The organism is Luteibacter yeojuensis (assembly GCF_011742875.1).
Taxonomy (GTDB): Bacteria; Pseudomonadota; Gammaproteobacteria; order Xanthomonadales; family Rhodanobacteraceae; genus Luteibacter; species Luteibacter yeojuensis.
In genome coordinates this window covers 226113-340273 of record NZ_JAAQTL010000002.1, presented here as the reverse complement: position 1 = coordinate 340273, position 114161 = coordinate 226113, and the positions used below count along the sequence as shown (strand labels likewise).

The window sequence follows — 114161 nt, the reverse complement described above, 5'->3', positions numbered from 1 at the left end:
AGGATCCACGCCCGACGCAGCGCGGCCTTTCCCGCAAGCATGTGCTCGATGCCTGCCACCAGGCACTCGGGCGCCTGCGCGTGGATTACCTCGACCTGTACCTGTGCCATCGCCCCGATCCCGACGTGCCGCTGGAAGAGACGATGCTGGCGATGGACACGCTCGTCCGCCAGGGCAAGGTGCTCTACTGGGGCACCAGCGAATGGCCTGCCGAACGCATCGAGGAGGCGCATCGCATCGCCGCCGAGCGCCATCTGGTCGCGCCCTCGATGGAACAGCCGCAGTACAACATGCTGCATCGCGAACGCGTCGAGCGCGAATACGCACCCCTGTACGACCGCTACGGCATGGGCACGACGATCTGGTCGCCGCTCGCCTCGGGCCTGCTCACCGGCAAGTACAACGACGGTGTGCCGGACGATTCGCGTCTCAATCACCCGGACTTCGCATGGCTGCGCGACGCCTTGCTGGACAATGACGGTGCGCGCCTGAAGACGGTGCAGGCGCTGGCGCCGATCGCGGCGGACCTGGACATCCCGCTATCGCGGCTTGCCCTGGCGTGGTGCCTGAAGAATCCGAACGTCTCGACGGTGATCCTCGGCGCCAGCAAGGTTTCGCAGCTGGAGGAAAACCTGAAGGCGCTCGACGCCGTGCCGCTGCTGGACGACGAAACGATGCGCCGCATCGCGTCTGTCCTTAGCTGATAGTCGCTTTGGCTCCCACAAGGTTGGTTACACGTCGCCGTAGAGGGCCTGAAGCGCCGCGATGGCGGCGAGGCCGGCGGTTTCCGTGCGGAGGATACGCGGTCCCAGCTTCAGCCCGATGAAGCCGTTGCCCGCCAGCGCCGAGCGGTCGCGTTCGCCGAAGCCGCCTTCCGGGCCGATGGCGAGGATGGCCGCGTCGGCGAGGGCGAGTTCGCGCGGGCGCTTCGTGCCTTCGGGAAGCAAGGCAAGGCGCATCGGGCCTCCGTCGCCCAGGGTCGCCAGCCATGCGGCAAGCGATACCGCCGGCTCGATGACCGGCAGGCGTGCGCGTCCTGACTGCTCGCACGCACTGGCCGCCACGGCGCGCCAGTGCACCAGCCGCTTCCCGGCGCGCGCCGGATCGAGCTTCACTTCCGAGCGTTCGGTGAGGATCGGCACGATGCGTGCGATGCCCAGTTCGGTGGCCTTCTGCACGATGAGGTCCATCTTTTCGCCGCGCGCCACGCCCTGCGCGAGGGTCAGCGCCAGCGGCGATTCGTTGCCGGGCGCACGTCCGGCACCGACCGACGCCACCACTTCGCGCTTGCCCACGCCGACCAGCGTGGCCTCGTATTCCATGCCGTCGCCGGAGAACAACACCACCGGCGCTCCCACCTCCAGTCTAAGCACCCGGGCCACGTGCTCGCCGGCCTGCGCCGGGAGGACGACATCGCTGCCGCTGGCGAGAGGGGAATCGACGTGGATACGAATGGTGCGCATGAATGGGCTCTGTGTCACGGAAAGTGCATTGTAGCGAGCCGCCGGGGCCGCTATCGTCGCGGAGGTCGACCGCAGGAGCTTACGCATGCCCGTCACCTGGTACTTCGACTTCATCTCGATGTTCTCCTGGTTGCAATGGCAGTCGATCCGCGAGCTGGCGACCCGGCGGGAGGTGTCGCTGCGCCCCTTCCTGTTCGGCGCCTTGCTGAAGCAGATGGACCAGCGCGGTCCCGCGGAGATCGAGCGCAAGCGCGAGTTCACCTATCGCTATGCCCAATGGCGCGCCCGCAAGGCGGGTATCCCGCTGCGGTTCCCGCCTACCCATCCGTTCAATCCGCTGCCCGCGCTGCGGCTGTGCATCGCCGCGGGCAACACCGTGGACGCCGTGGGGGCGATCTTCGAGTGGATCTGGGCGCACGGTCGCGCCGCGGACACGGCGGAAGCGCTGGAGCCTCTGGCCGCGTCGCTCGGTATCGCCGATGTCCGCGCCGCGCTGGCCGCGCCCGAGGTAAAGGCGCAGCTGCAGGCGCATTTCGAGGAGGCCATGCGCCGGCGGGTCTTCGGCGTGCCGACGCTGGCGATCGGCGACGAGTTGTTCTGGGGCGCCGACGCACATGCCTTCGCCATGGATTACCTCGCCCACCCGGACATGTTCGCCGAGGGCGAGATGGCCCGGCTCGGCGCGCTGCCCGTCGGCCTCTCGCGGATCTAGGGTGTCCCTAGGCGACGGCTTTCGCGATGCCCGCCATGGCCGTGTCGACCATGAAATCGATCTCCACCTCCGTGATCACGTACGGCGGCATGAAGTACACGATGTTGCCGAGCGGCCGCAGCAGCGCGCCGTTCGCCAATCCGTGCCGGTAGACGCGCAGTCCGCGCCGGTCCGCGGCGGGGAAGGGCGTGCGCGACGCCTTTTCGGCGACGAGTTCGATGGCCGCGATCATGCCGGTCTGGCGCACGTGGGCCACATGCGGATGCTCGGCGATCGGTGCGATGCGCGCGGCCATGTGCGCCGCGAGCGCGCGATTGCGCTCGAGCACGGGATCGTCGCGGAAGATCTTCAGCGTCGCCGTCGCGGCGCGGCACGCCAGCGGATTGCCGGTGTAGCTGTGCGAATGCAGGAAAGCCTTGCCCGAGGCGTATTCGGCATAGAAGGCCGCGTATACGTCCTGCGTCGTGAGTACCGCGGAAAGCGGAAGGAATCCGCCGGTGAGGCCCTTGGACAGGCACATGAAGTCGGGCGCGATGCCGGCCTGTTCGCAGGCGAACAACGTGCCCGTGCGGCCGAAGCCCACGGCGATCTCGTCCGCGATCAGGTGCACCTGGAACTCGTCGCAGAGCGCGCGGAGACCGGTGAGGTACGACGGGTCGTACATGCGCATGCCGCCGGCGCACTGGACCAGCGGTTCGACGATCACGGCGCAGGTCTCGTGCGCGTGACGTTCGAGGATCGCGCGCATCTCCCCGAGTCGCCGCGCCGCGATCTCCCGCGGCGATTCGCCGGGTTCGCCCTCGTACGTGTCGGGCGAGGGCGCGAGTTCGGGCGTGAGCAGCAGCGGCGCATAGGTCTTGCGGTAGAGCGCCACGTCACTGACGGACAGCGCGCCGAGCGTCTCGCCGTGGTAGCTGCCGGTCAGCGCGATGAAGCGGGTTTTTTCGCCGTGGCCCCGGTTCAGCCAGTAGTGGAAGCTCATCTTCAGCGCGACTTCGATGGCGGCAGACCCGTTGTCGGCCAGGAACACGCGTTCGAGCCCCGGGGGCGTGATCCGCACGAGCTCTTCGGCCAGTTCCAGCGCCGGTTCATGGGTGAAGCCGGCGAAGATGACGTGCTCCAGCCTGTCCAGCTGGTCCTTGAGCGCCGCGCCGATGCGCGGCTCGGCGTGGCCGAACAGGTTTGTCCACCAGGAGCTGACGGCGTCGAGGTAGCGTTTGCCGTCGGCCCCCACCAGCCACGCCCCTTCGCCGCGCACGACGGGTACCATGGGCAAGGTTTCGTGGTCGTGCATCTGCGTGCACGGGTGCCAGAGGACGGAGAGGTCGCGGGCGACCAGCGTATCGACGGGCACGGAGCCAAAAAGGGTATCGGTCATCCGCCCATGATAATTCCTTGGAACGAGGTGATGGTTTGAAGTGGTTCCGTTGGCTCGTCCTGGCCGTGGCCCTGCTGGTCGCCGCGGCGGGGTTGTTCTATTGGTTCCTGCCGGCTTCCGTGGCCGTGCCCCTGCTAGCGCGGCGCGCGCACGGCCTCGTCCTCGACGACCTCTCGGGAACGCTGTGGAACGGCCGCGCAGGGCGCGTGGGGCTGGCCGACGGGCGCGAGCTGGGTGCCGCCACCTGGCGGCTGGGCCGGGACGCGATACTCGGCCGCACGCACCTGGACCTGCATCTCGACGGCCGCGCGGGACATTTCGACGGACACCTCGAACGCGCCGTGGACGACCGCATGGCCTGGTCCGGCGTGGATTTCCGCCTCGACGCCGCGGCGCTCGCGGGCATGGGCCTGCCCCCCGACCTCGTGCCCACGGGCGTGGTGGAAGGCCGCATACCGCGCGCGGAACTGCAGGGTAACTGGCCGGTGGTCCTCGATGCCGACATCGCGTGGCGAAGGGCCGCCCTGCGGACGCCCGAGGGGTACATCGGCCTCGGCAGCCTTGGGCTCAAGGCCGCGAGCACCGGCGGCGTTCTACGCGCCACCTTGGCCGACAACAGCGAAGGTTCGCTCGCGGTGAACGCCGTGCTCGCCGCCTCGCCGCTGGGCTGGCGGATCGAGGGCAAGCTGGCGCCGCGGCTCTCCGACAGCGCGCTGTCCCACCTTATCGCGCGTTTCGGCCCCCTGGGTCGCGACGGCTCCGTCAACCTGCAACGCAAAGCGGGGCTGGCGCCCCGGATCGCGACACTATGACCGATATCCTCGACAAGGCCCTGGCCGCCGCGCGCGACGCCGCGGGCGCGGCGGCGGACATCATCCTGCATTACTGGCGCGCCGGCGTGGACGTGATCGTGAAGGGCGACGATACGCCGGTCACCGTCGCGGACCGCGAGGCGGAACTCGCGATCCGCGGCATCCTCGCGCAGGCGCTGCCGGAAGCCGGCATCTATGGCGAGGAGTACGGCGCCGACGACACGTCGCGCGAGTACCTCTGGCTGGTGGATCCGCTCGACGGCACCAAGAGCTTCGTTCGCCGCACGCCGTTCTTCTCCACGCAGATCGCTTTGATGCATCGCGGCGAGCTGGTGTTGGGTGTCTCCTCGGCCCCGGTCTACGACGAGCGCATGTGGGCGGTGCGCGGGCGTGGCGCCTTCCTCGACGGCGAGCCCGTGCGCGTGGCGCCGACATCGGCGATGCGCGACGCGTCGCTCTCCCTGGGCAACGTGAAGACCCTCACGCTCGATGCGCGCTGGCATGCGCTGGGCGGGATGATCCGCGACAGCAACCGCATCCGCGGCTACGGCGATTTCTGCCATTACCACCTCCTGGCGCGCGGCGGTCTCGACCTCGTCGTCGAGTCCGACGTCAGCATCCTCGATGTGGCCGCGCTTGCCGTGATCGTGCGCGAGGCGGGCGGCGTGTTCACGGACCTCGACGGCCGGGCGCCGGACCTCGCCACGCGCAGCGTGCTCGCCGGCACGCCGGCCATTCACGCCGAAGCGCTTGCCAGGCTTCGCGGCGCTACAATCGGCCGATGAACAAACGTCCCACGATCCTCGCGACGCGCGATGCGCCCGACAGCCCCCTCCGCCGCGCGGAAGAGGTGGACCTGGAGTTCTCCAATGGCGAGCGCCGCACCTACCAGCGCCTGAAGGGCAGCGGTTTCGGCGCCGTGCTGATCGTCGCGATGCGCGATCCGCACACCGTGCTGCTGGTACGCGAGTACGGCGTGGGCGTGGACCGCTACGAACTCGGCGTGCCCAAGGGCCGCCTCGACCGCGACGAGACCACCGAGCAGGGCGCGAACCGCGAATTGAAGGAAGAAGTGGGTTACGGCGCGCGCAAGCTGAAGATCCTCGGCACGCTGTCGCTCTCGCCGTCGTACATGACCCATCTCGCCCACGTCGTGCTGGCCGAAGACCTCTACCCGGAGCGCTTGCCGGGCGACGAACCGGAAGAGCTGGAAGTGGTGCCGTGGCGCATGGACAGGCTGCACGAGTTGCTCGCCCGCGACGACGTCACCGAGGGCCGCTCCATCGCGGCGCTGTTCATGGCCCGCGAGTACCTCGCCGGCCGATACCACCCCGCGTGACCGCGCCCGCCGGCCAGTGGCTCGACCCCGTCTGCGCCATCGCGCGGCGTGCGGCCGATGCCATCCTCGCGATCTACGCGCAGGATTTCGAGGTCGTGTGCAAGGACGACGACTCTCCGGTCACCGCGGCGGACCTTGCCGCGCAGCGGGTGATCCAGGAAGGCCTGCAGGCGCTCGCCCCGGGCATTCCCGTGATCTCGGAGGAAGCGCTCGCCGCGCCCTGGGCGGAGCGGCGCACATGGCGGCGTCACTGGCTCGTCGATCCGCTCGACGGCACACGCGAGTTCGTGAAGCGTAACGGCGAGTTCACCGTGAACATCTCGCTGGTGGAGGACCATCGCAGCGTGCTCGGCGTGGTCCTCGCGCCGGTCACCGGCGATCTGTACGCGGCCGCCGCGGGCGAGGGAGCCTGGCGCCAGCGAACTCCCGAGGCCGACCGCGAACGGATCGGCACGCGGCGCGCCGACGGCCTGCTCATGGTGACGGGAAGCCGCTCCTATGGCACCGGGCGTACGATGGCCTTGCTCGACCGCCTCGGCGAGCACCGTACCTTCTCGCTCGGTTCGTCGCTGAAGTTCTGCGTGCTCGCCCGCGGCGACGCCGACATCTACCTGCGCCTGGGCGCCACCTCGGAGTGGGACACGGCAGCCGCGCAGTGCGTGCTCGAGGAAGCCGGCGGCGCCGTGCTCGACCTCGCCGGCCGCCCGTTCCGCTACAACACGCGCGATTCGCTCATCAATCCGGAATTCATCGCCTGCGGCGACACCAGCATCGACTGGGCCGCACGGCTCGTCGATCCCGAGGAGGGCGCGTGACGCGGCACGTCGAGGAACTCATCGCCATCATGGCGCGGCTGCGCGACCCGGAAAACGGATGCCCCTGGGACGCGAGGCAGAGCTTCGCCACCATCGCGCCATATACGATCGAGGAAGCCTACGAGGTCGCCGATGCCATCGACCGCGGTGACATGCACGACCTGCGCGACGAGTTGGGCGACCTGCTCTTGCAGGTGGTGTTCCATGCGCGCATGGCGGAAGAGGCAGGACACTTTGCGTTCGGCGACGTCGTGGCATCGATCTGCGACAAGATGCTGCGCCGGCATCCGCACGTGTTCGCCGACGTGACGCATGCCGACGACGCGGAGCGCTCGCGCGACTGGGACCGGCTGAAGGCCGAGGAGCGCGCGGCGAAGGGCTCGGCGGACGATAGCGCCCTGGCAGGCATTTCGCGCGGCCTGCCGGAATGGCAGCGTGCGGTGAAATTGCAGAAGCGCGCGGCGAACGTCGGCTTCGACTGGCCGGATCACCGGCCCGTGCTGGACAAGCTGGCCGAGGAACTCGACGAAGTGCGGCACGAATTCGACAACGGCGCCGATGAGGAACGCCTGGCCGACGAGATCGGCGACGTGTTGTTCGTCGCCGCGAACCTGGCACGGCATGCGAAGGTGGACGTGTCGCGCGCGTTGCGCGGCGCGAACGCGAAGTTCGAGCGGCGCTTCCGCGCGATGGAGGCGGTCGCGGAATCGGAAGGACGCGAGCTGTCTTCGTATTCGCTGGAAGACCAGGAAGCGTTGTGGACCCGCGTGAAGCGCGAGGGCATCTAAACCTGCGATATCCGACCTCGCGATATCCGTAGGAGCCGCTATAGCGGCGAGGAAACCTCGCGAAGCGGTCGCAAGATTGCCCTCGCCGCCATGGCGGCTCCTACACGGAGGGCGTGGCATCGCCGCTTCGTTGGCTTCTCGCCGCTATAGCGGTTCCCACATTAAGGAAGCGGGGCCTTGCGGCCCCGCCGTGTGCTTATTTCTGCATCCGCTGCTTGAACGCCTGCATTTCCTCGTGGCGCTTCTGGTCCTGCGCGAGGCTCTCGTCGAGGCTCTTGCGCAGCGTGGCGATGGCGGCGTCGACATTCTGCGGCCGCATCTGCGCACGGGCCAGGTGGCGGTACGCATAGTCGCGAACCATCGGGTTCTGCGACCTGGCCAGCACGTCGTTGTACAGCGCCGGCAGTTCCTTGGCGCGGCCGCTCATCACGTACACGCGCTCGAGGGCGCGCAGGTCGCCGATGACGCCGGCGTTGCGCATGCCGCGATGGCCCTGGCGGCCCCAGCCGCCATGCTGGCCACGGCCATGGTCGCGATCGCCACGGTCCCACTTCATGCCCTGGTGGCCATCGGCCTGGCCGGCCTGGGCCGAGGGGGCGCTGGGGGCCTTGGGCGAGGCGTCCTGCGCAAACGCGAAGGCGGCCGAGCCGGCGAGGAGGAGAGAAACGGCACTGGCGAGGAAGGTCTTGCGTTGCATAGGGTGGTCTCCGGTTGGGTGTCGCACAGGAGAAAACGTGCCGCCCCGGCGCCGGTTGACGGCCTCGTTGCCGTCCGGTCAGCTTCGCGTGAAGACGCGAGTGCAACCCTTTGCGCTCGGCCGGCATCCATCACTCGTTCAACGTATCCATTCGAAGGGGACACTCCATGCGTAAAACGATCCTTGCCTCGCTGCTCCTGTTGCCCGCGGCCGCGATGGCCGACAATACCCAGTGCAAGTTCCATGCGGACCGCAACCTCGACCTCGACCTCCGCGGCGTCCATGCCGTCCGTTTCGTCACGAACTCCTACGACCTGCTCGTTTCCGGCGGCGCATCCGCCGGCAAGGGCACGGTGCGCGGCAAGGCCTGCGCCTCCGACCAGGAGACCGTGGATAACCTGGTGGTCACCCAGCAGCGCGACGGCGACACGCTCGTCGTGGAGCTGAAGGACCAGCGCGAGCACGGCTGGTTCAGCGGCTGGGGCAACCGCTATGCCGACTTGAAGGTGGAGGCCACGATCCCCGCGGACGTTCCCGTGAAGATCCATGTCGGTTCCGGCGACGCGAAGGTGCGCAACGTGGCCTCGCTCGACGCCGCCGTGGGCTCCGGCGACCTCGAGGCGCACGACATCAAGGGCGAAGTGCGCGGTACCGTGGGTTCCGGCGATTTCAAGCTCGAGGACACCGGTGCGGTGGAGATCGACTCCGTCGGTTCCGGCGACTTCGGCGCGAAGCGCGCCGCCAGGGTGCGCATCGGCACGGTCGGTTCGGGCGATGCCACTGTCGCGAACGTGCAGGGCAATGTACAGGTCGGCACGATCGGCTCGGGCGACCTCGACGTGAACGACGTGCGCGGCGACCTGACGGTGCGCACGGTCGGCAGCGGCGATGTCCACCACCACGGCATCGCCGGCAAGGTCGACATCCCGCGCGATAACGACTGAGCAAACCCTTGTAGGAGCCGCTATGGCGGCGAGGGGAACCCGCGTCGCCGCTTCATCGCTTCGTGGGCTTCTCGCCGCTATAGCGGCTCCTACAGGAGCACAGGACCATCCGCTATGATCCCGTCATCACTGGCGGGATTTTTTCATGACATGGCTGCCCGAATCGCTGCGCCAGTTGCGCCGCGATGTCTTCTTCCTCGTGCTGCTCGCCGTGGCGATCCTGTTCGCGATCGTCATGCCGTCCCGTCTCCCCGCGTGGCCGGGCCTGGTCGACTGGCCCACCATCGCTGCGCTGGCTGGCCTGCTCCTGCTCACCAAGGCGGTGGAATACAGCGGCGCGCTCGACGTCGCGGGGCATTGGCTGATCGATCGCACCTCGACGCGTCGTGTCGCCGCGCTGGGACTGGTCGCATCCACGGCGCTGCTCTCGATGCTGCTGACCAACGACGTGGCGCTTTTCGTCGCGGTACCGCTGACCTTGCGCATGTGCCGCATCGCGCGCATGCCGGCGACCCGGCTCGTCGTGTTCGAGGCATTGGCGGTGAACGCGGGGTCGATGCTCACGCCGATCGGCAACCCGCAGAACCTGTTCCTCTGGCAGCAATGGAACAATGGGTTCGGCGGCTTCGTCTGGACCATGCTTCCGCTGTCCGCCGCGGCGCTGGTCCTTCTGCTCGGGCTGACGGCGCTCGCCTTTCCCGCGACCTCCCTGCAGGTGCACGAGCGCGTCGACGGGGAGGTCGACCGCACGATGCTGGTCGTCGCCGCGCTGCTCTACGTGCCGTTCATCCTCGTCGCCGACCTCGGGTTCGCGGGATGGGGCCTGCTCGGCGTGGCGATCGTGTTCCTCGCCTTGCGGCGGCGTGTCGTGTCGGGCATCGACTGGGGGCTGCTGCTCACCTTCGTGCTGATGTTCGTCGACCTGCGTCTGCTTGCCGGTCTGGACACGGTGACATCGTTCGTGGCGGGCCTCGGCCTGCAGCAGCCGTCGCACCTCTATGCCGCCGGGGCGCTGGCCTCGCAGGCGGTGAGCAACGTGCCGGCGGCGATCCTCCTCGCGGAGTACTCGCACGACTGGCGCACGATCGCGTTCGGCGTGAACGTGGGCGGGTTCGGTTTCGTGCTGGGGTCGCTGGCGAATCTCATCGCCCTGCGGCTGCTGGGCGAACGCGGAGCCTGGGGCGCGTTCCACCGCTGGTCGCTGCCGTTCTTCGCGGTGGTTGGATGTTTGGGGTGGCTGCTCTTGTAGGAGCCGCTATAGCGGCGAGAAAATCTTGCCTCGCGCTTCATCGCTTCGTTGGCTTCTCGCCGCTATAGCGGCTCCTACAAGGGGTCGGTCAGGCCTTGCGGGTGCCTTGCGCGCCCGTATTGCTGTTGCCCCGGTCGAACGCCTTGATGAAATCGCGTACCTGGGGATAGACGACGTCGCGCCAGCGGCGGCCGCTGAAGATGCCGTAGTGGCCGGCACCCTCCACGGTGACGTGCTTGCGGCGCTTCTTCGCGATGCCCTTGCACAGGTCGTGCGCGGCCTCGGTCTGGCCCGGACCGGAGATGTCGTCGAGTTCGCCCTCGATGGTGAGCAGGGCGGTGTCCTTGATCTTCGCCGGACGCACCGGTTCGCCGTGTACCTCCCAGGTGCCCTTGGGCAGGCGGTGCTCCTGGAACACGGTCTCGATGGTGTCGAGGTAATACTCGGCGGGCATGTCGAGCACGGCGTTGTACTCGTCGTAGAACTTGCGATGTGCTTCGGCGTCGTCGAGGTCGCCCTTGCGCAGGTTCTCGTAGAAATCCCAGTGCGACATGACGTGGCGGCTGGGATTCATCGCGATGAAGCCGGCATGCTGCAGGAAGCCCGGATACACGTCGCGCCCGGCGCCCGGGTACTGGTAGGGCACCTTGTGGATGAGCTGGTTGCGGAACCAGGACAGCGGCCGCGTCGTCGCGAGGTTGTCGACGCTGGTGGGGCTCTTCCGCGTGTCGATCGGGCCGCCCATCAGCGTGAGCGTGGCGGGGGTGGGTTCGCCGCGCGCCGCCATCAGCGACACCGCCGCAAGCACCGGCACGGTCGGCTGGCAGACGGAGACGACGTGCGCGCGATGCACGCCCACGTGACGGATGAATTCCTCGATGTAGGACACGTAGTCGGCCAGCGAGAACGCGCCTTCCTCCACCGGGATCATGCGCGCGTCCACCCAGTCGGTGATGTAGACCTTGTGGTCGCGCAGCAGCGTGCGCACGGTGTCGCGCAGAAGGGTGGAGTGATGGCCCGACAGCGGTGCGACCACCAGCACGGCCGGGTCGTGCTTCATGCGGTCCACGGTGGCCTGGTCGTCGGAGAAGCGCTTGAAGCGCTTCAGCGTGCAGAACGGCTTCGCCATCGAGACCTGCTCCACGATGGCCACGTCGTGGCCATGGGCGTGGACGCTGTGGATGTCGAACTCGGGCTTCTCGTAGGCCTTGCCCAGGCGGTACATCAACTCGCAGCCCGCCGCCGCCCGGTCGGCACCCGGCATGCGGGCGAAGGGGCTGGCGATGTCGCCGAACATCTTGGCGCCAGCCTCGGCCCAATAGGAAAGTGGGCTGAGCATCGAGCGTTGCCATTCGTGCATGAGATAGAGCATGCAGCTTGAGTCCGCGACCTGGGAATGCCGCGCATCATAACCAGTTGCGCCGCGCCATGTGTGAAGCTGCTGTTTTTGCTCGATTTAAATCCCGGTTTTGCGGCAGACCAGCAGAACCTCGTCCACGCCCGGCGCCGGCTCGAAGCCCGGCGTGAAGGCCAGCGGCTTCTGGAAGCGCACGCCCAGCGGCATGAAGACGCGGTTGTACCACCACATCGCCCGGGCTCTCTGGTGGGTCAGGAACCACTGGCCCAGGTCGAGCAGCTTCGAGGACTTCGGCTGCATGCCGTACACCGCGCTGCGCTCGATGGCGAAGCCGTGGCGGGCGAGCAGCGCGCGGATGGCCTCCGGCTCGTAGCGCCGGTAATGGCCCACGAAATCGTCGAAGGCGGTCCAGGCATCCGGATGGAGGGGTACCGAGATCAACAGGCGCGCGCCGGGTTCCGACACGCGGGCCAGTTCGCCCAGGGCCCCCTCGTCGTCGACCACGTGCTCGAGGATGTCGAACGCGCAGACGAAGTCGAAACTGGCGTCGCGGAACGGCAGGGCGCCGATCATCGCGTTGGCCACGCGCGCACCGTGGCGGCCCAGTTCCGCCAGGGCCGGGCGGCTGAGGTCGACGAACTGGGTGTCCGCGAGCGGCAACCGCGGGCGCAGGCCAGGAGCCACCTCCAGCCGGCGCGCGGTCTGGGCCGCCAGCTCGGCCACGAGGGGCCAGGTGTTGAACTGTTCCGGCGCGAACAGCTTCGCCTCCGACCACAGGGCGTCGTAGAAGCGTTTGTTGCTGCCGATCAGGTCGGCGTCGGTCCGTCGCGCCGACGGGCCCGAGGTGAACGATGCGATGGTCATGCGATACCTCGGGAGATAGGGAGTCGGACTAGCGCAGCCGCGCCAGCTCGCGCAGCAGGGGCAAACGCCGCACGCGGACCGCCGTGGCGCGGAAGACGGCATTCGCCAGTGCCGGTGCCGCCGACGGCACGGCGACCACGCTCGCCCCCGCGGGCGAGGCGGTGGACGGCACGACGACCGTCTCCACCTCGTACGGCATGGGCTGGGTGGCGGCGATCGGATAATCGCGGAAGCCTGTCTGCTGCACCTTACCGTCCTTCACCGTGATGGCGAGGTTGAGGGCGGTGGAAAGCGCATCCACCGTGGCGCCCTGCAACTGCGCTTCGAGGCCAAGCGGATTGATGGCGCGGCCGACGTCGGCCACGCAGACCACGCGGCGGATGTCGATGCCCTCGTCGGTCGGCGCCACTTCGATGGCATGCGCCACATAGGCGCCGAATACATAGGCGCAGGCGATACCCAGGCCGTTCTCGCTGCGCAGCCAGCGGCTCCAGTCGAGCTTGTCGGCGGCCAGCTTCAGCACGTTGGCCAGGCGGCCCGTGTCGATCGGGCCGCCGCGGCCGTTGTACGGCAGCTGCCGGGGGTCGCCCAGCAGGGCCAGGCGGAAGTCGAGCGGATTCGTCTTCGTGGCGTGCGCGAGTTCGTCGATGAAGCTCTCGCTGGCGAAGGTGGGCGTGACGTTCGGCGAGCCGCGCCACTCGCCGCGGGCGAGCCGCGACGACAGTGGATACCAGTCGCTGCGGAAGTTGGGCACGAGGCCGGCGGGCAGGGCATCGGGAACCACCTCGGACTGCCACAGCCGGTTGTCCGGGGCGCCACGGCCGGTGGCCGCGGAGGGGCTCGCCATGCGCTGGTGCCAGCCCACGATCTGCTTCTTGCGATCCAGCGAGGCGTTGAAGCGATGCACGGCCAGCGGCCGGTAGTAGTCGCGGGCGAGGTCGTCGTCGCGCGTCCAGAGCAGCTTCACCGGCCGGTTGCGGATCTCGTCCGGCTTCTTCGCCAGCGCGACGGCCATGGCCTCCGCGACATAGTCCTGTTCGAGCCGGCGACCGAAGGCGCCGCCGCCGCGCGGCACCTGGATGTCGATCTGGTCGGGGCGCAGGCCGGTCATGCGTTGCACCACCGTGTAAACCTGGCGCGGTACCTGCGTGGCGGCGATGACCGTGACGCTGTTGCCGGGATCGAGACGGACGACGCAGTTCGGCGTTTCCGCCGTGGCATGCGCTATCCAGGGCTGGAAATACGTGGCTTCGAGCGCGCGCGCGGCCTTCTTGCGCGCCGTGGCGACGTCGCCGTCGTTGCGCACGATCGAAGGCGTGACGCTTTCGTCGTCGAACGCCTGCACGGCCTGCTGCTCGAGCGCGGAAGCGGCCGGTTCCGGATTCGCGTCGGCCTTCCACCGGGCCTTCAGCGCCTCGCGACCGCGCAAGGCCGACCAGGTGTCGCGCGCCAGCACGGCAAGGGCCGGGGCCTGTGCCGTCATGCCGGGAGGCTGGTTGGGCTCGGGCGCGATGTCGAGGATGGCGTAGACGCCCTCGACCTTTTTCGCGGCCTCGCGGTCGGCGCTGTCGAGCGTGCCGCCCGGATAAGGGCAGCGCGCGAGCACGGCGATCACGGGATCGCCGATGCTCTCGTCGAAGGCGTAGCGCAAGGTGCCGGTGACCACGGCGCGGGCGTCCACGTCGCCGGCCGGCTGGCCGATGAGGCGGTAACGGTCGGGCGACTTGAGCGGCGGCGGTGTCGCAGGGGCATCGATGCCCGCGGCGGCCGAGGCCAGGTCGGCGTAGGAAAGGCGCCGGCCGTCCGTGGCGATCACCATGCCGTTTTCGCCGCGCAGTTGTTCGGCGGGAACGCCGAGGCGGCGCGCGGCCGCCTGCAGGATCAGCCAGCGGCCGAGCGCGCCGGCCTGGCGCAGGTCGGCCCATGCGGCGGGAATGCTGGTGGCGTCGCCGCTGCGTTGGCGGCCATAGATGAATTTCGGCTCGCCGTTGCCCACGGTCACGCCCAGGCCCAGGGGCTCGACGATCACCCGCGTCCAATCGGCGTCGATCTCCTCGGCGATGATGCGAGCCAGCGACGTGGACGTGCCTTCGCCGTTGTCCGGATCGCGCACGCCGATGAAGATGCGTCCGTCCGCGGCGATCCGCAGGTAAGGGCCGACCTGCGCCCAGGCGTCGCCGAGCAGGGCCAGCGGCGGCGGACGGTCGACCGCGCCAACGGCACCGATGCCGATGACCAGTCCGCCCGCGGTACCGGCGGCGAACTTCAGGAAGCGGCGGCGCGAAAGGCGAACCTCGCCGCTCATGCCTTACCGTCCTTCATGGCACCGGCGGCGCGCTTGATCGCCTTGCGGATGCGACCGTAGCTGCCGCAGCGGCAGAGGTTGCCGATCTTGTCGATGTCCGCGTCGGAGGGATTCTTCTGCCGCGAGAGCAGTTCCACCGCGGCCATGATCTGGCCGGGCTGGCAATAGCCGCACATGATCGCGTCCTCGTCGATCCAGGCCTGCTGCACCGGGTGCAGCGTGCCGTCGTCGCCGGCGAGGCCTTCGACGGTGGTGACGCGCTTGCCGCGCATCTTCTCCATCCTCGTCTGGCAGGCGGCCACGGCCTTGCCGTCGACGATCACCGTGCAGAAGCCGCAATCGCCCTGGTCGCATCCGTACTTGGCGCCGGTAAGGCGAAGCACGTCGCGCAGATACCACAGCAGCGGCATGGTCTCGTCGCCGGTGTGGCGATAGCGTTTGCCGTTGACGATGACGTCGATGCCTTCGCGGACCGGCTTGCCGACCGCGGGCTGGCCGGCCTCCTGGCGGGGCGGAACGGGTACGGGAGACGTCGGGCCTTGCTGTGCCATCTGCTGTCCTCGGGGAATCCCGGGCATTGTGGCATCCGGGGCCGGGATCGGCGAGCGCCTTTACTGAACGGGCGCCGCTTTACCGAGCAGTCGTCGCCATACGGCATAGACGGGCAGGCCCGCGAACACCACGAGGCAGACCACGCCCGCGCTGAGCGGCTTGTCCCAGGCATAGGCGACGACCACGGCGACGACCGTGAGCAGGAAGACGAGCGGCAGGAGCGGATAGGCGGGCGTCACGAAGGCCGGGCGCCCCGCCGTGTGGCGCCGATACCAGAAAAGCGTGGCGATGGTCACGGCGTAGGCCGCCCAGTCGCCGAAGGTGGCGAAATCGAGCAGCTGGCCGTAATTGGCGGCCAGCACCAGCACGATGGCCCAGAGCGACAATGCCATCAGGGCGATGTTCGGCGTCCGGTAGCGCGGATGCAGCTTCGCCACGCTGGCGAAGAACAGGCCGTCCTCCCCCATCACCTGGAGCACGCGCGCGCCGGCCACGAGGGTGATGTTGCAGAAGCCGAGCGTGGAGATCGCGATGCCGATCGCGATGATCTTCGCACCGGTGTCGCCGAACACGCGGCTCATCACGTCGGCCGCGGGCGCCTGGCTCGCTGCCAGGCCGTCGTGGCCGAGCACGGCGAGATAGGCATAGTTGGTGAGCACGTAGGCGGCGATCACGACGAGCATGCCAAGCACGAGCGCGCGCGGCAGCGTGCGCTGCGGATCGCGCACCTCGCCCGCCAGGTTGTTGAGGTAGCTGAAGCCGGAGAACGCGAACAGCACCGGCAGCAGCGCGCCGGCGAGGCCGCCCGTCACGTGGGTGGCGCTCGGTGCCAGCGCCTGGGTGGTGCCGGCACCGGCGAAGGCGAGGCCGGTGACGACCAGCACCGCGATGGCGGTGAGCTTGAGGATGGCGAAGACGTTCTGCACCTGGGCGCCGAAGCGGATGCCGAAGAGATTGAGGCCGGTGACGAAGACCAGCGCCCCCACGGCCAGCGGCTTCACCAGCGTCGGCGACAGGCCGAAGACGGAGGTCGCGTAACTGCCGAAGATCGTCGCGACCGCGGCGCTGCTGCCGCTGTAGATCACCAGCAGCATCGTCCAGCCGAACAGGAAGCCGGCGAGGCGGCCGAACGCCTCGCGCAGGTAGACGTAGCTGCCGCCGGCTTCGGGCCGCCGCGCGCCGAGTTCGGCATAGCAGAGGCAGCCGACCAGGGTGAGCAGGCCACCCCCCACCCAGAGAGCCAGCAGCACCAGCCCGGAGTCGGTGCGCTGCGCGGCGATGCCGGGATTGAGGAAGATGCCGCCGCCGATAATGCCGCCAACGACGATGAGCGCGGCGTCCATGAGGGTGAGGCGTCGGGCGTAGCCGGGATTTTCCATGGGGGTGGCGGTAACGGGAAAGCGTGCAGGATGGCTTGTGTCGCCCCGACGGTGCAAGCTGGGGTCGCTTCCTGGCGGCTCGGCTTCGCCATCGCGGCGGAGCTTGAGCGCTTGAGCGAGGCGGCGGGAGCCCTCGGCCGTCCCCCTCGGCGCTACGCTGCGGTGTCGCTTGGGAAAGGAGGGCCGCTGCGCGGCCAGTGTCCTATGGCTTGCGCCCCGACGCGCACGGACAGTCGGCGGGGTTTTCCGACTCGACATCCCTGTCTCGGCGGAAAAGGCCGGCCATCCTGGCCGGCCCCCTTCGGGCCTTATCCGCCGACCGTCCTCACCTCCGCTACCCGCGCCGAGGAGGACGGCCGAGGGCTCTACCCCTCACTGAGGTGCGGATGACTAACCACGCGATGGCATGCACGGCCAAGGTTCCGACTATCGCCGTCGACCAGGTGGCGACGCTGTAAGTCGATTCAAGCGAATTTGCTCCGAAAAAATCATCGAGCCAGTCGTACACGGCCGTAGGAAGGAAGAAGTACGATGAGTCGTCCACGGCAAGCCATGTGATGCCATAAATGTGCGTCGCTACGATCAGCCACGACACCCACCCGATGACATGCTTGAGTCCGGTTACCATACTTGCACCGTACCGTAGGACATGATCTTCGTGCCGGGAATCTCTTCCGTTGTCGTGGTTCGAAGCAAACGGTGGAGCATGTAAAAATCAGACGTGCGTTCGAGGGTAATGCAGCCCTCGCTGATGCCGCGCGGACCCTTTGGGTGCAGCCGAAAGTTCCCGCGAAGCACCCCGTCACACCAGCGCTCGTCATCGATAACCCGGTCTTTTGCGTATAGCGCGAACCAGTCTCCCTTCACGGCGTTATCGAAAACGTTGAACTGCCTCTGCGGTCTGTCAACGATGTAATACATGCCTGCGGGAATGGGGCCTTTGTTAGGTACACACATGTGCGTGCGTCGATTCCGGAACTCTCCGTTCCCGGAAAATGCCTGGAACGAAAAGCCGCCGATGGACAGCGCCGTCTTGGGCTTCAACTCGAAAATGCCATGCAACACGCGTTACTCCTTCTGGCCCGATTCGGCCGCAAACGATTTAATGAGGCGGCACGGCTGCCACGTGCGTGCCGCGTTGTAGCTGGTTTTTTCCTATGCGTGTTTGAGAAGAATGCTCATCGATAGGCGGAAGGCGGCTAAGCCAGCAATTCTGGGGACGGCAGGTTGGCAGCGAGCGCCCGTCGCCGTGGTGGGCACTCCCAAAAAGGGGCAGTGACTTCGTCGAATGATTGGGATTTTCCTCAGGCGGCACCGATAGATGTCGCATCCGAGGCTCGTATGGGCGTGAGTCGCTGGGCTCCTGCTTTCGCAGGAGCGACGTTGTATGGGGCGGTATGAAAACGCCTGCGTGGTGCGGTTTCGGGGGAGATGCGCACGCTTCTTGCACGACACTGCGGCGTTTTGCTTTTGCTCGCCCAGCCAGCTATCTCAGTGATCGGAGAGGTGTCGGGCTGCGCCCCTCAGAGCGAGTTCGGTCGCTTGCGACCGCATGTCTGAGCGCTGAGGGGCGCAGCCCGACACCTCCGGCCAAGCGCCACGGTGTACGAGGTCGAACGCGATGGCGAAGCCGAGCCCGGCGGGCTAGAAAAGATCGCGGACCAGCCGGACCAGTGCCTGGCTGAAGGTCGCCGAGGCGGCCACCATCGCGATGGTCGTCGCCCAGACCAGGAGCACCAGCGCGCCGTCCCTTTCCACGAGAGCGAAGGCGAAAGCGACGAGCATGCCGCCGAAGACGTAGTTGGTGAACGGAATGGGCAGGGCGAGGAGGATGCCGACGAGGATCATGATCGCGCCGGACACGAAGGTGAAGGGATGGCGCGTGAGCCGCTGCATGCGCGGCTTGCAGATGCGTTCCAGGCGTCCCGTCATCGGCGCGATGCGGTCGAGGAAACGCAGCAGGCCCTCGCGCGACATCGTGCGCCGGCGCAGGAACCCGGGAATCCACGGGTGCTCCAGGCCGATCAGCATTTCCAGGCCCAGTGCGACCACGAGCACGCCCATGATGCCGCCGATGCCGACCGGCACGGGGATGAAGTTCGGGATCGCGAGCAACAGCAGGAGGAAGCCGAACGCGCGGCGGCGCAGGGGTTCGAGCAGCTGCTCGATGGTGACCCGCTCATCGGGCGCGGACATGAGCGCCGCCCTCAGCAGGGCGGCGGTCTTTTCCTCGCGGGGCTCTTTGTCCGGGCTCATGGGCCGACTGTCGCCGCCCCGGCTTGAACCCGCATTGAACCGCGGCGCTCATTCGTCGGCGGCGACTTCATCCGTTCGCACCGTGCTCACCAGCACCTTGTCGATGCGCGCGCCGTCCATGTCCACGACCTCGAAGCGATGGCCCTGCCAGGTGAAGGCTTCACCGGCGCGCGGGATGTGGCCGAACTGCGTGGTGATCATGCCGGCCACGGTACGGAAATCGTGTTCTTCCTCGTTCGGCAGGCGTTCGAGCTGGAGCAGTTCGCGCAGGTCGTCGGCCGGCAGGGAGCCGTCGACCAGCCAGCTGCCGTCCTCGCGGCGCACGATCGGGCCTTCCGGGCCGTCGTCGTCCGCGGCCGGCGCGGTGGCCCCCACGACGGCCGTGAGCAGGTCGTTGAGCGTGACCAGTCCTTCGATATCGCCGTATTCGTCCACGGCCAGGGCCAGTTGCGTGTCCGCGTCGCGGAACGCCTCCAGCAGGTCGAGCGCGCGCGCCGTGGCGGGCACGAAGAGGGGGCGGGCCACGTGGGCGAAAAGGTCCATCGGGCCGCCGTCCAGCGATACCAGCAGCGACTTCACTTCCACCGTGCCGACGACCTCGCTTTCGTCGCGCCGGTAGACGGGGTAGCGGGAGAATTGCGTCTCGCGCAGGACCGCCAGGTTGTCTTCCAGCGGCGCCGCGACGTCGAGCCAGGCGATCTTCATGCGCGGCGTCATCACCGAGCCCACGCTGCGGTCGCCCAGCCGCAGCACCCGGTTCACCATGTTGCGCTCGTCGCTGTCGAGGATGCCCTGCTCGGCGCTTTCGGCCACCAGCAGGCGGATCTCCTCCTCGGTGGCCGCGCTGGCGCCCACGCGGTGCAGGCGCAGCACGCGGAGGATGCCCGTGGAGAGGTGGTTGAGCAGCCAGACCATCGGCAGGGTGATGCGCGAGACCACCAGCATCGGCACGGCGATCTGGCACGCGATGCGTTCCGGCGCGGACAGGGCGGCGCGCTTGGGCACCAGTTCGCCGACGACGATCTGGACCAGCGACATCAGGAGGAAGCCGAGCAGCCAGCCGAGGATGCGGGCATAGGGTTCCAGCCAGGCCGCGCCACCGCCGTGGATGAGCCCGGTGAAGTGTTCGCCCAGCCTGTCGCCGGCCACGGCGCCGGTGACCAGGATGATCAGGGTCATGCCCACCTGGACCGTCGAGAGGAAGCGCTCGGGGGCCTCGGCCAGCTGCAGGGCCACACGGGCGCGGCGGCTCTCGCGGGCCATCTGCTTCAGGCGGCTCTTCCGCGACGCGACCACGGACATTTCCGACAAGGCGAAGAAGCCGTTGCCGAGTGAGAGAACGAGGACCAGCAGGATTTCGGTGAGCATCGGGCGCTTATATAGCAGATGGCCGCGTCGGATCGTGGAGGCGTCCGCCTCCCCAGTCCGGTAACATATTGGTCACAAATTCCCCCAGGTTCCCAGGCAACCCCATGTTTTCACTCCAGACGATGTTCGGTAAGGGCGACAAGTTCTACGGCCTGCTCGAGGCCAGCGCCGAGGCCGCCCGAGAGAGCGCCCGGGCCATGCACGAACTGGTCACCCAGACCGACCGCACCCCGGTGATGGCCGCCTTCAGCACGGCCCGCGCCCGCGAGAAGGCGCTCCACGGGCAGATCGGGGAGGAACTGGTGAACACCTTCGTCACCGCGCTGGACCGCGAGGACATCGAGGCGCTGAACTCCGCGCTGTACAAGATTCCCAAGACCATCGAGAAGTTCGCCGAACGCTACGTCATCGTCGCCGAGCGTCTCCAGGGCATCGACTTCGGCCAGCGCGCCGCCCTGCTGGAACGCTCCGCCGAGGTCGTGGTGGCCATGATCGGCCAGCTGCGCCACGGCCTGAAGATCGACCCGGTAAAGAAGCTGCGCGACCAGCTCCAGGCGCTGGAGTCGGAGGCCGACCGCCTGCTCCTCGATCCGTACCGCACGCTGTACGCGGAGGGCTCCGACCCGCTGCGCGCCATCCTGGCGAAGGATCTCTTCGAGCTCGTCGAGAAAGCGGTCGACAAATGCCGCGATGTCGGCAACGTCGTCTACTCCATCGTGCTCAAGAACTCCTGACGGCGGGATTCCCATGAGCATGGTCATCGCGGTCGTCCTGATCGCTCTCGCTTTCACCTACATCAACGGCTTCCACGACACGGCGAATTCCATCGCGACCGTGGTCGCGACCAAGGTGCTCACGCCGGGGCAGGCCGTGCTGCTGGCGGCGGTCACCAACCTCGCCGGCGCCCTTTGGGGCACCGCCGTGGCCGCCACGATCGCCTCGGGTCTGATCGACACCGGTGTGGTCGAGGTCGGCTCGCAGCTGCTGATCAGCGCGCTGCTTGGCGCCACCATCTGGAATCTCATCACCTGGTGGCTGGGCCTGCCTTCCAGTTCCAGCCATGCGCTGGTCGGCGGCCTGTGCGGCGCCGCGCTGGCGGCGGCGGGGGACAACCTCCATTCGATCATCTGGTGGCAGGACGGGGCGCACTGGTGGTTGGGCAAGGGCGTGATCCCGAAGGTGATCGTGCCGATGATCGTGTCGCCCTTCCTCGGTTTCGTCATCGGCTTCCTCATCATGGGGGGCCTCTATGCGCTGCTGGGGTTCTTCTCCAGCCGCCGCGGCCCCTTGCGCCGCTTCGGCCGCACGCCCTTCGTGAACAGCTTTTTCGGCAAGGCGCAGATCGTGTCGGCGAGCGCCATGGGCCTCTCCCATGGCATGAACGACGCGCAGAAGAGCATGGGCATCATCGCGCTCGCCCTGGCCGGCGCCACCGCCGCGGGCCAGTTCGACCACCTGCCGGCGTTCCTCCATTTCCTGCGCATTCCCCACGATCCGGCGGCCGCCGGCGGCTTCCCCATTCCCGTGTGGGTCAAGGTGGTCTGCGCGCTGACGATGGCCGGCGGCACCGCGGGTGGCGGCTGGCGGATCATCAAGACCCTCGGCCACAAGATGGTGAAGCTGCACCCGATCAACGGGTTCGCCGCCGAAGGCAGCTCGGCCGCCGTGATCCTCACCGCATCGGTCCTCGGCGTGCCGGTGTCCACCACGCACAACGTGTCCGCTTCCATCATGGGCGTGGGTGCCGCGAAGCGCTTCAACGCCATCCGCTGGTCGGTGGTCGAGCGCATGGTGTGGGCCTGGATACTGACGTTGCCGATCACGGCGGGTATCGGCTACGGCCTGGTGAAGCTGAGCAACTGGTTCTTCTGACCCTGCGGCGTCATCGCTTCCCTGGCTTCTCGCCGCCATGGCCGCGCCCGCATTACAGGGCGTCGGCTTCGCCGTTGACCACCTGTTCCAGCTGGTCGCCCGTGGCGCCCAGTTCCCCGATCAACCGCGCGAGTTCGCGTTCGTCCAGGTAGTCGTACGGACGGTTCTCGCACAGGTGGAGGTACGGGGAGCCGTCGAGGTCCGCTTCGGCGAGGTACCCGGTGCGCTGTTCCCAGTTGAAACGGAGGCAGCGGCGGGCGTCCACCCCCGCCAGTGGGCCGATCGGCGTGGACAGGCGCAGGAAGCGCTGGCCCTCGCCATCCTCCAGCTCCGCAAGGTAGATGCCCTGATGGCGCCCGTCGGGGAGCTCCAGGTCGAAGCTGATGACGTAGGGCTCGTTCTGGCGGAGCTTATGGATGCCGCCGACATGGGAGCGAATCGCTTCGAAGTGTCGCATGGCCGTCGTCCACACATCCGTCGTGAGGGTTTCCGGATGGTAACCTCATCGGCGTTTCGGAACATGCAGGAAACGACCATGAGCGATGAATGGGACGCCGACGCCGCCAGCGAGACCCGGGCGCGCCGCATCATCGAGGCGGTCGCGGCCATTCCGAGGGGGCGCGTGGCCAGTTACGGCGCCATCGCGGCGCGCGCCGGCTACCCGGGGCGCGCGCGCCTCATCGGCAAGGTGTTGGGGGAGGCCCCCAACCGGCTGGACCTGCCCTGGCATCGCGTGCTGCGCGCCGACGGGCGCATCGGCATACCCGCGGGCACGCGCGGTTACCGGGAGCAATGCAGGCGACTCAAGGCCGAGGGCGTCGTCGTGAAGGACGGCCGCGTGCCCATGACGGCCTTCGGGCTCGACCACGACCTGGACAGGGCTATCTGGGGACCGCCGGGCTGACCCTCAGCGGTAGGTCACCTCCGTCAGCCTCCAGGGGCGCGAGGCATCGCGGTGTACGGCGTACTCCAGCAGGCGGTCGTGGACCGGGCCCGGTATCGAGCGGATGTCGACGGCGCGGACCACGGCATCGACCCGGCGCCCCTCGGGGCAGTCCAATCGTCCTTCGCGCAGCGGGCAGGGTTGCTCCAGGACATAACCGCTGAAGGCGATGCGGCCGCCGGCGGCAAAGCCGGGAGGGATGCCGGCCAGAAGGCTTCCGGCGACGAGTGCGGCAGTTACGAACGCTCTGTGCATGACATCCTCCTCAAGGATGAAGTCGCAGTGGATCGCGGGCGTCGTGCCCGGTCCCATTAGCCGTCATCGCGCGTCGAAAGAAAACGACCCCCGTCGCAAATCGGCGTAAGCAAATGTTCGTACGGGCGTCGTCCGGCGGGGCGCCGCGGCGGCGGTTTGCTAGCATGGACACATGCAGTCCCACGCACTCGATCTCCTTCATTCCGTTTTCGGCTATCCCGGATTCCGCGGGCAGCAACAAGCCATCGTCGAAGCGGTCGCCGCCGGCGGCGACGCGCTCGTGCTCATGCCCACCGGCGGCGGCAAGTCGCTCTGCTTCCAGATCCCCGCACTCATGCGCGAGGGCACCGGCATCGTGGTGTCGCCGCTCATCGCCCTGATGCAGGACCAGGTCGACGCGCTCGGCGAGGCCGGCGTGCGTGCGCGCTACCTCAACTCCAGCCTGGACGCCGTCACCCAGCGCGAGGTGGAAGACCAGCTGCTCGCCGGCGAACTGGACATGCTCTACGTGGCGCCGGAGCGCCTGCTCACCGGACGCTTCCTCGGCTTGCTCGATCGCATTCCCATCGCGCTCTTCGCCATCGACGAGGCGCATTGCGTGTCGCAATGGGGCCACGACTTCCGCCCGGAATACCGTGAGCTCGCCATCCTGCACGAGCGTTTCCCCGAGGTGCCGCGCATCGCGCTCACGGCCACCGCCGACGAACGCACGCGCGAGGAAATCGTCGAGCGGCTGAACCTGCACGAGGCCCGCCGCTTTGTTTCGAGCTTCGACCGGCCCAATATCCGCTATCGCGTGGCGCCGCGGCAGAACGCGCGCCGCCAGCTGCTCGACTTCCTCGACGCCCATCGCGGCGAGGCGGGCATCGTCTATTGCCTGAGCCGGCGTAAGGTCGACGAAACGGCCGCATGGCTCGCGGAAGCCGGCGTCGACTCGTTGCCGTACCACGCAGGCCTCGACGCCGCCACGCGCACGCGACACCAGCAGCGTTTCCTGCGCGAAGAGGGCGTGGTGATGGTCGCCACGGTGGCCTTCGGCATGGGCATCGACAAGCCCGACGTGCGTTTCGTCGCGCACCTCGACCTGCCGCGCAGCATGGAAGGGTATTACCAGGAAACCGGTCGCGCCGGCCGCGACGGGCTGCCGGCGGAAGCATGGATGATCTACGGCCTGGGCGACGTCGTGACCATGAGCCAGATGATCTCGCAGTCCGAGGCGGGCGATGCGCGCAAGCGCATCGAACGGCTGAAGCTCGATTCGCTGCTGGGTTATGCCGAAGCCACGCGCTGCCGGCGCCAGCTGCTGCTGGAGGCGTTCGCGGAAATTTACCCGGAACCTTGCGGCAACTGCGACAACTGCCTGCAGCCGCCCAAGACCTGGGACGCCACCGTCGCCTCGCAGAAGGCCATGTCGTGCATCTATCGCAGCGGGCAGCGCTTCGGTGCCGGCCACCTCATCGACATCCTGCGCGGCGAGGCGTCCGAACGCGTGCGCGACCTCGGCCACGACAGCCTCACGGTGTTCGGCGTCGGTGCCGACATGGACGCCACGCAGTGGCGTTCGGTATTCCGTCAGTTGCTGGCGGCGGGGCTCGTCGAGGCCGATCCCGAGGGCTATGGCACGCTGCGGCTCTCCGCCACCAGCGGGCCTGTGTTGAAGGGCGAGCGCAAGGTGTGGCTGCGCGAGGACGCGCGCCCTGCGAAGGGGCGTCGCACGACGCGGTCCACGCCCGCCGCCGCGGGCGCCTCGCTCGGCATCGAGGAGATCGAGCAGCCGCTCTGGAACGAACTGCGCCGCGTGCGGGCCGAACTGGCCAGGCAGCACGGCGTGCCGGCCTACGTCATCTTCCACGACGCCACCCTGCTGGCCATGCTCCGCGCCCTGCCGGGCAACGAAGAAGAGCTGGCCTCGATCAGTGGCGTGGGAGAGAACAAGCTCAAACGCTACGGAAAAGATTTCCTCGCGGTCCTGACCGCGGCGGGGTGATAGCCTAGCCCGATGCCGCGGGCGGCCTGCGGCAACGACCAGGAGTTTCCGTGCACGACGCCACGCCGCTCATCGCCACCCTCGTCGGCGGCCTTGTCCTCGCCTTTGTCTTCGGCGCGCTGGCGCTCCGGCTGCGCCTGCCGGTACTGGCAGGCTATCTGGTCGCCGGCGTCGTCGCCGGGCCATTCACGCCAGGCTATGTCGCCGACGCGCACATCGCCCAGGAACTCGCCGATCTCGGCGTCATCCTGCTCATGTTCGGCGTGGGCCTGCACTTTTCGCTGAAGGACCTGCTGGCGGTCAAGGCCATCTCCATCCCCGGGGCCGCCGCGCAGATGGGCGTCGCCACCGGCCTGGGCATGCTGCTGGGCTGGTGGCTGGGCTGGCCGCCGGCGCAGGGCTTCGTCTTCGGCCTCGCGTTGTCGGTGGCCAGCACCGTGGTGCTGCTTCGCGCGATGGAGGAACGTCGTCTCCTCGACACCGACCGCGGCCGCATCGCGGTGGGCTGGCTGATCGTCGAAGACCTCGCGATGGTGCTGGCGCTCGTGCTGCTGCCGGCCATCGGCGGTTTCCTTGGTGCCGGGCACGACGGTCCCGCGCCGACGGTCGGCGCGTTGATCGAAACCGTGGCCTGGACGATCGGCAAGGTGGTCGTGTTCGTCGCGCTGATGCTGATCGTCGGCAAGCGCGCCATTCCCTGGGTGCTCCAGACCGTCTCCGCCAGCGGCTCGCGCGAACTGTTCCGCCTGGCCGTGCTGGCCATCGCGCTGGGCGTCGCGTTCGGCGCCGCCCATCTGTTCGACGTGTCGTTCGAGCTTGGCGCCTTCTTCGCCGGCATGATGATGGGTGAGTCGAAACTCTCGCAGCGTGCGGCGGAGGAAACGCTGCCGCTGCGCGACGCCTTCGCCGTGCTTTTCTTCGTCTCCATCGGCATGCTGTTCAATCCGCGCATCCTCGTCGAACAGCCGTGGGTCGTCCTCGCCGCATGCCTCATCATCGTCGTGGGCAAGTCGCTCGCCGCGTTCGTCATCGTGCGCGCGTTCGGACGCCCGCCCAAGACCGCACTCACCATCGCCACCAGCCTCGCGCAGATCGGCGAGTTCTCCTTCATTCTCGCGGGCCTGGGCGTCTCGCTGGGTCTGTTGAGCTCCCAGGCGCGCGACATCCTGCTCGCCGCCGCGATCGTTTCCATCCTGATCAATCCGCTGCTGTTCGTGGCACTCGACCGCTGGATCGCGCGGCACGACGCCGACACGCCGGACGACCACCCGGACATGGCCGGACACACCGTCCTGGTGGGCCACGGCCGCGTGGGCCGTCGCGTACTCGCCGAACTCCAGGCGGTCGGCGCGCGCACGCTGCTGATCGAATCGGACGAGGACGCCGTACGCGAACTCCGCGCGCGCGGCGACGTGGAGGTGGTGGTCGGCAATGCCGCCGCGGCGCCTGTCCTTGCGGAGGCGAACCTTGCCGAGGCCCGCGCATTGATCGTCGCCGTGTCCGATCCCTTCGAAGGCGGCCAGATCGTCCGCGCCGCACGCGCCCTGCGGCCGGACCTGCCGATCGTGGCGCGCGCGCACTCGCCCGAATGCGTGGGCCACCTGGGCGGCCTCGGTGCCAGCGAAGTCGTCTACGGAGAACAGGAAGTGGCCCGGAGCATGTTCGCGGCGGCCCAGCCGAAGCGCGAATCCACCCATTGAGCCGGACGAACGGCAGGAGCCGCCATAGCGGCGGAAAGCCGACGGAACGTCGCGGCCGCAGCGCATGTCCCCTCGCCGCCATGGCGGCTCCCGCAGTGTGCTTGTGCAAGATTTCCGGACACGCGGCGATAACAATCCGGTCGTTACCGTAACGAATTCACAGCGGATCGACGAGGACAGCATGGCATCCCGGATCGAGGACTACGCGATGCTCGGCAACTGCCGAAGCGCGGCGCTGGTGGCCAAGGACGGCTCCATCGACTGGTTGTGCCTTCCCCGGTTCGATTCCGCCTCGTGCTTCGCGGCCCTGGTCGGTTCCGAGGACAACGGCCGCTGGCGCATCGCACCCGCCGATCCCGATGCGGTCAGCCGCCGCGCCTACATCGACGGCAGCCTCGTCCTCGAAACCGAATGGCGAACGGCCACCGGCCGGGCGCGGGTGATCGATTTCATGCCGTTCGCCGATGAGCAGGTCGGCGTCACGCGCATCGTCGAGGGATTGGAAGGGCGCGTCGACTTCGAAGCCGTGCTCACCATCCGTTTCGACTACGGCAACGCGGTTCCCTGGGTGACGCGCGTCGACGAGACGACGATGACCGCGGTGGCCGGTCCGGACCTGCTGGTCGTGCGCAGTCCCGTCGCCGTGGAAGGCGAAGGCCTGCACAGCATCGCGCGTTTCAAGGTAGGCAAGGGCGATTCCGTTCCCTTCGTCATGACCTGGGGACCTTCGCACCTCCCGCCGCCCGACGTCCTCGACCCATACGACGCGCTGGCCGCTTCGCTCGCTTTCTGGGAAGGCTGGTCGAACCGCTGCAACGGTGCGGGGGAGTGGTCCGACATCGTCCGCCGTTCGCTGGTCGTGCTGAAGGGGCTCAGCTACCTTCCCACCGGCGGCATCGTCGCCGCGCCGACCACGTCCCTGCCCGAGCAGTTCGGTGGCGAGCGCAACTGGGATTACCGCTTCTGCTGGGCGCGCGATGCCACCTTCGTGCTGTCCGCCCTCGTCAACGCCGGGTACCACGACGAAGCCAGTGCATGGCGCGACTGGGTGCGCCGCGCCGTGGCCGGATCGCCGGAACAGTTGCAGGTGCTCTATGGCCTGGCGGGCGAGCGCCGGCTGGAGGAGTTCGAGGTGCCCTGGCTGCGGGGCTATGAAGGGGCGCAGCCCGTGCGTATCGGCAATGCGGCCTCCACGCAGTTCCAACTGGACATCTACGGCGAACTCGTCGGCGCATTCGCGCACGCCATCCGGCACGGCGTGGTCTGGCAACCCACCGCGGACAGCGTACAGACGGTGTTCCTGGAACACCTCGCCAGTATCTGGCGCAAGCCCGACAACGGGATCTGGGAAATCCGCGGCGAGCCGCGTCATTTCGTCCATTCGAAGGTGATGGCCTGGCTGGCCTTCCAGCGCGCCTCCGAGCAACAGCGCGAAGGGCACGATGCCGAGCTCAACCAGCGGTGGCGCACCGTCGCCGAGGAGATCAAGGCGGACATCCTCGCCAAGGGCGTGGATCCCGAGCGCGGCTGCTTCACCCAGTCCTACGGTTCCAAGGAACTGGACGCAAGCCTGCTGCTGATCACGCTCACCGACTTCCTGCCGCCGGACGACCCGCGCGTGACGGCGACGGTGAGGGCGATCGAGGAGGACCTGCTGGTCGAAGGCTTCGTGCTGCGCTATCACACGAGCACCGGCGTCGACGGCCTGCCGCCGGGCGAGGGCCAGTTCCTGCCGTGCAGCTTCTGGCTGGTGGAAAACTACGTGCTGCTGGGCCGTCTCGACGATGCGCGGGAGCTGTTCGTCAGCCTGATCGGCCTCACGAACGACCTCGGACTGCTCTCGGAGGAGTACGATCCACGGTCGAAGCGACTGCTGGGCAATTTCCCCCAGGCCTTTTCGCACGTCGCCTTGATCAATGCCGCCTTCAGCCTCGCGAAAGGTTACAGCGCGACGGCCGACGTCCATGCCACACCCGACGAAGCACTCGATACCCAAGGAGCCCGTGCATGAGTCCAGCCCAACCGAAGCGCGCCACCTCGCGTGCTCATCCGGCCGATCCCTGTACCGTCGTGATCTTCGGCGCCGCCGGCGATCTCACCAGCCGGCTCGTCGTGCCCTCGCTGTACAACATGCGTCGTACGGGCCTGCTGTCCGATAACTTCTCCGTCATCGGCTTCAACCACGGCAAGATGACCGACAACGCGTGGAAGAAGAACCTGCGGATGGCGCTGGAGCGCTTCGTCGGCAATTCCGGCGGCAAGCTCGACGAGGATGCGTGGGGCTGGCTGAGCGGGCAGATGAGCTATCACGCCGGCGATTTCGACGATCTCTCCGCGTTCCACAGCCTCGCCGTCCGTCTGCGCGAAGTGGAGAAGAAGCGCGGCACGAAGGGCAACGTGTTGTTCTACCTCGCCACGCCGGAGCGCTTCTTCGGCGACGTGATCGAGAAGCTCCGCGATGCCGGGCTCGTCGACGACGGCGGTTCGAACGGCGACTTCTGGCGCCGCGTGATCATCGAGAAGCCGTTCGGCCACGACCTCGCCTCGGCTCGCGCGCTCAACGAGCGCATCCTAAAGGTCCTCCGCGAAGACCAGATCTACCGCATCGACCACTTCCTCGGGAAAGAGACGGTGCAGAACATCATGGCGTTCCGCTTCGCCAACGGTCTGTTCGAGCCGATCTGGAACCGCGACCGCATCGACCACGTGCAGATCACCGTGGCGGAAACCGTCGGCGTCGAACGCCGCGGGTCGTTCTACGAGCAGACCGGCGCACTGCGCGACATGGTGCCCAACCACCTGTTCCAGCTGCTGGCCATGGTGGCGATGGAGCCGCCGAGTTCCTTCGACGCCGAGGCGGTGCGTACGCGCAAGGCCGAAACCATCGACGCGATCCGGCCGGTACAGCCCGAAGACGCCGTGCGCGGCCAGTACGGCCCCGGTGCGGTGAATGGCCAGCTGGCCAATTCCTATCGCGACGAACCCGACGTGGCGGCGGACTCGGTGACGGAGACCTTCGTCGCCATGAAGCTCTCGATCGACACCTGGCGCTGGTCGGGCGTGCCGTTCTACCTGCGCACCGGCAAGCATATGGGGCGCCGCACGACCGAGATCGCCATCCGCTTCAAGTCCGCGCCGTTCGCTCCATTCCGCGGCACGGGCATGGACGCGTTCGGCCCCGATTGGCTGGTGTTGCAGATCCAGCCGGACGAGGGCATCTCGTTGCAGTTCGACGTGAAGCGTCCGGGCCCCCGCGTGGAACTCGCGCCGGTGCGCATGGACTTCAAGTACGCCGACTGGTTCCGCGCCGAGCCGAACGTCGGCTACGAAACGCTGCTCTACGATTGCATGACCGGCGACGCCACGCTGTTCCAGCGCGCCGATATGGTGGAAGCCTGCTGGCGCGCGGTGCAGCCGATCCTGGACGACTGGTCGCAGCGCACGCCAGCCGACTTCCCGAACTACGCCTCGGGTAGCGCGGGACCGGCCTCGGCCGATACCCTGCTGGCGCTGGGCGGCCGTTCCTGGCGCCCGCTTAATACCGCGGCGGAACTCAATACGCGTCGCACGGCGAAGTCCGCCAAGGTGGACGCGTCGCCGTCGGAAAAGTCACCCGAGCGCCGCGCCGCGAAAAAGCGCGCGGCGGCGAAGAAGGCGATGCGCGGCACGTCGGTCAAGAAAGCGGCATCGGCCAGAAAAGCGGCCCCCGCCAGCAAGGCCGCCCCCGCAAAACGCCCCGCGAACACGAGCAAGCGTCCCCGCAAGAAATAACCGGCGCCGCTGACGTATCGCCCGTCGTCCCTATCTGCGCAGGGACGACGGGCGAGGGCTCGAGGTCAGTGGCAGCCGTCTTGTCTTGCCACGACTTCCGCCAGGCGCTCTTCGACTTCGTCACGCGTATGTGCGCGGAACAGTCGTGGCGCCGCGCGGCGAAGCGCGCCGCAGTCCAGTGAGGTCAGGCGGTCGCGGACCTGCAGCAACTGGCCCGGATGCATGCTGAATTCCTCCAGGCCCATCGCCAGGAGCAGGGCGGTGAACTGCGTGTCGCCGGCGATTTCGCCGCACAGGCTCACCGGCTTCTTCGCCCGACGCGCGCTTGCGATCACATGTGCGATCAGGCGCAGGAATGGTGGTTGCAGCGGATCGTAGATGCCTTCCAGCGCGTCGTTGTTGCGATCCGCCGCGAGCACGTATTGGGCGAGGTCGTTGGTGCCGATGGCGAGGAAGTCCGCCTTCGCCAGGATCGAGCCGACGCCGATCGCCGCCGCGGGCACTTCGATCATCGCACCGATATCCAGTCGCTCCGGAAGCTCCTGCCCCTGCCGCGAAAGGTCTTCGCGTGCCTTCTTGATCAGCGTGCGCACGGCCGCGAGTTCGCCGATGTGGGTGACCATCGGGACGAGGATGCGCACCGGGCCGTAGCAGGCCGCGCGCAGGATCGCGCGCAACTGCACGCTGAAGATGTCGGGGTAGCGCAGCGACAGGCGGATGCCGCGTACGCCGAGCGCCGGGTTGTCCTCGCCGCGGATCGCCAGCCCCGCCGCATCGGCCTTGTCGGCGCCCAGGTCGAGCGTGCGGATGGTGACGGGCAGGCCGCCCATGCCGAGCACGACATCGCGGTACGCCGCGAACTGCTCGTCTTCGGAGGGCAGGCCGCGCTGGCGCAGGAAGAGGAATTCCGACCGGTAGAGGCCGATGCCGTCGGCGCCGCGTGCGCGGGCGAGGGTCACGTCGCCCGCCAGCTCGGCGTTCGCGAAAAGCCGGACGTGCGCGCCGTCGCGCGTGAGCGTCGGTGCCGTGGCGAGGGCGGCGAGGCGGCGGCCTTCCGCCGCGGCCTGGCGCTGCCACTGGCGGTAGCGCGCGAGGTCCTGAGCCGTCGGATGGACGATGACCTCGCCGTGTTCCGCGTCGATCAGCACAAGGTCGTCGTCGTTGACGGTGGCGAGCGCGTCGCGCGTGCCCACCAGCATCGGGATGTTGAAGCTGCGCGCGAGGATCGCGCTATGCGAGTAGACGCTGCCCGCGCTCGCGATCACACCGAGCATGCCCTGGCCGGCCATGCCCGCCATGTCGGCCGGGGCGATCGTGTCGCTCACGACGATCTCGCCCACGCGCGACGCGAGCTTGCGTTCCTCGCGGCTGGACTGCTGGTTCAGCGCCGACATGACCCGGCCGATGACCTGGTCGATGTCTTCGCCGCGGCTCTTCAGGTACGGATCGTTCATCGCGTCGAACACGGCGGCGAGGCGGTCGCGCTGCATTTTCAGCGCGGCGCTTGCCGTGTAATGGCCGACGGCGACGAGGTCGTCGAGGCCGCGCAGCAGTTCCTCGTCGTCGAGGAGGAGGCTGTGTGCGTCGATGAAGTCGCCTACTTCGCGGGCGAGCGCGCCGTGCAGCTTGCCGCGGAGTTCGTGCAGTTCGGTGCGGGCGGTGTCGATGGCCTTGTGCAGGCGTTCGATCTCGGCGCCGATCTCGGTGTCCTCGAGCATCCGCATGTCCACGGCGAGGATGCTCGGCTGGATCAGGCGCGCCCGACCGAGGGCCATGCCCCGGGCGGCGGGTGTACCTGTCAGCACGACTCTCATGGTCAGGCGCCTTCGTCGAACTTGCGGTCGAAGAGGTCCACGACCGCGGAGATGGCCTGGGCCTCGTCCTCGCCGTCCGCGCGAACGGTGAGGGAGGTACCCATGCCGGCGGCCAGCATCATCACGCCCATGATGCTCTGCGCATTCACTTCGCGTCCCTTGTTGACGAGCCAGACCGTCGATTTGAACCCTGCGACCAGCTGGACAAGCTTGGCCGATGCGCGTGCGTGCAGGCCGAGCCGGTTCGATACCACGATGTCACGTTCAAGCATGGTCGATGAAGATCCCTCCGCGACCGCCGCTGGCCGCGATCTCGGCCAATTCGGGTAGCGATTTTTCGGAATAGTTGAGGACGCGCAGCAGCATGGGCAGGTTGAGGCCCGAGACGCAGCGAAGGTGCACGCCGAGCTCGCCCAGCGAGAGGCCGATGTTGCAGGGCGTGGCGCCGTAGAGGTCGGCCAGCACCAGCACACCGTCGCCATGGTCGAGTTCGCGGGCGTGCCGGGCCGTGAGCGTGCGCATGACGTCGGGATCGGCGCTGGGCGGCACCTCGACGGCGTCGACCTCCAGCGGAAGCTTCGGCATCACGTGGCGCGCGGCGGAAATGAGCGCCTTGCCGACGGCCTCGTGGGTCATGAGGAGGACGCCGACGGTCATCGCCCGAACTCTCGCGGTAGCTGTGTCATGGTCACTCGAGTTCGCGATGGAAGGTCAGTACGTTGCCGCGTTCCGAGCGGAAATGCTGGGCCAGCTTCTCGACGAGGTACACCGAGCGGTGACGTCCGCCCGTGCAGCCGATCGAGACCGTGACGTAGCTGCGGTCCTCGCCGTCGAAGCGCGGCAGCCAGGTGTCCAGCCAGCGGGCCACATCGGCATAGTACTCGCCCACGAGCGGGTTCGCGTCGAGGAACTCGCGGACGGGCAGGTCCTTGCCGGAGAACGGCCGCAGGCGCGGGTCCCAATGCGGATTGGGCAGGCAGCGTGCGTCGAAGACGAAATCGGCGTCGGACGGCAGCCCGCGGCGATAGGCGAAGGATTCGAACAGCAGGGTGGTGCCGTCCGAGGCCGCGGCGTAACCGGTGGCGAACAGGCGGCGTAGCTGGTGCACATTGAGGTCGCTGGTGTCGATCACCTTCTCGGCGATCGACACCAGGGGACGCAGCAGTCGCCGCTCCTCGGCGATGGAATCCGCCAGGGACCGCCTTTCCGCCGCGAGCGGATGGCGCCGGCGGGTTTCCGAATAGCGCTTGATGAGGACGTCGTCCCGGCTGTCCAGGAAGATCAGGTGGACGTGCACGCCCGCCGTGGACAGCTCGGAGAGCACATGCGGCATGCGCGAGAGGTCGATGCGCCGGTTGCGTACGTCCACGCCCACGGCGATGCGCCGGCGCGGCCCATGCTCGCCCTGGCTGACGGCGGCGACCAGCTGCGGGATCAGCTCCGCCGGCATGTTGTCCACGCAGTAGAACTCGAGGTCTTCCAGCGCGCGCAGGGCGACGGTCTTGCCGCCGCCGGACATGCCGGTGAGCACCACGAGGTGGATCGCGTCGGGCTCGACGATGGGGCTGGCGACTTCGTCGATCACGGGCTCACCATGGAGAGAAACGGCGCATCTGATGCGCCTGGCGGTCGATGAAGGTCTGCGCGGGATCGATGCCCTTGCTCTTCAGCACGTGGTTGCGCACGGCGGCCTCGACCAGCACGGCGAGGTTGCGGCCGGGCGCGACGGGGATCGTGATCTTGGGCACGTCCACGTCGAGCACGTTGCGCCGGCTGACATCGCCGGTGAGGCGGGTCATGGCGTCGGGCTCCTCGCCGGCCTGGAGCGGTTTCAGGTGCACCACGAGGCGCAGGTACTTCGAAGGCTTCACCGCGGTATGGCCGAACATCTCGCGGATGTTGAGCACGCCCAGGCCGCGCACCTCGAGGAGGTCCTGCAGCAGTTCGGGGCAGGCGCCGTCGATGACGTCGGGTGCGATGAGGGTGAATTCGGTGGCGTCGTCGGCGACGAGGCGATGGCCGCGGCTGATCAGTTCCAGGGCCAGCTCGCTCTTGCCCGAGCCGGGTTCGCCGGTGATCAGCACGCCGATGGAGAACACCTCGAGGAACACGCCGTGCAACGTGACCCGCGGCGCGAGCGTGCGCGCCAGGTGGTATTGCAGGTAGGTGAGGAGTTCGTGGCCGCGCTTGGTGCTCTGCCACAGCGGCGTGTCGGTTTCCTCGGCCACTTCGCGCAGGTCGGACGGGATCGACTGGTCTTTCGTGACGATCAGCGCGGCCGGCTGGTACGCGGCGATCTTGTGGATGGCCTCCCAGCGCTGGCGCGAATCCAGGCCGTCGAGGTAGTTCAGCTCCTCCGTGCCGATGATCTGCACCTTGTTGGGGTAGATCACGTTGAGGTAGCCGACCAGCGACGGGCGCCGGCTCTGCTTGGCGTTGGGTTCGAGCACGCGGGCTTCGCCACGCATGCCCGCGGCCCAGCGCAGCGCCATGCGCTCGTGTACCCCGTCGAAGAGTTGTCTGGCGGTCAGCCGTTCCACAGGCTCTCGGTCCCTTGGGAAGGAAAGGCCGGCGCGCGGGGCGCGCCGGCCTGGAGCCTATTGTGCCATCAAGGGCGGGCGGGCTGCCCGGGTCAGCTGGCGGCGCGCGCTTCCCGGACCTCGCTGTTGTGGTGGTCCTTGAGCTTTTCCTTGTGCTTTCTGAGCTGGTCGGCCAGTTTGGCGATCATGGCGTCGATCGCCGTGTAAAGGGTGTCGTTCTTGTTGTCGTCGTCCAGCCGGGCGACTCCCTCCGCGTGGAGACGGGTGCCCGAGCAGTGCAGGGTGCCTCCCGCCTTGTGCTCGTTCTTGTCGACGGAGAGGACGACGTCGAGGGCCGTGATGTTGTCGAAAAGGCGTTCGAAGCGACCGATCTGTTGTTCCACGCGCTCGCGCAGGGCGGGGGTGATCTGGATGTGCTGGCCGCTGATCTGGATTTGCATTGACGCCTCCTTCTTGCTGAGGGTGCCGCCTCGCGGCGGCGAGACCGGAGCGACGGAAGGTCGCTCCTCTAGCTCTAATCGCTTGGACCGTGGACCTTCGATGGGGTTCCTCTGCGTCGTCAGTTGGCGCGCACGCGCTCGCTGGAGCTGGGGATGCGCATCGCCTCCCGGTACTTTGCAACGGTACGTCGGGCGACCTGAATTCCGCGTCGATGCAGCTCCTCGGCCAGGGCCTGGTCGGAGAGCGGCCGCCGGGCGTCCTCGGCCGTGATGAGCTTGCGAAGCATGGCCTGGATGGCGGTCGCCGAGGCGCTGCCCCCGTCTTCCGTGGCCACGCCGCTGGAAAAGAAATGCTTGAGCTCGAAGGTGCCGCGCGGCGTATGCATGTACTTGCGCGTGGTCACGCGCGAAATGGTCGATTCATGCATGCCCACCTCCTCGGCCACTTCACGCAAAACCAACGGATGCATGGCCTCGGGGCCGTAATCGAGGAAGGCGCTCTGCCGGCGGACGATGACGTCGGCGACCTTCTGCAGCGTTTCCGCGCGCGACTGCAGGCTCTTCAGCAGCCAACGGGCCTCCTGCAACTGGCCCTTCATCCAGGTGGCGTCGTCGCCGCGCGCACGGGCTATTAAATTGCAGTAATGCTGGTTGAGACCCAGCCGCGGCTGGGCGTCCGGATTCAGACTGACCTGCCAGCGTCCGTTCTCGCGCCGGGCGTAGACGTCGGGTGCCACGTATTCGACCGGGGTGGCGTCGAGCGCCGCGCCGGGGCGCGGGTCGAGGCTGCGGATAAGCGCCGCCGCCGTGGCCACCTGCTCCTCGGGGGCCTTCAGCCGGCGGGCGATCTTGGCGATGTCGTTGCGCGCGAGCAATTCCAGGTCCTCGTTCACGATGCGGATCGCGAGTTCGCGATGCGGCGTGTCGATCGAGAACTGGGAAAGCTGGCAGAAGAGGCAGTCGCGCAGGTCCAGACTGGCGATGCCGGTGGGATCGAAGCGCTGCACGCGCTTGCGCACGCCTTCGACCTCCTCCGCGTTCGCCTGCAGTTCGGCGGGCAGGGCGGCGAGCACCGCCTCCACGCCGTCGCGCAGGTAACCGTCCTCGTCCAGCGCGTGGATGATCGCCGTGGCGATCGCATGCTCGCGTGGCGAGAACTGGGAAAGGTTGAGTTGCCATTCCAGGTGCTGCTGGAGATTTTCCGGCGCCGCGTTCTGCGGCTCGAAACCGTCCTCGTCCACGCCGTTGGCGCGCGACGACGTGCCGGTGTATTCGCTGGGGTCGCCCTGGAAGCGATCGTCCTCCCATTCCGGGGTGAGTTCCTCGGACGGGGCGGCGGTGGACTCCTCGTCCTCCCTCGATGCCTTGGCGGGCGGCTCGTCGCGCGAAGGGAACTCGGCGGCTTCGTAGCCGTTTTCCTCCGTTACGTCGTTTTCGGCCTCGGATTCGGCATCTTCGGCGAACTCGAGCAGCGGATTGCTTTCCGCGATCTGGCGGAGTTCGGCCTCGAGCTCCAGCTGCGACAACTGCAGCAGGCGGATGGCCTGCTGCAGCTGTGGCGTCAGCGTGAGCTGCTGGTGGAGGCGAAACTGGAGTCCGGGTTTCATGCCTTCGACGCTTGGGGTTCCCGAGCCATCCTAACCCCTACGAGTGGCCCAAACCAGCGGCCGGGCAGGCTAGGCCTGCCCGGCCGTCTGTCATATTCTGAATTCGCGACCCAGGTACACCTCGCGCACCTTTTCGTCCGCGAGGATGTGCTGGGGCGTGCCTCGCGCGAGCACCTCGCCGTCGTTCAGGATGTACGCGCGGTCGCAGATGCCGAGCGTCTCGCGAACGTTGTGGTCGGTGATCAGCACGCCGATGCCGCGTTCCTTGAGATGGCGGACGATGCGCTGGATCTCGCCCACGGAAATCGGGTCGACGCCGGCGAACGGCTCGTCGAGCAGCATGTACCGCGGACGCGCGGCGAGCGCGCGGGCGATTTCCACGCGGCGACGCTCGCCGCCGGAAAGACTGATGCCCTTCTGTTCGGCGATGTGCGCGATCTTGAGTTCGTCCAGCAGGCTTTCCAGTTCGTCCTCGCGCTGCTTCTGGCTCATGCCTTCGCGCAGTTCGAGCACGGCCAGGATGTTGTCGGCCACGCTGAGCCGGCGGAATACGGACGCTTCCTGCGGAAGGTAGCCGATGCCGAGCTTCGCGCGGGCGTGCATCGGCAGGCCGGTGATGTCCTGCTGATCGAGCTTGATCGCGCCGGCGTCGGCCTGGATCAGGCCCACCACCATGTAGAAGCAGGTGGTCTTGCCGGCACCGTTGGGGCCGAGCAGGCCGACCACCTCGCCTTCGCGGATGGAGAAGCCGAAATCGCGGACCACCTGGCGCGCGCGGAAGCGCTTCTGCAGGCCTTGGGCTGAAAGCATCGTGTCAGGGCTTCTTCGTGTCGTCGGATGCCGGCTTCGCGGGAGCGTTGGCGGCAGGCGCCTTGTTCTTCGGCTGGAAGGTCATGTGCACGGGGGCGCTGCCGGAACTCTCGCCCGTCATCGTGCTGTCCTTGGTGTTGTAGGTGAGCTTGTCGCCCTCGGCGCTGCCCTTTGCCGGCTGGTTGACCTTGGCGTCGCCGGTGAGCACCGCGTAATCCTGGTCGATCTTGTAATCGATATTGCGGGCGCGGCCGTCCATCGGCTGGTCCTGGTCGTCCAGCTGGTGGATGGTGGCGGGGTTGCCGTCCACAACGACCCGGGTGAGGGTGTTGTCCGCGTCGAGGTAACCGGTGGCCTTGCTGCCCGTGATCTTCAGCGTGCCCTGGGTGAGCACGACATTGGTGGTCCAGATCACCTTGCCGGGCTGGCCGTTCTGGGGGGCTTGCGTGCCGTCGAACGATTTCGACGTGACGTCCGCCGGTTGGTTGCGATCGGCCTTCTTGGCCGACACGGACGCGCTCGCCAGGAGCGTCGCGCAGAGCACCGCGATGACGGCCTTAGCGCTTGCGCGGCTGGTAGACGGTGTGGACTGCATCGAGGAGCTCCAGGTGCTTGGTGTCGAGATTGGCGCGCATGCCAACGCCCTGCATTGTAGAGGTTCCCTGCACGATCCGCGCCGCCTCTGCGGTTTCCAGGCGGTTTTCCTTGGGCCAGGCGGTGACTTCCGAGGTATCGATGCTGGCGGGCGGATTGGCCTGGAAGGCGATCCGGTCCATGTGGACCTTCCCTTGCAGCTTGAGCATGCTGCCGTCCTTGTTCACCCAGCCGTACTGGGAATGTCCCGTCCACGGCGGCACGTTCGTCTCCTTGGTGGAGGGCAGCACGAAATCCGGCGCGTTGATGTACAGCGACTCGTCGCCCTCGCGGCGCTCGAGGTGCGGGGCGACCAGCTTGAAGGCGGGCTTGCCTTCCTCGTTGTAGGAGTCGAGGTCGAAGTTGGTCAGCACGTAACCGGAGCGCGGCGGACCGACGAAGTCCTGCACCTTCTTCTCGGGAGCCGTCCAGTAGTACAGCAGCACGCTGGCGCCGAGCACGGCGGCGAGGATGCCGGCGACGCTGGCCGCGCTGCGGTCCTTGAAGAGGTTGAACACGCTCACAGCCAGCGGTCCCTCTCGGCTTCGGCCTTGCCCTGCGCGGCGAGGATCAAGTCCGCCACTTCCCGCGCGGCGCCGTAACCGCCGATGAGGCGGGTGCGCCAGTGCGCGCGCTCGGCCACCCAGGGATGGGCGTTGGCCGTCGCCACGGCCAGCCCGCAGATGCCCATGGCGGGCAGGTCGGGCAGGTCGTCGCCGACGAAAGCCGCCTGTTCCGGCGCGAGGCCGAGGGCCTCGAGCAGGCCCGTGAGGCAGGCGCGCTTGTCTTTCTGGCCCTGGTAGACGTTGGCGATGCCGAGTTCCTCGGCGCGCAATGCCACGGGGTGGCTGATCCGGGCGGTGATGATCCCGACCGTCACGCCGTTCCGCTGCAATGCCTTGAGGCCGAGCCCGTCGTGCACGTGGAAGACCTTGGTCTCGCGGCCGTCCTCGCCGTACCAGAGGCGGCCATCGGTCAGCGTGCCGTCCACGTCGAAGACGACCAGGCGTACGCGGGCCGCGCGCTCGGCGACGTCGGCGGGAATCTCGGAGTAGTGGGTGTAGGCCATGGTTCGCACTATGGGGACGGAAGCGGCGCGGGGGAACGCGGTGGGGTGCGGCCGTTCAGACGACGCGGGCCCTGAGCAGGTCGTGGATGTTCAGCGCGCCGACCACGCAGCCGTCCGCATCCACCACGAGGAGGGCGTTGATCTGGTGCTTCTCCATCAGCTGGGCGGCTTCCACCGCGAGCTTGTCCGAGCCGATGGTCTTCGGGCCGCGGGTCATGAGCTGCGCCACCGAGGCGCTGCGCAGGTCCACGCCGTCGTCGTCCAGCGCGCGGCGCAGGTCGCCGTCGGTGAACACGCCCAGCAGGTGGTTCTCGCCGTCGACCACGGCGGTCATGCCCAGGCGCTTGCGCGACATTTCCACCAGGGCCTCGCTAAGCGTGGCTTCCAGGCGTACGCGCGGCACGTCGTCGCCCGCATGCATCACGTCGGAGATGTGCAGGAGCAGGCGGCGTCCGAGGCTGCCGGCCGGGTGCGAACGGGCGAAATCGTCGGAGGTGAAGCCACGGGCCTCCAGCAGCGCCACCGCGAGGGCGTCGCCCATCACCAGGGCCGCCGTGGTGCTGGCGGTGGGGGCCAGGCCGTGCGGGCAGGCTTCCGAGGCGACGTTGGCGTCCAGGTTGAGGTCGGCCTGGGTGGCCAGCGAGGAATTCGGGTTGCCGGTGATCGAGATGAGGCCGATGCCCTGGCGCTTGATCGCCGGGAGGATGTAGAGCAGTTCGTCGGTCTCTCCGGAGTACGAGATGCCCAGCACGAGGTCGTCGGGCTGGATCATGCCCAGGTCGCCGTGGCTGGCCTCGCCAGGATGCACGAAGAACGAGGGCGTGCCGGTGGACGCCAGCGTGGCGGCGATCTTGCGCCCGATGTGGCCGGATTTGCCCATGCCCGAGACCACGACCCGGCCCTTGCAGGCCAGGATCATCTGGCAGGCCTGGACGAAGGCCGCGTCGATCTTCGCCTCGAGGGCCCGGATGCCGGCGGCCTCGGTCTTGATGACGTTCCGCGCGCTGCGGATGACGGCGTCGGCGTTGACGAGGCGGCTATGGGCGGGCGGTGCGGTGCGGGCGTTCATGCGACCTCTGGTCCGGGTGGGGCAGTCCCTGGTTACCCGGGATGTCCATTTCTGCGACACCGGATTTCCATTACCATTACATATTCTCATTTTATGGTTGCTGCCATCGACGGGTGGTTCAGGGTCCGTTTCGGAACCCTGCCCTGCGCGGCGACCCCCTCTACCGGAGAATCCATGGACGCTGCGCGCATCCAGGCACTGATCGAAGCCGGCCTGCCCGGCGCGCGGGTGGACGTCCAGGGCGACGACGGCGTCCATTTCGAAGCCGAGGTCGTCTCGGAACAGTTCGCCGGCAAGCTGCCCCTGGCACGCCATCGCCTCGTCTACGCCACCCTCGGCGACCTCATGGGCGGCGCCATCCACGCCCTCGGCCTCAAGACCCTCACTCCGGACGAAGCCGCCAGCCGCCGCTGATACGCGCGTCGCGCTCCGCTCCGCCAGACCCTTCCTTCAAGGCATCCCCCTCCATGGCCAAGATCCTGATCAGCGGCGGCCAGCCGCTTCAAGGCGAGGTCGGCATTTCCGGCGCGAAGAACGCCGTCCTGCCCATCCTCGCCTCCTGCCTGCTCGCCGACGAGCCGGTGAGCATCGGCAACGTGCCGCACCTGCACGACGTCACCACCTTCATCGAACTGCTGGGCCGCATGGGCGTGCGCGTCGTCCTCGACGACCGCATGAAGATGCACATCGACCCGCGTCCGGAGAATTCCTGCGTGGCGCCGTACGACCTCGTGCGCACCATGCGTGCGTCGATCCTCGTGCTCGGTCCGCTCGTCGCGCGCCACGGCAAGGCCGAAGTGTCGCTGCCCGGCGGCTGCGCCATCGGCTCGCGCCCGGTCGACCAGCACATCCGCGGCCTGCAGGCCCTCGGTGCCGAGGTGACCGTGGAGAACGGCTACATCAAGGCCCGGTCCGGTCGCCTGAAGGGCGCGCGCATCGTCATGGACATGGTCACCGTCACCGGTACCGAAAACATCCTCATGGCGGCCACCCTCGCTGAGGGCACCACGATCATCGAGAACGCGGCGCAGGAGCCCGAGGTGGTCGACCTCGCGCACTGCCTCATCGCCATGGGCGCGAAGATCGGCGGTATCGGCACGTCCACGCTGATCGTGGAAGGTGTCGAACGGCTGCACGGCGCGCATTACGACGTGCTGCCGGACCGCATCGAGACGGGCACCTTCCTTGTCGGCGCGGCGATGACCGGCGGCAAGGTGCGCGCGCGCGGCGCGCGCGCCGACACGATGGACGCGGTGCTGCAAAAGCTCGAGGAAGCCGGCGCGCACGTCAGCACCGGCAAGGACTGGATCGAACTCGACATGCAGGGTCGCCGGCCGAAGGCGGTGAACCTCACCACCGCGCCGTACCCCGCGTTTCCCACCGACATGCAGGCGCAGTTCACGGCGCTCAACTGCGTCGCCGAAGGCGTGGGCGTGATCACCGAAACGGTGTTCGAGAACCGCTTCATGCACGCGCTGGAACTGCAGCGCCTGGGCGCGGACATCCGCCTCGAAGGCAACACCGCCATCATCACCGGCGTGCCGAAGATGAGTGGCGCGCCGATCATGGCGACCGACCTTCGCGCTTCCGCCTGCCTCGTGCTCGCGGGACTCGTCGCCGAAGGCGACACGACAGTCGACCGCGTGTACCACATCGATCGCGGCTACGAGAACATCGAAGAGAAACTCGGCGTGCTGGGCGCGCGCATCCGGCGTTTGCCGGGCTGAAGCGCAGTAACGCCGTAGGAGCCGCTATAGCGGCGAGAAAACCTCGCGACACCGCGGCAAGATTTTCCTCGCCGCTATAGCGGCTCCTGCAATTTCGGCCTCGGCTCTTACTTTCCTTCGAACTTCACCAGCTCCATCGTCAGGTCGCCGCCGTCCTTCTGCGCGAGCTTCACCGGCACGGGATACTTCGACGGCACGTACCACGCGTTGAAACCGCGGTCGGCGTCGGTGCGGTCCACGCGCACGGCATCGAACGAGCCCGCGGGCACGCTCACCTTCTCGGTGGCGGACACCTTGAACGTCTGGTTCTCGACTTCCTGCTTCACCGCGACCGGCAACGCCACTTCCTTCCGGCCCGAGCGCAGCGCCACGCCGAGAGCGAGGGGCAGGGTATTCCGCTCGACCATGCCCGGCACGGCGGGGTAGCTGAAGCTCTTCTTGTTGTCCTGGACCTGCACGTTGCGGCCCTGCACGGTGAGGTTGCGCGTCTTCGACTTGATAGCCGCCTGCATTTCGTAGTGGTAGCTCACCGCCTGAGGAACCTGGCCGGCCCAGGTGAACCGCGATGTCTCCGACACGTTGGCGCCCAGCATCGCGGCGAGGCCCGAGGTGCCCTTCGTCTCGTTGGAATATTCGAACTGGCCGCTGCCGGCCGGCTTCAGCGTGATCGTGGCCTCGCCCAGCGGGCCACCGTCCTTGAGGACCTGGTAGGTGGCGGTGAAGGACTGCGGCACGTCCGCGGCGAACGCGGCGGCAGGCAGGGCGAGGGCCAGGGCGAGGCCGGCGCGGAGGAGGGTGGTGGTGGTCATGTCGCCGAGTTTAGCCGCGATGCCTGAATGCCGGGCGACGGCCGGTCTTCTGTTGTAGGAGCCGCTATAGCGGCGAGAGGCCCACGGAGCGATGAGGCCGCGAGGCAAGTTCCCCTCGCCGCTATAGCGGCTCCTACAGGAGATTCGCGAGAGTCAGGGGGTGTGTCAGGGGCCGGCCGTCGAACATGGGCCCGCCCTGCCAGCGCAGGCGCCCGCTGGCGATCGCCCCGACCGCCGCGGGCAGCAGCTTGTGCTCCTCGACCAGCAGCTGCCCCGCGAGATCGTCCTCGCTGTCGCCGGGGTGCACGGGAATCCGTGCCTGAGCGATGACCGGACCGCCGTCGAGTTCGGCGGTGACGAAGTGCACGCTGGCGCCATGCTCGGTGTCGCCCGCTTCCAGGCAGCGGCGATGCGTGTGCAGGCCGCGGTACTTGGGCAGGAGCGACGGATGGACGTTGATCGCGCGCCCTGCCCACGCCGCAACCACGGCGGCATCGACGATGCGCATGTAACCGGCCAGCACGAGCAGGTCGGCGCCGCTGTCGGCCACGCGGTCGAACAGCGCCGCGTCGAAGGCGGCGCGGGTCGCGTAATCCTTCGGGCTCAGCGCCACCGTGGGAATGCCCGCGGCCTCGGCGATCGCGAGCGCACCCGCCTGCTTCTTGTCGCTGCCGACGAGGGTGAATTCGACCGGAAGGCGCCCCGCATCGCGGGCGGCGATGAGCGCGGCGAGGTTGCTGCCGCGCCCGGACGCGAGCGCGGCGACGCGGAGAGGGCGGTTCATCGGATCAGGCGATGTGGACGCGCTCGCCGCCCTCGTGGGTGACGACCACGCCGATCGGCTGGCTCTCGAGGCCATGCCCGGCGAGCACCGCGCGGGCCGCCTCGACCTGGCCCTCCGCGAGCAGCACGGTGAAGCCGATGCCGCAGTTGAAGGTGCGCCACATCTCGTCGTCGGCCACGTTGCCTTCGCGCTGAAGCCACTCGAACACGGCCGGCAGGTCCCACGACGAGGCGTCGATGGAGAGGGCCAGGCCGTCCGGGACGACGCGGACGATGTTTTCCTTCAGGCCGCCGCCGGTGATGTGGGCCATGCCGTGCACGTCCACCTTGCCGATCAGGTCCAGCATGGGCTTCACGTAGATCGTCGTGGGCGCCATGAGGGCGTCGACGAGCCTGACGCCGTCGAGGTCGGTATCGAGCGGCGAGCCGGCCCGCTCGAGGATGCGGCGGATGAGCGAATAGCCGTTCGAATGGGGGCCGGACGAGGCCACGCCGAGGATGACGTCGCCCGCGGCGATGGACGAACCGTCGTTCATCGCGGACTTTTCCACGGCGCCGACGGTGAAGCCGGCGAGGTCGTACTCACCGGGGGGGTACATGTCGGGCATTTCGGCGGTTTCGCCGCCGATCAGCGCGCAGCCGGCCAGTTCGCAGCCCTTTGCGATGCCGCCGACGACCGCGGCCGCCGTATCGACGTCGAGCTTGCCCGTGGCGAAGTAATCGAGGAAGAACAATGGCTCGGCACCCTGCACGAGCACGTCGTTGACGCACATGCCGACGAGGTCGATGCCGATGGTGTCGTGGCGGCCGAGCTGCTGGGCCAGCTTGAGCTTCGTGCCCACGCCGTCGGTGCCGGAGACCAGCACCGGTTCCTTGTAGCGGCCGGAGAGGTCGAACAGCCCGCCAAAGCCGCCGAGCCCGCCCATCACCTCGGGCCGGAAGGTCCGCTTGACCATCGGCTTGATGCGCTCGACAAGGGCGTTGCCGGCATCGATGTCGACGCCCGCGTCGCGGTAGGTGAGGGAGCCCTGGTCGGAGGACATAAGCGGATCCGGCGCGTATTGGAAACCGCGCATTCTAGCAGCAGCGGCCCGCGTACCGGGGGCCTGCACACTGTCTGGATGGACGCCATGGCACGGTTTGGGCAGACTTCCCGCCTTCACTCGAGCGATGCCAAGACCATGCGCCCAGTCCGTCTCCTCGCTGCATTGATGTTCTTCTTGGTGGCCAGCCTTGGCACCGCCTGGGCGCAAACGTCCATCTACACGGTGACGGTGCCGGTGGCCGATACCAGCGCCGCCGTGCGCGATCAGGCCTTCGCCACCGGCCTCACCCAGGTGCTGGCCCGGGCCTCGAACGGGGCCGATCCGCGCGGCAAGCCCGGCTATGCCGATGCGATGAAGCAGCCCGGCGGCCTCGTGCAGCAGTACCAGTACGCCCGCACCGGCGGTGCCAACGGCGCTCCGCTGAGCCTCGAGATCGTGTTCGATCCGGGCGCCGTCCGGCGCGTGCTGGCCGTGGGTGACGCCTCGGCCGCCGCGCCCAAGGCACCCGTTCTCGTGGTGGCGCGGGACGCCTCCGGCAAACTGCTCGGCCAGGAGGACCTGGCACCGCTGGCCCAGACGGCCGACACCCGGGGCTACCAGATCGTGGTTCCGAAGGGCGATACCGTCCCCGATCCGGCGGCACTGGCCGCCGGCGATCCCGCCGCGGTGGCTTCGGCGGCCCGCCAGTACAACACCGCGGTGGTGCTGGTCGGCAAGATCGGCGACGACCAGACCGACTGGACGCTCGTTTCCGCCGGCCGCACCTCGAGCTGGAAGGACAGCGGCGAGGCCCGCGCCGCGCTGCTCACCAACGGCGCCAACGCCATGGCCGACAAGCTGGATCGCCAGTTCGCCTCGACCCAGGGTGGCAGTACCAGCGGCACGGTGTGGGTCGCGGGACTGCGCTCCGCCGCCGATTACGCCGGCCTGCTCTCGACCTTCCAGAACGATCCCTCGGTGAAGTCGATCGCCCCCGTCGCGGCCACGCCGGACGGCGTGCTGTTCGACGTCTCCGCCGCCGCGCCGCTGGCCCGACTGGTCGCCGGCTACGCCGCCGGTGGTCACATCCTCGCCGCGAACGGACACGATGGGGCCGATCTGGCCGTGCGCTGGGTGCCCTGACGGATGGCCATGAGCCACGACACATCGCGCCGCTGGCAGATGCTGGCGATCATCGCGGTCATCGTCTTCGTGATCTGGGTACTGGCGCCGGTGCTGATGCCGTTCGCCGTCGCCGCCATGCTCGCCTACCTCGGCGATCCCCTGGCCGACCGCCTGCAACGCCTCGGCATGGGCCGTACATGGGCGGTGAGCATCGTGTTCACCGTGATCTCGCTGGTCGTGGTCACGGTCCTGCTGCTGCTCATCCCGCTCATCCAGACCCAGTTCGAAAGCCTCTCCGAGAACCTGCCGCGCTACCTGGACTGGGTACGCGGCACGGCGCTGCCGTGGATCCAGGCGAAGCTGCGCCTCGATCCGCACGTGTTCGACACCGATCGTCTCCTGGCGACCATTCGCGAGCACATCGGGTCGGTGGGCACGATCGCCGCGAAGACCGTCGCGAAGGTCACCCAATCCGGCATGGGCGTGGTGACCTGGCTGACCAACGCGGTGCTGATTCCGGTCGTCGCCTTCTACCTGCTGCGCGACTGGGACACGATGATGGCCTACATCCAGCGCCTGCTGCCGCGCTCGATCGAGCCGACCGTGGTCGGCCTCGCGCGCGAATCGGACCAGGTGCTCGGCGCCTTCGTCCGTGGCCAGCTGCTGGTGATGCTCGCCCTCGGCGTCTTCTACGGCCTGGGCCTCACGCTGGTCGGCATTTCCATCGGTCCGCTGATCGGCATGGTCGCCGGCCTGCTGAGCTTCGTCCCGTACCTGGGATTCATGATCGGCTTCGTCGCCGCGCTGATCGCGGCGTTGGTGCAGTACGGCGACTGGCTGCACGTGATCCTCGTCGTCGTGGTGTTCACCGTCGGCCAGCTGCTCGAGGGTTACGTGCTGGTGCCGCGCCTCGTGGGCGGAAAAATCGGCCTGCATCCCGTGGCGGTGATCTTCGCGGTGCTCGCCGGCGGCCATCTGTTCGGCTTCCTCGGCGTGCTGCTCGCGCTGCCTGCCGCGTCGGTGGTCGTGGTCTTGATGCGTTACGCCTTCAGCCGCTACCGCGAGAGCGACCTGTATATGGAACCGGCGCCCGGAGCGCCTGCTCCGGCGGTCGAGGTGGATGTCGAGGTGGACGTGGAAACGCGGCCCACGCCACCGTCCGCGCCCACCGACGGCGGACCATGACGAGCCAGCTTCCCCTCGCCTTGCGCTGGCCGCGGCGGCAACGCTTCGAGCACTTCCATCCGGGCGAGAACGCCGCCGCGGTGGAAGCCGTGCGCGCGGCGGCGACCGCGGCGGCGGCACCCTGGGTGTTCGTCGCGGGGCCTGTGGGCAGCGGTCGCACCCACCTCCTGATCGCCGCGTGCCAGGCGGCCATCGACGCCGGCCGTACGGCACAGTACCTGCCGCTGGCGGGATGGCGGGGATCGCGGGCGACCGCGATCCGCGGCATGGCCGGCAGCGACCTGCTCGTCATCGACGACATCGATTCGATCGCCGGCGAAGGCGATGCCGAGCACGCGCTGTTCGATACCTTCAACCGCTATCGCGCCGAAGGTTGCACACTGCTGTTCTCCGCCACCGGATCGCCCGCGTCGCTGGATATCGCCTTGCCCGACCTGCGGTCGCGGCTGGGTTCGCTCACCCAGGCCGTGCTCAAGCCGCTGGGCGATGACGAGCGCCGCCACGTCCTGCGCGAGCAGGCCGGCGCGCGTGGCATCGAACTGGACGACGTGGTGCTCGACTGGCTGTTCGTCCACCACGCGCGCGACCTCGGCACGCTGCTGGACCTGCTGGACACCCTCGACCGTGCGTCGCTCGCCGCCCAGCGGCGAGTGACCGTTCCTTTCTTGCGCAACCTGCTAAGAAACGAAGTGTAGGAGCCGCCATGGCGGCGAGGGATCTAGCCGAACTGTGGGAGCCGCTATAGCGGCGAGAGGCCCACGCAGCGATGAAGCGGAAGGCATGTTCCCCTCGCCGCCATGGCGGCTCCTACATGGGTCAGGTGCCCAGCAAACGCGGCGTCGCGTTGGCGCCGATGATCTCGGTCATGGCGGCGGCCACCTTGTGGTTGGCCGCGATGATGTTGCCGCTCTCGGGAAGGCCTTCGCGCCCGGCGAAATCGCCGTATACGCCGCCCGCCTCGCGGACGAGCAGGGCGCCCGCGGCGATATCCCACACGCTGAGGCCGGGCTCGAAGTAGCCGTCGACGCGGCCGGCGGCGACGTAGGCGAGATCCAGCGCGGCCGAGCCCATGCGGCGGACGTCCTCGGCTTCCTTGAGCAGCGCGGCGGTCATGGCCAGCTGCGAGTCGAGGTGGTTGCGCACGCGGTAAGGGAAGCCCGTGGCGATCAGCGCGCCGGCCAGGCCTTCGCGCTTGCCCACGCGGATGCGGCGGTCGTTGAGGTAGGCGCCGTCGCCCTTGCTCGCGGTGAACAGTTCGTCGCGCAGCGGGTCGAAGACCACGCCGTAGACCGGTTCGCCCTTCTCGACCAACGCGATGGATACGCTGAAGTGGGGGATGCCGCGCAGGTAGTTGTGGGTGCCGTCCAGGGGATCGATCACCCAGGTCAGGGGCCCCTTGCCCGTCTGGCCGGATTCCTCGCCGAGGATGGCGTGGGTCGGATAGGCCCGGCGCAGTTCCTTGACGATCTCCGCTTCGGCGAGGCGATCGACCTCGGAGGCGAAGTCCATCCGCTGCTTCTCGACGACCGCGAGGCCCTCGATGCGGTTCATGTAGCGCAGGATGATGTTTCCTGCGGAGCGCGCGGCGCGCGCCGCGACGTTGACGGCGGGTCTTGGCATGGGGATCGGCTTGGCAAAAGAACAGGAGAGCGGTCGGAGCCGCATCAGCCGGGAAGTTTACCACCGCGCCTCGTCTCGCCCAAGTCGTTGCCGTTGTAGACTTTCCGGCCTTCCCTGACACCCGTATCGCCAGCCATGGCCCTTTCCGAGCTTCACGACCGCCTCCGCTTCGTCCTCGTCCGCACCTCGCACTCGGGGAACATCGGCTCGGCCGCGCGCGCCATCCGGACCATGGGCTTCGACCGGCTCACCCTGGTGGCCCCGCACCGCTTTCCGGACCCGGAGGCCACCGCGCTGGCCGCCGGCGCCGACGATGTGCTCGCCCAGGCGGCGATCCACGGCGACCTGGTGTCGGGCCTCGCCGGCGCCACGTTCGCGCTGGGGCTGTCCGCGCGGCGCCGGGGCGTGAATCTTCCGGAGCTCGATCCGCGCGAGGGCGCCGCGCAGGCCATCGCGGCCGCGCGCCGCGGCGAGCAGGTGGCGCTTGTGTTCGGCAACGAGCGCACGGGCCTGGAAAACGACGAGCTGTCGCGTTGCCACGCCATGGTGCGCATCCCGAGCGTGGACGATTTCAGTTCCCTCAACCTCTCGCAGGCGGTGCAGGTCGTGGCTTACGAATTGCGCACGGCGATGCTGGCGGACGAGGCGCAGGCGCCCGCACCCGATGTCGATCCGGACGAGGCGCCTGCCGACGCGGAACAACTCGAGCGCTTCTTCGCCCACCTCGGCGAAACGCTCGACGACATCGAATTCCACAAGGGCCGTTCGCCCACCACGATCATGCTCAAGCTGCGCAAGCTGTTCCTGCGCGCCCGGCCGGAACCGCGCGAGCTGCGCATCCTGCACGGCATCCTGGCCGACGCCCAGCGCATGGCGTCGCTTGCCCACAAAGGCGAGTGAAGCGGTTCGTTTGCCTTTTTCCCGTTGCGGCGCAACACTTTCCGGAATTTACCTCCCCACCAGCCCAAAGAGTCCCGTGAGCGAAAACGCAAACGCGTCGTTGCCCGTCAACGCGCCCTGGATCGTCATGAAGTTCGGCGGCACGTCCGTGGCCACCGCCGCACGCTGGCGCAATATCCTCGAGCTGGCCGCCAGCCGCCGCGCCGAAGGCGCCCGCGTGCTGATCGTGGTCTCGGCCCTGTCCGGTATCACCGACGGCCTGAAACAGCTTTGCACGCACGCGGAACCCAAACGTCGCTCGGAAGCGGCCGCCGCACTGGCCGATCGTCACCATGCCCTGCTTGCCGAGATGTCGCTGGCGATGCCCGAAACACTGGGCGCGCGGCTGGCCGACATGACCCGGCTCGCCGAGGACGGCGCGGCCGGGCTTGGCGAACTCGCCTGGCAAGCCCGCGTGCAGGCGCACGGCGAGCTGATGTCGAGCGCGCTCGGCGCGGCGTTCCTCTCGGCCAACGGCCTGGCGACGACATGGGTCGACGCGCGCGAATGCCTGCGTTCGATCGTGCTGCCCAACCAGAACGAGCGCACCCGCGTGCTCTCGGCGATGGTGGAGCCGCGCCACGACGCCGCCTTGTCGGCGGCGCTGGCGGAGCGCGGCGAGGTCTTCATCACCCAGGGCTTCATCGCGCGGGACGACGGCGGCCGCACGGTGCTTCTCGGCCGTGGCGGCTCCGATACCTCCGCGGCGTATTTCGGCGCCTTGCTGGCCGCATCGCGCGTCGAGATCTGGACCGACGTGGCCGGCATGTTCAGCGCCAATCCGCGCCAGGTGGCCGGCGCGCGCCTGCTCCAGCGGCTCGACTACGAGGAGGCGCAGGAAATCGCCTCCACCGGTGCGAAGGTGCTGCATCCGCGTTGCCTGTCGCCGCTGCGCGAGCCCCGCGTGCCGCTGCTGATCAAGGACACCAACCGGCCCGAGCTGGAAGGCACGTCGATCGGCCCGGAAGTGCGCGAGCACGCGCCGAGCATCAAGGCGATCAGTGCGCGCAAGGGCATCACGCTCGTGTCCATGGAGTCGGTGGGCATGTGGCAGCAGGTCGGCTTCCTTGCCGACGTGTTCGACGCCTTCAAGCGCCACGGGCTCTCCGTGGACCTGATCGGTTCGGCGGAAACCAACGTGACCGTCTCCCTGGATCCGACCGAGAACCTCCTCGATTCCGACGCCATCGCCGCGCTCGCCGCGGACCTGGCGCGCGTGTGCCGGGTGAAGGTGATCGCGCCTTGCGCGGCGATCACCCTGGTCGGCCGCGGCATGCGTTCGATGCTGCACAAGCTCTCGGGGGTGCTGGCGGAGTTCGGCCAGTTGCGGGTGCACCTGATCTCGCAGTCGTCGAACAACCTCAACCTGACCTTCGTGGTCGACGAAGACGTGGTGGACGATATGTTGCCTCGACTGCATGAACTGCTGATCGGTGCCGGTGCCCTGCGCACCGACGACAGCATGGTGTTCGGTCCTTCCTGGCAGTCGCTCTACGGCAAGGGCGAACAGGCCACGCCGGGGGCCGCGTGGTGGCAGGGCGAACGCCCGGCGCTGCTGCGCCTGGCGGAGGAGCGCACGCCGCGCTACGTCTACCACCTGCCGACCGTGCGCGCGCAGGCGCGCCGCGTGAAGTCGCTGAAGGCCGTCGATCGCGTGCATTATGCGGTGAAGGCCAACACGCATCCGGGCATCCTCAAGGTGCTGGCGGAAGAGGGCTTCGCGTTCGAATGCGTCTCGCCGGGCGAGCTGGCCGCGGTATCGGCGGCGGTGCCGGACGACGTGCCGCTGTTGTTCACGCCCAACTTCGCCTCGCGTCGCGACTTCGCGGCAGCCTTGCTGACGCGCGCCACCATCACCATCGACGCACTGCATCCCATCGAGCACTGGGGCGACATGTTCGCGGGGCGCGACATCGTGCTTCGGGTGGACCTCGGTCGCGGCCTCGGCCATCACGAGAAGGTGAAGACGGGTGGCACCGGGAGCAAGTTCGGCGTGCCCATCGAGCACATCGACCGCTTCCTGCGTCTTGCCGACGAGGCGGGCGCGCGCGTGATCGGTCTGCATGCGCACCTGGGTTCGGGCATCCTCGACGCCGGTCACTGGGGCGAGGTGTATTCGCAGCTGGCGGCGCTCGCGGAACGCATCGGCACCATCACCGTACTGAACATCGGCGGCGGCCTGGGTGTGCCCTCGCATCCGGGCGAATCGCCGCTGGACATGGGCGCGCTCGATCGCGTACTCACCTCGGTGCGCCAGGCATATCCGCAGTTCCAGCTGTGGATGGAGCCGGGCCGTTACCTGGTCGCCGACGCGGGCGTGCTGCTGGCGAAGGTCACGCAGGAGAAGGAGAAGGGCGCGAACACGCGCTACCTCGGCCTCGACACCGGCATGAACAGTCTCATCCGTCCCGCGCTGTACGACGCCTGGCACGAGATCGCCAATCTTTCCCGCTTCGACGAACCGGCGACCACGATGTACCAGGTGGTCGGGCCGATCTGCGAGTCCGGCGACATCCTGGGTTCCGATCGCCGCCTGCCGGAATCGAAGGAGGACGACGTGATCCTGGTGGCGCAGGGCGGCGCCTATGGCGCGGCGATGGCGTCGCGTTACAACCTGCGCGACGAAGCCGACGAGGTACTGCTGCCGTGACGGACACGTTGACCGATCCGCGCGGGAGCGAGCGTTTCCGTTTCGTCCGCCACTCGTTCTCCGACGGCGTGGCCGAACTGGTCTATGCCTTCGACGACGGCGCCGAGCTGGTCGAACGCGTGACCTTTCCCGGAGCGCCCGGCGTGCCGCCGGAGCGCGCGGCCGCGTTCGCGGCCGCATTGCGCCTGCTCCATCTCGTCGCCGGCGTCAGCTACTACAAGGCGGGTATCCCCGCCACGATCGTGGTGGAAGGCGAGCCGCTCGACGAGGAGACGGCCTACCTGCTGGACGCGCTCTACCTTCATGGCCTGGCCGAGTTCGCGTACCGCAACCGGCTCGACCTGCGCGGCCGCATCGCGTTTCCGTTCGAGCGCCGGGAGGCGCCGCCGGCGGCCGCGATCGGCCTTCCCGAGCGCTCGCTGCTGCCGATCGGCGGCGGCAAGGATTCGGTCGTCGCGGTGGAGGCGGTGAAGTCGATCGGTGCCGAAGCCACGGCGACATGGGTGGGCAATTCGCCGCTCATCGCCGAATGCGCGGCGCGGACCGGCCTGTCCCTGCTCAATATCTCGCGCGAACTCGCGCCGGGGCTGTTCGAGCTGAACCGGCTGGGTGCGTGGAACGGACACATCCCCGTCACGGCGATCAATTCGGTGATCCTCGCGGTGGCGGCGATCCTCTACGGCTACGATTCCATCGTGTTCGCGAACGAACGGTCCGCCTCCGTCGCCACGCTGGAATACGATGGCCAGGAAGTGAACCACCAGTGGAGCAAGGGTTTCGGCTTCGAGAAGACCCTGCACGACTACCTGCACACGCACGTGGCCGCGGACCTCGACTACTGCTCGCTGCTGCGGCCGTGGTCCGAACTGGCGGTGACCAGCGCGTTCGCCCGCCTGGGCGGCGACTATTTCAACGCCTTCTCCAGCTGCAACCGCAATTTCCGCATCCTCGGCCCGAAGCCGGCCGACCGCTGGTGCGGGCAGTGTCCGAAATGCCATTTCGTGTTCCTCGCGCTGGCGCCGTTCATGGCCAAGCCGCGTCTGTTGTCGATCTTCGGGCGCAACCTGCTCGATGACGATGCGCTCGCCGGCGCATTCGACGCCCTGCTCGAATACAAGGATCACAAGCCGTTCGAATGCGTGGGAGAGGGCGCCGAGGCGCGTGCCGCGCTCGCCGCGCTGGCGGAACGACCGGAATGGCGTGAGGATGCGCTCGTGGCGCGCTTCCGCACCGAGATCCTCCCGCAGCTGCACCGGGGCGACCTGGCCCTGGAGCCGTGGCTCAAACCCGGCGCCTCGCACCTCGTGCCGAAGCGGCTGCTTGGAGCGTTGGATGCGCTGGGCTGAGCTCCAGGGCAAGCGCGTCGCCGTCTGGGGGTTCGGGCGCGAGGGGCGCGCGGCGCTGTCGGCGCTGGCGCGCCATCTTCCGGGCCAGCCGGTCGCCCTGTATTGCGTGACCGGCGAAGTGGAGACGGCGCGCGCCGCGTTCCCCACGGTGGACGTGCGCGACGTCGCTCCCGATGCGGACGCGCTCGCCGCGCACGACGTGGTGATCAAGTCGCCGGGCATATCGGCATACAAGCCGGAACTGCTCGACGCGAAGCTGCGCGGGACGCGCTTCACCTCGGGCAGCGCGCTGTGGTTCGGCGAGCACGTCGGGGCGCGTACCGTCGCCGTCACCGGCACGAAGGGCAAGAGCACGACGTCCGCGTTGATCGCCCACCTCGCGCGGTCGCTCGGCGTGCGCACCGCGCTGGCGGGAAATATCGGCATCCCGATGCTCGAACTCGACGAAGCCCGGGCGGACCTCTGGGTCGTCGAGCTGTCCAGTTTCCAGACCGGCGAGGCGATGGGCGTCGACCTGGGGGTGGTCACCAGCCTCTACGAGGAACACCTCGACTGGCACGGTTCGCGCGAGCGCTACGTGGACGACAAGCTCAAGCTGCTGTCGGCCTCGGCCAAGGTCCTCGTGAACGCGCTGCAGCCGCTTCTGCTGGAGCGCGCCTTCGATCACCCGGGCCTGCATACCTTCGGCGAGATGTCCGGATGGCATGTGGCCGATGGCTGGATTCGCCGTGGCGACGAGCGCGTCATCGAAACCGCGCGGATTTCCGCGCCGGGCCTGCATAACGCGATCAATGCGTGCGCGGCGCTCGCCGCGCTGGAGATCATGGGCTTCGATGCCCGCGCGGCCGCACCCGCGCTCGCGACCTTCGCGCCGCTGCCGCATCGGCTGCAACCGCTGGGCGAACGCGATGGCCTTGCGTGGATCAACGATTCGATCAGCACCACGCCGCTGGCGAGCCTCGCCGCGCTGGAGAGCGTCGGCAGGCAGCGCATCGCGCTGATCGTCGGCGGCCACGACCGCGGCCTGGACTGGACGCCGTTCGTCGAGGCGATGCGCGTGCGCGCGCCTGAAGCGATCGTTTGCCAGGGCGCGAACGGACCGCGTATCGCCGATGCGCTGGAGGAGGCGGGCATCGCGGGCGTCTATCGCGCCGTCGACCTGCCGGCCGCCGTCGCAGCCGCGCGCGTGGCGCTGGCAGGCCAAGGCTGCGTCCTGCTCTCCCCCGGCGCCCCCAGCTTCGACCAGTTCCACGATTACACCGAGCGCGGCAAGCGCTTCGCCGAACTCGCGGGCTTCGAGGCAAGCACGGCAAGCATCCAGGGCCTGGGCGTCACCTGACCTCCACACCGTCGTGCCCGCGCAGGCAGACACTCAGGGCCTCTGCGCTCCTGCGTTTCGTATCGCCGCCTACGTGCCTGCGCCAATAGGTAGGCCTACGCATGGTAAGAGCCGTCCCGCGATCAAATCGTTCGGCACCGAGGCCGCCTGTCTGTAATAGCCGGCATAGCCATCTTCATTGGCTCCCTAACCTGAAATGACGTTCACGGGGAAGGGAGTCAGATAAATGCGTTCTCGTACAATTGCCCTGTCGCTATGGGTCGCCATTGGAGCGACATCCGCAGCGACAACGATCCGGGCTGAGGGGGGGCAGTGTCGCACGAGTTGCTCCTCCTCCGGCTCAAGGTTGCGACGAGATACAGGTCGGTCCGATCTATGACGTATCCGCCGAGCCGGTCGGTGGCATCCAGTGCTTTCAGTTCGTCACCGACGAAACGGCCGGCTCAAAACTCAGCCTCACGATAGCCGCTCCAGCAGCCAAGGCGTCCTACGATGTCCACTTGGCAAGGGTAGGAAAGAACGGTGAGACGAAGATCATGGCGACAGAGCCTTCAGGGGGAGCGGAGACATTCCTGCAGGCCGTTTCGCCCGCGCTGAGCCGCTGGTTGGTCCTGATTGGAGGAGGTGGCATGCAGCAGGGCACTCCGTTTCAGCTTCAAGCCGACGCAGCGATCAGCCCGGATCGATACGAGCCCAACGATACGGTCAAATCAGCCACCGTACTGCATGGAAACCAACACATCATGGGTTCATTGGATTCCGCATTCGATGTGGATCACTACATCGTAGCGGTGGGCTCGAAGCAGACGTCCGCCAGGATTCGCTTTACCGCCTCGCATGATGTCATGTGTGAAGTGCTCACTCCTTCTGGTTGGCGACCCTTGCCTTCCTCAGGCATCACGGAATATCCGGCCTCTGAAAAAACTTCCCTTGTACTGCGCGTGCGGTCTCGCGAAGGCAAGATGGTAACGAAGACGAACTATACGGTTCATACGTCCGACCCCGCCGCGCATACGGTTATCGCGAGGAAATGGTCGGACGAAGATATCACGCATATGGCTCCTTTCCCGAGCACCGAAGCTGTTCGCCTAGTGCCTGGCGGGTCCAACGCAGCGCGGGAAATTAACGTGACGGCTGCCGTCTACGACAGCGACGGGTATATGACGGCACCAGAGGGAGAGCACGTGACCCTGTTTGCGGTAGATTACGACCCGGAGACAAAACAAAAAGTCATTCTTGCGCAGGCGGATGGCTACACTGACGCCACAGGGCACTTCACCGCAAAACTCCATATTGGAGACTGCAGAGGACCGGGGATCGTGGGTCCCGTTCGCATGCATCGACACTCCAATCGTCCCGAGTACTGGGATATCAAATACGTTCCTACGGCATATGTCGTGGCCATACTCGATGATAAGCGTTCGATAGCGAGGCCGAGCTTTTTCGAGCATGTCTGCAAGGAAACTTATCGAGGATTCCGGCCATGATGCTGGTATCGACACTCCCCATCGAAAACAAGTGGTTGCGCGACTACGCTCCATCCGAAGCTGGTACGCTTCCCGACGCGGATATTACATTGCCTGAATGCAGGGTGGATCCAAGTGCGACGATCGATGGCTGGATAACGGGCGTGCGTGATGTTGAGGATGCGTTTGTCCGGCTCGCACGCCCATTTCAGTTAGCATTACAACGGCTTGAATGCGAACGGCCTCACGTAATGGAGCAAGCATTCGATTTGGTCAGCCAGGGAGGGCGGTTTCGGGTGGTTGATACAGACCTCGAGCAGGCCGATCGCGACTGGATTGAAACAGAACTCAATCGCGATGGCGAGCTTGCCAGGTTGGCTGATGCATTCAATCGTCAAGTCGTTCGCACCTATGAAACCGACCATGGAACGCGCAACGAAAGTGGCGATCTCCTGGCGCGCACGGGCTTCCTGGCAGATGGGGGAGCCGCCATCGACTACGCAGGATTGCATGGCTCCGTCGACGAGTCGGTGAAGCTTCGATCGCTATTGCGTGACGTCAACGACGCACGGCTGCCTTGGTGGATGAAGGAGAGCTCTCGTTATCAATTGGGTGGAAGGCTCGTGCAAAGCTACATTGTTGGAGAGATAACGCAGTACGTCGTACGGCCCGACGGGTCCGGAGAGGTGCAGACCACACGTGGCTCTATCCTGCGCGAGGACTTGTGGGCGTAATGGCGCCTTGAGCACAGTGCGCACAATTCCGTCCTTGAAAAAGGCAACGCCACCCTCGAGAGGGTGGCGTGCGGCCCGGCGACTGAAGCCGACGGGCGGGTGCATGGATATGGCCAGGAGGCCGTCGATGGGTCGATCAGCGCGTTCCCTTCGCGTGGTATGGGGGCTTCAGTCTTCGACGGCGGCCAGCAGCGTTCCGACGACAGCCGCGAGTGCGGCGTACAGTTCCGGCGGCACGTCGTCGCGCAGGCGGACCGCCGCCAGCAGCGTGGCGATCTGCGGATCGAGCTGCGGGGCGAGACCAAGCGCCTGCGCGCGTTCGAGCATCGACTTCACGCCCTCGGCGTCGATGCGCTGGCTGTTGCCGTTGCTGGTGGGCGAGGCGAGGCGGAGCGTGACGCTGCGTCTTGGCGACGGGAGTGCCTGGTTCATGCGCGGGCTTCCAGCAGTACCGCGCTGTATGCGCCGGTGGACACCGGCAGGCCGTGCATGCAGGCGAACTGGTCGAGTACCAGGCCGTTCTTCTCGAGCAGGCGGCGCAGCGACACGAATTCGTTCTCGAGGCGCATGACCGTGGCGGCGTGCTGCGCCCACAGGCGCACCGAGACGCGCGGTACGCGCAGCTGGATCTCGCCCTGCACGGCGCCGAGCGACGGCGGGTCGATCGCGAAGCCCACCGTCCACGGGCCGTCCTGCTCGCCCGGGCCCGGCTTGCCTTCCTCGATGCGCAGCTGGAGCACGTCGTAGCCGCGCACGCCGGCCAGTGGAATCTCGATCATCCACACGCCCGCCTGCGGCTGCGATTCCAGTTGCGCGATCTCGACCCGGGACAGTGCCGCGCGGGTATCGACGCGCAACTGGCCGACAAGTCCGTCGACGTCTTCCTCGGTCACCGGCGGTTCCGCTGCGCGTGCCTGGGCGACCAGCGGTCGCTGGGCCAGTGGCGGCGGGGTGTCGGCAGTAGGACGAGGCATCGCGATGCCCGGACGGGCGGCGGGAAGGTCGGCAAGCGTGCGGCGCAAGGCGAGCAAGGCGGCCTTGAAGTCGTCGGCCGCCGGCGTCGCTTCCTTCGGCTGGGCGAGGTGCGCTTCCAGGAAGGTGCCGCTGCGGGCAATGGCTTCCTTCATGCCCATCGGCGAGCTGACGTCGGCGGGCTTGTTGATCGCCGCCTCGAGCGTGGCCAGGGCGGCGCGCAGCGGGGCGGGAAGCAGGCGTGCGATGGGGCGGCGGCCGAGCGCGGCCAGCACGCCCAGGAGCGGGGCGTAACCGTTCTGCTGGGGCAGGCGCTCGCGCAAGCCCTGCATGGCCACGCGTTCGTCCACGTTGCCGGGCAGCACTTCCAGCTGGGGCTGGGCTCCCTGGGTAAGCACGCGTACCTGGAACTGCGGGGGCAATTGCGTGCCGGAGGCGTCGGCCTCGACGGTGAGGCCGCCGATCTCCAGCAGCAGCTTGCCGAGGTCGTTCTGGCCCATCACCCGCGCCGTGAGCAGGGTGCCGACCCGCCAGCTGTCCGCCGCGGCCGTGGTGCCCGCGGCCGCGCCGGCCCACAACTGGGCAGCGAGACTGGTCGGCTGGATGATCAAGGGGATGTCCTCCCACGGCCTGGCGGGCCCCCGGATGGGCACGCTCCTGTGAGCTAGGGAATCGGCGGATTCTTGCGAAACTTTAGCGGGTGGATGGGGCGTTTCGGGCTGGGGAGGGGGAGATGGGGGCCGAAGACGACTCAGGCTAAACTAGGCGGATGACCCAGCTTCCCTTCGAACTCCTCGCCACCGACGGCGCGGCGCGGCGCGGCCGTCTCCGTTTCGGCCGCGGCACCGTGGAAACCCCTGCTTTCATGCCCGTGGGCACCTACGGGTCGGTGAAGGCGATGACCCCGCGCGATGTCCTCGACACCGGCGCGGAGATCATCCTCGGCAATACCTTCCACCTGTTCCTTCGCCCCGGTCTGGAGATCGTCGGCGAGTTCGGCGGCCTGCACCGCTTCATCGGGTGGAACAAGCCGATCCTCACCGATTCCGGCGGCTTCCAGGTCTTCTCCCTGGCACATAAGCGCAAGATCACCGAGGAAGGCGTCACGTTCGCATCCCCGGTGGATGGTTCGAAGGTCTTCCTCTCGCCCGAGGAGTCGATGCGGATCCAGAAGGTGCTGGATTCGGACGTGGCGATGATCTTCGACGAGTGCACGCCGTACCCGGCCACGGAGAAGGTGGCCTCCGACTCCATGGAGCTCAGCCTGCGCTGGGCCGAGCGTTCGCGCCAGGCCTTCGACGACCTGCGCAATCCCAACGCCCTGTTCGGCATCGTCCAGGGCAGCACGTTCGAGCACCTGCGGCGGTGCTCCGCCGAGCGGCTGGTCGAGATCGGCTTCGACGGCTATGCCGTGGGCGGCCTGGCCGTGGGCGAGCCGGAGGCGGAGCGCAACCACACCCTCGACTTCACCCTGCCGATGCTGCCGAAGGACCGTCCGCGTTACCTCATGGGCGTGGGCCGGCCGGAGGACATCGTGGAAGCCGTGCGCCGCGGCATCGACATGTTCGACTGCGTGATGCCCACGCGGAACGCCCGCAACGGTTTCCTGTTCACGGCCGGGGGAACCCTGCGCATCCGCAACGCGAAGTTCGCCATGGACACCCGGGTGATCGAGGAGGGCTGCGACTGCTACGCCTGCGCCAACGGGTTCTCCCGCGCCTACCTGCGCCACCTCGACCGCTGCAACGAGATCCTCGGCAGCCAGCTGGCCACGATGCACAACCTGCGCCACTACCAGCGGCTGATGGCCGGCCTGCGCGGCGCCATCGAGGCCGGCGGCCTGGAAGACTTCGTGGCCGCCTTCTATGCGGCCCGTCGCTGATCGGAGTTGTAGGAGCCGCTATAGCGGCGAGAAGCCTACGGGGCGATGAAGGGGTGAGGCGGTTCTCCTCGCCGCTATAGCGGCTCCTACAGTTAGAGCCCGACATGCACGGGCCCCAAAGGGCGTGGCATAATCCACGATCTTTTTACGTGAGCGGCGCTTTTCCTTGGCCGTTCCATGACTTGCGAGAAATCCGATGAGCCTCACGACATTTGCCGCCCTTGCACAGGCCACCCCGGGCGCCGCTCCGCAGGGCGGGGCGCTGGGTCTTTCGCCGTTGATCATGATGGCGGTGCTGTTCGGCATCTTCTATTTCATGATGATCCGCCCGCAGATGAAGCGTCAGAAGGAGCACCGTGCCCTCCTGGCCGCTCTCGCCAAGGGCGACGAGGTCGTGATGAGCGGCGGCATGGCCGGCCGCATCGAGGACGTGGGCGAGTCGTTCGTCCGGGTCGAGATCGCCCCGGGCGTCGTCGTCCAGGTGCAGAAGGGCTCGATCACCCAGGTCTTGCCCAAGGGCAGCCTCAAGAAGTCGTAAGACTTCCATCCCTCACTGCGTCAGCCGCGGCCGGCGCACGGCCGCTCCCATGGAATGTAAGGCATGAGTGATTTTCCACGCTGGAAGTACGCGCTGGTCGTGATCGTGTTGCTGTTCGGCATCCTGTACGCGTTGCCGAACGCCTTCACGCCGCAGCCCGCCGTGCAGATCTCGGGCAACCGCGGCGCGGCCGTCGATGCCGCCCTGAAGAGCAAGGTCGAAAGCCTGCTCGCGGCGGCGAAGGTGCCGGCATCGTCGGTCGAACTGGACGAGAAGGGCACCCGCCTGCTGGCCCGTTTCGGCAGCGTCGACGCCCAGGCCAAGGCCTCCGACGCGCTGCGCACCGATCTCGGCGACAGTTATACGGTAGCGCTCAACCTCGCCTCCACGGTGCCGCCGTGGCTCCGCGCGATCAACGCGAACTCGATGCCGCTCGGCCTCGACCTGCAGGGCGGCGTGCACTTCCTGATGGAAGTCGACCAGAACGCCGTCATCGACGCGCAGGAAACCCGTTACGCCGACGACATCCGTGCGCTGCTTCGCGACAAGAACATTTCCTATGACGCCGTGAACCGCAACGCGCGGGGCAAGGGCGTCAGCGTGGTGCTGCGTTCGGAGGCCGACCGCCAGCAGGCGGCCACGGTGATCGGCGCGGACTACCCGGACCTCGTCGTCAACGACGGCGCCAACACGGGCAACCGCTTCATCCTCAACGCCACCGTGAAGCCGGACAAGCTGCGCGAGCTGGCGCAGAGCACGATCACCCAGAACGTCACCACGCTGCGCCAGCGCGTGAACGCCCTGGGCGTGTCCGAACCGCTGATCCAGCAGCAGGGCGCGAACCAGATCATCGTCGAACTCGCCGGCGTGCAGGACACCGCGGAAGCGAAGAAGATCATCGGCGCCACCGCCACCCTCGAATACAGGGCGGGCCTCTACACCCCGCAGCAGGCGGTGGATGCCGCCCGTTCGGGCAGCGTGCCGCCGGATGCGAAGCTGTACTATGGCCGCGACGGTCGCCCGTACCTGCTCAGCAAGAAGGTGATCGCGAAGGGCGACGAGCTCACCAGCGCCATCTCCGGCCGCGACCAGCAGAACGGCACGCCGAATGTCAGCGTGACGCTGAACAGCGCCGGCGCGCGCAAGATGCAGGAATTCACCAACGACAACGTCGGCAAGCCGATGGCGGTGCTCTACATCACGCGCACGGTCGAGACCAAGACGGTCGACGGCAAGGAAGTGAAGACGCCGAAGATCACCGAGGAGGTGATCAACTACGCGAACATCAGCTCGCCCTTCGGCAGGCAGTTCTCGACCAACGGCCTGCCCAGCGACGCGGAAGCGTCGGAACTGGCACTGCTGCTGCGTGGCGGCTCGCTCGCCGCCCCGGTCGACATCGTCGGCGAGAGCGTGATCGGTCCCAGCCTGGGCGCGGACAACATCGACAAGGGTTTCAAGGCGGTGATGCTCGGCCTCGGCCTCGTGCTGGTGGCCGCCGCCATTTACTACAAGCTCTTCGGCCTCGTCGCCGACATCGCGCTGTTCTTCAACCTCGTGCTGCTCGTCGCGGTCATGTCGCTGATTGGCGTGACCCTCACGATGCCGGGCATCGCGGGTATCGTGCTCACCCTCGGCATGGCGATCGACGCGAACGTGCTGATCTGCGAACGCATCCGCGAGGAGCTGCGCAATGGCTCCTCGCCGCTCGCGGCCATCCGCACCGGTTACGACAAGGCGTGGGCGACCATTCTCGACGCGAACGTCACCCACCTGCTCGCCGCGCTCGGTCTGATGACCATGGGTTCGGGTCCGATCAAGGGCTTCGGCGTCACGCTGTTCATCGGTATCCTCACCTCGATGTTCACGTCGGTGACGGTGACCCATGCCATCACGGCGCTGATCCACGGCGGCCGCAAGCTCAAGACCCTGTCGGTCTGACGGGAGGGACGCCATGGAAATCTTCAACCACAATTCGAACTTCAACTTCCTCGGCCTGCGCAAGTTCAGCATCGGCCTGGCCGTGCTGCTCATGATCGGCGCCATCGCGCTGATCATGACCCGCGGCTTCAACTACGGACAGGACTTCCTCGGCGGCGTGGCCGTCCAGGTGGAGTACAAGACGCCGGCCGATCCGGGCGAGGTCCGCGCCGCGCTGGAGAACGGACACCTGGAGAACCCGCTGGTGCAGGCCGTGGGCGGCAGCCGCGAGTTCACCATCCGCCTGCAGCCGAAGGGCGACGTGGCCGCGGCGGGCAACCTGTCCAATGACGAAGCCGCCACCAAGGTGGCGAACGACATCATGGCGGCGCTGAAGGCCTCGCGTCCCGACGTCACGATGAAGAGCAAGTCCTTCGTCGGCCCGCAGGTCGGCGAGGAACTGCGCAGCGACGGTATCGTCGCGGTGATCTTCGTCATCGTCGGCATCATGGGTTACCTGTGGATCCGCTTCGAGAAGCGCTTCGCCATCGCGGCGCTGGCCACGGAAATCCACGACGTGCTGGTCACCCTCGGCATCTTCGCCCTGACCCAGCGCGAGTTCGACCTGACGGTGCTGGCCTCGGTACTGGCGGTGGTGGGCTACTCGATCAACGACAAGGTGGTGGTGTTCGACCGCGTCCGCGAACTCTTCCGTTCCAGCCGCAACGCCACGCCGGAAGAAGTGCTGAACCGTTCGATCAACAGCACGCTGTCGCGAACCATCATCACCTCGTTGTTCACGGGCATCACCATGGCCGCGCTGTACTTCATCGGCGGCCCCGTCGTGCACGGCTTCGCGATCACCATGCTGATCGGCATCCTGGTCGGCACGCTGTCGTCCATCTTCGTCGCCAGTCCGATCCTGTTGTGGCTCGGCGTGTCGAAGCAGGACCTCATGCCGCGGTCGAAGGAAGATCCGGAGCTCGAGCGCCGTCCGTAAGCGAGGCTGGCGTACCGGGGGTTCCCGTAAAAAAAGCCCGCTGGTCGCCAGCGGGCTTTTTTATCGCGTTCCTCATCCCTGAGTGTCAGAAATCGTCGCCGTCCTCGGTGGCGCCTTCCCCGTCGTTGGCCAGCGTGACCACGACATAGGCAGAGCCGACCAGCGATGCGCAGAGCCACGCGTAGACCATCTGGATCGCCGTCTTCGGAATGGCGGCGGCCACACGAGGTGCCAGGGCCAGGCCGATGATGCCGGCGAGCGCGAGTACGGTGGCGACGATCCACGCGAGGCGCCGTGACGGCGACGCGGTGGTGATGAGGTTCATGCTTTTATTGCCCCTGTCTTTCCCCTGTTTCGCGGCCTTCGCGTATTTCGGTGTTTGGCCGCTTGATGTAGGAAATACCTTACAAGCCAGGGGGTGGCAAGTGCCAAATGCTGACGATTTTCCTGTGCGGATAAGGACTTCCCTGCAAGAGGATCGCCAAACTCCCGGCTACGTTAGACTTTCGTCCCCCTTGAGATCGGACCCATGGCAGAACGCGAATTCCCCGGCTTCACCCTGCGCAGCGGCGCCACCCGGGAAGGGTCGCGCTATACGGCGCTCCTTTCCTCCCATCCTGCGGACGGCAGCTACCCGAGCTATTTCGCCGTTTATGAAAACCGCAGCTTCCGCGACGAGGCGAGTGCCGCCGAGGCGGCCGAGAAGGCGCTGGGGCTGGTGCTCGGCGTGGAGGACGACGGCGCTCCGGTGTTCGCCGAAGGCGAAACCGGCTTCGACGACGTGGAAGGCTGAGGCTCTGCCGTTCGTATGGCTTGACAGTTGCCCTTGTCGCGGTGCGTCATAGCGTCACACCAGGCGTGACATAGGGGATGACGACGGCCATGAGCGAGGGCGACGGTCGGTACCGGCAGTTCGTCGAGGCATGCTCCGACTGCATGAAGGAGCTTGCCCGGGACGGCACCATCCGCTTCGTCTCGGGGCTGGGCTGCGCGACGCTGGCGCCGGAGGGCGTGGAGCGGCTGGTCGGCATGCATTGGCTCGACCTGTGGCCCGTGGAGGCGCGGGACATGGTGGCCCGGGTACTCGACCGGGCGGCTTCGGGCGAGCGGGTCGACTTCGTCGGTGCGCGCCGGCCGGGCGACGGCCCCACCCGCTGGTGGGAAGTGATGGTCGCCCCCGTGGTCGCCGACGACGCCCTGGACCATTTCATCGTCATCAGCCGGGACGTGACCGAGCGGGTGGAACTGCAGGCCTCGCTCGAATCGATCATCGAGCTGCTCCAGGACCGCCTCAACGAGACCGTGGCCCGCTCGGCCAATGCCACTACCCGCTATGGAACGCTCATGGAGCGGCTCGAATCCGAGCATGGTGCGCGGCGCGACGCCGAGAGCCGCCTGGCGGGCGTCCGTGAACAGCTGGACATGGCCAACCGGGCCCGCGACCTGGCCGAGGCCGGCGCACGGCAGGCACAGAAGCAGCAGGCCATCGGCCAGCTCGTCAGCGGCATCGCCCACGATTTCAACAACATGTTGCAGACGGTGATCGTCAGCCTGTCCGGGTTGCAGGACGATGCCGACGAGCTGTCGCCGCGGCACCGGCGCATGATCACCTATGCCGTGGAGGGCGCGCGCCACGCCACGGCGCTCACCCGGCGCCTGCTGGCCTTTGCTCGTGCCCAGTACGCGCAACCCGAGGCTGTCGACATGGGGGACCTCGTCGCGACCTTCTCCGACTTCGCCCGGCACGCCCTGGGTGGCCGTGTCGGGCTCGAAGTACTGCGTCAGCCCGTTTCGCTGCCGGTCTGGCTGGACCGGCACGGTGTGGAGCAGGCGCTGATGAACGTATGCCTCAACGCCCGTGACGCGATGGATGGATTCGGCAGCATCGTGATCGAAGTGGGCGAGCGGATAGGCGAGGGCGTGCCGCAAGGGCTACCGCGGGAAGCCGGAGGACTGCGCCAGGTTTTCGTCAGCGTGACGGATACCGGGGCCGGCATGACCGAGGAGGTGCGCCAGCGCCTGTTCGAGCCCTATTTCACGACGAAGGAAGGCGGCTCAGGGCTCGGCCTCGCCCAGGTGTACGGGATGGTCGCGCAGGCGGGCGGCGCCATCGAGATCGAGAGCGAGACCGGCGTGGGAACCCGCTTCAGGCTTGTGTTTCCGCGCTATCCGGGCCCTTGCGCACTGGGTGAATAAACGTTCAGAAAACGTGACGAAGTTCCTCAATTTGTCTCTGCACCGGCCGATAAGGGCAGTGACTGGAGGAAGCAAGTCATGTTGGTGATCATCGGCTCGATCGTTGTCCTGGTATCCGTACTGGGCGGCTATGTACTTTCGCACGGCGAACTCGCCGCGCTCTGGCAACCCTACGAACTGCTCATCATCTTCGGTGCGGCACTGGGCGCGTTCGTCAGCAGCAATTCCCTCGACGTGGTGAAGGGCGCCGGACGCGACGCGCTCGCGCTGTTCAAGGGGCCGAAGTACCGCAGGCAGGATTACGTGGACCTGCTGTCGCTGCTCTACGACATCTTCGTGAAGATGCGCAAAGAAGGGCAGCTCGGCATGGAGGCGCATATCGAGGATCCGGCCAACAGCGCGCTGTTCTCGGCGTACCCGCGGCTGGTCGCGGAGCACCACCTCATCGACTTCACCACCGACTGCCTGCGCCTCATCGTGGGCGGCAGCATGGATCCCCACGAACTGGAGCAACTGCTCGACGTGGAACTGGAAACCCACCACCACGAAGCCATGGTGCCCGCGCTCGCGGTCCAGAAGATGGCCGACGCCTTGCCCGGGTTCGGCATCGTCGCGGCGGTGCTGGGCATCGTCATCACCATGAAGTCCATCGACGGCGACGCCGCGGTCATCGGTCAGCACATCGCCGGCGCGCTGGTAGGTACCTTCCTCGGCATCCTGCTGTCCTACGGTTTCGTCGGGCCGCTCGCGGCCGCGATGGAGGCGCGCGTGGCCACCGACGGCAAGGCTTTCGAATGCGTGAAGGTGGCCTTGCTCGCCAACCTGCGCGGCTACAACCCGATGGTGGCGGTGGAATTCGCGCGCAAGTCGCTGCAGTCGTCGGCGCGCCCCACCTTCCAGGACCTCGAAGCCCACCTGAAGGCCGCCAGGTAAATCGCCATGAGCGATCTCAAGCAGGTCATCATCGTCCGCAAGCGACGCAAGGCGGCCCACGCTCATCACGGCGGCGTGTGGAAGGTCGCGTATGCCGACTTCGTGACGGCGATGATGGCGTTCTTCCTGGTCATGTGGCTGGTGGGCGCGGGCACCAAGCAGCAGCGCGCCGCCATTTCGGAGTATTTCAAGAATCCGAGCATGACCCAGGGCCAGTCCACCATGTCGCCCTCCGGCAAGATGGGCCCGGGCGGCGCGAGCACGAGCATGATCAAGCTAGGCGGCGCGCTCGACCTGCCCAAGGGGCCGGGCGACCAGCAGGCCTTCGCGAAGCCAAATTCGGCGGAAGTCGACAAGCTGGCGCGCGAGCAGGAAAAACGCCGCCTCGAGCAGCTCATGCAGGATCTCAAGGAGGCCATCGCGAAGAGCCAGGCGATGGCGCCGTACAAGGACCAGCTCCTGCTCGACATCACTTCGGAAGGTCTGCGCATCCAGATCGTCGACAAGCAGAACCGGCCGATGTTCGACACCGGCAGCGGCGTGATGAAGTCGTACACGGTGCAGATCCTGCACGAACTGGCGGGCTTCGTGAACCAGGTGCCCAATTCGATCAGCATTTCGGGCCATACCGACAGCGCACCCTATATCCGTGCGGACAGCGCATACGGCAACTGGGAGCTCTCGGCCGATCGCGCCAACGCGGCGCGGCGCACGCTCGTGGAGGGCGGCATGCAGCCGGGCAAGGTCGCGCGCGTTGTCGGCCTCGCGGCTTCGGTGCCTTTCGACAAGGCCGATCCGGCCGCGGCGATCAACCGCCGCATCAGCATCGTCGTCATGACCAAGGAAGCCGCACGGGCGGCCTTGTCGCAGGAAGTGGCCAACGAGCCGGATGTGCCGGAAGCGCCGGCGACGCCGCACCCGGCGGAACAGGAGCACCTGGGCGCCGGCGTGCCGGACATGCCCGCGTCTCCCGCGAAATCCACGGTAGGCAGTGCGCTCCCGGCGCCGCGCGCGTCGCGCCGGAGCTGACGCGACGGCGGGTCCTGCGCTGTCGACGCCCTGTCACGGCGGTCACTTGCAACGGTCATCCCACCCCGTCACTATCGGGAAGACAGGGGGGAGGGAAGGCGTAGTGGAAAATCAGAGCAAGTACAGAGTCGTAGCCAAGGCGGTGAAACACCACGGCGATGCAGGCGAACAGGTCTATCGCGCCAGCTATCGCATCCTCGACCACATCGGGGAAGAGATCGAAGCCAGCACCGGTACCCACGATTTCAAGGACATCACCAGCGCATTCAACGAAGCTTTCGCGCTCGGCCACGAGCGATTGCGCGCGATGGGCGTCGAAACCCTCCAGTAACGTTTTTGTAGGAGCCGCTATAGCGGCGAGCGCGCCGACGGCAACGGTGGGGCCGTGAGGGGGCTTATCCGGCCACCGAGAGGCGGAGTTCATCGAGCTGCGCGGGAGTGCCCACGTTGCGCCAGAATCCGTCGAAGCGTTCGCCGGTGAGTGCACCCTCGGCGATCGCTCGCTGGTACATGGGCAGTAACTTGAAGCGGCCCGGCGCCTCGCGCGCCACGATCTCGCGGCGATACACGCCCACGTTGCCGAAGGTGAGCCGTTCGGCGCCTTCCGGTCCATCGCCTTCGTAGAGCTTTCCGCCGGCAAGTGCGAAGTCGCCCGCGGCATGGAACGCCGGATTCGGAAGCATCACCAGGTGGGCCACGCCTTCGGGCTCGTGGGGGAGCGCCGCATAGTCGATGTCGCTCCAGATGTCCGCGCTCACGACAATGAAGGGTTCCGGCCCCAGCAGCGGCAGTGCCGCGAGCATGCCGCCGCCGGTTTCCAGCGGCGTGGGGCCCTCGTAGGAATAGCGCAGGCGCACACCCCAGCGCGAACCGTCGCCCAGCCTTTCCGGAAACTGCTGCGCGAGATGCGATGTGTTGACGACGATGTAGCGCACGCCCGCCGCGGCCAGCTTCTCGATGTGGTGGACGATGAGCGGCTTGCCGTTCACCTCGAGCAAGGGCTTCGGCGTGTGCGTGGTCAGCGGGCGCATGCGCTCGCCGAGCCCGGCGGCGAGGATGAGCGCATGCCTCATGCCGGATTCGCCACGCGGATGTCGCGATCGCCGATGGTGGCCTCGATATAGTCGGCCAGCGGGGCGACGTCCGCATGCCTGCGCGCGGTATCCAGCACATAGCGCAGCACGCGGGGAAGATCGTCGAGGTAGCCCGGCTTGCCGTCGCGATAATAGAGACGGCAGAACAAACCGAGGATCTTGATATGCCGCTGGAGTCCGGTCAGGTCGAACCAGCGGCGGAAGCGGTCGGTGTCCACGCTTTCATCGAGCATGCGCGCGTCGAGCAGGCGCAGGCGATAGGCTTCCACCCAGCCTTCCACGCGTTCGTTGTCCCAGACGATGTAGGCATCGCGCAGCAGGGAGGCGAGGTCGTAGGTGATCGGTCCGGACATCGCGCCCTGGAAATCGATGATGCCCGGCGAGCGCTCCGCGGTGACCAGCAGGTTGCGGCTGTGGTAGTCGCGGTGCATGAAGGCGCGGGGCTGCCCGGCGATGGCGTGCATGATCGCGGTGAAGGCGTTCTCGACGATGTCCCATTCCCCGCAGGCGACCGTCGCGCCGAGATGCTTCTGCAGGAACCACGTCGGCATGATCTCCATTTCCATCGTCTGCCATGCGTGGTCGAACGCGGGAAGGCCGTCCGTATCCACGTGCGCCTGCATGCGCAGCAGCGCGTCGAGCGCGTCGCCATACAAGGCATCCACTGTCGCGTCTGTCAGTTCGGGAAGGTAGGTGCGCGTGCCGAGGTCCTCGATCAGCAGGAAGCCCTGGGCCATGTCCGCCACCATCACCTTGGGCACGTGGAGCCCCGCGGCGGCCAGCCGGCCGCCGATCTCCACCCACGGTGCCGGGTCTTCCCGGTCGGGCGGGGAGTCCATCACGATCACCGGCTGGCCGTCGACATGGCCGCGCAGGTAACTGCGGAAGCTCGCATCGGCGGATGCGGGTGCCAGGATGAGGTCGGGCTGGCCGGTGACGTGGCGAGCCCAGGCGAGGCGTGCTGCGGAACGGTCTAGGGAGGAAGTCATGCCTGGTCGGGAAAAACGATGTCGTGGCGAGCTTAGAGCCTTTGCCACCCCCTGTCATGACGTGGCCCGGCGGGGCGCCCCGTTGTCGTGGTTCGCAACATGTGCCTATGCTCGGGCGAACGCTTTCTATCGGGGGATGGGCGGCATGGGTAACGATGGTTCGGCGTCGATGACGCGTCGCGATCTCCTGCGAATGATCGGCCTCGCCGGGGGCGGCGCACTGATGTACCAGGCGATGACCGGCCTCGGTTTCGCCGCGGAATCCCCTTACCGGAAACCGCCGCCGCTCCAGGGCACGGGCCGCGGCAGCGTGCTCATCCTCGGTGCCGGGCTGGCGGGACTCGTCGCCGCCTACGAACTCGGCAAGGCCGGCTACAAGGTCCAGGTGCTCGAGTACAACGCGCGCGCGGGCGGTCGCAACTGGACGCTGCGCGGCGGCGACGAATACACGGAACTGGGCGGCTACCGGCAGCGGTGCCGGTTCGACGAGGGCCAGTATTTCAATCCCGGTCCGTGGCGTATCCCTTACCACCATGCCGCCCTGCTGGATTACTGTCGGCGGTTCGGTGTCGCGCTCGAACCGTTCGTGCAGGTGAACCACAATGCGTACCTGCATGGCGAGAGCGCCATGGGCGGGAAGCCGCAGCGCATGCGCGAGGTACAGGCCGACTTCAATGGCGGCGTATCGGAGTTGCTGGCGAAGGTGGCGGGCAAGGGTGGCCTCGACGACCAGGTCAGCAAGGAAGACAAGGAGATGTTGCTGGAGGCCATGCGCGGCTTCGGCGGGCTCGACAACGACTATCGCTATGTCGCCGGTCATGCCTGCAATTCGCGACGCGGCTACGCGAAGGATGCCGGCGCGGGCCCCGACGGCGCCCCTGTGTTCTCGCAGCCGGTGGGTCTGCACGACGTGCTCGGCAGTCATCTGTGGAAGTCGCTGGGTATCAGCGGCATGTACGAATTCCAGACGACGCTCATGCAGCCGGTCGGCGGCATGGATGCGATCGGCAAGGCCTTCCTGCGCGAGATCCGCCCGGACGTCATACGTTACAACGCGAAGGTCACCCGCGTCGCGCAAGACGAGCGCGGCGTGACCGTGAATTACGAGGACACGACGAAGCCGGGCCACTTGCGGCAGGCGACGGCGGACTGGTGCGTGTGCACGATCCCGCTCTCCATCCTCAGCCAGATTCCCATCCAGGTGTCGGAAGCGAAGGTAGCGGCCATCGGCGCCGTGCCCTACTGGGGTTCGGTCAAGGTGGGCTTGCAGTTCAGGCGGCGGTTCTGGGAAGAGGACGAGGCGATCTACGGCGGCATCACCGCCACCGACCTGCCCATCGGCATGATCTCCTATCCCAGCCATGGCTTCGGCACGCGGAAGGGCGTGTTACTGGGCGCATACACGTTGTTCCTCGAGGCCTACCGGTACACGGCGATGGATCCGGCCGAACGCATTCGCCGCGCGGTAGAGGACGGGACGAAGATCCATCCCCAGTACGCCCGCGAGTTCGAGAACGGGATGGCGGTGGCGTGGCATCGCTCGCCGGGCACGCTGGGATGCTTCGGCGGGTGGACGGAAGAGGCGAGGGCGAAGCATTACGCCGATATCTGCTCGATGGACGGCCGCATCGTCCTCGCGGGCGAGCACGCGTCGTACCTTCCTGCGTGGCAGGAGGGCGCGATCCTTTCCTCGCTCTCCGCCATCGATGCGCTGCATCGCCGCGCCGTCGCGGGAGCCGGCGCATGAACACGAGATGCCTCGTCGTCTGCCTGGCGATCTGCGCAGGCCCGACCTTTGCGCAACACATCGATATCGACCCGCGCAAGGATGTCGCGAACCTTACCGGCGAGCAGATTTACACGCAGGTCTGCCAGGGTTGCCACATGCCCGACGCGAAGGGCGCGGTCGGTGCCGGCCGTTACCCGCCGCTGGCGGGCGACGTCAAGCTTGCTTCCGGCGCGTATCCCGCCGTGATGGTGATGAACGGTCGCGGTAACATGCCTGCGTTCGGCCCGATGTTCACCGACGCGCAGATCGCCGACGTGATCAACTACGTCCGGACGCATTTTGGCAACGCGTATACCGATTCGCTCGAACCGGACGACGTGAAGGTCTTCCGGCCACCGCCGCCCAGCAACCCGCCGGAGAAGCACTGACATGATGAAGTCCGCGATCCTTGCCGCCCTCCTGATCGCCGCCGCCGCACCGGTCGTCGCCTCCGACGTCGTGCGGCACAAGATCCCCGGCAGCGATTTCCCGATCTCCGCCGCCGTGGAAATCCCGGCGGGAAAGACGCTGGTGTTCCTGAGCGGCGTGGTGCCGCCGGTGGCGGATGCCAGTGCGCCGAAGGGCAGCCTGCAGGCCTATGGCGACACGAAGACCCAGACCGTGGGCGTGCTCGCGGCGATCGACAAGCAGCTCAAGGGCATGGGGCTGACGATGGGCGACGTGGTGAAGATGCAGGCGTTCCTCGTCGGCGACCCCGCCAAGGGCGGCAAGATGGATTTCGCCGGGTTCATGGCGGGCTATACCCAGTTCTTCGGTACCAAGGAACAGCCGAAGTTGCCGTCGCGCTCCGCGATGCAGGTCGCCGCGCTGGCCGCGCCGGGCTTCCTCGTCGAAATCGAGGTGACCGCGGTTCGTCCGTGAACCGCGGCCATGCCGAGGCCAGCCCTGGCCATTCAATGCCTGGAGTTATCTCGACATCGGGACTTGTTCATTCCGGACGATGATGTCCGGCCTCGGTACACCCGCCGCGCCGTCGGCTTGGACAGGTTCGCCAAGCTCGAGCGCGGCCCTGAGCAGCGATCCCGTGCGAGAGCCCGTCGCCGGATGAGTGATGGGATCGGGGAAATAGCGAGAGTACTCGCCCTGGGCCACGGACGACTCGAGCCAGTCCAGCCCGGCACGAACCGTCTCCCGCGGGTTGGCGTGGCGGTCGTGTATGTACTGGAGATAACGGTCTTCCCTGATCGGGTCGCGCCTCGGGCTCCAGAGCTGGAACTCCACGGTTGTCGACAGCAGCCGTTCCGTGAAGTCGACAGGCGAGGAGGCCACCCTTGCCTCGCCCTGGGGTGTCTCGACCTGCAAGGCGTTGCTTTCCCATTGACTGGCTACCGCCCGCACGCGGCCGGGATAGTCGTCCCTGGTCGCGGTCACCCCGTACCAGTCGTCGACGATATAGGAGCCTTCGGGAAGCTCGGCGATCCTCACGCCTGTAGCGCCCGTCGATCCGGTCAGGCGGATCGATTCCGCATTGACGGGCATGGCCAGTGTGAAAGGATGTCCCGCCGCCGAACCCACGAGGACCATGTAACGGTCTTCGCGAAGCAAGCCGCGCAATCGCCTGGCGTTGGCCAGCGCCTGGATCTGACGATTCCCCACGCCGCGGCTAAGGAAGTCGCCGACCGGCGCCCCCGACGCGATCAGGTCGTTGAAGGTCGCGATATCCACGTCGGAGACGGGAGCCGGACTCGCGCCGCGCAGTTGCGGGAGCGACGCCAGCGCGTTTGAACGGGTGAGAAGGGGCGGCGTCTCGAAAGCACTGATCGTCGTGGGGATTGCTTCCACGTGCCTGACCGGTCGACCCGCATAGTCGACGCCGGTCCTGTGTTGTTTCTTCGCCGGGATGCCGATCGACAGCAGGATTTCTCCACTGTCCGTCAGCTGGATGGTCGACGGTTGCGCCATGAAGTCCACCAGGATGGGGTAGGCGATCTTGTCGGCGATCCGGCGTGCGACTTCCATGTTGATCCTTGCGTGTGGAGGCAGCTTGCCGAAGATGTCGCGGGAAGCCGCGTCACGGAACAGATCGGACAAGGGATCGATCCCCGAGCGGAGCATGATGCTCGGATACCACTTGCCCTGGCGTTCCTCCACGTAATGGTACCGATAAGCTTCGGGCATCAGGCCGTCGCTGTAACCCAGGACTTCGTGAAAGCCGTCTTCGCGCTGCCGGGTCTCGACGATTTGCGTCGTGCCGGCCATATTCCTCAATCGCACAAATTGCCGTCCTTGAGTCGTCCAATGGTCACTGGGTTGATTCTCCGCTTCCGCGAGTATGGCGGGGTCCGTCACCACCAGACGATCGAGCGAGGGTGGCAGCAGGGAGTCTTCCGTTTCGGCGATCTTGGCCAGCATGCCTTCCGCGAAACGGCGAAAGTCCCACTCGTTGAGTGCTAGCGCGTTTCGTATCTTTCCGTTATCGGCATTGAGCAGGACGTCGATGATCGGCGAGAACGGCTCTTGAGGAATGGGCCGCGACAGCATGGCGTTGCTTCCAGGCTCACCTCGGCGGTAGTAAGCGGTACGTCGCCCGTCGGCGTCGGTGCTTGCCTCGATGACGACCCGCTCGCCCGATGGTGTGGCGGTATCGATCATGGCGAGGCGTTCTCCCGGCGAGCCGGAACCGTGCCTTACGACCTCGATGGCGACCCGGCGGTCGACGGGCATGAGGTCACGGGCTGCCGCCAGAAAGACGCGCTCTTCTTCAGCCGTCAGCGCATGCATCCGGTCGAAGAGCGCAGCGCGCAACCTGGCGAACACCTTAAGGGGCTCTGCCTGGAGTCCGTGACCGTTAAGCGGCTCGATCCAACTGGCAAGCATTCGGTCAACGAGAGCCCGCGATGGAAGGGTATCGAGATCCGCGGCCAGGTTGTTCCGAAAGATGCTCTCCCTGCTCGCCTCGCTCATGGCCCGGAATTCGGCGGTCGGCCGCGTTGCCGCCTCCACTGCGGCGAAAAATGAGCGATAGGTTCCGCCAGTCGCGTCGCCCATCAGGCTATAGGTGCCGTTGTCGTGAAGAACAACACGGAGCGCATTGCCGGGAACATCCTTTGCGGTGAACGGCGTGCCCTCGGCCGATATCCCATCATTGAATGAAGGCCGACCGTTGGGGTCGTTGCGATAGATCGCCAGTGGCCGGTTGGTGTAGCGGGCTATCGCGGGAGCGAGGATCCTGAGCTCCTTGTGGGTCCACTCCGTGGCGTTCGCGTCGCGCAGGCGACTGTTCAGGGTCTCGACGAACGATTGTCCGACAGAAAGAATTGTCGTCAGCTGCATGCCTTGCCGATGCGTCGCCACTGTCGCGTTGAGTTGTGACTCGGTAAGGCCCATTCCCCTCATGATGCGAGCCGCATGCTGCAACGTGCCCGGATCGACAGTGATGCCTGGATGGACGAAGTGGGCCAGGACGCTTCCTTCGGCGTAATTGTCCGTGTGATCGGCAAGTTCCCAACTGCCATCGACCTGCCGCGCGATCGCTGGCCCGGGGGTACCATTGCTCTGTGCGATGCGGTATCCGGCGCTGTCGCGAAGGATGTGGGCCATACCCGTACCGGTTTCGGTCTGCCAGCGGACATAAAGCGCGCCATCATGAAAGAACGTCCCATCCGAAAGCGCGTGCGCGTTGGCAGGCATGGGGGGGAGCGCTCGGCTCCACATCGTGTCACCGCGCCAGTAGGCCAGGCGACCGTCATTCCGGCGGTAAAGGCGGTTCGTCCGGGAGATGGGGCGGATGCATGTGCGCTGGCTTGCCGTTGTGCGGCGTCCAGGAAGGGTGTCATGCATCGTCGGCCGAGGCTGGTCAGCAGCGATGGGATATGAGTCCTCGCTGCGCGACATGCCGGGCCTCGGCGGATCGGATGCCGTACTGCCGACATGCAACGCGAGCGGAAGCAGCCATAGGCAGGCCACTCGTTGGTGGATCGATCCCGTGTAAGCATTGATCCATCGCGTCCGTTCGCTCATCTTTCTTCTCCTGAATGGCTATCCGTGGCCCTTCGTCAGCGGGCCGGTTCGGTTCTGCCGGTTCCCGGCGCGGCGGATGCGCCCGCCGGATACCAGAGTCCATCGTTCGACCGAAGGAAGTAGCCCGTGCCTCGGTTTCCACCCTCCGCGGCGACAGGCCGAAGGATTTCGAACTTCGCATCGATAGCCACCGGGCTGGTTTCGACAAGCCTGGTCTGCCCGTCGAGATTCCTAAGCCGTACAAAGTGGCGGCCATCCGAAGACCACTCGTCGGTGTCCTCGTGTGCGCGAGTGAGGATATCGGCGTCAGAAACCGCGAGTTCATCGAAGGGAGCGTGCAGCGCCACGTTCTCGTCGTCGGCGATCCGTGCCAGGATCTTCTCGGCAAATGGCTGGAAATCCCACTCGCCGAGGCCGAGAACGTCTCGTAAGGCGCCACCGCCGTGATTGGCATTGAGCAGCGGATCGACGATGGGTGAAAAGGGTGCGTCGATGACGTGACGCGATGGTATCGGGCTGTGTCCCGGTGCACCTTCCCGGTAATAGTTGACCCGGTCGCCTTGGCTGTCTCGCCTTGCAAGAATGACGATCGGTGGCCCGCCGGACGGTGTTTCCGAGTCGGCTAAAGCAAGCCGTTCGCCGGTGTCTCTGTCACGCACTTCGATAGCGGCAGCCCTGCCCTCGGGCATGAGCCGGTGTACCGCCCTGAGTAACCGGCTTTCCTCGCCCACCGTGAGAGGATGATGTATATCGAACAACGCCCGTCGCAGGAGCAGCACCTTCATCAGCTTCTTTGTCTGAAGTGGCGGCATTTGCGTCGCGGAAGCCGTTTTGCGATACATCCGTTCGTGACGGGCGCGGTTTGACCTGGCATCGATGAAGTTGGCGAGGTCTGTCCGGAATGCATGCTCGGCATCGGCTGGAAGCCTGGCTCGAAAATCGAAAGGGTCCCGGCGAGCCGCTTCCACCGCCTGGAATATCGTCGGATACTCTTCGTGACTTTCCCGGCCCCGCCGTTCCATGAGCGTGACCCTGTCACCATCGTAAGCGAGCTTCAGCGTGTCGTCGGGCATTCGCCCCGATGGCGATGACCGTCCGTCCGGCATGGCAAGCGAGCTCAGGGTCGTTCTATCGGGTCGATAGAACGCCAGCGGCCTTCCGATGAACGTGGCGATGTCGGAAGCGATGCTCCGGATTTCCGACGGCGACCATGTCGTCGCAGCGGGTCGGCGCAGCCTCGCGGAAAGGGTTTGATTGAAGGCGTGGTCCACCGTCAGCAGAAGAGCCGGGGCGATTTCAGCGATCGCAGGGGCCATGGCGTGTTCGGGTAGCGACGGTATGGCCGCTATCCTGGCTTCGGCGATCCCCACCCATTCCATCAGTCTGGCAGCGTACCGGAGGACCCCCGGATTCTCCGTCGTTGTCTCCGGGACGATGTCGGCGAGGAAGCTTCCCTTGGCGAGATTGTTCTCGTCGTTCGCCAGCTGCCAGTGGCCATCCGGTCGCCTGGCGATGAAGGGGCCCGGTACATCGTTGTCCAGTCGCACCCGATAACCGTCTCCATCGACGGCCACGCGGGCGGTTCCCACTCCCTCGCCGATCCGTATATCGACATAGAGTTCGTTACCGTCCCTGTACAAGCCATCGGCCGTGCGCTGCGAGTGAGGCGGCGGACGTTCCAGCAATGACCGTGCCATTCTGTCTGCGTTGAGATAGGCGAACGATCCGTCGCGTTGCCTGTACAGGCGATTGCCGTGCGCGCGGATACACGACGACCCGGGGAAAGCCTGGGTCGTCCCCGGGGGAGAACTTACCCGGTGTCTACATGTGGATGAGGCGATAAGCGACAGCGCGCATAAGGCCACGAGCGCGAATCGATGCTTCGCGATGTCCTTCCTTGCCATCGTCACGGATCCTCTCGCCGGTGTGCTTCCTTCATGGGCCCTCCATGCGATCGTCCACGGGCGGTATTGGCTGCGGGTCCACCTCGGCATGGGGATTCTGGTTCAATGCAACGGCGCTGCCTGTGAGGGATTCGATCCCCGAGACGGCAACCGGGTCGGCGGTGGATGTGGTGAAGTAGCGGGCGATTTCATTCCTCGCTTCGGCGGTCTGGAGCCAATCGAATCCTGCTGGCGTTGCCGGCCGTCCTTCCGTGTGCCGCTGCTGTACGTAACTGAAGTAATGCGTCTCCTGAATGGGATCGTGCGCCGGGCTCCACTGGTTGAAGATCAGGGGGCGCGAAAGGATCTCCTCGGCGAAACGGGTGCCGGTCATGTTGACCATGGCGTCGCCGTCGCGCACGGTGACCATGTCGTTATTCGCCTCGATGCCTTGCCCGAACGTGCGAAGGCGTGCCGGATACTCGGTCGCCGTCGTTGCCGTGCCTAGCCAGTCGTCGATGATGCGCGTTCCCGCGGGAAGCTCTCCCATCGAGGCATATCCACGCGCGATCAATTGCAGCGAGTCGTTGTTTGCCGGCAATATCATGCTGACGGCATGCCCCACGGCGCCCGCCACGACCACGATGTATTCGTCGGAGCGAAGCATCGTGCGAAGCCTTCTACTGGTGACCAGTGCCTGGATGTGCCGGCTGCCCACGCGGGATTGGACGAAGTCGCCGACAGGCGCACCGGCGGCGACCAGCGATAGATAGGCAGGAAGGGCTTGCGCAGGCGCAGCCGTGGGCGTGGCTCCATGCAGTGCCGGTTCTTCGGCAAGGTGCTGCCTGTAGATGGATAGCGGTGTGGCCGGCCTCGGCGGTGCCGTGGCCGTTGGCGGTTGCACGGGTGCGGGCGGCTGCGCGCTGGCCGTGGGCAGGTATATCCGCGTCGAGCGTCGGTGCCTTGGGGGAGTCCCTGTGGCGAGGATCAGCTCACCGCTCGGCGATACTTCGACGACACTCGGGACATTCGCGGATGCGATAAGGATCGGGTAGGGCGTTTCGTCGACGATACGTTCCAGAAGATCGCGGGTGACCGGGCTCCCGGGAGGAAGAGTGCGTTCCAGACGTGTGACGATGGACTCGCGGAACGTGCTGGATGTGGGATTGAATCCCATGCGTAACAGCGGCGGTGGATACCATTTTCCACTGCGCGAGGTTAAACGTGAGCTCTCCATCCCCAGGCCTTCACCGAACCCGAGCAACTCATACCCGCCATCGACGGACACAGGTTTCGTTTCCACGATCTGGGTGCGACCGTCCAGGTGGCGCAGGCGAACGAAGTGACGGTCGTTCAGCCACCAGTCGTCGGTGAGTCGGGTCTCTGCGTCGGCGAGCACCTGCGCGTCCCTGCTTACGAACCGGCCAAGAGAGGGGGGCAGGAGAGCATTTTCATTCGTCACGATGTTTTCGAGCAGCCTGTCGGCAAAAATGCGGAAATCCCATTCGCCCAGGGCGAGCGCCTTGCGAACCTGGCCGTTGTCGGTATTGAGGAGCACATCGATGAGTGGTGAAAACGACTGGTCTTCGATAGGACGGGAAGGGATGGGGGAGTGGCCTGGGGCGGCGTCCTGGTAGTAGGCGACCCGCTCCCCCGCCGGATTGAGGTCGGCCTTGATGACAATGCGTGCTCTTGCGGGGAGGGTTTCGATGTTGGTTAGTGACCGGCCTGTGGTTCTTTCGACAACCTCGATGGCGATCGCGTGCCCCCTGGGCATGATGTTCCGGGCCGCCTCGAGAAACCGGCGCTCTTCCGCTGCGGTGAGTGCGTGATGTTTGTCGAAAATGGCCTGACGCAAGCGAGCGACACGGGCAAGGCTTTCCGTTGCGGGGCCGAGTTTGGGATTCTGCCGTACCAGGGGATCGATCCAGTGGCGAATGGCGTGCTCGAGGGCTGGCCGTGCCCGCCTTCCATCGATGTATTCCGCTAAACCGGCACGATACTCATATTCGCGTGTGGACGCGTCCCGCATGCGCAGATCCGATGCCGGTCGTGTTCCCGCTTCTGCGGCGGCGAAGATCGATGGGTATCGGGTCGGATTCGCTTCGTCCCGGAAGGAAAAGTTGCCATCGCTATCTCGGACGAGACGGAATGCATCGTCTGGAATGACGCCGTTGTGAATCGTCCCGCCATCGGAGCCGATGGCGACGATGGGCGTGCCGTCCGTCCGGTAGATGGCCAGTGGCCGGTTGAGATAGGTTGCCATGTCCGGGCCGAGGAGCCGGACCTCGCGCTCGGACCACACGCTTGCGCGTGGATCGCGCAGGCGGGAGGAAAGCGTTTCAAAAAATGCCTGCGCCATGGAAAGGAGGATAAGAGGCTTGGCATGCATCAGGCGCTCGGTAGAACCGGCATCGGCATAGATGGATTGCAGTGTCGATTCGGGCAGGCCGGCAACCTCCATGATGCTGGCGGCGCGCTGTAACATCCGTGGATCGACCGTGATTTCATCCGCAAGCAGGTCGGCCAGGACGCTTCCCCTGGCGTAATTGTTCTCATCGCCTGCCAACTCCCACCGATTATCCGGCCGCCTCACGACACGGGGGCCTGCGTCGCCGTTGTCGAGCCGGATGCGATACCCGGCGCCCTCCCGAATGACGCGGGCGGCACCGGCGCCCATGCCGTTTTCCCATGGCACGTACAGCGCGCCTTCGTGCCTGATCACCCCGTTGGATTGTGCGGGCGTACCCGCGGGGAGATTCTCAAGCGGTTGGGTCCACATGGCCTCGGCATTCCAATGCGCCAGCGTTCTGTCCGGCCGTCGGTAGATGCGGTTGGCCCTACGGCCCGGACTGATGCAAGCGCGATGCGCCGCTTTCGTGAGGTTCTCTGCCGTCGATTCCCTCGTTACCCGTTTCCGTGTCGCCGGGGCATCGGGAGAGGACCACATGTCGCCTCCGCAGAGAAGTGGCATGGTGGCAAGCAATAGGGCATTGAGGCTCTTTTCGATGCGCTTCATGTTTCGTTTGATCCGAGAGGGAAGGTTGCGGTCGTGAAGACCGGTCATACCGTGTGCTTTTGCTGCGTCAATCGTGTCGACATGGGGAAGCGGCGTTCAGTCGCCCAGGAGATCGAAGTCGAACTCCCAGTCGTCCAGGAGCGGGCGCGTCGCGTCATCGTCCCGCAGCCAATTGTGGAAGTCCGCCATCGCCTGCGAATGGGAGATTGCTGGCAACGGAGGAGTGGTATCGGCTGGACGGGAGGAAGAGGGGGCATTCTGCTGGTTGAACGCACGAACTTCGGATATGAGCCCGGTCATGGATGCCAGGGTAGTTTCCGCGCCCGGCTCGGCCGCGGCGAAGGGAGGGGTGAAATAATTGAGGTAATCCAGACGCGCCGCGTCCGAGGTGATCCAGTCGAGTCCTGCGTGATGACGAAGGGCAGGACGGTTCACCCGGTAGCGGATGTAGTCGATGTATCCATTTTCGGAGATGGGGTCGTGCCGTGGGTTCCATGTTTCCACGCGGACACGACCCGAAAGGACACGTTCCGTGAACTCGACAGGCGAGACGGTCTGTACGATGCCATCGTCGCTCGTCTGCCTGATCGTATCGCCGCGTTCGTGCTGCTCTTGAGCAACGGTGCGGATACGCTCGCCGTAGCTTTGGGCGTCGGCAGCGACGTCGTACCAGCTGTCGACGATGCGGGTACCCTCCGGGAGGTGGGCGATGCTCGACCATTCCGTGGCTTTTGCGATATCGGACGCCGGGATGAGCAGGGTAAACACATGGCCCGAAACCGAGGCCACGACCGCGGCACCTTCGTCTTCGACCAACATGCCGCGCAACCTTCGTGCTTGCATCAGAGCGTCGAGGTGCCTGTCGCGTGCGGTCAGCGCGATGAACCTGCTGGCACGCTCACCCTTGTCGATAAGGCTGGAAACCATCGTGTCGGTCTCGTCCAGAGTCCCGGCCGTGTGGCGCACGGCTGTGGTCAGATGCCGGGCGCTTTGCCCCGGTGTGGGAGGCCTTGTCACCGGTGGCGTTTCCGCTCGCCCGGCGAGCCTGCTGTGCACGCCATCCGTGTTGATCATTGTCCGGTATGTCCAGGTGCCGCCGGCAGGATTGCGCAGGGTCAGGACAAGGCCATGGCCAGCGTCGATGTCCGCGGCATCCAGATGTTCCGCGACCTCCCGCAACAATGGCTGCGGGATGGCGTCGAGAAGATTGTCCATGGCGCCGTCGCTGACGTCTCCGCCATCGAGAAGGTGGCGCCGGATCGCCGAGGCGGCCGCCGAACGGCCCGCCGCATCCATGGGATCGTAGCCATGCCTTAACCGGCTACTGCGATGCCACCGGCCATCGCGTTGCATGATGAAATGGCCGCTCCCCCGTTCGCCAGTCGCATGCGGGTCAAGTATCTCGTGCATGCCATCCGCTGTGGTGGGGCCTATTTCAACAATATGTGTGCGGCCAACGAGATCGCTCAGCTGCGCATAGCGGTGTCCTCCGGATATCAGATCATCCGAAGCCTGCTCGTTCATCTGATCGCGTATGTCCTTGTTCGTTACGAGGAGGTGCCCGAGGGCCGGAGGAAGCAGGGCGTCCTGATCGTCCGCCATGTGTGTCATCAGCATGTCGGCGAAGTCGCTCCATTGATACTCGCCAAGCTTCAGCGCGCGACGTACCGCGCCATTGCCGCTATTGAGTATCGCGTCGATGAGCGGCGAAAACGACTCTTCTACTGCACGAGACCGTATCGCCTCGCCCCGGCTGTCCCGCCTGTAGTAAGTGACTCGACGTCCGGACGTGTCGAGATCGGCCTCGATGACGATGCGCGTGGCATCGGCGTCATGGCTTTCGACCCGGGCCAGCAACGTATTTGATCCATGCCTGCGTACTTCGATGTCGATACGATGTCCTTCCGGCATGAGGTCGCGAACGGTTTCCAGGAGACGCCGTTCCTGATCCGCCGTGGCGGCATGGTGCTTATCGCGAAGCACATGTCGCATCCTGGAAACTTTCATGACGGGTTCTCTCAGCCGTTGCGGCAATGACAGCGGAGCTATCCATTTCTCATGCATGCGCTCCAGGCTCGTCTGCCTCGATCTTCCGGCGATATGGACGGCGAGCCCTTCGCGGAATCGGGCCTCGCGTTGGATGGGATCGAGGGCCTGGTGGGTCGGCGGCCGTGTCGCGGCCTCCACGGCGGCAAAGATGGATGAGTGCTCGATGCGATCGGCGGGCGCTTTCGCATTGGGCACAAGGTAACGATCGCCGACGCGCTGCACCCGCACCGCGTCGGTCGGGATGCGATCCGGATTCGCCGCTGTGCCGTCCCTCAGTACAGCGGTTTCGATCTGCCCACTACTGTCGAGAACGACCAAAGGACGTTCCATGTATCTTGCGATGTCCGGCGCGGTGACCAGGACTTCCTTTGCTGACCAACGGCGATCCTTGCGGTCAGTCAGACGTGCGACCTGCTCTTCGATGAAAGCATGTCCTACCGCCTCCATCACGATCTGCGTCGCGCCCAGGAGCTCGCCGTCGTTCGACATCCTGATGAGATCGCCTTCGTTAAGGCCGAACTGGCGCATGAGTTTGCGCGTCCGCTCGAGCGTGGCCGGGTCCGAGGTGTATTCCTTGAGCAGCAACTGTGCGAACTGGCGTTTGCCGAGCGGTTGCTCCGTCGCCACCAGCTTCCAGAGGCCATTGCGCCATGGCCTGACAAGTGGGCCTGCCTTCCCCTTGTCTAGTGCGATGCGGTAACCCGCACCGTCGGCGACGATCCGGACGATATCTTCGCCGCGTTCGGTCTTCAGTTTTACGAAGGCATCCTCGCCCTTTCGGAAAATACCGTGTGTTTGGGCCGACGCCCCTTCGGGCAGGCTCGGAATGGCGTGCGTGCGGGTATCCAGGTCGAACCACAATTTGGCGTGGGCTGTATGGGGAGGCCGGTAGACAACGGGCGGGCGGCCGCCCTGCTGTTGAGCGAGGGTTGACGCACCGACGCCCAGTCCGATGCCGATGAAGAAGTCGGCGACGTCGGCGACCAACTGCACACCCTCATAAGTGGCGGTGTGGGGTGACGCCAGATAGCGTGCCGTGCTTTCCGCCATCATCCCGATGACGCTGGCCAGTTGTAGCTTTTCCGCACCCCGGATCGGGAAGGGGATGAGGGCCAGCGAGAACGCCTCTTCGACGATGCCCATGGCGATCTGTTCCAACCGCGCGCAGTCTGCGTCCAGCACAGCGACAAACCGGGGATCCATGGCGCTGCGTGCTCTGCTCAGTTGACTGGCGGCAACGGCATCGACGAAACGGAGCGGTCGGTTTCCCGTGGGGTATCGTTCCAGCCCGACGCGCGGATTCGTTGGGCCCTTGTCACCGAATACCGCCTGCAAGCGGCCGGCAAGCCACTGCGTCAGCGCGTTGGAGTCGGACTCCGTCTTTTCGGCGAGCGCGCGCTTGTTCCGCAGTCGGCCCCCGGCGATCGGCATAGTCGTCGCATTGACGGTTTTTCCGGCGCTATCGCCCTTCGTGAGTTCCCCAAGCAATTCGTGGAAATCCAGGGGAGGCAGCCGCCGACCCAGCCAGGCGAGAACCTTGTGGCTCTTGTCATGGCCAGGGCGGTTTTCAGCGCTTCCAGCGGACTCGAGGTTGCCGATAATCATCGACGCTGCGCTGCCGCCCACGGGAAGGATGCGCAGCGAGCCGTCCGGATGCCCGGGTGTGTAGAGGAAGTTCGTTTCCGGGAGGAGGGTCGTCCTGGTCGAGTTCCACGTCGAGCGGAGCCGGATATTGAATGCGGGAAGCTGGATCGGGTGCGGTGCGCTGCCGCTGAACCATGTTCTACCCACGCGCAGCGCATAGTGCGCATAGCTGAGCTCGCCTTGGCCGTCGCCCTTGTCCGCCTCGATCGCGGCAGTGAATCGACCATATTGCTCAAGCGTGATATCTCCCTTGCGCAAGGCTTCGAGTCCGGCGAAGCGGAGTTCGGCTTTTGCGGCATCCATAATGGCGGCCGGTGTCGACCATGGCGATGTCTTATCGGAGAACCGCGAATTGATCGAATCCTGGATTCGGCCCGCCGCGTCGTAGTCGGTCAGGACATCGATGACTTTCTTGAAGTCAATGTCCTGGTTGAAGTGCGGGGAATAGGAGGCGAATCGGTTGACCCGGGTGTACTTGATGTAGTCGCGGCCGTTCTTTGTCGCCCGACGTCTCAGGCCGAAGTCGACGCCACGTCGAATGAAATCCGTCAGGGGTTCGATGACATGGCTTCGTTTTAAGATTGCACCCTGCTCGTCGACAAGATCGGTGTGCAGGTAAAGGTCTACAATGGTTGGCACGCCAAGCCGTGTCGCGATGTCGCTGAATGCCTGGAACTCAAGTGCTTTGCGCTCCTTCTCAACCTGGTCGAAAAGAAGCCTTTCCGCATTGGAATGTGCATCGAATGCCTTCCACCACTCACACTTCATCGAGGTAGGCATCTTTTCGAAGTATTTCACCAATCGTTCTTTCACCGCCGCGGCCGCCAGCCGCTGCCGGATCGCTTCCCGCGTAAGCAGGATCGTCGGGGTCTCATCGGACTCCGGTGGCTTCGTAAGGACGCAAGGGTCCGCCAACCGGATCTCGGTCGTCGTGTCGGCGTGAGCGACCGGTGAAATCCCTGCGACACCGGCGAGAGTGAGCGCGATGTACCACGCGGCGCGACGTTGCGCGGAGGGGCTTTCCGCGTGGCCTTCTTTCATGATTTGGCGCATGGGTTCTCCTTTTCCCTGGAGTGTTCGAACCGTTTAAGAACGAGGATCCGGCGATGGGACCCGGGAATACCCCTCGTTGGGGGAGTTCCTGCCGCACAGCGCAAGTTGCGCCCACAAGTCACGCCCAACGGGCTGGGCACGGCCGGCGGCAACGATGTCTAATGGAGGCTGGCGGCGAGGGCCGCTTGCGCCAGGCGATCGACGACCGGCGGTGCCGAGGACGAGGTGTACGTGTTGCCGTATGGCATCCTGTCGAACGGCGGCGCGAAGTAGCTCATGTCGTCGCGCCGCCCCTGGCGGTTGGCCATGCGCCGCGCATCCGGTGCCGGCTGTGAGGACGAAAGAACGGAGCGCCGCTCGCGCCATCCCATGGAACGGGGTCATCGAATATCCTTTTCGCGTCGTATCGTTTTCCTGTTCGCGATTTATACGTCAAGGCGCGGCGACTTGACGCGCGAAGTACGCCGGCGGGTTCCACGCCTACGGCGACACGTGGGCGACGTCGATACGCGTCACGAAAGGTTGTAGCCGCGCTCCTCGTGCAGCGCCAGGTCGAGACCGAGGTCTTCCTGCTCCTCATCCACGCGCAGGCCCATCGTCATGGCGATGACCTTGAAGACGGCATAGCTCGTGGCCGCGCTGTAGGCGACGGTGAATGCCACGCCTTCGAACTGGATCCACAACTGCTCGCCGGGGTGGACCACATTGCCGAAACCCCCGAGCGCGGGCGACGCGAGCGGGCCGGTGAGGAGCGCGCCCAGGATGCCGGCGATGGCATGGACGCCGAACACATCCAGCGAATCGTCATAGCCGAGCCGGCGTTTCAGCCGGGTCGCGCAGAAGAAACACACGATACCGGCGGCGAGTCCGAGGACCAGCGCGCCGCCGGGACCGCAGCTGCCGGCGGCCGGGGTGACGGCGACCAGTCCCGCCACGGCGCCGGAGGCGATGCCCAGCACGCTGGGGCGGCGATGGACGATCCATTCGATCGCGGTCCATCCGAGCGCCGCCGCGGCGGTGGCGACCTGCGTTACCAGCATCGCCATGGAGGCACTGCCGTTCGCGGCGACGGCGGATCCGCCGTTGAATCCGAACCAGCCCACCCAGAGCATGCTGGCGCCCACCAGCGTGTAGCCGAGGTTGTGCGGCGGCATCGGCGTGAGCGGATAGCCGCGGCGCTTGCCGATGACAAGGCAACCGACGAGTCCGGCGATGCCCGCATTGATATGCACGACGGTGCCGCCGGCGAAATCGATGACGCCGAGGTCGCCCAGGAAGGAGCCCGGACCGCCCCACACCATGTGCGCGAGCGGAAGGTAAGCGAGGGTGAACCAGAGCACCGTGAAGACGAGCAGCGCGGAGAATTTCGTCCGCTCGGCGATGGCACCCACGATGAGTGCCGGGGTGACGATGGCGAAGGTCAGCTGGAACATCACGAACAGTGCTTCGGGGATCGTGCCGTGCAGGCTGTCGGGCGTGAGTCCGGCGAGCATGGCGTGATCCAGTCCGCCGATGAAGGAATGCAGTCCGGTATGTCCGGCAAGCATGCCGCTGTCGTCGAAGGCGACGGAGTAGCCGTAGACGACCCAGAGCACGGTGACGACGGCGGTGATCGCGAAACACTGCATCAGCACGGAGAGCAGGTTCTTCGCGCGGACCATGCCGCCGTAGAACAGGGCGAGGCCTGGAATGGTCATCAGGAGCACGAGCATGGTCGCCGTCAGCATCCAGGCGGTGTCGCCCGTGTCGAGCAGGATCTCGGAACGCATCGACATGGACCTCCCGGGTACGGATACGTGTTCGGGCCGATGTTAAGCACGGGCCGCCTCCAGCCGGCAAATGCACCAGACAGGTGCAACGGGGCGAGGGGCGTCCCGGACATTGCGTTCGCGGCGGGAAATCAGTACCATTTTGGTCTGGTATTGACGCCTTTCCCTTTCCCCATGCTCCGTGTCAGCCGACTGACCGACTACGCGACGGTGGTGATGACCTGCATCGCCGCTCATCCCACCGACGTTCTGAGCACCGCCCAGATCGCCGAAGAGGCGCGCCTGGAGTTGCCCACCGTGTCGAAGCTGCTGAAGCTGCTCGGCCACGCCGGCCTGGTGGAATCCTTCCGCGGCGTCAACGGCGGTTACCGTCTGGCGCGGCCGGCGGAGGCGATCAGCCTCGCCGATATCGTGGAGGCGATGGAGGGGCCCATCGGCCTGACCGAATGCAGCCTGGCCGAAGGCCACTGCGAACGGCAGTCCACCTGCGGGGTCAGCGGCAGCTGGCGCGCCGTCTCGGGAACGATCGACGGCGTGCTGCGCGCGATGACCCTGGCACAGATGCTGGCCGGGCGCCCGAAGGCGCCGGCCGTACAGGCAAACGCATGAACGAGAGCGAAAACATGACACGCGAAGTGGTAGCGCCGGTGCGCGACAACGCCGAGGTCGAAGCGGCCCTCAACCGCCGCTACGAGGCCGGCTTCGTCACCGACATCGAATCCACCTCGCTTCCGCCCGGCCTGAACGAGGACACCGTTCGCCAGTTGTCGGCGATCAAGGGCGAGCCGGAATGGATGACCGAATGGCGCCTTGCCGCCTACCGGCACTGGCTGACCATGCCCGAGCCGGACTGGGCGAAGCTGGACATCGCCCCCATCGACTACCAGGCCGTGAGTTACTACTCGGCGCCGAAGGCCGGCCCGAAATCCCTGGACGAGGTGGATCCGAAGCTCCTGGAAACCTACGAGAAGCTGGGCGTGCCGCTGCACGAGCGGGCGCGCCTCGCCGGCGTGGCCGTGGACGCGGTGTTCGATTCCGTGTCCGTGGGCACCACCTTCCGCAAGGAGCTGGCCGAGGCCGGCGTGATCTTCTGCTCCATGTCCGAGGCCATCCGCGAGCATGGCGATCTCGTACGCCAGTACCTGGGCAGCGTGGTGCCGGCGGGCGACAACTATTTCGCCGCACTGAACTCGGCGGTGTTCTCCGACGGGAGCTTCGTGTTCATTCCCAAGGGCGTGCGTTGCCCGATGGAACTGTCCACGTACTTCCGCATCAACGCGATGAACACGGGCCAGTTCGAGCGCACGCTGATCGTCGCGGAAGACGACGCCTACGTGTCCTATCTCGAAGGCTGCACGGCGCCGATGCGCGACGAGAACCAGCTGCATGCGGCCGTGGTGGAACTGGTCGCGCTCGAGCGTGCGCAGATCAAGTATTCCACGGTGCAGAACTGGTACCCCGGTGACGAGAACGGCGTCGGCGGCATCTACAACTTCGTGACCAAGCGCGGCGACTGCCGCGGCGCGGATTCCAAGATTTCCTGGACCCAGGTGGAAACCGGTTCCGCGATCACCTGGAAGTACCCCAGTTGCGTGCTGCGCGGCGACCGCTCGGTGGGCGAGTTCTACTCCGTGGCGCTCACGCACCATCGCCAGCAGGCCGACACCGGCACGAAGATGATCCACATCGGCAAGGGTACGAAGTCCAAGATCGTGTCCAAGGGCATCAGCGCCGGTCGCAGCTCCAACAGCTACCGCGGCCTGGTGAAGATCGAGAAGGGCGCCGAGGGCGCGCGCAACTACACGCAGTGCGACTCCCTGCTGATCGGCAAGAAGTGCGGGGCGCATACCTTCCCGTACATGGAAGTGAAGAATCCCAGCGCCATCGTGGAGCACGAGGCCACCACGTCCAAGATCTCCGACGACCAGTTGTTCTACTGTCTGTCGCGCGGCATCGGCGAGGAAGACGCGGTATCGATGATCGTGGACGGTTTCTGCAAGCAGGTGTTCCGCGAGCTGCCCATGGAATTCGCCGTGGAGGCGAAGAAGCTGCTCGAGGTCTCCCTCGAAGGGGCGGTGGGCTGATGGGCATCATCGGTTCCGCCCCCGGCCTCACCGACCTGCGCGTGCTGCTCGCCGCGCTGGACCCGGAAATCGATCCGATCCCGAAGCGCTTCCTGCACGTGTCGCACGAGAAGGCGCGCGAGCGCATGGCCGACGCCCTCATGATGTTCCGCGAAGCCGAGGGCACCACGCTCATCGTCGACGTGGAAGACACCGAGGCGGCCGCGAGCGAGCGGCTGCTCTGGGCACGGATCACGCTGCGCGTGCAGTCCAGCCTCACCGCGGTGGGCATGATGGCCGCCGTTTCCGCCGCGCTGGCCAAGCGCGGCATACCCTGCAATCCCGTATCGGCGTTCCTGCACGACCACATCTTCGTGCCCTGGGAACGCCGCGACGACGCGCTCGACGCGCTCTCGCACCTCACGCCCTGATTGGACCGTCCCATGCACATGCTCAAGATCGACAACCTCCACGCCCGCGTCGAAGGCAAGGAGATCCTCAAAGGCCTTTCGCTCACGGTGAAGCCGGGCGAAGTGCACGCCATCATGGGGCCGAACGGTGCCGGCAAGTCCACCTTGGGCAACGTGCTGGCGGGTCGTGACGGCTACGAAGTCACCCAGGGCAGCGTGGATTTCGCCGGCCGCGACCTGCTCGCGCTGGAGCCGGAGGAGCGCGCGGCGGTGGGTGTGTTCCTCGCTTTCCAGTATCCGGTCGAGATCCCGGGCGTGAACAACACCTATTTCCTGCGCGCCGCGCTCAATGCGCAGCGCAAGTTCCGCGGCGAGGACGAGCTGGATTCCATGCGCTTCCTGAAGCTCGTGCGCGAGAAGCTGAAGGTGATGCAGATCTCCGACGAGCTGCTGCACCGCGCGGTGAACGAAGGCTTTTCCGGTGGCGAGAAGAAGCGCAACGAGATCTTCCAGATGGCCGTGCTCGAGCCGAAGCTGGCGATCCTCGACGAGACCGACTCGGGCCTCGACATCGATGCGTTGAAGCAGGTGGCCGAAGGCGTGAACGCGCTGCGCTCGCCCGAACGCTCCTTCGTCATCGTCACCCATTACCAGCGCCTGCTCGACTATATCCAGCCGGACTTCGTCCACGTGCTGGCCGGCGGCCGCATCGTCGAAAGCGGCGACAAGGACCTGGCGTTGAAGCTGGAAGAGCAGGGCTATGCCTGGCTCGCCGAGACCCACCCGGAATTGCGCAAGGCCGATCTCGCCGGAGCGCCGGCATGAGCAACGCGCCGTCCCCGTTCGTGCGGGCGGCGCTGGATGCCGCCCGGGCGCTGCCGTCCAGCGGCATCGCCTGGCTGGACGCCGCCCGTCGCGAGAACCTCGATGCCTTCGCCGACACCGGCTTGCCGGAAGGGCGTAACGAAGCCTGGAAGTACACCCCGTTGCGCGCCTTGTCGCAGCGCGCCTTCGCGCTCGCGGATCGAGACGTCGCGGCGACGATCGCGGTCGACCCCGCCCTCTACGCGCTGCCAGGTGTCGATGGCGCGCGCATCGTGTTCGTCGACGGCGCGTTCCGGGCCGACCTTTCGTCGCCTGGCGGGGAAGGGATCGAACTGGCGCCGCTGGCCGATGCGCTGACCGCGCATCCCGAGCCGTTGCGCTTCGCCCTGGCCAATCGCTATCGCCGCGGCGCGGCCGATGCCTTCGTGCACCTCAACGCCGCGCTGGCCGCAGACGGCTTCGTGCTGCGCGTGGCCGACGGCGTCTCCGTGGCGCGTCCCCTCCACGTCGTGCACGTGTCCAGCGGCGCCCAGGCGGATACCGCGTGGCACGTGCGCCTGCTGGTCGAGGTGGGCAAGGCCGCCGCCGTCGACATCGTCGAGCATTTCGTTTCCGCGGGTGACGCCACGCAGCTGGGCACGGTCGTTTCCGATATCGTGCTGCGCGAAGAGGGCCGTCTCGGCCTCGTCGTGCTCCAGGACGCCTCGGCCGCCACCACGCTCGTGCGTCGCGGCCACATCCGCATCGATGCCGGCGCGGCGGCCACGCTCCACGCGCTGGAACTGGGCGGCGCGCTCGTCCGCCACGAGTGGCACGCGGACCTGGAAGGCGACAAGGCGCGCTTCGATTCGCGCGGCGTCTTCGCGCTCGCCGGCCGGCAGCATGCCGACACGCAGCTGGAGATCCGGCACAAGGCCCGCGACACCGCCTCCGACGCCCTGTGGCGCGGTGTGGCCGATGGCCGTTCGCGTGGCGTGTTCCGCGGCGCGATCGTCGTCGCCGAGGGTGCCGACGGCGCCGACGCCGCGCTGAGCAACAAGAACCTGTTGCTGTCGGGCATGGCCGAGATCGATACCAAGCCCGAACTCGAAATCTACGCGGACGAGGTCAAGGCCGCGCATGGCGCGACCATCGGCCAGCTCGACGAGCGCTCGCTGTTCTACCTGCGCTCGCGCGGCATTCCGCTCGTCGACGCGCGCAGCCTGCTGACCCTCGCCTTCTGTCGCGCGGCGCTCGAATCGCTCGCGAACGACGCCTTGCGCGAACATCTCGGCGAGCTTCTGGTGGCGCATCTGCCGACCGGTCCGACCGAATAAAGCACCACGGAGCCAAGCCATGAACGCCAAGCCCGCGTCAGCCGTGTCGCCGCTGGATATCGAGCGCGTCCGCGCCGATTTTCCCCTGTTGTCGCGCACGGTCCACGGCAAGCCGTTGATCTACTTCGACAACGCCAACACCGCGCAGAAGCCTGTCTCGGTGATCGAGGCGGTCGACCGGCATTACCGCGAACACAACGCCAATGTGGCGCGCGCGGTGCACCAGCTTGGCGAGGAAGCCACTTCGGCGTACGAGAGCGCCCGCGACGCCATTGCGCGGTTCATCCATGCGCCGTCGCGCGACGAGGTGATCCTCACCTCCGGCACCACGCAGTCGATCAACCTCGTGGCCTACAGCTACGCGCTGCCGAAGCTCAAGGCCGGCGATGCCATCCTCACCACGGTGATGGAGCACCACGCCAACATCGTGCCCTGGCAGCTTGTGGCCGAGCGCACCGGCGCCACGGTCAAGGCGGCGCCGATCGACGCCAACGGCGAGCTGATCCTCGAGAAGTATGTCGAGATGCTCACGCCCGAGGTGAAGCTGGCCTGCGTCACCCACGTGTCCAACGTGCTCGGCACGGTCAACCCCGTGCGCGAGATCGCGCGCGAATGCCGCAGGCGCGGGATCCCGTTGCTGGTGGACGGCTCGCAGGCCGTGCCGCACCGCCCCGTCGACGTGCAGGCCCTGGGCTGCGATTTCTATGCCATCACCGGGCACAAGATGCTCGGTCCCACGGGTACCGGCGCGCTCTGGGCGAAGCGGGAGCATCTGATGGCGATGCCGCCGTTCTTCGGCGGCGGCGAGATGATCCGCGAAGTGCGCTTCGAAGGCACGGTGTTCGCCGACCCGCCGCACCGCTTCGAGGCGGGCACGCCGAACATCGCCGGCTTTGCGGGCATTCCCGCGGCCATCGGTTACCTGGAGGGCATCGGCTTCGACCGCCTGCATGCGACCGAACAGGACCTGCTCGCTTATGCGCTGGACGCGCTGGAAACGGTGCCGGGCATGCGTATCTTCGGGCGTGCGAAGGAGCGCGAGCCGGTGATCTCCTTCCTGATCGAAGGTGCCCACGCCAACGACATGGCGACCCTGCTGGACCTCCAGGGCGTCGCCGTCCGCTCCGGCCACCACTGCGCCCATCCGCTGATGCATTTCTTCGGCGTGCCGGCCACCCTCCGCGCCTCGCTGGCCTTCTACAACACGAAGGCCGAGGTGGACGGGTTCATCGAGGCCATCGCAAAGGTCCGCAAGCTGCTCGTTTGACGGCACCGCTCCCCACACGGCACCGCCTCCTGTAGGAGCCGCTATAGCGGCGAGAAGCCAACGGAGCGACAGCGCGGCGAGGCAGCCTCCCTCGCCGCTATAGCGGCTCCTACATGTGGGCGGCAAGGGTAGCTAGAATTCCTTCATGACGCCCAAGCACACCTTCCGCACGGCCACCCAGGCCGACGCCCCGGTCATCGCCGAGCTGGTCGAGTCCGCCTATCGCGGCGACGCCAGCCGGGTGGGCTGGACCACCGAGGCCGATTTCCTCCACGGCCAGCGTACCGACGTCACCGAGATCGAGGAACTGCTGACCAGCGAGAGCGGCCGCTTCGTGCTGTTCGAGCGCGACGGGCTGGTCGCCGCCTCCTGCTACATCGAGCGGCAGGACCGGACCTGCTATTTCGGCATGTTCTCGGTACACCCGCCGTTCCAGGGCACGGGTATCGGCCGGATGGTCATCGAGGAAGTGGAGCGCATCGCCCGCGACGAATGGGACTGCGACCGGGTCGAGATGACCGTCATCGATATCCGCGCCGAACTGATCGCCTGGTACGAGCGCCGCGGCTACGCACGCACGGGACGGACCAAGGCTTTCCCCTATGGCGATGAACGCTTCGGGATCCCCCAGCGCGACGACCTGCGCTTCGAGTACCTGGTAAAGGAGCTGCGGGCATGAACGGCTGGGTGAAGGTCGGTACGCGCAGCGAACTCCTGCCGGGGGAATTCCGCGTGGCGTGGGACGGCGACACGGCCATCGCCGTCTACAACATCGACGGCGACCTCTATGCCATCGAAGACGTCTGCACGCACGATGGCGGCGAGCTGGCGGGCGGCCCCGTCCACGGCTTCGAGGTGGAATGCGTGCGCCACGGCGCGCGCTTCGACCTGCGCACCGGCGACGTGACCTGCCCCCCGGCTTACGAGCCGGTCGCCAGCTTCCCGGTGAAAGAAGAAGACGGTTTCATCTGGACGCGCGACGATCGCCAGTAGGCGCCGGCGAACGGTAAGCGCCGACGCATTCGTTATAGCGCGCCGCACTCGCCGGCCCTAAGCTTCACGGGCGTTTCGCCTACCTACCGGGACATCCATCCATGCTCAAGGACCACCGTTGGCGCGCCGCGCTCGCCTTCGTGCTCCTGTTCCTCCTCTACCAGGGCGCGGAAGGCGTCGGTGCCCGCCTCCTCGACAACGTCGCGGTCCAGGCCGGCTTCATGCTGGCGATGGTCGCCATCGGGTGGCCGGTGGGGCGCTGGCTGGGGTTCCGCGGCTACGATGCCTACGCCCTCGACTGGCAACGGTCCACGCCGGTGCTGCTGGCGGGAGGCCTCGCCCTGGCGTTACTGGTCAAGTACGTCGCCGTCTGCATCGGCATGGCGTTCGACGTCTATGTCGCCCAGGCGCCGGCCGTACCGTCCGTTGCCTCGGTATCGTTCCTTTCGTCCATTCCTTGGGCATTGGTCGCCACCTTCGTACCTTCGATCGCCGAGGACATCCTCACGCGCGGTTTCCTCTACCGCGCCCTCCGCGTGCGCTGGGTACCGTGGGTGTTCGTCCTGTCGAGCAGCGTTCTCTACGTCCTGAACCACATTTACCGGCTGAGTGCCGGTCCGGCCGAGTGGATCATGCTGTTCTGCTTCGGCCTCGCCTATGCGACGGCCGTGGTCCGCACCGGGTCGCTGTGGCTGGCGGTGGGCTTGCACTGGGGCTGGAACCTGGCCAACGTGCTCGTCGGCGACATCCTCCCTTACCAGGTGGTGTCGCCGGTATGGTCGTCGCTCCTCTCCGCCGGGGCGCACCTCGTGGTGCTGGGCCTCCTGTTCGCCGTCCCGCTGCAGCTCGAACGCGAAGGCCTGAGGCCCGGTCCCGCCTGACTACCAGCGGCCGATCAGGTGCTGCACCAGGAGGCTGGTCAGCGCCACGGCGGCCCACACGCCCAACCCGAGCAGGATCGGCCGCGGCCCCGTCGACGCCATGCGGCGAAGGTCCGCGGACAGGCCGATGGCGGTGAGCGCCACGATGATCAGGCACTCCGCGACGAAATGGATCACAGGGAGTACCGATGCGGGCACGACGCCCGTCGTGCGGATCACCGAGGCGACCAGGAACCACAGGATGAACCAGGGGAAGATCTTCGCGAGGCTGAAGTCGGACGCGCCGCCGCGCTTCTCGCGCCAGGCCACGACCAGCGCGATGGCCAGGCTGATGGGGATGATCAGCGTCGCGCGGGTCAGCTTCACGATCGTGGCGTAATCGCCCGCGGCATGGCTGTAGCTGTAGCCGGCCGCGACCACCGACGAGGTGTCATTGATCGCCGTGCCCGCCCAGAGGCCGAAACCCAGGTCGGACAGCCCCAGCCAGTGGCCGAGGGCGGGAAAGAGAAGCACGGCCACAAGGTTGAACAGGAAGATCGTGGAGATGGCGAACGCCGTATCGTGTTCGTCCGGCTTCACGATCGGTACCACCGCCGCGATGGCCGAGCCGCCGCAGATGGCCGTTCCGACGCCGATCAACAGCTTCAGCGTGTCGTGCACGCGCAGGATGCGGCCCAGGATCCACGCCGCGAGGCCGGCGGCCGCGACGGTGGCGAGCGTGACGGATAGCGATTCCAGGCCCGTATGCGCCACCTGCGTGATGCTGAGCCCGAAGCCCAGGGCGACGATCGACCACTGCAGCACCTGCTTCGAAGCGAAACGGATGCCCGGAACGAAGCGGGCGGAAGGCGGCGCGAACTGCCGCACGACGATACCCAGGACGATGCCCCACACGGCGCCGCCCACGAGGGGCATGAGGCGACCGAGGCCGAAGGCGACGGCGGCCACGGCGAAGGCAAGGAGCACGCCGGGCAGGCGGGAGGGTTGCGAGGAGGCGGTGGCGACGGTGGACACGGGCTTTTCCCTTGGAAACTCCGGACATTGTCCCTGTGGGCACGCTATAAGCATATTGAAAATACCTTATGAAGCATATAAGAACTACTTATGCATGCCGTCAGCCCCCGCCAGCTCGAAGTCTTCGTCACCGTCGCCACCACCGGCAGCGTGCGCGCAGCCAGCGAGCGCCTCTTCATGAGCCAGCCCGCGGCCAGCATGGCGCTGGCCGAGCTGGAACGGCAGATCGGATCGCCGGTGTTCTCGCGCGAGCGGGGCAGGTTGCGTCTCAACGATCGCGGTCGCGAACTGTTGCCGCTGGCGCGCGAGCTGATCGAACGTCACGCCGAGTTCGCGCGCATGGCGGAGGGCGCGGTGACGGGGCTGTCCGGGGAGATCGGCGTGGGTGCCAGCAACACGGTGGGCAATTATCTCGTCGGCGACCTGCTCGGCCCGTTCGCGGCGGAGCATCCCGGGGTGTCCTTACGCCTGGGTGTCGCCAATACCGCACGTATCGCGCAGGGCGTGCTCGATCACGACTTCGACGTGGGTTGCGTGGAAGGCCCGGTGACGCATCCGGCCCTGGAGGTGCGGCCGTGGCGGGACGATCGCCTGGTGGTCTGCGCACGGCCCGACCATCCGCTGGCGAGGAAGAAGCGCCTGCGCAGGGAGGATTTCGCCGGACAGCGCTGGGTGCTTCGTGAACGCGGTTCGGCGACGCGTGCCCTGAGCGAACGTGCCCTGGCGGTGTTGCCGGAAGGCACCACGGTCCTCGAACTCGACCAGTCCGAAGCGATCAAGCAGGCGGTCATCGCCGGCCTCGGCATCGCGTGCCTGCCGGAGGTCGCGGTCGGCGATGCGGTGAAGGTGGGGCATCTCTCGATCCTGCCGACGCCGTTCCTCGACCTGCGGCGAACCCTGTCGGTGCTTCTGCACCGGCAGCGCTACCGCGGCGCCGTGCTCGAAGCGTTCCTCGCCAGTCTCTGAGGTCTCGGGGCACCCGGAGGGCAGGGATCGCCGCGCTGTAGGCGCGGCCATAGCGGCGAGAAGCCGGCGCAGCGACGAAGCGATGAGGCGAGGTTTCCTCGCCGCTATAGCGGCTCCTACACAAGCGCGTCGACCGCCACGGCGTGGAGCCGGGTCGCCAGCGTCGCGAGTTCCTTGCGCAGGATGTCGGGCGCGAGGATCTCGAAATCGAAGCCGAGCGCGGCCAGCTGGCGGGCAAACCAGCCCATGTCGCCGTCGCTGGCGCTGCTGCGCAGCAGCACACCGTCGGCGACGGGTTCGAACAGGCCGATCGCGGGGCTGAACGCCCGCGTGGCGGTGTCGAGGTCCGCATGCAGCAGTACTTCGATCGTGCGGCCGTGCGGCAAAGTGGCGATGCCGCGCATGAGCTGGGCGAGCGGATCGAAACCCGCCGGACGTTCGAAAGCGACGGGCAGCACCTGCAGGCCCGTCACGCGATCCACCCGGAACGAGCGCACGTCGCGTCGGAGGTGGCACATGCCCACGGTGTACCAGGCGCCCGCGCGCCATGCCATGCCGTAGGGATCGAAGTCGCGTTCGGTCCTGCCACCGCCGGGGGCGAGGTAGCCCATGTGTACGCGCGAACGCGATTGCGCCGCCGCGATCAGGGACATCAGCATCGCGTTGCTCGCCGGCGTACTCAACGTGGGCAGCTGCTCCAGCTTTATCGTGTCGGCGATCGCGCCCACCTGTCCCTTCAGGCCTTCGGGCATCACCCGCGTGAGCTTGGCATGCGCGCTCTCCACCGCCGGTGCGCCTTCGGCGAGGCCCAGTCCGCGCGCGGCGACCATGCCCACCGACAGCGCCACCGCCTCCTCGTTGGTGAACATCATCGGTGGCAGCTTGAAGCCCGCCACCAGCATATACGCGCCATGCCGCCCGCGCTCCGTGGTGATGGGAATGCCCAGGTCTTCCAGCGTGCGCATGTAGCGGCGCAACGTGCGGCCGTCCACGCCCAGGCGCGCGGCCAGTGCCGGGCCGCTCATGCGGCCGTGCGCCTGGAGCAGTTCCAGGACGGCGAGTACGCGGGTAGTGGGAGCGGCCATGCGGCGATTCTAGGACGGAATCAGGGCGGAAACTGTCCTGTTTATGGCTTACCGTGCTTGAAACCGGCAGGCGGCAGTGGGCGCTGGATTCGCATCGATCGCGACCACGTGCGCTGGGAACAGGCGTTCTCTGCCGGCGGCGACCGCCGGTGGGAGACGAACCGGACCATGGATTTCACGCGCAAAGGCATCACCCGATGAAACTTCCGAACATGGCAACCACCCTCCTGCTCGCCGCCGTTGCATTGCCGGTAAGCGCGGCCTCCGTCGCTCCCGCGCCTGCGCCCATGGATACGGTGGCCCATCTGAACAGCTACCAGGCCATCGAATTCCGACGTTACGTCACCAAGGAAGGTGAGCGGGCGCACTTCGTCGCCTATTTCGACACCTATTTCCCCGAAGCCTTCGAGCAACTGGGCGCCATGGTCTTCGGCCAGTTCACCGAGCGCGGAAACCCGAATCGTTTCACCTGGATCCGCGGCTTCCACGACATCAGTGCGCGGCCGGTGGTGAACGCCGCGTTCTATTACGGCCCGCTGTGGCGGGAACACCGCACCAAGGTCAACGCGATCCTGCCAGACAGCGATAACGTGATGCTGATGCGTCCGCTGCGTGCGGACCAGGGCGTCACGGTGCTGCCCGCGGTGGATCCGGTACTCGAGCCCAAGGGTGCCGGCGGCGTGGTCGTGGCGCAGATCTTTTCGGTGAAGAAGGGCAGCGAGGATGCTTTCGCAGCGAAGGCGGAAGCGGCGTTCAAACGGTATGCGATGGATGGCGTACACCCCGCGGGCATCCTGGTGACGCTGGACGTGCCGAACAATTTCCCGCAGCTGCCGATCCGTGCCGATGGGCCGTGGCTGGTCTGGGTCGGCGTGGTGCGCGACGATGCGACGCTTTCGAAGCACCTCGCGCCGAGGCTCGACGAGGTGGAGAAGGAGCTGGGAGCGTCCGGACTGACACGTGCGCCTACCGAGCGCGAGGTGATGGACCCGACGCCGCGTTCGCGGCTGCGTTGGTTGGAGATGCCGTAGACAAGGCGCTTGCTCTCGGGGAGGGGCGGCCCGTGCCGCGCCACAAAAAACGGATAGCCTGCCATTGCAGGCTCATGCTTTAAGCTGATTCGCCGCATGAAGGCTCGGCTTCGCCATCGCATTCGTGCTCGCAAACCGCGACGTCAAGCGGGGAGGTGCCGGGCTGTGCCCCTCAGCGCTCAAACAGCGGTCGCAAAGCGACCGAACTCGCTCAGAGGGGCACAGCCCGACACCTCTCCGATCAATGAGGTAACGTGCTTGGCAAGAAAAAGCCAGCCTGTTCAGTCTCGACATCCGCCGCATTCTATCCGTCCACATCAGCCGAGTTATCGGTTGGCCTGCGTTGCTCCCAGACACCATACACGCGAAGGCTCAACCGCGTGCTTATCGACCTCGTTCGGGAGGCCGGCGGCGTCGAGGGGAAGCGAATGACGTACGCGCTGGAAACGGTCGATGCCTTGATGAGTATCGGCATGCGTTGCGCAGCGGAAGCTCACGGACGCATGGTCTTCGAGCAGTCGCGTGCGCTGCCCGATGCCTCGGTGTAGGAGCCGCTATAGCGGCGAGGGAATCTTGCCGTGGCGTCGCGAGGTTGTCTCGCCGCTTTAGCGGCTCCTACAGAGGGTCTTGACGTGCGAGGTCTCTCTGCGCGGTATCGTAGCTTTCAGTCTTTGCCCGCGCGGCGTGGCGGTGTGCGAGCGAAAGTGCGACGGCGAAGCCGAGCCAGAAAAATGCGGCGAAGTCGCTCGCGGTACGAGCCTGCGAAGCAGGCCAACCGATCATCCGAGGATGCAGCGGTTCTTCCCGCTGCGTTTCGCCACGTACATCGCCACGTCGGCCGCGATGACCACGTCGTCGTAGTCGGCGCCCTGCTTGAACAGCGTGACGCCGATGCTCGCGCCGACGTTCACGAGCAGGCTGCGGTCACCCATGTCGAGGTTGTAGGGTTCCGCCAACGCGTCGCAGAGCACCTGGCAGCGGGCGAGGGCGGCCGCACCGTCGGGCGTGCCGTGGAGTATCACCGCGAACTCGTCGCCACCGAGACGCGCGACGGTGTCGCTGCCGCGCGTGCGCGCGTCGATCCGCCCGGCGATGGCCTTGAGCAGTTCGTCGCCCGCCACATGGCCTTCGTTGTCGTTGACGCCCTTGAAGCCATCGATGTCGATATAGGCCAGCGCGGAGGTGTCCTCCACGGACGCGATGGCTGTCTCGAGCCGCTCGCGGAAGAGCACGCGGTTGGGCAGGCCGGTGAGCGCGTCGTGCGTCGCCTGATGGCGGACCATTTCTTCCATGCGGATACGTTCGGCGATCTCGCCGGTGAGCTGGCGGTTGCGCAGCGAGAGTTCGTCCAGCGCCTGCTGCAGCAGGGCGCGGGCGCGGTAGAGCTCCATGAAGATCTTCACCTTCGACTGCAGGATCACGTCGTTGATCGGCTTGGCGATGTAATCGACCGCGCCGGAGCGGTAGCCCTTGATCCGGTTGATGTCGTCCGCGTAAGCGGCCGTGACGAAGATGATCGGCGTTTCCCGGAGGTGGTCGGCCTCGGAGATGAGTTGCGCCACTTCGAACCCGTCCATCTCCGGCATGTTCACGTCCAGCAGGACCAGCGCGAACTGGTGGTCGAGGCACAGGGCCAGCGCTTCGTTCCCGCTGGCGGCCTCGAAGATGTCGGCATCCGTTCGCGACAGAAGGTGGCGCATCGCCACCAGGTTGGCCGGCGTGTCGTCGACGACGAGGATCTTCGGGCGGATCGGATTCATGGCAGGCACAGCTCGTTCAGGGTTATGGCAATCGCATCGAGCGGCAGGCAGACGTCCGCGCCCGCGATCCGCAGTCCGGCCAGCGGCATGGCCTTGGCTTCCGCCTCGTCGGGGTCCTGCACGACGGCGTACCCGCCGTTTCGCCGGATCGAGGCAAGGCCGTGGGCGCCGTCTCCATTGGCACCGGTCATGAGCACGCCGACCACGCGTTCGCGCCACGCGTCGGCCGCCGTCTCGAACAGCACGTCGATCGACGGACGCGCGAAGGACACCTTCGCGTCGACGCTCAGGGAGAAATGCAGGTCTTCTTCCACCAGCAGGTGGTAACCCGAGGGCGCGACATGGACCGTGCCGGGTTCGACCCTTGCACGCTCGCGCGCCTCGATGACCGGAAGCGACGACACCTGCCCGATCAGCTCCACCAGCAGCGACACGTTCGCCGAGCCTGTATGGCAGCAGACGACGACAGGGGCCGGCAGCCGCCGGTCCAGTCCCGGCAACACGCGCTGGAGGGCCGTAATGCCTCCCGCGCTGCAGCCCATGACGATGGCGCTCCGGCGGATCACGGCGTCGACGGCCTCGCGCTGCTGCCTGCACGGTAGATGCGCAATGCACCATCCACGCTCGCGAATTCCGCGGCCACCGCCGAGAACTCGATGTTCTCGCGCGAACCGAGGCAGAGGAAGCCGCCGCGGACGAGACTGTCGCGGAACAGGCCGAGCGTGCGGTCCTGCAAGGCATTGTCGAAGTAGATGAGCACGTTGCGGCAAAGGATAAGCTGCGCTTCGCAGAAGACCTTGTCGGTGACCAGGTTGTGGTTGAAGAAGGTGACGTTCCGGCGCAACCCGGGATCCAGCCGGATGAACTCGTAGCGCGCGCTGTAGTAGTCGCTGAAGGACTGGCGGCCGCCGGCTTCCAGATAACCGCGCGACCAGTCGCGCGCATCGCGGGCCGGATAGATGCCTTCCGTCGCCACGGCCAGCGCCGCGTCGTTGAAATCGGTGGCGTAGATCCGCGTGCGCTCGTAGAGCCCCTCCTCCTGGAGGAGGATGGCCAGCGAGTACACCTCCTGTCCGTGCGCACAGCCGGCCTGCCAGATGTTCACCTGGGGGTAGGACGCGAGCACCGGCAGCACCTTGTCGCGCAGCGCACGGAACACCGACGGGTCGCGGAACATCTCGGACACCGGCACCGACAACCCTTCGACCGCCGCGGTGACGAAACCGTCCTCGTGGAGCACGCGCTGGATGAGCCCGCCGATGCCGCCGGTACCATGCACGCGCACCAGCTGCTGTACCCGGCGCTTCAGCGAGGCAGGGGCGTAACCGCTGAAATCGTACCCGTGGCGAAGGCGCATGGCGCTTACGAAGAGTTCGATTTCGATGTCTTCGACGTCCACGTCAATCCCGTGTCGGCAGCCAGACGCGGATCATCGAAAGGAGGCGGTCGACGTCGATGGGCTTGGACAGGTAGTCGTTGGCGCCCGCCTCCAGGCAGCGCTCGCGGTCGCCGCGCATGGCCTTGGCCGTGAGCGCGATGATCGGCATGTCGGCCAAGGGCCGCCTCGCGCGGATTTCGCGCATGGTTTCGTAGCCGTCCATCACCGGCATCATGATATCCATCAGTACCAGCTCGATGCCGGCGTCCTTCTCCAGCATGTCCAGTGCCTTCCGGCCGTCCTGCGCCATGGCGACGTCGACGCCCTTCGCACGAAGGACCTTGGACAAGGCGAACAGGTTGCGCATGTCGTCGTCGACGAGGAGCAGGCGGCGGCCGTGCAGGTCGATCTCGACCGGTCCGGTGAGCGTATGCGGTGCCTCCGCGGGAGGCGCGCTTCCGTGGCGGATGGAATGCAGGAACAGGCTGACTTCGTCGAGCAGGCGGTCCGGGGAGCGCGCGCCCTTGACCACGATGCTGTCGGTGTACTGGCGGATCCGCATGCTTTCCTCGCGGGACAGGTCGCGACCGGAATACACCACCACGGGCGGCGTGCGGCCGCCGCTCGACAGCTGCTCCAGGAGATCGAAGCCGGACATGCCGGGCAGGCCCAGGTCGAGCACGATGCAGTCGTAGGTCTTCCGCGCGCTCATGTCGAGGGCTTCCTCGCCCGAGGCCGCCTCGTCGATCGTCACCGCATCGTCCTTGAGCAAGGTCCGGACCGCGGCGCGTGCGCTGGCATCGTCGTCCACGACGAGGAGCTCGCGCGTCCGGCCTTCGGCGAAGTGCATCAACCGCTCGAACGCGCCGGTGATCGCCTCGCGGCTCACCGGCTTGGTGAGGAAGCCCACGGCTCCGAGTTCCAGTCCGCGCGTGGCGTCGTCCGTGGCCGAGATGAAGTGCACGGGGATATGCCGGGTGGCGGCATCGGCCTTGAGCCGCTCCATCACCGTCCAGCCGTCCATGCCCGGCAACATCACGTCGAGGAGGATGCCGGTGGGGCGATGGCGGCGGGCCAGTGCGAGACCGGACTCGCCGTCGGCGGCGGCGAGCACGCGATGACCCTTGCGATGAATCATGTCGGCGAGGATGCGGGCGAAGGCGGGGTCGTCCTCGACGACGAGGATCGCCGTGTCGCCGGGTTCGAGCGAAGCGCGATCGTCCTCGATCCCGTCGGGAATCAGCGCGGGCGACAGCGGCAGCGTGGCTTCCGCGGCGGCCTGCTGGTGGGACACGGGTGCCGGCCGGGCACCTGTCTCGGAAGTGGCCTCGGGCACGAACAGGGTAAAGGTGCTGCCTTCGCCCGGCCGGCTGTGCAAGGCGATGCCGCCGCCGAGGAGTTCGGCGATGCGCCGCGAGATCGCGAGGCCCAGGCCAGTGCCGCCATATTGCCGGCTGGTACTCGCGTCCACTTGTTCGAAGGCGTTGAACACCCGCTGGAACTTGTCGGCGGGAATGCCGATGCCCGAATCCGTCACGGCGATGGCGATGGTGCGCGCGGGATCCATGCCGGGCGGTACGGACCCATGCGCGGCCGGCCGCGCGATCTCCACCTCGACGCCGCCGTGGGCGGTGAACTTGAACGCATTGCTCAGGAGGTTGTTCGTGACCTGTTCGAGCTTGCCGGCGTCCGTGCGGATGGTCGCGGGCAGGTCCGGCGACAAGCGCACGTCGAAGCCCAGCTTCTTCTCGCGCGCCACGTGGCCGAACGTGCGGCCGAGCGTCCGCGCGAGGTCGGCCAGGGAGAAGGTGTCGACCACCAGTTCCATCTTTCCTGCCTCGACCTTGGACAGGTCGAGGATGTCGTTGATGAGGTGCAGCAGGTTGGAGCCGGCATCGTGGATGATGCGCGCTGATTCCACCTGGCCGGCGTTGAGGTTCTCCTCGTCGTTGTCGGCCAGGCTGCGCGAAAGGATCAGCAGGCTGTTCAGCGGCGTGCGCAGCTCGTGCGACATGTTCGCGAGGAATTCGGACTTGTACTGGCTGGCCCTGGCGAGTTCCTCGGCCTTTTCGTGGGTCTCCCTCTGCAAGGCCTCGAGCGCTTCGTTCTGCCGGTTGAGCGCGATGCCCTTCTCGCGCAGTTCCTCGTTGGAGGCGTGTAGTTCCTCGGCCTGCACACGCAGTTCCTCTTCGGAGGCGACCAGCCGTTGCGACTGGTCCTGCAGCTCGGCGGTGCGGCGCAGGTTTTCCAGCGAGAGGGCGACGATGGGCATCAGTTCCTCGAGCAGGCGAAGCTGCACCGCGGTGAATGGCGCGAAGCCGGCGATCTCGATCACGCCCAGCAATGCGTCCCTGGATACCACGGGCAGCAGCACCACGCTGCGCGGCGGCGCTTCGCCGGTCGCCGAATGGATGCGCGCGTAGTCCTCCGGAACGTCGCGCAGGACGATGGTGCGGCGTTCGACGGCCGCCTGGCCGACCAGCCCTTCGCCGGGGTCGTAGCTTCGCGGGGCCTGGCGCTGCTCCTTGTAGCCGTAGCTGCCCAGCAGTTCGAGCCTCCCGGTGTCGCCGCGTTGCACGTAGAAGACGCCCAGCCCCGCGTGCAGGCAGGTGGCCAGTTCGGACATCAGGGTGCCGGCGAACTCGCGATACGAGGTGGCTTCCTGCAGCCGCGCGGAAATCGCGGAGACCGAAGACTTCAGCCAGTTCTGGCCGGTGCTTTCGATCGCCATTTCCTTGAACACCTGCAAGGCGCGTGCGATCTCGCCGATCTCGTCGCGTCGCGTGAGCTGGCGCACCTCGATGTCGTGGTCGTGGTTGGCGAGTTGCGTCATCAGGCCGGTCATCTTCACGATGGGTCGGGTAATGAGGCGGAAGGTCATGCGGATCACGAACCAGGCGAAAAGGAGGCAGGCCAGCAGCGAACCGATATCGATCCACTGCGTCGTGGAAAGCTGGCGGCTGAGCGTGCTGCTGCGATCCGCCAGCAGGCCTTGCTCCGTGGAAGCCATCTGGCCGACAAGGGTGCGAATGTCGTTCATCCGCACGGAGCGGTTCGAGAGGTACGCCTGCCGTATGCGCTCGCGGGCGAGGGCCGCATCGACGGTGTCGGCATCTCCTGCCGCGCGCATCGGCTCGAGCCCCTGTGTCGCCACCTCGGACTTCCAGCGGGCGAGCATGTCATGCAGGCGATCGACGCGGGATTCCTGCAGCGGGTTGTCGGCGACCAGTTCGCGCAGGTGGGCGACATGGCGCGAGAGCTCCCCGTCGGCGGTGTCGAAATCCGCGCGTTCGCTGTCCGAGCGGCCCAGCAGATAACCGCGCGCGGCCGCCTGCCTGGCCTGCGCGGCGTCGCCCAGCTCCGCAAGGGTGAGGAGCACCTTGTAGGTGTGCGAGGCCCATGCACGGCTGTCCTTCTCGCGCCCGATCGAGACGAGGTTGCCCAGGTTCGTCACCACGAACATGAGCAGCAGGGCCCCGATGGCCAGGAGCATCTTGCGTTGCAGCGGCTGGTCGGCCAGCCAGGTATTGCGCTTCGGGGGAGTTTGCATGCGTGGACCGGTGAAGTCGGGGGTGGCTGGCCGTGCCTTCGTTGGTACACCCAACCGGGTGATCCTTCCATGGCGCAGGCCGCGTTATGCGAATCCTGTCACGCGACGGCGGGCCGTTTCCGGCGCCAGGCCGGCGCCAGCAGGCTGCCGCGACGCAGGGCGAGGGCCAGGCAGGCGGCGGTGACCACGGAGCAGAGCCCGAGGGCGACGACCGAGGCCTCGGCGCCGAACGCGCCGCCGGTGAGCCAGTCGGGTCCCTGCATATGCGCCACCAGGAAGCCGTGCTGTTCGAAACCCGATACGGGAATGCCGTAGAACGGACCCTGCGCGACGTTCCAGGCGGCATGTGCGCCCATGCAGACCCAGAGGGAGCGGGTCACGTGGTAGAGCAGGCCGAACAGCAGGCCCGCCTCCAGCGCGATGGCCAGGGCGCTCCATGCCGTGGCGTTCGGATTCCCTATGTGAAGGCCGCCGAAAACCGCCGCCGACACCAGCAACGCCGCCCAGGTGCCCAGCCCTTCCTCGACGATGCGGAAGATCACGCCCCGACTGACGATTTCCTCGCCCACGCCGGCACCCACGCCCATGGCCAGGACCGGGCCCAGCCAGTGCGCGTCCCGGTTCGTACCATCGACGACGTAAGCGCCCAGGGCCCAGAGGGCGCCTACGACGAGGGAAAACACGACGGCGCCACCGGCGAGGCCCAGCAGCACGTGGGGCAGGGCCTTGCGTGGGGCCAGCTCGTCGACACGTCGGTGCTCGACGACCCGGACGAGCAGCCAGTACGCAAGCACGGCGGGGGCCAGCCGGAAGACCTCGATCGTGGGCGTGATCCTGTCGAACGGAATGTCGCCCTTGGGCAGGCCGAGCGCCGCGTAGATCGAGCGGGCGACGATGACCAGCACGGTCAGCGCGGCGAAGAAGGCCACGATGCGCCCGAGGGGCGAACGCAGCACGCGCAGGGGCAACGACGGAGGCGTCGCGACGGTCGGCTCGGCAGGCATGGGTTTCTCTTCGGATGGGCTTGCAGTCGCAGTCTACGCAGGCATGATGGTCTTCCGATACAAGATCGCCACGCGCCGCCTCCGCTATGGTCGCGGCGCCGGCACACTTACCCGGATCCCTGGATCGACCCGATGGCCATTCCTCCCGACAACGACCCGTCCAGTCCGCTGAATCGCCGCGAGCAGACCTTTCCTTCCCTCAACGAGGAGATGGCGGCCCGTCTCGTGAAGTATGGGGTGGAGGAACTCGTGCCCGCCGGCACCGTGCTGTTCCGGCGCGGCGACCGCAGGATCGATTACTTCTTCGTGATCGAGGGCTGCATCGAGATCTACGACCTGGACAAGGACGGCCAGCCGAGCATCTTCGTCGTGCATGGCCCGTCCCAGTTCACGGGCGAGGTGGACCTGTTCAGCGAAAGACAGGTCATGGTGAATGGGCGCACCGGCTCGGATTCGCGGCTCGTCCGCGTCGATCCGATCGGTTTCCGCAAGCTGGTGTCCGGGGAGCCGGATATCGGCGAGATCATCATGCGTGCGTTCATCCTGCGCCGCGTGGCCCTGATCCAGAGCGGCCAGGGCGGCGTCACGCTGGCCGGCTCCGCGCATGCGGCCGATACCGTGCGCCTGCGCAGTTTCCTCATCCGCAACGGCTACCCGTACCGCCTTCTCGATACCGACGTGGACGAGGATGCGATGCACCTCCTCGACTGCCTGGGACTCCGTCCGTCGGAATGCCCCGTCGTGGTGATGCCGGACCGGCGTGTGTTGCGTTGCCCCAGCACATCCCAACTGGCGGACGAGCTGGGCATCGCCATCCTGCTCGACAGCGAGCACGTGCACGACGTGGCGGTGATCGGCGCCGGGCCCGCCGGTCTCGCCGCCGCCGTCTATGCGGCATCCGAAGGGCTCGACACCCTGGTGCTCGAGGCACTCGCTCCCGGCGGGCAGGCCGGCACCAGCTCGAAGATCGAGAACTATCTTGGCTTCCCGACGGGCATTTCCGGGCAGGCGCTGGCCGGGCGTGCGCAGGTGCAGGCCATGAAATTCGGGGCGCACATGGCGATCGCGCGGTCGGTGGAGGGCATGGATTGCGCGAAACATCCCTACACGCTCCTGCTCGACGACGGTACCTCGGTGCGCGCGCGCGCGGTCGTGGTCGCCACCGGCGCGCGCTATCGCAAGCTCGACCACCTCGACTACGAGCGCTTCGAAGGCCAGGGCATCCACTATGCCGCCACGGCGATGGAGGCCACGCTTTGTGCCGGCGAGGAGATCGTGGTGGTCGGCGGCGGCAACAGCGCGGGTCAGGCGGCCGTGTTCCTCGCGCGTACGGCGGCCCACGTGCATATCCTCGTGCGTGGCGAAGGGCTGGCCTCGACGATGTCGGATTACCTCGTGCAACGCATCGCGCAGTCGCCACGGATCACGTTGCATCCGCGCTGCCAGGTCGATCACCTCGACGGCGACGCGTACCTGCGCGAAGTGGGCTGGAAATGCGCCGACGGCACGCAGAAGCGGATCAAGGCAGGCAGCCTGTTCGTGATGATCGGCGCCGAGCCGAACACCGCCTGGCTGGACGGTTGCCTGGACCTCGACCGCAAGGGCTTCGTGCTTACCGGCCGGGACTCCGACGGTTATGCGACGCCGTCGCCTTACGCCACGACCTTGCGCGGCGTATTCGCGGTGGGCGACGTGCGCTCGGGCTCGATCAAGCGCGTGGCATCGGGCGTCGGCGAGGGCTCGGTGGTGGTCCAGGCCATCCACCGCTTCCTCAATCCGTCACCGATGTAACCTCGCACGGGTCTTCACACCTCGACGGAAGCCGCGTGTTCGCGCGTCGCCGAGAAGCGCACCGTCGGCCAGCGCTCCTGCGCCAGCTGCAGGTTCACGCGCGTCGGCGCAAGGTAGACCAGTTCGCCCGCCGCATCGATGGCGAGGTTGCCCGCGTTCTTCTCGCGGAACTCCTCGAGCTTCTTCGCGTCGTCGCAATGGATCCAGCGCGCGGTGGCGACGCCGACCTGCTCGAACGTGGCATCCACGTTGTATTCGTCCTTCAGGCGGTACGCGACCACGTCGAACTGCAGCACGCCGACCGCGCCGAGGATGAGGTCGTTCGACATGAGCGGGCGGAAGAACTGCGTGGCGCCTTCTTCCGACAACTGCGCCAGGCCCTTCTGCAGGGCCTTCATCTTCATCGGATCGCGCAGGCGTGCGCGGCGGAAGAGTTCGGGCGCGAAGTTCGGGATGCCGGTGAACGACAGTGGCTCGCCCTCGGTGAAGGTGTCGCCGATGGTGATCGTGCCGTGGTTGTGCAGGCCGATCACGTCGCCCGGGTAAGCGCGCTCGACGATCTCGCGGTCGGAGGCCATGAAGGTGAGGGCGTTGGCGATCCGCACCTCCTTGCCCGTGCGCGTCTGCTGCATCTTCATGCCCGCGGTGTACGTGCCGGAGCACACGCGCATGAACGCGACGCGGTCGCGGTGGGCGGGGTCCATGTTCGCCTGGATCTTGAAGACGAAGCCCGTGAGCTTCTCTTCCTCCGGCTTCACCTCGCGGCTGAGCGTGTCGCGCGGGCGCGGCGAGGGCGCATGCTCCACGAAGAAATCGAGAAGCAGCTGTACGCCGAAGTTGTTCACGGCAGAGCCGAAGAACACCGGCGTCTGCTTGCCGGCGAGGTAGGACTCCACGTCGAACGGATTGGACGCGCCAAGCACGAGTTCGAGTTCGTCGCGCACTTCATCGAGCGCGGCCTGGCCGATGCGAGCGGCGAGTTCCGGGTGGTCGAGGCCCTTGAAGATGGTGGAGTCCTGGCGGGTGAAGTTCTTGCCGGGCTCGAAGATGTGCACCTCGTCGAGCAGCACGTGGTACACGCCCTTCAGGCGGGAGCCCATGCCGATGGGCCAGGTCACCGGTGCGCAGGCGATGCCGAGCACCGACTCCACTTCGTCGAGCAGTTCGATCGGCGAGCGTCCCTCGCGGTCGAGCTTGTTGATGAAGGTCATGATCGGCGTGTCGCGCAGGCGGCACACCTCCATCAGCTTGATGGTGCGCTCCTCGACGCCCTTCGCGCAGTCGATGACCATCAGCGCCGAGTCCACCGCGGTCAGCACGCGGTAGGTATCCTCGGAGAAGTCCGCATGACCCGGGGTGTCGAGCAGGTTGACGATGGCCTCGTTGTACGGGAACTGCATCACCGAGGACGTCACCGAGATGCCGCGCTCCTTTTCCAGCGCCATCCAGTCCGAGGTGGCATGGCGCGCGGCCTTGCGGCTCTTCACGGAGCCGGCCATCTGGATGGCGCCACCGAACAGCAGCAGCTTTTCGGTCAGGGTGGTCTTGCCCGCGTCGGGATGGCTGACGATGGCGAAGCTGCGCCGGCGGCGGGTTTCGGTGAGGTGTGCGGACATCGGTCTGGGTCGTGATCCTGGCTAACCCCCTATTCTAGCAGGGGTCAGGGTCCGCTGCCGGGCCCTGTAGGAGCCGCCATGGCGGCGAGGGGAGTCTGCGTCGCCGCTTCATCGCTCCGTGGGCTTCTCGCCGCCATAGCGGCTCCCACATTTTCTTTATGGCCATCTGGACGTCTAAACGTCTGTTGACACGACAGGCATCCACGCGTATCGTCGATTCCACTCATCGAGACCGGCTGAGGGACAGGCCCTTTGAAGCCGGGGCAACCTGCGGATTTCCGCGACGGTGCCAACTCCTGCGGGGCGTGGTTTCACGCCGGCCGATAGATGGGAATGTCCGTTCGGGGCACGCGTCCGCGTACCCGTGGCGCAGGCAGTCCTTAACGGTTCCGCAGGGGCTCGATCCCGACGCAGGAACCCGGACATGCCAGCAGAGCCCGCCACCGTGATCTCCCTTCCCCAAGCGGCCGCCCCCGCCGCGCCTCGCCGTCCGTCCGACCTCACAGAGCAGCGCGGTACCCGCCGCGTCGCCTTCGCGCCGAAGTACGGCGGCGAGCCTGTCGAGGCGGACGTCCGATACCTGTGGTGCGGCGCCCCCGACGCACCCACGGTCATCGTGCAGGGAGGCATCTCGGCCGACCGGGATGTCTGCTCTGGACGCGAGCGCGCGGCGGGCTGGTGGGACACCCTGGTGGCCGAAGGCGCCGCCATCGATCTTTCCACCTGCCGCGTCCTCTCCATCGACTGGCTGGTTCCGGAAGACATCGGCGGCGTGGCCTCGGTGTCCAGCGAAGACCAGGCGGCGGCCCTGGCCGCACTCGTGGACGAGCTGGGCATCGGCCGCGTGCAGGCCTTCGTCGGTTCGTCCTACGGCGCCATGGTCGGCCTGGCCTTCGCCGCCCGCCACCCGGGGAAACTCAAATCGCTGGTGCTGCTAGCCGGCGCGCATCGTCCGCATCCGCTCTCCACGGCGCAGCGCTCGGTGCAGCGCGGCATTGTCCGGCTGGGACTCGCGTCGGGCCGTACCGGCGAGGCCTTGGCCCTCGCGCGGCAGCTCGCCATGACCACCTACCGCGGCAGCGAGGAGTTCTCCCGCCGCTTCGCCGCCGGGCCGGAGTGGCGCGACGGTCGATTCCACTTCCCCGTGGAGGACTACCTCGAGCACGCCGGCCGCCGGTTCGTCGAACGTTTCGACCCGGAGCGTTTCCTCGCCCTGTCCGAGTCGATCGACCTGCACGACGTGGCGCCGGAGGACATTTCCGCGCCGACCACGCTGGTGGGCTTCCCTTCCGATCGCCTCGTACCGCTCGCCGACCTGTGCGAGTTGCAGCGCCGCCTCGGAGGCACGGCCACCCTCGAGGTGCTGGATTCGCCCTATGGCCACGATGCCTTCCTCAAAGAAACCGTGCAGCTCGCTCCCGTGCTGCGTCAGGCACTCAACGACTGTTACGGAGTCCCTAAACCATGACCGATTCCCGTCCCTGTACCCGCGCCGTGCGCGCCGGCATCGAATCCGATACGCAGCACGGCGCCGTGGTACCGCCGTTGCACCTCTCGACCAACTACACGTTCGAAGGCTTCGGCCGGAAGCGTCCTTACGACTATTCGCGCAGCGGCAATCCCACGCGCGACCTCCTCGCCGAAGCGCTTGCCGAACTGGAGGAGGGTGCCGGCGCGGTGGTCACGGGTACCGGCATGTCGGCGGTGGCGCTGGCGCTCGAACTGGTGCCTGCCGGCGCGCTTGTCCTTGCCGCCCACGACTGCTACGGCGGCACGTGGCGCCTGCTCGACGCCTGGGCGCGCAAGGGCCGCTTCCAGGTACGCTTCGTGGACTTCACCGATCCCTCGGTGCTGGCCGAAGGCCTCGCTGCGAAGCCCGCGCTCGTATGGATCGAGACGCCGTCGAACCCGCTGCTGCGCATCACCGACGTACGCCATGTCGCGCAGGCGGCACGCGCCGCCGGCGCGCTGACCGTCGTCGACAATACGTTCCTGTCGCCGGCCTTGCAGCAGCCGCTGAAACTCGGTGCCGACGTGGTCGTGCATTCGACGACGAAGTACATCAATGGCCATAGCGACGTGGTCGGCGGCGCGGTGATCGCCGCCGATCCCGCCGTGGCCGAACAGCTGAAGTGGTGGGGCAATTGCAACGGCGTGACCGGCTCTCCGTTCGACAGCTACCTCACGTTGCGCGGCGTGCGCACGCTTTCCGTGCGCCTGCGCGCGCATGAGGAAAACGCGCGTCGGATCGCCGCGCTGCTCGACGGCCACGATGCCGTGGAGCGCGTCTATTACCCCGGTCTCGCCGCGCATCCGGGCCATGCCCTCGCGCAGCGCCAGCAGTACGGTTTCGGCGCGATGCTGAGCTTCGAGATCGCCGGGGGTACCGATGCCATCGAGGCTTTCGTCGACGGCTTGCGCTATTTCTCGCTGGCGGAATCGCTGGGTGGCGTGGAAAGCCTCGTCGCCCATCCGGCCACGATGACGCATGCGGCCATGGCACCGGAGGCGCGCCGCGTCGCCGGCATCGCCGACAACCTGCTGCGCCTGTCGGTCGGCATCGAAGATGGCGACGACCTGATCGACGACATCGAGGCGGGCCTGGCACGCGCCGCAGGCGTCGCTTCCCCGGTGTCCAAACGCAAGGTCGGCGCATGAGCGCCGTGGCTGTCGCGCCGCTCGCGGATACGGCGCCGCGCACCGCCGTCGTGCTGCTCGGTACCGGTGTCGTGGGCCGCGCGCTGCTCGCGCTGCTGGGCACCCCCGCGGCGCGTTCGCTGCGCCTCGTGGGCGCCGCCAACTCGAAACGCCAGCACGTGCTCCCGGACGGCCTGCCGCCCGCGGAGGTGGCGGAACGTCTGGCGAGGGGCAGGGAGGACCGCGACGACGCGCCGCTGCTCGCGGCGCTGGATGCCAGCGGTGCGACGAGGAAAGTGGTGATCGACGCCACGGCCTGCGCCGTCGAGGCCGGCCGCCATCCGGAATGGCTGGCCGCCGGCTACCACGTCGTTACGGCGAACAAGGCCCTCGCCGGCGGCCAGCTGTCCGGCTGGCGCGCCCTGCAGAAGGCCACCGCGGGGGGAACCGTCTATGGCGACGCGGCCACGGTCGGCGCGGGATTACCGGTCCTCTCCACGCTTCGCCGCCTGCGTCACTGCGGCGACAGCCTGCTCACCCTCGAAGGTGTGTTCTCCGGCTCGCTCTCCTGGCTGTTCAACCAGTACGACGGCAGCCGGCCGTTCTCGGCCCTGTTGCGCGACGCGCGGCGCCTGGGCTTCACCGAGCCCGATCCGCGCTCCGACCTCTCCGGCGAAGACGTGGCGCGCAAGCTGCTGATCATCGCCCGCAACGCGGGTTTCGCCCTGGGCAGCGACGAGGTGGAAGTGGAAAGCCTGGTACCCGCCGCACTGCGCGACATGGACACGAAAGCCTTCCTCGACCGGCTCGAGGAACTGGACGAGCCGCTGCGCGAGCGTCATGCGCAGGCAAGGGCCAACGGCAAGGTGCTGCGCTACCTGGCCCGCCTGAACCAGCGCGGTCGTGCACGCGTAGGGCTGGTCGAAGTCTCCGCCGATCATCCGGCGGCACGCCTGAGCGGCACCGACAACCAGTTCGCGCTGACCACGACGCGTTACCACGCGACGCCCCTGGTGATCCAGGGGCCGGGGGCGGGGCCTGAGATTACCGCGCAGGCTCTACTCGGCGACGTGCTGTCCTTATGACGACCGTCCCGGCTTTGTGTGGGAGCCGCTTCAGCGGCGATGGGTGCTCGCGGCAAGCTTGCCCGCTGCCGCGGGATCGCCGGCAATAGCCGGCTCCCACACAACGCCCAAAAAAAACCGCCCCGAGGGGCGGTTTCCTGTTTACCTGTGGCCGGTGATCTTCTCGGCCTCGTCCGCGCTCGGCGGGAGGTCCGGCTCGCCGGGCTCCACCTCTTCGTGGTGGAAGCGCGCGGCTTC

103 protein-coding genes and 1 riboswitch (2 of these 104 cut by a window edge) are annotated in these 114161 nt (G+C 67.0%); of the genes, 54 read left to right on the top strand and 49 right to left on the bottom strand.

Annotation, left to right across the window (positions count from 1 at the left end):
• Positions 1–704, top strand: the 3' portion of a protein-coding gene (locus tag HBF32_RS16470; protein WP_166700871.1) for a potassium channel beta subunit family protein. Its footprint begins 265 nt before the window's first position; 704 of the gene's 969 nt are visible here — the last part of the coding sequence; its start codon lies off the left edge, out of view; its stop codon occupies positions 702–704.
• 27 nt (positions 705–731) lie between these two features.
• On the opposite strand, the gene HBF32_RS16465 is transcribed toward HBF32_RS16470, so the two are convergent.
• Entirely contained in the window at positions 732–1463 is a 732-nt protein-coding gene (locus HBF32_RS16465) for a 16S rRNA (uracil(1498)-N(3))-methyltransferase (RefSeq protein WP_166700870.1), read from the bottom strand.
• An 85-nt stretch (positions 1464–1548) separates the two neighbouring features.
• Between HBF32_RS16465 and HBF32_RS16460 the strand changes: the two genes are divergently transcribed.
• Positions 1549–2175 (top strand): 2-hydroxychromene-2-carboxylate isomerase, encoded by a 627-nt coding sequence (locus HBF32_RS16460; RefSeq protein ID WP_166700869.1) that lies wholly within the window; start codon positions 1549–1551, stop codon positions 2173–2175.
• A 7-nt stretch (positions 2176–2182) separates the two neighbouring features.
• Here HBF32_RS16460 and HBF32_RS16455 read toward each other — a convergent pair whose 3' ends face one another.
• Entirely contained in the window at positions 2183–3553 is a 1371-nt protein-coding gene (locus tag HBF32_RS16455; RefSeq protein WP_166700868.1) for an adenosylmethionine--8-amino-7-oxononanoate transaminase, read from the bottom strand.
• A gap of 35 nt (positions 3554–3588) precedes the next feature.
• Here HBF32_RS16455 and gspN point away from each other — a divergent pair, with 35 nt between their 5' ends.
• The 5 genes from gspN to mazG are packed head-to-tail and all read left to right on the top strand — an operon-like array spanning position 3589 to position 7307.
• Entirely contained in the window at positions 3589–4365 is a 777-nt protein-coding gene (gspN, locus tag HBF32_RS16450; RefSeq protein WP_166700867.1) for a type II secretion system protein N, read from the top strand.
• Complete coding sequence (locus HBF32_RS16445) at positions 4362–5150, top strand: inositol monophosphatase family protein (protein ID WP_166700866.1); 789 nt, start codon at positions 4362–4364, stop codon at positions 5148–5150. The genes gspN and HBF32_RS16445 overlap by 4 nt, the downstream gene beginning before the upstream one ends.
• Entirely contained in the window at positions 5147–5704 is a 558-nt protein-coding gene (gene nudE / locus HBF32_RS16440; RefSeq protein ID WP_166700865.1) for an ADP compounds hydrolase NudE, read from the top strand. Before HBF32_RS16445 ends, nudE begins: the two co-directional genes overlap by 4 nt.
• A complete protein-coding gene (gene cysQ / locus HBF32_RS16435) occupies positions 5701–6519 on the top strand; it encodes a 3'(2'),5'-bisphosphate nucleotidase CysQ (protein ID WP_166700864.1) in 819 nt (272 codons plus the stop codon). The genes nudE and cysQ overlap by 4 nt, the downstream gene beginning before the upstream one ends.
• Positions 6516–7307: a nucleoside triphosphate pyrophosphohydrolase gene (gene mazG, locus HBF32_RS16430; protein ID WP_338039819.1), complete on the top strand. Its 792-nt coding sequence runs from the start codon at positions 6516–6518 to the stop codon at positions 7305–7307. Before cysQ ends, mazG begins: the two co-directional genes overlap by 4 nt.
• Before the next feature lie 196 nt (positions 7308–7503).
• Here mazG and HBF32_RS16425 read toward each other — a convergent pair whose 3' ends face one another.
• On the bottom strand, positions 7504–8004 hold the full coding sequence (locus HBF32_RS16425) for a hypothetical protein (RefSeq protein ID WP_166700863.1): 501 nt from the start codon (positions 8002–8004) through the stop codon (positions 7504–7506).
• A 167-nt stretch (positions 8005–8171) separates the two neighbouring features.
• Here HBF32_RS16425 and HBF32_RS16420 point away from each other — a divergent pair, with 167 nt between their 5' ends.
• Together HBF32_RS16420 and HBF32_RS16415 are read left to right on the top strand one after the other, a co-directional pair.
• Positions 8172–8948 carry a GIN domain-containing protein gene (locus HBF32_RS16420; protein WP_166700862.1) on the top strand — a complete coding sequence of 259 codons (777 nt, stop codon included), beginning with the start codon at positions 8172–8174 and terminating at the stop codon, positions 8946–8948.
• A gap of 145 nt (positions 8949–9093) precedes the next feature.
• Positions 9094–10197, top strand: a complete 1104-nt coding sequence (locus HBF32_RS16415) for an SLC13 family permease (protein WP_166700861.1) — start codon at positions 9094–9096, stop codon at positions 10195–10197.
• A gap of 88 nt (positions 10198–10285) precedes the next feature.
• Here HBF32_RS16415 and HBF32_RS16410 read toward each other — a convergent pair whose 3' ends face one another.
• From HBF32_RS16410 to HBF32_RS16375, 8 genes are all read right to left on the bottom strand, one after another.
• The gene (locus HBF32_RS16410; RefSeq protein WP_166700860.1) at positions 10286–11569 is read right to left on the bottom strand and encodes a polyhydroxyalkanoate depolymerase; all 1284 of its coding nucleotides are present in this window, start codon (positions 11567–11569) and stop codon (positions 10286–10288) included.
• Between the two features lie 84 nt (positions 11570–11653).
• On the bottom strand, positions 11654–12418 hold the full coding sequence (locus HBF32_RS16405) for a class I SAM-dependent methyltransferase (RefSeq protein ID WP_166700859.1): 765 nt from the start codon (positions 12416–12418) through the stop codon (positions 11654–11656).
• A gap of 28 nt (positions 12419–12446) precedes the next feature.
• Complete coding sequence (locus HBF32_RS16400) at positions 12447–14723, bottom strand: xanthine dehydrogenase family protein molybdopterin-binding subunit (RefSeq protein ID WP_166700858.1); 2277 nt, start codon at positions 14721–14723, stop codon at positions 12447–12449.
• Complete coding sequence (locus tag HBF32_RS16395; RefSeq protein WP_166700857.1) at positions 14720–15274, bottom strand: (2Fe-2S)-binding protein; 555 nt, start codon at positions 15272–15274, stop codon at positions 14720–14722. The genes HBF32_RS16400 and HBF32_RS16395 overlap by 4 nt, the downstream gene beginning before the upstream one ends.
• A gap of 60 nt (positions 15275–15334) precedes the next feature.
• Positions 15335–16654 (bottom strand): APC family permease, encoded by a 1320-nt coding sequence (locus tag HBF32_RS16390; protein WP_166700856.1) that lies wholly within the window; start codon positions 16652–16654, stop codon positions 15335–15337.
• 621 nt (positions 16655–17275) lie between these two features.
• Positions 17276–17719 carry a tlde1 domain-containing protein gene (locus tag HBF32_RS16385; RefSeq protein WP_166700855.1) on the bottom strand — a complete coding sequence of 148 codons (444 nt, stop codon included), beginning with the start codon at positions 17717–17719 and terminating at the stop codon, positions 17276–17278.
• 579 nt (positions 17720–18298) lie between these two features.
• Positions 18299–18910, bottom strand: coding sequence for an exopolysaccharide biosynthesis protein (locus HBF32_RS16380; protein ID WP_166700854.1), 612 nt, complete (start codon positions 18908–18910; stop codon positions 18299–18301).
• 48 nt (positions 18911–18958) lie between these two features.
• Positions 18959–20278: a hemolysin family protein gene (locus HBF32_RS16375; protein ID WP_166700853.1), complete on the bottom strand. Its 1320-nt coding sequence runs from the start codon at positions 20276–20278 to the stop codon at positions 18959–18961.
• Between the two features lie 104 nt (positions 20279–20382).
• On the opposite strand from HBF32_RS16375, the gene HBF32_RS16370 reads away from it, so the two are divergent.
• On the top strand, positions 20383–21012 hold the full coding sequence (locus HBF32_RS16370; protein WP_166700852.1) for a DUF47 domain-containing protein: 630 nt from the start codon (positions 20383–20385) through the stop codon (positions 21010–21012).
• Between the two features lie 13 nt (positions 21013–21025).
• Positions 21026–22150 (top strand): inorganic phosphate transporter, encoded by a 1125-nt coding sequence (locus HBF32_RS16365; RefSeq protein ID WP_166700851.1) that lies wholly within the window; start codon positions 21026–21028, stop codon positions 22148–22150.
• A 52-nt stretch (positions 22151–22202) separates the two neighbouring features.
• Here HBF32_RS16365 and HBF32_RS16360 read toward each other — a convergent pair whose 3' ends face one another.
• Positions 22203–22607, bottom strand: coding sequence for a hypothetical protein (locus HBF32_RS16360; protein ID WP_166700850.1), 405 nt, complete (start codon positions 22605–22607; stop codon positions 22203–22205).
• A gap of 78 nt (positions 22608–22685) precedes the next feature.
• Between HBF32_RS16360 and HBF32_RS16355 the strand changes: the two genes are divergently transcribed.
• Positions 22686–23054, top strand: a complete 369-nt coding sequence (locus tag HBF32_RS16355; RefSeq protein WP_166700849.1) for an MGMT family protein — start codon at positions 22686–22688, stop codon at positions 23052–23054.
• Positions 23055–23057: 3 nt separating this feature from the next.
• On the opposite strand, the gene HBF32_RS16350 is transcribed toward HBF32_RS16355, so the two are convergent.
• A complete protein-coding gene (locus HBF32_RS16350; protein WP_166700848.1) occupies positions 23058–23348 on the bottom strand; it encodes a hypothetical protein in 291 nt (96 codons plus the stop codon).
• A gap of 172 nt (positions 23349–23520) precedes the next feature.
• Between HBF32_RS16350 and recQ the strand changes: the two genes are divergently transcribed.
• From recQ to zwf, 4 genes are all read left to right on the top strand, one after another.
• Positions 23521–25335: a DNA helicase RecQ gene (gene recQ / locus HBF32_RS16345; RefSeq protein ID WP_166700847.1), complete on the top strand. Its 1815-nt coding sequence runs from the start codon at positions 23521–23523 to the stop codon at positions 25333–25335.
• 50 nt (positions 25336–25385) lie between these two features.
• Entirely contained in the window at positions 25386–27035 is a 1650-nt protein-coding gene (locus HBF32_RS16340) for a cation:proton antiporter domain-containing protein (RefSeq protein WP_166700846.1), read from the top strand.
• 181 nt (positions 27036–27216) lie between these two features.
• Positions 27217–29046 carry a glycoside hydrolase family 15 protein gene (locus HBF32_RS16335; protein WP_166700845.1) on the top strand — a complete coding sequence of 610 codons (1830 nt, stop codon included), beginning with the start codon at positions 27217–27219 and terminating at the stop codon, positions 29044–29046.
• A complete protein-coding gene (gene zwf / locus HBF32_RS16330; protein ID WP_166700844.1) occupies positions 29043–30806 on the top strand; it encodes a glucose-6-phosphate dehydrogenase in 1764 nt (587 codons plus the stop codon). Before HBF32_RS16335 ends, zwf begins: the two co-directional genes overlap by 4 nt.
• A gap of 65 nt (positions 30807–30871) precedes the next feature.
• Here zwf and ptsP read toward each other — a convergent pair whose 3' ends face one another.
• The 12 genes from ptsP to HBF32_RS16270 all read right to left on the bottom strand — a co-directional run bounded on the left by ptsP (position 30872) and on the right by HBF32_RS16270 (position 40788).
• A complete protein-coding gene (ptsP, locus tag HBF32_RS16325) occupies positions 30872–32620 on the bottom strand; it encodes a phosphoenolpyruvate--protein phosphotransferase (RefSeq protein ID WP_166700843.1) in 1749 nt (582 codons plus the stop codon).
• Positions 32621–32622: 2 nt separating this feature from the next.
• Positions 32623–32892, bottom strand: a complete 270-nt coding sequence (locus HBF32_RS16320) for an HPr family phosphocarrier protein (RefSeq protein ID WP_166700842.1) — start codon at positions 32890–32892, stop codon at positions 32623–32625.
• Positions 32885–33277 carry a PTS sugar transporter subunit IIA gene (locus HBF32_RS16315; protein ID WP_166700841.1) on the bottom strand — a complete coding sequence of 131 codons (393 nt, stop codon included), beginning with the start codon at positions 33275–33277 and terminating at the stop codon, positions 32885–32887. Before HBF32_RS16315 ends, HBF32_RS16320 begins: the two co-directional genes overlap by 8 nt.
• Positions 33278–33308: 31 nt before the next feature.
• A complete protein-coding gene (gene rapZ, locus HBF32_RS16310) occupies positions 33309–34205 on the bottom strand; it encodes an RNase adapter RapZ (RefSeq protein ID WP_166700840.1) in 897 nt (298 codons plus the stop codon).
• A 4-nt stretch (positions 34206–34209) separates the two neighbouring features.
• Positions 34210–35160, bottom strand: coding sequence for an HPr(Ser) kinase/phosphatase (gene hprK / locus HBF32_RS16305; RefSeq protein WP_166700839.1), 951 nt, complete (start codon positions 35158–35160; stop codon positions 34210–34212).
• A gap of 92 nt (positions 35161–35252) precedes the next feature.
• Positions 35253–35600, bottom strand: coding sequence for a ribosome hibernation-promoting factor, HPF/YfiA family (hpf, locus tag HBF32_RS16300; protein ID WP_166700838.1), 348 nt, complete (start codon positions 35598–35600; stop codon positions 35253–35255).
• 119 nt (positions 35601–35719) lie between these two features.
• Positions 35720–37207, bottom strand: coding sequence for an RNA polymerase factor sigma-54 (locus HBF32_RS16295; protein ID WP_166700837.1), 1488 nt, complete (start codon positions 37205–37207; stop codon positions 35720–35722).
• A 90-nt stretch (positions 37208–37297) separates the two neighbouring features.
• Positions 37298–38017: an LPS export ABC transporter ATP-binding protein gene (lptB, locus tag HBF32_RS16290; RefSeq protein ID WP_166700836.1), complete on the bottom strand. Its 720-nt coding sequence runs from the start codon at positions 38015–38017 to the stop codon at positions 37298–37300.
• Positions 38018–38021: 4 nt separating this feature from the next.
• A complete protein-coding gene (gene lptA, locus HBF32_RS16285) occupies positions 38022–38612 on the bottom strand; it encodes a lipopolysaccharide transport periplasmic protein LptA (RefSeq protein WP_166700835.1) in 591 nt (196 codons plus the stop codon).
• Positions 38575–39174, bottom strand: a complete 600-nt coding sequence (gene lptC, locus HBF32_RS16280) for an LPS export ABC transporter periplasmic protein LptC (RefSeq protein ID WP_166700834.1) — start codon at positions 39172–39174, stop codon at positions 38575–38577. Before lptC ends, lptA begins: the two co-directional genes overlap by 38 nt.
• Positions 39171–39719 carry a KdsC family phosphatase gene (locus HBF32_RS16275; RefSeq protein WP_166700833.1) on the bottom strand — a complete coding sequence of 183 codons (549 nt, stop codon included), beginning with the start codon at positions 39717–39719 and terminating at the stop codon, positions 39171–39173. The genes lptC and HBF32_RS16275 overlap by 4 nt, the downstream gene beginning before the upstream one ends.
• Positions 39720–39774: 55 nt before the next feature.
• Complete coding sequence (locus tag HBF32_RS16270) at positions 39775–40788, bottom strand: KpsF/GutQ family sugar-phosphate isomerase (RefSeq protein WP_166700832.1); 1014 nt, start codon at positions 40786–40788, stop codon at positions 39775–39777.
• A 174-nt stretch (positions 40789–40962) separates the two neighbouring features.
• Here HBF32_RS16270 and HBF32_RS16265 point away from each other — a divergent pair, with 174 nt between their 5' ends.
• Positions 40963–41202 carry a BolA family protein gene (locus tag HBF32_RS16265; protein WP_166700831.1) on the top strand — a complete coding sequence of 80 codons (240 nt, stop codon included), beginning with the start codon at positions 40963–40965 and terminating at the stop codon, positions 41200–41202.
• Between the two features lie 53 nt (positions 41203–41255).
• Complete coding sequence (gene murA / locus HBF32_RS16260) at positions 41256–42515, top strand: UDP-N-acetylglucosamine 1-carboxyvinyltransferase (RefSeq protein WP_166700830.1); 1260 nt, start codon at positions 41256–41258, stop codon at positions 42513–42515.
• A 107-nt stretch (positions 42516–42622) separates the two neighbouring features.
• Here the strand turns inward: murA and HBF32_RS16255 are convergent, their stop codons facing one another.
• The 3 genes from HBF32_RS16255 to purM form a co-directional block, all read right to left on the bottom strand.
• Complete coding sequence (locus HBF32_RS16255; protein WP_166700829.1) at positions 42623–43324, bottom strand: DUF3108 domain-containing protein; 702 nt, start codon at positions 43322–43324, stop codon at positions 42623–42625.
• Positions 43325–43457: 133 nt separating this feature from the next.
• Positions 43458–44108 (bottom strand): phosphoribosylglycinamide formyltransferase, encoded by a 651-nt coding sequence (gene purN, locus HBF32_RS16250; RefSeq protein ID WP_166700828.1) that lies wholly within the window; start codon positions 44106–44108, stop codon positions 43458–43460.
• Positions 44109–44112: 4 nt separating this feature from the next.
• Positions 44113–45150: a phosphoribosylformylglycinamidine cyclo-ligase gene (purM, locus tag HBF32_RS16245; protein ID WP_166700827.1), complete on the bottom strand. Its 1038-nt coding sequence runs from the start codon at positions 45148–45150 to the stop codon at positions 44113–44115.
• 138 nt (positions 45151–45288) lie between these two features.
• Between purM and HBF32_RS16240 the strand changes: the two genes are divergently transcribed.
• The 3 genes from HBF32_RS16240 to hda are packed head-to-tail and all read left to right on the top strand — an operon-like array spanning position 45289 to position 48137.
• Positions 45289–46275: a DUF2066 domain-containing protein gene (locus HBF32_RS16240; protein WP_166700826.1), complete on the top strand. Its 987-nt coding sequence runs from the start codon at positions 45289–45291 to the stop codon at positions 46273–46275.
• Between the two features lie 9 nt (positions 46276–46284).
• A complete protein-coding gene (locus HBF32_RS16235; RefSeq protein WP_166700825.1) occupies positions 46285–47442 on the top strand; it encodes an AI-2E family transporter in 1158 nt (385 codons plus the stop codon).
• Complete coding sequence (gene hda / locus HBF32_RS16230; protein ID WP_166700824.1) at positions 47439–48137, top strand: DnaA regulatory inactivator Hda; 699 nt, start codon at positions 47439–47441, stop codon at positions 48135–48137. The genes HBF32_RS16235 and hda overlap by 4 nt, the downstream gene beginning before the upstream one ends.
• 121 nt (positions 48138–48258) lie before the next feature.
• Here the strand turns inward: hda and HBF32_RS16225 are convergent, their stop codons facing one another.
• Positions 48259–49062 carry an inositol monophosphatase family protein gene (locus HBF32_RS16225; RefSeq protein WP_166700823.1) on the bottom strand — a complete coding sequence of 268 codons (804 nt, stop codon included), beginning with the start codon at positions 49060–49062 and terminating at the stop codon, positions 48259–48261.
• 135 nt (positions 49063–49197) lie between these two features.
• On the opposite strand from HBF32_RS16225, the gene HBF32_RS16220 reads away from it, so the two are divergent.
• From HBF32_RS16220 to HBF32_RS16195, 6 genes are all read left to right on the top strand, one after another.
• Complete coding sequence (locus HBF32_RS16220) at positions 49198–49962, top strand: RNA methyltransferase (RefSeq protein WP_166700822.1); 765 nt, start codon at positions 49198–49200, stop codon at positions 49960–49962.
• A gap of 127 nt (positions 49963–50089) precedes the next feature.
• Positions 50090–52651 (top strand): bifunctional aspartate kinase/diaminopimelate decarboxylase, encoded by a 2562-nt coding sequence (locus HBF32_RS16215; RefSeq protein ID WP_193570534.1) that lies wholly within the window; start codon positions 50090–50092, stop codon positions 52649–52651.
• Positions 52648–53997, top strand: coding sequence for a UDP-N-acetyl-alpha-D-muramoyl-L-alanyl-L-glutamate epimerase (murL, locus tag HBF32_RS16210; RefSeq protein ID WP_338039818.1), 1350 nt, complete (start codon positions 52648–52650; stop codon positions 53995–53997). Before HBF32_RS16215 ends, murL begins: the two co-directional genes overlap by 4 nt.
• Positions 53984–55336 (top strand): UDP-N-acetylmuramoyl-L-alanine--D-glutamate ligase, encoded by a 1353-nt coding sequence (murD, locus tag HBF32_RS16205; RefSeq protein ID WP_166700820.1) that lies wholly within the window; start codon positions 53984–53986, stop codon positions 55334–55336. Before murL ends, murD begins: the two co-directional genes overlap by 14 nt.
• A 629-nt stretch (positions 55337–55965) precedes the next feature.
• Positions 55966–56823: a hypothetical protein gene (locus HBF32_RS16200; RefSeq protein ID WP_166700819.1), complete on the top strand. Its 858-nt coding sequence runs from the start codon at positions 55966–55968 to the stop codon at positions 56821–56823.
• Complete coding sequence (locus HBF32_RS16195) at positions 56820–57536, top strand: hypothetical protein (RefSeq protein WP_166700818.1); 717 nt, start codon at positions 56820–56822, stop codon at positions 57534–57536. The genes HBF32_RS16200 and HBF32_RS16195 overlap by 4 nt, the downstream gene beginning before the upstream one ends.
• Before the next feature lie 168 nt (positions 57537–57704).
• Here the strand turns inward: HBF32_RS16195 and HBF32_RS16190 are convergent, their stop codons facing one another.
• Complete coding sequence (locus HBF32_RS16190) at positions 57705–57968, bottom strand: flagellar biosynthesis protein (RefSeq protein ID WP_166700817.1); 264 nt, start codon at positions 57966–57968, stop codon at positions 57705–57707.
• Positions 57965–59119: a flagellar hook-length control protein FliK gene (fliK, locus tag HBF32_RS16185; RefSeq protein ID WP_166700816.1), complete on the bottom strand. Its 1155-nt coding sequence runs from the start codon at positions 59117–59119 to the stop codon at positions 57965–57967. The genes HBF32_RS16190 and fliK overlap by 4 nt, the downstream gene beginning before the upstream one ends.
• A gap of 158 nt (positions 59120–59277) precedes the next feature.
• Between fliK and tgt the strand changes: the two genes are divergently transcribed.
• The 4 genes from tgt (at position 59278) to secF (ending at position 63845) form a co-directional block, all read left to right on the top strand.
• Positions 59278–60390 carry a tRNA guanosine(34) transglycosylase Tgt gene (gene tgt / locus HBF32_RS16180; RefSeq protein WP_166700815.1) on the top strand — a complete coding sequence of 371 codons (1113 nt, stop codon included), beginning with the start codon at positions 59278–59280 and terminating at the stop codon, positions 60388–60390.
• A gap of 196 nt (positions 60391–60586) precedes the next feature.
• On the top strand, positions 60587–60928 hold the full coding sequence (gene yajC, locus HBF32_RS16175; protein ID WP_166700814.1) for a preprotein translocase subunit YajC: 342 nt from the start codon (positions 60587–60589) through the stop codon (positions 60926–60928).
• 63 nt (positions 60929–60991) lie between these two features.
• Entirely contained in the window at positions 60992–62866 is a 1875-nt protein-coding gene (gene secD, locus HBF32_RS16170; protein ID WP_166700813.1) for a protein translocase subunit SecD, read from the top strand.
• A gap of 13 nt (positions 62867–62879) precedes the next feature.
• Positions 62880–63845: a protein translocase subunit SecF gene (gene secF / locus HBF32_RS16165; RefSeq protein ID WP_166700812.1), complete on the top strand. Its 966-nt coding sequence runs from the start codon at positions 62880–62882 to the stop codon at positions 63843–63845.
• Between the two features lie 85 nt (positions 63846–63930).
• Here the strand turns inward: secF and HBF32_RS16160 are convergent, their stop codons facing one another.
• Complete coding sequence (locus tag HBF32_RS16160) at positions 63931–64170, bottom strand: hypothetical protein (protein WP_166700811.1); 240 nt, start codon at positions 64168–64170, stop codon at positions 63931–63933.
• A gap of 204 nt (positions 64171–64374) precedes the next feature.
• On the opposite strand from HBF32_RS16160, the gene HBF32_RS16155 reads away from it, so the two are divergent.
• The 5 genes from HBF32_RS16155 (at position 64375) to HBF32_RS16135 (ending at position 68334) form a co-directional block, all read left to right on the top strand.
• Entirely contained in the window at positions 64375–64638 is a 264-nt protein-coding gene (locus HBF32_RS16155; RefSeq protein ID WP_166700810.1) for a hypothetical protein, read from the top strand.
• Between the two features lie 89 nt (positions 64639–64727).
• The gene (locus HBF32_RS16150; protein WP_166700809.1) at positions 64728–66041 is read left to right on the top strand and encodes a two-component system sensor histidine kinase NtrB; all 1314 of its coding nucleotides are present in this window, start codon (positions 64728–64730) and stop codon (positions 66039–66041) included.
• A gap of 78 nt (positions 66042–66119) precedes the next feature.
• On the top strand, positions 66120–66974 hold the full coding sequence (gene motA / locus HBF32_RS16145; RefSeq protein WP_166700808.1) for a flagellar motor stator protein MotA: 855 nt from the start codon (positions 66120–66122) through the stop codon (positions 66972–66974).
• Between the two features lie 6 nt (positions 66975–66980).
• The gene (gene motB, locus HBF32_RS16140; protein ID WP_166700807.1) at positions 66981–68003 is read left to right on the top strand and encodes a flagellar motor protein MotB; all 1023 of its coding nucleotides are present in this window, start codon (positions 66981–66983) and stop codon (positions 68001–68003) included.
• 103 nt (positions 68004–68106) lie between these two features.
• Positions 68107–68334, top strand: coding sequence for a hypothetical protein (locus HBF32_RS16135; RefSeq protein WP_166700806.1), 228 nt, complete (start codon positions 68107–68109; stop codon positions 68332–68334).
• Between the two features lie 64 nt (positions 68335–68398).
• On the opposite strand, the gene murU is transcribed toward HBF32_RS16135, so the two are convergent.
• Positions 68399–69076 carry an N-acetylmuramate alpha-1-phosphate uridylyltransferase MurU gene (murU, locus tag HBF32_RS16130; protein WP_166700805.1) on the bottom strand — a complete coding sequence of 226 codons (678 nt, stop codon included), beginning with the start codon at positions 69074–69076 and terminating at the stop codon, positions 68399–68401.
• Positions 69073–70086: an aminoglycoside phosphotransferase family protein gene (locus HBF32_RS16125; protein ID WP_166700804.1), complete on the bottom strand. Its 1014-nt coding sequence runs from the start codon at positions 70084–70086 to the stop codon at positions 69073–69075. Before HBF32_RS16125 ends, murU begins: the two co-directional genes overlap by 4 nt.
• Before the next feature lie 145 nt (positions 70087–70231).
• On the opposite strand from HBF32_RS16125, the gene HBF32_RS16120 reads away from it, so the two are divergent.
• Genes HBF32_RS16120 through HBF32_RS16110 form a run of 3 tightly spaced genes read left to right on the top strand, consistent with a single transcriptional unit; the run spans position 70232 to position 72736 of the window.
• On the top strand, positions 70232–71833 hold the full coding sequence (locus tag HBF32_RS16120) for a flavin monoamine oxidase family protein (protein WP_166700803.1): 1602 nt from the start codon (positions 70232–70234) through the stop codon (positions 71831–71833).
• Entirely contained in the window at positions 71830–72243 is a 414-nt protein-coding gene (locus HBF32_RS16115) for a c-type cytochrome (protein WP_166700802.1), read from the top strand. Before HBF32_RS16120 ends, HBF32_RS16115 begins: the two co-directional genes overlap by 4 nt.
• A 4-nt stretch (positions 72244–72247) precedes the next feature.
• Positions 72248–72736 (top strand): RidA family protein, encoded by a 489-nt coding sequence (locus HBF32_RS16110; protein ID WP_425482252.1) that lies wholly within the window; start codon positions 72248–72250, stop codon positions 72734–72736.
• 45 nt (positions 72737–72781) lie between these two features.
• On the opposite strand, the gene HBF32_RS16105 is transcribed toward HBF32_RS16110, so the two are convergent.
• The 6 genes from HBF32_RS16105 to HBF32_RS16080 all read right to left on the bottom strand — a co-directional run bounded on the left by HBF32_RS16105 (position 72782) and on the right by HBF32_RS16080 (position 87258).
• Positions 72782–75505 (bottom strand): hypothetical protein, encoded by a 2724-nt coding sequence (locus tag HBF32_RS16105; protein WP_166700800.1) that lies wholly within the window; start codon positions 75503–75505, stop codon positions 72782–72784.
• Between the two features lie 365 nt (positions 75506–75870).
• Entirely contained in the window at positions 75871–77739 is a 1869-nt protein-coding gene (locus HBF32_RS16100) for a hypothetical protein (protein WP_166700799.1), read from the bottom strand.
• Between the two features lie 31 nt (positions 77740–77770).
• On the bottom strand, positions 77771–80737 hold the full coding sequence (locus tag HBF32_RS16095; RefSeq protein ID WP_166700798.1) for a hypothetical protein: 2967 nt from the start codon (positions 80735–80737) through the stop codon (positions 77771–77773).
• A 96-nt stretch (positions 80738–80833) separates the two neighbouring features.
• A complete protein-coding gene (locus HBF32_RS16090) occupies positions 80834–85483 on the bottom strand; it encodes a hypothetical protein (RefSeq protein ID WP_166700797.1) in 4650 nt (1549 codons plus the stop codon).
• 158 nt (positions 85484–85641) lie between these two features.
• Complete coding sequence (locus HBF32_RS16085) at positions 85642–85791, bottom strand: hypothetical protein (RefSeq protein ID WP_166700796.1); 150 nt, start codon at positions 85789–85791, stop codon at positions 85642–85644.
• A gap of 204 nt (positions 85792–85995) precedes the next feature.
• Positions 85996–87258: an ammonium transporter gene (locus HBF32_RS16080; protein ID WP_166700795.1), complete on the bottom strand. Its 1263-nt coding sequence runs from the start codon at positions 87256–87258 to the stop codon at positions 85996–85998.
• Between the two features lie 168 nt (positions 87259–87426).
• Here HBF32_RS16080 and HBF32_RS16075 point away from each other — a divergent pair, with 168 nt between their 5' ends.
• The 9 genes from HBF32_RS16075 (at position 87427) to HBF32_RS16035 (ending at position 95007) form a co-directional block, all read left to right on the top strand.
• A complete protein-coding gene (locus tag HBF32_RS16075) occupies positions 87427–87861 on the top strand; it encodes an SUF system Fe-S cluster assembly regulator (RefSeq protein WP_166700794.1) in 435 nt (144 codons plus the stop codon).
• A 14-nt stretch (positions 87862–87875) separates the two neighbouring features.
• The gene (gene sufB, locus HBF32_RS16070) at positions 87876–89336 is read left to right on the top strand and encodes a Fe-S cluster assembly protein SufB (RefSeq protein ID WP_166701098.1); all 1461 of its coding nucleotides are present in this window, start codon (positions 87876–87878) and stop codon (positions 89334–89336) included.
• Positions 89336–89746 (top strand): ACT domain-containing protein, encoded by a 411-nt coding sequence (locus HBF32_RS16065; RefSeq protein WP_166700793.1) that lies wholly within the window; start codon positions 89336–89338, stop codon positions 89744–89746. Before sufB ends, HBF32_RS16065 begins: the two co-directional genes overlap by 1 nt.
• A gap of 18 nt (positions 89747–89764) precedes the next feature.
• A complete protein-coding gene (gene sufC, locus HBF32_RS16060) occupies positions 89765–90550 on the top strand; it encodes a Fe-S cluster assembly ATPase SufC (protein ID WP_166701097.1) in 786 nt (261 codons plus the stop codon).
• Positions 90547–91866 (top strand): Fe-S cluster assembly protein SufD, encoded by a 1320-nt coding sequence (gene sufD / locus HBF32_RS16055; RefSeq protein ID WP_166700792.1) that lies wholly within the window; start codon positions 90547–90549, stop codon positions 91864–91866. Before sufC ends, sufD begins: the two co-directional genes overlap by 4 nt.
• Positions 91867–91885: 19 nt before the next feature.
• Positions 91886–93133: an aminotransferase class V-fold PLP-dependent enzyme gene (locus tag HBF32_RS16050; protein ID WP_166700791.1), complete on the top strand. Its 1248-nt coding sequence runs from the start codon at positions 91886–91888 to the stop codon at positions 93131–93133.
• A gap of 145 nt (positions 93134–93278) precedes the next feature.
• A complete protein-coding gene (locus HBF32_RS16045) occupies positions 93279–93812 on the top strand; it encodes a GNAT family N-acetyltransferase (protein WP_166700790.1) in 534 nt (177 codons plus the stop codon).
• A complete protein-coding gene (locus HBF32_RS16040; protein ID WP_166700789.1) occupies positions 93809–94126 on the top strand; it encodes a non-heme iron oxygenase ferredoxin subunit in 318 nt (105 codons plus the stop codon). The genes HBF32_RS16045 and HBF32_RS16040 overlap by 4 nt, the downstream gene beginning before the upstream one ends.
• Positions 94127–94227: 101 nt before the next feature.
• Complete coding sequence (locus HBF32_RS16035; RefSeq protein ID WP_166700788.1) at positions 94228–95007, top strand: CPBP family intramembrane glutamic endopeptidase; 780 nt, start codon at positions 94228–94230, stop codon at positions 95005–95007.
• On the opposite strand, the gene HBF32_RS16030 is transcribed toward HBF32_RS16035, so the two are convergent.
• Entirely contained in the window at positions 95008–96021 is a 1014-nt protein-coding gene (locus tag HBF32_RS16030) for a YeiH family protein (protein ID WP_338039817.1), read from the bottom strand.
• A gap of 90 nt (positions 96022–96111) precedes the next feature.
• Here HBF32_RS16030 and HBF32_RS16025 point away from each other — a divergent pair, with 90 nt between their 5' ends.
• On the top strand, positions 96112–96987 hold the full coding sequence (locus HBF32_RS16025; RefSeq protein ID WP_166700786.1) for a LysR family transcriptional regulator: 876 nt from the start codon (positions 96112–96114) through the stop codon (positions 96985–96987).
• 116 nt (positions 96988–97103) lie between these two features.
• On the opposite strand, the gene HBF32_RS16020 is transcribed toward HBF32_RS16025, so the two are convergent.
• Positions 97104–98072 carry a helix-turn-helix transcriptional regulator gene (locus HBF32_RS16020; protein WP_166700785.1) on the bottom strand — a complete coding sequence of 323 codons (969 nt, stop codon included), beginning with the start codon at positions 98070–98072 and terminating at the stop codon, positions 97104–97106.
• A 212-nt stretch (positions 98073–98284) separates the two neighbouring features.
• Here HBF32_RS16020 and HBF32_RS16015 point away from each other — a divergent pair, with 212 nt between their 5' ends.
• A complete protein-coding gene (locus HBF32_RS16015) occupies positions 98285–99103 on the top strand; it encodes an NIPSNAP family protein (RefSeq protein ID WP_166700784.1) in 819 nt (272 codons plus the stop codon).
• 779 nt (positions 99104–99882) lie between these two features.
• Here HBF32_RS16015 and HBF32_RS16010 read toward each other — a convergent pair.
• From HBF32_RS16010 to HBF32_RS15990, 5 genes are all read right to left on the bottom strand, one after another.
• Positions 99883–100863: a diguanylate cyclase domain-containing protein gene (locus HBF32_RS16010; protein ID WP_193570514.1), complete on the bottom strand. Its 981-nt coding sequence runs from the start codon at positions 100861–100863 to the stop codon at positions 99883–99885.
• Positions 100860–101429 (bottom strand): chemotaxis protein CheB, encoded by a 570-nt coding sequence (locus tag HBF32_RS16005; RefSeq protein ID WP_338039816.1) that lies wholly within the window; start codon positions 101427–101429, stop codon positions 100860–100862. The genes HBF32_RS16010 and HBF32_RS16005 overlap by 4 nt, the downstream gene beginning before the upstream one ends.
• On the bottom strand, positions 101426–102262 hold the full coding sequence (locus tag HBF32_RS16000) for a CheR family methyltransferase (protein ID WP_338039815.1): 837 nt from the start codon (positions 102260–102262) through the stop codon (positions 101426–101428). The genes HBF32_RS16005 and HBF32_RS16000 overlap by 4 nt, the downstream gene beginning before the upstream one ends.
• A 1-nt stretch (position 102263) precedes the next feature.
• Positions 102264–105791 carry a response regulator gene (locus HBF32_RS15995; RefSeq protein ID WP_166700783.1) on the bottom strand — a complete coding sequence of 1176 codons (3528 nt, stop codon included), beginning with the start codon at positions 105789–105791 and terminating at the stop codon, positions 102264–102266.
• Positions 105792–105889: 98 nt separating this feature from the next.
• Entirely contained in the window at positions 105890–106795 is a 906-nt protein-coding gene (locus HBF32_RS15990) for a CPBP family intramembrane glutamic endopeptidase (protein WP_166700782.1), read from the bottom strand.
• Positions 106796–106927: 132 nt separating this feature from the next.
• Here HBF32_RS15990 and HBF32_RS15985 point away from each other — a divergent pair, with 132 nt between their 5' ends.
• On the top strand, positions 106928–108586 hold the full coding sequence (locus HBF32_RS15985) for an FAD-dependent oxidoreductase (protein WP_166700781.1): 1659 nt from the start codon (positions 106928–106930) through the stop codon (positions 108584–108586).
• 14 nt (positions 108587–108600) lie between these two features.
• On the opposite strand, the gene HBF32_RS15980 is transcribed toward HBF32_RS15985, so the two are convergent.
• The gene (locus HBF32_RS15980) at positions 108601–110202 is read right to left on the bottom strand and encodes a peptide chain release factor 3 (RefSeq protein ID WP_166700780.1); all 1602 of its coding nucleotides are present in this window, start codon (positions 110200–110202) and stop codon (positions 108601–108603) included.
• Between the two features lie 220 nt (positions 110203–110422).
• Positions 110423–110536, top strand: a riboswitch (SAM riboswitch).
• Positions 110537–110626: 90 nt separating this feature from the next.
• Here HBF32_RS15980 and metX point away from each other — a divergent pair.
• From metX to HBF32_RS15965, 3 genes are read left to right on the top strand one after another with little or no spacing between them, the layout of a single operon-like run.
• The gene (metX, locus tag HBF32_RS15975; protein ID WP_166700779.1) at positions 110627–111670 is read left to right on the top strand and encodes a homoserine O-succinyltransferase MetX; all 1044 of its coding nucleotides are present in this window, start codon (positions 110627–110629) and stop codon (positions 111668–111670) included.
• A complete protein-coding gene (metB, locus tag HBF32_RS15970; protein ID WP_166700778.1) occupies positions 111667–112860 on the top strand; it encodes a cystathionine gamma-synthase in 1194 nt (397 codons plus the stop codon). Before metX ends, metB begins: the two co-directional genes overlap by 4 nt.
• On the top strand, positions 112857–113924 hold the full coding sequence (locus HBF32_RS15965) for a homoserine dehydrogenase family protein (protein ID WP_166700777.1): 1068 nt from the start codon (positions 112857–112859) through the stop codon (positions 113922–113924). The genes metB and HBF32_RS15965 overlap by 4 nt, the downstream gene beginning before the upstream one ends.
• A gap of 141 nt (positions 113925–114065) precedes the next feature.
• Here the strand turns inward: HBF32_RS15965 and HBF32_RS15960 are convergent, their stop codons facing one another.
• Positions 114066–114161, bottom strand: the 3' end of a protein-coding gene (locus HBF32_RS15960) for an APC family permease (RefSeq protein WP_166700776.1). Its footprint extends 1575 nt past the window's final position; the window shows 96 of its 1671 coding nt (coding positions 1576–1671); the start codon falls outside the window, past its right edge — the gene reads right to left on this strand; it ends in the stop codon at positions 114066–114068.

Bases quoted from the DNA above. Each gene is read 5' to 3' on its own strand.
- HBF32_RS15965 (WP_166700777.1), top strand. From the start codon at position 112,857: ATGAGCGCCGTGGCTGTCGCGCCGCTCGCGGATACGGCGCCGCGCACC.
- HBF32_RS16410 (WP_166700860.1), bottom strand. From the start codon at position 11,569: ATGCTCTATCTCATGCACGAATGGCAACGCTCGATGCTCAGCCCACTT.
- lptB (WP_166700836.1), bottom strand. From the start codon at position 38,017: ATGCTTTCAGCCCAAGGCCTGCAGAAGCGCTTCCGCGCGCGCCAGGTG.
- HBF32_RS16160 (WP_166700811.1), bottom strand. From the start codon at position 64,170: ATGAACCTCATCACCACCGCGTCGCCGTCACGGCGCCTCGCGTGGATC.
- HBF32_RS16375 (WP_166700853.1), bottom strand. From the start codon at position 20,278: ATGCTCACCGAAATCCTGCTGGTCCTCGTTCTCTCACTCGGCAACGGC.
- purM (WP_166700827.1), bottom strand. From the start codon at position 45,150: ATGTCCTCCGACCAGGGCTCCCTCACCTACCGCGACGCGGGCGTCGAC.
- HBF32_RS16195 (WP_166700818.1), top strand. From the start codon at position 56,820: ATGATGCTGGTATCGACACTCCCCATCGAAAACAAGTGGTTGCGCGAC.
- HBF32_RS16085 (WP_166700796.1), bottom strand. From the start codon at position 85,791: ATGGCCAACCGCCAGGGGCGGCGCGACGACATGAGCTACTTCGCGCCG.
- HBF32_RS16045 (WP_166700790.1), top strand. From the start codon at position 93,279: ATGACGCCCAAGCACACCTTCCGCACGGCCACCCAGGCCGACGCCCCG.
- HBF32_RS16425 (WP_166700863.1), bottom strand. From the start codon at position 8,004: ATGCAACGCAAGACCTTCCTCGCCAGTGCCGTTTCTCTCCTCCTCGCC.
- HBF32_RS16350 (WP_166700848.1), bottom strand. From the start codon at position 23,348: ATGCACAGAGCGTTCGTAACTGCCGCACTCGTCGCCGGAAGCCTTCTG.
- HBF32_RS16225 (WP_166700823.1), bottom strand. From the start codon at position 49,062: ATGCCAAGACCCGCCGTCAACGTCGCGGCGCGCGCCGCGCGCTCCGCA.
- HBF32_RS16065 (WP_166700793.1), top strand. From the start codon at position 89,336: ATGGGCATCATCGGTTCCGCCCCCGGCCTCACCGACCTGCGCGTGCTG.
- HBF32_RS16040 (WP_166700789.1), top strand. From the start codon at position 93,809: ATGAACGGCTGGGTGAAGGTCGGTACGCGCAGCGAACTCCTGCCGGGG.
- HBF32_RS16150 (WP_166700809.1), top strand. From the start codon at position 64,728: ATGAGCGAGGGCGACGGTCGGTACCGGCAGTTCGTCGAGGCATGCTCC.
- HBF32_RS16155 (WP_166700810.1), top strand. From the start codon at position 64,375: ATGGCAGAACGCGAATTCCCCGGCTTCACCCTGCGCAGCGGCGCCACC.
- metB (WP_166700778.1), top strand. From the start codon at position 111,667: ATGACCGATTCCCGTCCCTGTACCCGCGCCGTGCGCGCCGGCATCGAA.
- hda (WP_166700824.1), top strand. From the start codon at position 47,439: ATGACGAGCCAGCTTCCCCTCGCCTTGCGCTGGCCGCGGCGGCAACGC.
- nudE (WP_166700865.1), top strand. From the start codon at position 5,147: ATGAACAAACGTCCCACGATCCTCGCGACGCGCGATGCGCCCGACAGC.
- HBF32_RS16420 (WP_166700862.1), top strand. From the start codon at position 8,172: ATGCGTAAAACGATCCTTGCCTCGCTGCTCCTGTTGCCCGCGGCCGCG.
- HBF32_RS16100 (WP_166700799.1), bottom strand. From the start codon at position 77,739: ATGGCAAGGAAGGACATCGCGAAGCATCGATTCGCGCTCGTGGCCTTA.
- HBF32_RS15995 (WP_166700783.1), bottom strand. From the start codon at position 105,791: ATGCAAACTCCCCCGAAGCGCAATACCTGGCTGGCCGACCAGCCGCTG.
- HBF32_RS16190 (WP_166700817.1), bottom strand. From the start codon at position 57,968: ATGAACCAGGCACTCCCGTCGCCAAGACGCAGCGTCACGCTCCGCCTC.
- HBF32_RS16355 (WP_166700849.1), top strand. From the start codon at position 22,686: ATGAGCGATGAATGGGACGCCGACGCCGCCAGCGAGACCCGGGCGCGC.
- HBF32_RS16315 (WP_166700841.1), bottom strand. From the start codon at position 33,277: ATGACCGTCGGCGTCCTCCTCATGACCCACGAGGCCGTCGGCAAGGCG.
- tgt (WP_166700815.1), top strand. From the start codon at position 59,278: ATGACCCAGCTTCCCTTCGAACTCCTCGCCACCGACGGCGCGGCGCGG.
- secD (WP_166700813.1), top strand. From the start codon at position 60,992: ATGAGTGATTTTCCACGCTGGAAGTACGCGCTGGTCGTGATCGTGTTG.
- HBF32_RS16200 (WP_166700819.1), top strand. From the start codon at position 55,966: ATGCAGCAGGGCACTCCGTTTCAGCTTCAAGCCGACGCAGCGATCAGC.
- HBF32_RS16405 (WP_166700859.1), bottom strand. From the start codon at position 12,418: ATGACCATCGCATCGTTCACCTCGGGCCCGTCGGCGCGACGGACCGAC.
- HBF32_RS16050 (WP_166700791.1), top strand. From the start codon at position 91,886: ATGAACGCCAAGCCCGCGTCAGCCGTGTCGCCGCTGGATATCGAGCGC.
- HBF32_RS16395 (WP_166700857.1), bottom strand. From the start codon at position 15,274: ATGGCACAGCAAGGCCCGACGTCTCCCGTACCCGTTCCGCCCCGCCAG.
- HBF32_RS16035 (WP_166700788.1), top strand. From the start codon at position 94,228: ATGCTCAAGGACCACCGTTGGCGCGCCGCGCTCGCCTTCGTGCTCCTG.
- HBF32_RS16110 (WP_425482252.1), top strand. From the start codon at position 72,248: ATGAAGTCCGCGATCCTTGCCGCCCTCCTGATCGCCGCCGCCGCACCG.
- sufC (WP_166701097.1), top strand. From the start codon at position 89,765: ATGCTCAAGATCGACAACCTCCACGCCCGCGTCGAAGGCAAGGAGATC.
- murA (WP_166700830.1), top strand. From the start codon at position 41,256: ATGGCCAAGATCCTGATCAGCGGCGGCCAGCCGCTTCAAGGCGAGGTC.
- HBF32_RS16320 (WP_166700842.1), bottom strand. From the start codon at position 32,892: ATGCTTGAACGTGACATCGTGGTATCGAACCGGCTCGGCCTGCACGCA.
- sufB (WP_166701098.1), top strand. From the start codon at position 87,876: ATGACACGCGAAGTGGTAGCGCCGGTGCGCGACAACGCCGAGGTCGAA.
- HBF32_RS16025 (WP_166700786.1), top strand. From the start codon at position 96,112: ATGCATGCCGTCAGCCCCCGCCAGCTCGAAGTCTTCGTCACCGTCGCC.
- HBF32_RS16400 (WP_166700858.1), bottom strand. From the start codon at position 14,723: ATGAGCGGCGAGGTTCGCCTTTCGCGCCGCCGCTTCCTGAAGTTCGCC.
- murU (WP_166700805.1), bottom strand. From the start codon at position 69,076: ATGAGGCATGCGCTCATCCTCGCCGCCGGGCTCGGCGAGCGCATGCGC.
- hpf (WP_166700838.1), bottom strand. From the start codon at position 35,600: ATGCAAATCCAGATCAGCGGCCAGCACATCCAGATCACCCCCGCCCTG.
- yajC (WP_166700814.1), top strand. From the start codon at position 60,587: ATGAGCCTCACGACATTTGCCGCCCTTGCACAGGCCACCCCGGGCGCC.
- HBF32_RS16020 (WP_166700785.1), bottom strand. From the start codon at position 98,072: ATGGCCGCTCCCACTACCCGCGTACTCGCCGTCCTGGAACTGCTCCAG.
- HBF32_RS16445 (WP_166700866.1), top strand. From the start codon at position 4,362: ATGACCGATATCCTCGACAAGGCCCTGGCCGCCGCGCGCGACGCCGCG.
- HBF32_RS16010 (WP_193570514.1), bottom strand. From the start codon at position 100,863: ATGAATCCGATCCGCCCGAAGATCCTCGTCGTCGACGACACGCCGGCC.
- HBF32_RS16415 (WP_166700861.1), top strand. From the start codon at position 9,094: ATGACATGGCTGCCCGAATCGCTGCGCCAGTTGCGCCGCGATGTCTTC.
- secF (WP_166700812.1), top strand. From the start codon at position 62,880: ATGGAAATCTTCAACCACAATTCGAACTTCAACTTCCTCGGCCTGCGC.
- HBF32_RS16455 (WP_166700868.1), bottom strand. From the start codon at position 3,553: ATGACCGATACCCTTTTTGGCTCCGTGCCCGTCGATACGCTGGTCGCC.
- HBF32_RS15990 (WP_166700782.1), bottom strand. From the start codon at position 106,795: ATGCCTGCCGAGCCGACCGTCGCGACGCCTCCGTCGTTGCCCCTGCGC.
- HBF32_RS16360 (WP_166700850.1), bottom strand. From the start codon at position 22,607: ATGCGACACTTCGAAGCGATTCGCTCCCATGTCGGCGGCATCCATAAG.
- HBF32_RS16335 (WP_166700845.1), top strand. From the start codon at position 27,217: ATGGCATCCCGGATCGAGGACTACGCGATGCTCGGCAACTGCCGAAGC.
- metX (WP_166700779.1), top strand. From the start codon at position 110,627: ATGCCAGCAGAGCCCGCCACCGTGATCTCCCTTCCCCAAGCGGCCGCC.
- HBF32_RS16115 (WP_166700802.1), top strand. From the start codon at position 71,830: ATGAACACGAGATGCCTCGTCGTCTGCCTGGCGATCTGCGCAGGCCCG.
- HBF32_RS16125 (WP_166700804.1), bottom strand. From the start codon at position 70,086: ATGACTTCCTCCCTAGACCGTTCCGCAGCACGCCTCGCCTGGGCTCGC.
- HBF32_RS16365 (WP_166700851.1), top strand. From the start codon at position 21,026: ATGAGCATGGTCATCGCGGTCGTCCTGATCGCTCTCGCTTTCACCTAC.
- HBF32_RS16380 (WP_166700854.1), bottom strand. From the start codon at position 18,910: ATGAGCCCGGACAAAGAGCCCCGCGAGGAAAAGACCGCCGCCCTGCTG.
- HBF32_RS16090 (WP_166700797.1), bottom strand. From the start codon at position 85,483: ATGCGCCAAATCATGAAAGAAGGCCACGCGGAAAGCCCCTCCGCGCAA.
- HBF32_RS16120 (WP_166700803.1), top strand. From the start codon at position 70,232: ATGGGTAACGATGGTTCGGCGTCGATGACGCGTCGCGATCTCCTGCGA.
- sufD (WP_166700792.1), top strand. From the start codon at position 90,547: ATGAGCAACGCGCCGTCCCCGTTCGTGCGGGCGGCGCTGGATGCCGCC.
- HBF32_RS15980 (WP_166700780.1), bottom strand. From the start codon at position 110,202: ATGTCCGCACACCTCACCGAAACCCGCCGCCGGCGCAGCTTCGCCATC.
- lptA (WP_166700835.1), bottom strand. From the start codon at position 38,612: ATGCAGTCCACACCGTCTACCAGCCGCGCAAGCGCTAAGGCCGTCATC.
- HBF32_RS16275 (WP_166700833.1), bottom strand. From the start codon at position 39,719: ATGGCCTACACCCACTACTCCGAGATTCCCGCCGACGTCGCCGAGCGC.
- HBF32_RS16105 (WP_166700800.1), bottom strand. From the start codon at position 75,505: ATGCCTGCCAACGCGCACGCGCTTTCGGATGGGACGTTCTTTCATGAT.
- HBF32_RS16255 (WP_166700829.1), bottom strand. From the start codon at position 43,324: ATGACCACCACCACCCTCCTCCGCGCCGGCCTCGCCCTGGCCCTCGCC.
- HBF32_RS16465 (WP_166700870.1), bottom strand. From the start codon at position 1,463: ATGCGCACCATTCGTATCCACGTCGATTCCCCTCTCGCCAGCGGCAGC.
- zwf (WP_166700844.1), top strand. From the start codon at position 29,043: ATGAGTCCAGCCCAACCGAAGCGCGCCACCTCGCGTGCTCATCCGGCC.
- HBF32_RS16015 (WP_166700784.1), top strand. From the start codon at position 98,285: ATGGCAACCACCCTCCTGCTCGCCGCCGTTGCATTGCCGGTAAGCGCG.
- HBF32_RS16295 (WP_166700837.1), bottom strand. From the start codon at position 37,207: ATGAAACCCGGACTCCAGTTTCGCCTCCACCAGCAGCTCACGCTGACG.
- HBF32_RS16370 (WP_166700852.1), top strand. From the start codon at position 20,383: ATGTTTTCACTCCAGACGATGTTCGGTAAGGGCGACAAGTTCTACGGC.
- HBF32_RS16240 (WP_166700826.1), top strand. From the start codon at position 45,289: ATGCGCCCAGTCCGTCTCCTCGCTGCATTGATGTTCTTCTTGGTGGCC.
- HBF32_RS16235 (WP_166700825.1), top strand. From the start codon at position 46,285: ATGAGCCACGACACATCGCGCCGCTGGCAGATGCTGGCGATCATCGCG.
- motB (WP_166700807.1), top strand. From the start codon at position 66,981: ATGAGCGATCTCAAGCAGGTCATCATCGTCCGCAAGCGACGCAAGGCG.
- HBF32_RS16095 (WP_166700798.1), bottom strand. From the start codon at position 80,737: ATGAAGCGCATCGAAAAGAGCCTCAATGCCCTATTGCTTGCCACCATG.
- motA (WP_166700808.1), top strand. From the start codon at position 66,120: ATGTTGGTGATCATCGGCTCGATCGTTGTCCTGGTATCCGTACTGGGC.
- HBF32_RS16220 (WP_166700822.1), top strand. From the start codon at position 49,198: ATGGCCCTTTCCGAGCTTCACGACCGCCTCCGCTTCGTCCTCGTCCGC.
- HBF32_RS16390 (WP_166700856.1), bottom strand. From the start codon at position 16,654: ATGGAAAATCCCGGCTACGCCCGACGCCTCACCCTCATGGACGCCGCG.
- murD (WP_166700820.1), top strand. From the start codon at position 53,984: ATGCGCTGGGCTGAGCTCCAGGGCAAGCGCGTCGCCGTCTGGGGGTTC.
- HBF32_RS15985 (WP_166700781.1), top strand. From the start codon at position 106,928: ATGGCCATTCCTCCCGACAACGACCCGTCCAGTCCGCTGAATCGCCGC.
- ptsP (WP_166700843.1), bottom strand. From the start codon at position 32,620: ATGAGAGTCGTGCTGACAGGTACACCCGCCGCCCGGGGCATGGCCCTC.
- HBF32_RS16080 (WP_166700795.1), bottom strand. From the start codon at position 87,258: ATGTCGATGCGTTCCGAGATCCTGCTCGACACGGGCGACACCGCCTGG.
- HBF32_RS16460 (WP_166700869.1), top strand. From the start codon at position 1,549: ATGCCCGTCACCTGGTACTTCGACTTCATCTCGATGTTCTCCTGGTTG.
- HBF32_RS16270 (WP_166700832.1), bottom strand. From the start codon at position 40,788: ATGAACGCCCGCACCGCACCGCCCGCCCATAGCCGCCTCGTCAACGCC.
- HBF32_RS16075 (WP_166700794.1), top strand. From the start codon at position 87,427: ATGCTCCGTGTCAGCCGACTGACCGACTACGCGACGGTGGTGATGACC.
- HBF32_RS16215 (WP_193570534.1), top strand. From the start codon at position 50,090: ATGAAGTTCGGCGGCACGTCCGTGGCCACCGCCGCACGCTGGCGCAAT.
- recQ (WP_166700847.1), top strand. From the start codon at position 23,521: ATGCAGTCCCACGCACTCGATCTCCTTCATTCCGTTTTCGGCTATCCC.
- HBF32_RS16265 (WP_166700831.1), top strand. From the start codon at position 40,963: ATGGACGCTGCGCGCATCCAGGCACTGATCGAAGCCGGCCTGCCCGGC.
- purN (WP_166700828.1), bottom strand. From the start codon at position 44,108: ATGAACCGCCCTCTCCGCGTCGCCGCGCTCGCGTCCGGGCGCGGCAGC.